The organism is Streptomyces sp. 12E (genome assembly GCF_055633275.1).
In genome coordinates this window covers 5,238,452-5,350,669 of the sequence record NZ_JBVNCJ010000001.1, presented here as the reverse complement: position 1 = coordinate 5,350,669, position 112,218 = coordinate 5,238,452, and the positions used below count along the sequence as shown (strand labels likewise).

103 protein-coding genes, 5 tRNA genes, 2 pseudogenes and 1 riboswitch (2 of these 111 only partly in view) are annotated in these 112,218 nt (G+C 71.6%); of the genes and pseudogenes, 38 read left to right on the top strand and 72 right to left on the bottom strand.

The features are described 5' to 3' along the window. Positions 1 to 1,406, bottom strand: the 5' portion of a protein-coding gene (locus ACZ8ZB_RS24790; protein ID WP_470739834.1) for an extracellular solute-binding protein. The gene continues 289 nt to the left of window position 1, outside the view; 1,406 of the gene's 1,695 nt are visible here — the first part of the coding sequence; it begins with the start codon at positions 1,404 to 1,406; the stop codon falls past the left edge of the window. Between the two features lie 358 nt (positions 1,407 to 1,764). Here ACZ8ZB_RS24790 and ACZ8ZB_RS24785 point away from each other — a divergent pair, with 358 nt between their 5' ends. Both ACZ8ZB_RS24785 and ACZ8ZB_RS24780 read left to right on the top strand, forming a co-directional pair. Next, the gene (locus tag ACZ8ZB_RS24785) at positions 1,765 to 4,605 is read left to right on the top strand and encodes a glycoside hydrolase family 3 C-terminal domain-containing protein (RefSeq protein ID WP_470739833.1); all 2,841 of its coding nucleotides are present in this window, start codon (positions 1,765 to 1,767) and stop codon (positions 4,603 to 4,605) included. A 199-nt stretch (positions 4,606 to 4,804) separates the two neighbouring features. After that, a complete protein-coding gene (locus tag ACZ8ZB_RS24780) occupies positions 4,805 to 5,257 on the top strand; it encodes a DUF4190 domain-containing protein (RefSeq protein WP_470739832.1) in 453 nt (150 codons plus the stop codon). A 64-nt stretch (positions 5,258 to 5,321) separates the two neighbouring features. Here ACZ8ZB_RS24780 and ACZ8ZB_RS24775 read toward each other — a convergent pair whose 3' ends face one another. Further along, on the bottom strand, positions 5,322 to 5,930 hold the full coding sequence (locus ACZ8ZB_RS24775) for an NADAR family protein (RefSeq protein ID WP_470739831.1): 609 nt from the start codon (positions 5,928 to 5,930) through the stop codon (positions 5,322 to 5,324). A 198-nt stretch (positions 5,931 to 6,128) separates the two neighbouring features. Between ACZ8ZB_RS24775 and ACZ8ZB_RS24770 the strand changes: the two genes are divergently transcribed. From ACZ8ZB_RS24770 to ACZ8ZB_RS24745, 6 genes and pseudogenes are all read left to right on the top strand, one after another. Then, positions 6,129 to 7,664 (top strand): gamma-aminobutyraldehyde dehydrogenase, encoded by a 1,536-nt coding sequence (locus ACZ8ZB_RS24770; RefSeq protein WP_470739830.1) that lies wholly within the window; start codon positions 6,129 to 6,131, stop codon positions 7,662 to 7,664. Between the two features lie 50 nt (positions 7,665 to 7,714). Then, positions 7,715 to 8,962, top strand: a complete 1,248-nt coding sequence (locus tag ACZ8ZB_RS24765) for a polyamine ABC transporter substrate-binding protein (protein WP_470739829.1) — start codon at positions 7,715 to 7,717, stop codon at positions 8,960 to 8,962. A 4-nt stretch (positions 8,963 to 8,966) separates the two neighbouring features. Further along, the gene (locus tag ACZ8ZB_RS24760) at positions 8,967 to 10,160 is read left to right on the top strand and encodes an ABC transporter ATP-binding protein (RefSeq protein WP_470739828.1); all 1,194 of its coding nucleotides are present in this window, start codon (positions 8,967 to 8,969) and stop codon (positions 10,158 to 10,160) included. After that, complete coding sequence (locus tag ACZ8ZB_RS24755) at positions 10,160 to 11,092, top strand: ABC transporter permease (protein ID WP_470739827.1); 933 nt, start codon at positions 10,160 to 10,162, stop codon at positions 11,090 to 11,092. The genes ACZ8ZB_RS24760 and ACZ8ZB_RS24755 overlap by 1 nt, the downstream gene beginning before the upstream one ends. Continuing rightward, the gene (locus ACZ8ZB_RS24750; protein WP_470739826.1) at positions 11,093 to 11,893 is read left to right on the top strand and encodes an ABC transporter permease; all 801 of its coding nucleotides are present in this window, start codon (positions 11,093 to 11,095) and stop codon (positions 11,891 to 11,893) included. It abuts the gene before it with no gap. Between the two features lie 177 nt (positions 11,894 to 12,070). Further along, positions 12,071 to 12,301, top strand: a pseudogene (locus ACZ8ZB_RS24745) (FAD-dependent oxidoreductase); the annotation flags it as partial. Between the two features lie 27 nt (positions 12,302 to 12,328). Here ACZ8ZB_RS24745 and ACZ8ZB_RS24740 read toward each other — a convergent pair. After that, on the bottom strand, positions 12,329 to 12,976 hold the full coding sequence (locus ACZ8ZB_RS24740; RefSeq protein ID WP_470739825.1) for a phosphatase PAP2 family protein: 648 nt from the start codon (positions 12,974 to 12,976) through the stop codon (positions 12,329 to 12,331). A 429-nt stretch (positions 12,977 to 13,405) separates the two neighbouring features. Beyond that, a complete protein-coding gene (gene gabT / locus ACZ8ZB_RS24735) occupies positions 13,406 to 14,740 on the bottom strand; it encodes a 4-aminobutyrate--2-oxoglutarate transaminase (protein ID WP_470739824.1) in 1,335 nt (444 codons plus the stop codon). Positions 14,741 to 15,092: 352 nt separating this feature from the next. Between gabT and ACZ8ZB_RS24730 the strand changes: the two genes are divergently transcribed. The 3 genes from ACZ8ZB_RS24730 to ACZ8ZB_RS24720 all read left to right on the top strand — a co-directional run bounded on the left by ACZ8ZB_RS24730 (position 15,093) and on the right by ACZ8ZB_RS24720 (position 20,881). After that, entirely contained in the window at positions 15,093 to 17,504 is a 2,412-nt protein-coding gene (locus ACZ8ZB_RS24730; RefSeq protein ID WP_470739823.1) for an ATP/GTP-binding protein, read from the top strand. Between the two features lie 122 nt (positions 17,505 to 17,626). After that, positions 17,627 to 19,180, top strand: coding sequence for a PucR family transcriptional regulator (locus tag ACZ8ZB_RS24725; RefSeq protein WP_470739822.1), 1,554 nt, complete (start codon positions 17,627 to 17,629; stop codon positions 19,178 to 19,180). Positions 19,181 to 19,429: 249 nt separating this feature from the next. Beyond that, complete coding sequence (locus ACZ8ZB_RS24720; RefSeq protein WP_470739821.1) at positions 19,430 to 20,881, top strand: aldehyde dehydrogenase family protein; 1,452 nt, start codon at positions 19,430 to 19,432, stop codon at positions 20,879 to 20,881. A gap of 94 nt (positions 20,882 to 20,975) precedes the next feature. Here ACZ8ZB_RS24720 and ACZ8ZB_RS24715 read toward each other — a convergent pair whose 3' ends face one another. Then, complete coding sequence (locus ACZ8ZB_RS24715; RefSeq protein ID WP_470739820.1) at positions 20,976 to 21,689, bottom strand: DUF4190 domain-containing protein; 714 nt, start codon at positions 21,687 to 21,689, stop codon at positions 20,976 to 20,978. Positions 21,690 to 21,859: 170 nt separating this feature from the next. Here ACZ8ZB_RS24715 and ACZ8ZB_RS24710 point away from each other — a divergent pair, with 170 nt between their 5' ends. From ACZ8ZB_RS24710 to ACZ8ZB_RS24700, 3 genes are all read left to right on the top strand, one after another. Then, on the top strand, positions 21,860 to 22,921 hold the full coding sequence (locus ACZ8ZB_RS24710) for an adenosine deaminase (RefSeq protein ID WP_470739819.1): 1,062 nt from the start codon (positions 21,860 to 21,862) through the stop codon (positions 22,919 to 22,921). 19 nt (positions 22,922 to 22,940) lie between these two features. Further along, complete coding sequence (locus ACZ8ZB_RS24705) at positions 22,941 to 23,651, top strand: glycerophosphodiester phosphodiesterase (RefSeq protein WP_470739818.1); 711 nt, start codon at positions 22,941 to 22,943, stop codon at positions 23,649 to 23,651. Positions 23,652 to 23,800: 149 nt separating this feature from the next. Further along, a complete protein-coding gene (locus tag ACZ8ZB_RS24700; protein ID WP_470739817.1) occupies positions 23,801 to 24,958 on the top strand; it encodes a serine hydrolase domain-containing protein in 1,158 nt (385 codons plus the stop codon). On the opposite strand, the gene ACZ8ZB_RS24695 is transcribed toward ACZ8ZB_RS24700, so the two are convergent. Then, positions 24,951 to 25,472 (bottom strand): hypothetical protein, encoded by a 522-nt coding sequence (locus ACZ8ZB_RS24695; RefSeq protein ID WP_470739816.1) that lies wholly within the window; start codon positions 25,470 to 25,472, stop codon positions 24,951 to 24,953. The genes ACZ8ZB_RS24700 and ACZ8ZB_RS24695 overlap by 8 nt on opposite strands. A 126-nt stretch (positions 25,473 to 25,598) precedes the next feature. Beyond that, positions 25,599 to 27,038, bottom strand: a complete 1,440-nt coding sequence (locus ACZ8ZB_RS24690) for a gamma-aminobutyraldehyde dehydrogenase (protein WP_470739815.1) — start codon at positions 27,036 to 27,038, stop codon at positions 25,599 to 25,601. A gap of 207 nt (positions 27,039 to 27,245) precedes the next feature. Here ACZ8ZB_RS24690 and ACZ8ZB_RS24685 point away from each other — a divergent pair, with 207 nt between their 5' ends. From ACZ8ZB_RS24685 to ACZ8ZB_RS24655, 7 genes are all read left to right on the top strand, one after another. Then, positions 27,246 to 27,764, top strand: coding sequence for an Lrp/AsnC family transcriptional regulator (locus ACZ8ZB_RS24685; RefSeq protein WP_381224826.1), 519 nt, complete (start codon positions 27,246 to 27,248; stop codon positions 27,762 to 27,764). Further along, complete coding sequence (locus tag ACZ8ZB_RS24680; protein WP_470739814.1) at positions 27,749 to 29,140, top strand: aspartate aminotransferase family protein; 1,392 nt, start codon at positions 27,749 to 27,751, stop codon at positions 29,138 to 29,140. The genes ACZ8ZB_RS24685 and ACZ8ZB_RS24680 overlap by 16 nt, the downstream gene beginning before the upstream one ends. Positions 29,141 to 29,357: 217 nt before the next feature. Further along, positions 29,358 to 30,107 (top strand): ABC transporter ATP-binding protein, encoded by a 750-nt coding sequence (locus ACZ8ZB_RS24675; RefSeq protein ID WP_470739813.1) that lies wholly within the window; start codon positions 29,358 to 29,360, stop codon positions 30,105 to 30,107. After that, complete coding sequence (locus ACZ8ZB_RS24670) at positions 30,089 to 31,432, top strand: hypothetical protein (protein ID WP_470739812.1); 1,344 nt, start codon at positions 30,089 to 30,091, stop codon at positions 31,430 to 31,432. Before ACZ8ZB_RS24675 ends, ACZ8ZB_RS24670 begins: the two co-directional genes overlap by 19 nt. A 109-nt stretch (positions 31,433 to 31,541) precedes the next feature. Next, the gene (locus tag ACZ8ZB_RS24665) at positions 31,542 to 31,949 is read left to right on the top strand and encodes a VOC family protein (protein WP_470739811.1); all 408 of its coding nucleotides are present in this window, start codon (positions 31,542 to 31,544) and stop codon (positions 31,947 to 31,949) included. Between the two features lie 26 nt (positions 31,950 to 31,975). Then, positions 31,976 to 33,097 (top strand): LOG family protein, encoded by a 1,122-nt coding sequence (locus ACZ8ZB_RS24660; RefSeq protein WP_470739810.1) that lies wholly within the window; start codon positions 31,976 to 31,978, stop codon positions 33,095 to 33,097. A 147-nt stretch (positions 33,098 to 33,244) separates the two neighbouring features. Continuing rightward, positions 33,245 to 33,937 carry an LAETG motif-containing sortase-dependent surface protein gene (locus ACZ8ZB_RS24655; protein WP_470739809.1) on the top strand — a complete coding sequence of 231 codons (693 nt, stop codon included), beginning with the start codon at positions 33,245 to 33,247 and terminating at the stop codon, positions 33,935 to 33,937. Between the two features lie 65 nt (positions 33,938 to 34,002). Here the strand turns inward: ACZ8ZB_RS24655 and ACZ8ZB_RS24650 are convergent, their stop codons facing one another. The 5 genes from ACZ8ZB_RS24650 to rlmN form a co-directional block, all read right to left on the bottom strand. Next, entirely contained in the window at positions 34,003 to 34,800 is a 798-nt protein-coding gene (locus tag ACZ8ZB_RS24650) for a maleylpyruvate isomerase family mycothiol-dependent enzyme (protein WP_470739808.1), read from the bottom strand. A gap of 24 nt (positions 34,801 to 34,824) precedes the next feature. Then, the gene (locus ACZ8ZB_RS24645; RefSeq protein ID WP_470739807.1) at positions 34,825 to 35,844 is read right to left on the bottom strand and encodes an ABC transporter ATP-binding protein; all 1,020 of its coding nucleotides are present in this window, start codon (positions 35,842 to 35,844) and stop codon (positions 34,825 to 34,827) included. Further along, entirely contained in the window at positions 35,845 to 37,446 is a 1,602-nt protein-coding gene (locus ACZ8ZB_RS24640) for an ABC transporter permease (protein WP_470741574.1), read from the bottom strand. A 47-nt stretch (positions 37,447 to 37,493) separates the two neighbouring features. Then, positions 37,494 to 38,579, bottom strand: coding sequence for a thiamine ABC transporter substrate-binding protein (locus ACZ8ZB_RS24635; protein ID WP_470739806.1), 1,086 nt, complete (start codon positions 38,577 to 38,579; stop codon positions 37,494 to 37,496). 80 nt (positions 38,580 to 38,659) lie between these two features. After that, positions 38,660 to 38,765, bottom strand: a riboswitch (TPP riboswitch). 24 nt (positions 38,766 to 38,789) lie between these two features. Beyond that, positions 38,790 to 39,896, bottom strand: a complete 1,107-nt coding sequence (gene rlmN / locus ACZ8ZB_RS24630; protein WP_030824858.1) for a dual-specificity RNA methyltransferase RlmN — start codon at positions 39,894 to 39,896, stop codon at positions 38,790 to 38,792. Positions 39,897 to 40,995: 1,099 nt separating this feature from the next. Between rlmN and ACZ8ZB_RS24625 the strand changes: the two genes are divergently transcribed. The 3 genes and pseudogenes from ACZ8ZB_RS24625 to ACZ8ZB_RS24615 all read left to right on the top strand — a co-directional run. Further along, complete coding sequence (locus tag ACZ8ZB_RS24625; RefSeq protein ID WP_470739805.1) at positions 40,996 to 41,472, top strand: hypothetical protein; 477 nt, start codon at positions 40,996 to 40,998, stop codon at positions 41,470 to 41,472. Continuing rightward, positions 41,459 to 42,175, top strand: a complete 717-nt coding sequence (locus tag ACZ8ZB_RS24620; RefSeq protein WP_470739804.1) for an HDIG domain-containing metalloprotein — start codon at positions 41,459 to 41,461, stop codon at positions 42,173 to 42,175. Before ACZ8ZB_RS24625 ends, ACZ8ZB_RS24620 begins: the two co-directional genes overlap by 14 nt. After that, positions 42,145 to 42,374: pseudogene (locus ACZ8ZB_RS24615) on the top strand (site-specific integrase); the annotation flags it as partial. The gene ACZ8ZB_RS24620 and the pseudogene ACZ8ZB_RS24615, both read left to right, overlap by 31 nt. A 336-nt stretch (positions 42,375 to 42,710) precedes the next feature. Here the strand turns inward: ACZ8ZB_RS24615 and ACZ8ZB_RS24610 are convergent. The 6 genes from ACZ8ZB_RS24610 to rpsB all read right to left on the bottom strand — a co-directional run bounded on the left by ACZ8ZB_RS24610 (position 42,711) and on the right by rpsB (position 47,600). Beyond that, the gene (locus tag ACZ8ZB_RS24610; protein ID WP_470739803.1) at positions 42,711 to 42,887 is read right to left on the bottom strand and encodes a hypothetical protein; all 177 of its coding nucleotides are present in this window, start codon (positions 42,885 to 42,887) and stop codon (positions 42,711 to 42,713) included. A gap of 80 nt (positions 42,888 to 42,967) precedes the next feature. After that, positions 42,968 to 44,092: a phosphatidate cytidylyltransferase gene (locus tag ACZ8ZB_RS24605; protein ID WP_470739802.1), complete on the bottom strand. Its 1,125-nt coding sequence runs from the start codon at positions 44,090 to 44,092 to the stop codon at positions 42,968 to 42,970. Beyond that, entirely contained in the window at positions 44,092 to 44,649 is a 558-nt protein-coding gene (gene frr / locus ACZ8ZB_RS24600; RefSeq protein WP_030824850.1) for a ribosome recycling factor, read from the bottom strand. Before frr ends, ACZ8ZB_RS24605 begins: the two co-directional genes overlap by 1 nt. 121 nt (positions 44,650 to 44,770) lie before the next feature. Continuing rightward, entirely contained in the window at positions 44,771 to 45,529 is a 759-nt protein-coding gene (gene pyrH, locus ACZ8ZB_RS24595; RefSeq protein ID WP_470739801.1) for a UMP kinase, read from the bottom strand. A gap of 191 nt (positions 45,530 to 45,720) precedes the next feature. Continuing rightward, positions 45,721 to 46,557 (bottom strand): translation elongation factor Ts, encoded by an 837-nt coding sequence (gene tsf, locus ACZ8ZB_RS24590; RefSeq protein ID WP_470739800.1) that lies wholly within the window; start codon positions 46,555 to 46,557, stop codon positions 45,721 to 45,723. A 158-nt stretch (positions 46,558 to 46,715) separates the two neighbouring features. Next, positions 46,716 to 47,600 carry a 30S ribosomal protein S2 gene (gene rpsB / locus ACZ8ZB_RS24585; protein WP_470739799.1) on the bottom strand — a complete coding sequence of 295 codons (885 nt, stop codon included), beginning with the start codon at positions 47,598 to 47,600 and terminating at the stop codon, positions 46,716 to 46,718. A 399-nt stretch (positions 47,601 to 47,999) separates the two neighbouring features. Here rpsB and ACZ8ZB_RS24580 point away from each other — a divergent pair, with 399 nt between their 5' ends. Continuing rightward, positions 48,000 to 48,488 carry a M23 family metallopeptidase gene (locus ACZ8ZB_RS24580; protein ID WP_470741573.1) on the top strand — a complete coding sequence of 163 codons (489 nt, stop codon included), beginning with the start codon at positions 48,000 to 48,002 and terminating at the stop codon, positions 48,486 to 48,488. Between the two features lie 25 nt (positions 48,489 to 48,513). Here the strand turns inward: ACZ8ZB_RS24580 and ACZ8ZB_RS24575 are convergent, their stop codons facing one another. From ACZ8ZB_RS24575 to ACZ8ZB_RS24495, 17 genes are all read right to left on the bottom strand, one after another. Further along, positions 48,514 to 49,071 carry a TetR/AcrR family transcriptional regulator gene (locus ACZ8ZB_RS24575; RefSeq protein ID WP_470741572.1) on the bottom strand — a complete coding sequence of 186 codons (558 nt, stop codon included), beginning with the start codon at positions 49,069 to 49,071 and terminating at the stop codon, positions 48,514 to 48,516. Positions 49,072 to 49,162: 91 nt separating this feature from the next. Beyond that, positions 49,163 to 50,005 carry an RNA polymerase sigma factor WhiG gene (whiG, locus tag ACZ8ZB_RS24570; RefSeq protein ID WP_470739798.1) on the bottom strand — a complete coding sequence of 281 codons (843 nt, stop codon included), beginning with the start codon at positions 50,003 to 50,005 and terminating at the stop codon, positions 49,163 to 49,165. A 293-nt stretch (positions 50,006 to 50,298) separates the two neighbouring features. Beyond that, the gene (dprA, locus tag ACZ8ZB_RS24565; RefSeq protein WP_470739797.1) at positions 50,299 to 51,459 is read right to left on the bottom strand and encodes a DNA-processing protein DprA; all 1,161 of its coding nucleotides are present in this window, start codon (positions 51,457 to 51,459) and stop codon (positions 50,299 to 50,301) included. Next, positions 51,456 to 53,081: a YifB family Mg chelatase-like AAA ATPase gene (locus ACZ8ZB_RS24560; RefSeq protein ID WP_470739796.1), complete on the bottom strand. Its 1,626-nt coding sequence runs from the start codon at positions 53,079 to 53,081 to the stop codon at positions 51,456 to 51,458. Before ACZ8ZB_RS24560 ends, dprA begins: the two co-directional genes overlap by 4 nt. Position 53,082: 1 nt before the next feature. Further along, positions 53,083 to 53,484 (bottom strand): YraN family protein, encoded by a 402-nt coding sequence (locus tag ACZ8ZB_RS24555; RefSeq protein WP_470739795.1) that lies wholly within the window; start codon positions 53,482 to 53,484, stop codon positions 53,083 to 53,085. Positions 53,485 to 53,563: 79 nt separating this feature from the next. Continuing rightward, positions 53,564 to 53,872 carry a DUF2469 domain-containing protein gene (locus ACZ8ZB_RS24550; protein WP_003965949.1) on the bottom strand — a complete coding sequence of 103 codons (309 nt, stop codon included), beginning with the start codon at positions 53,870 to 53,872 and terminating at the stop codon, positions 53,564 to 53,566. A 53-nt stretch (positions 53,873 to 53,925) separates the two neighbouring features. Continuing rightward, the gene (locus tag ACZ8ZB_RS24545) at positions 53,926 to 54,453 is read right to left on the bottom strand and encodes an NUDIX hydrolase (protein WP_470739794.1); all 528 of its coding nucleotides are present in this window, start codon (positions 54,451 to 54,453) and stop codon (positions 53,926 to 53,928) included. Further along, complete coding sequence (gene lepB / locus ACZ8ZB_RS24540; protein ID WP_470739793.1) at positions 54,443 to 55,219, bottom strand: signal peptidase I; 777 nt, start codon at positions 55,217 to 55,219, stop codon at positions 54,443 to 54,445. The genes ACZ8ZB_RS24545 and lepB (ACZ8ZB_RS24540) overlap by 11 nt, the downstream gene beginning before the upstream one ends. Before the next feature lie 33 nt (positions 55,220 to 55,252). Next, on the bottom strand, positions 55,253 to 56,242 hold the full coding sequence (gene lepB, locus ACZ8ZB_RS24535; protein WP_470739792.1) for a signal peptidase I: 990 nt from the start codon (positions 56,240 to 56,242) through the stop codon (positions 55,253 to 55,255). Beyond that, the gene (gene lepB / locus ACZ8ZB_RS24530) at positions 56,154 to 57,221 is read right to left on the bottom strand and encodes a signal peptidase I (protein ID WP_470739791.1); all 1,068 of its coding nucleotides are present in this window, start codon (positions 57,219 to 57,221) and stop codon (positions 56,154 to 56,156) included. The genes lepB (ACZ8ZB_RS24535) and lepB (ACZ8ZB_RS24530) overlap by 89 nt, the downstream gene beginning before the upstream one ends. Further along, on the bottom strand, positions 57,214 to 57,945 hold the full coding sequence (lepB, locus tag ACZ8ZB_RS24525) for a signal peptidase I (RefSeq protein ID WP_470739790.1): 732 nt from the start codon (positions 57,943 to 57,945) through the stop codon (positions 57,214 to 57,216). The genes lepB (ACZ8ZB_RS24530) and lepB (ACZ8ZB_RS24525) overlap by 8 nt, the downstream gene beginning before the upstream one ends. A gap of 45 nt (positions 57,946 to 57,990) precedes the next feature. Then, a complete protein-coding gene (gene rplS / locus ACZ8ZB_RS24520) occupies positions 57,991 to 58,341 on the bottom strand; it encodes a 50S ribosomal protein L19 (protein ID WP_190098062.1) in 351 nt (116 codons plus the stop codon). A 133-nt stretch (positions 58,342 to 58,474) separates the two neighbouring features. Continuing rightward, positions 58,475 to 59,308, bottom strand: coding sequence for a tRNA (guanosine(37)-N1)-methyltransferase TrmD (gene trmD, locus ACZ8ZB_RS24515; protein ID WP_470741571.1), 834 nt, complete (start codon positions 59,306 to 59,308; stop codon positions 58,475 to 58,477). Beyond that, entirely contained in the window at positions 59,308 to 59,862 is a 555-nt protein-coding gene (gene rimM / locus ACZ8ZB_RS24510) for a ribosome maturation factor RimM (RefSeq protein ID WP_470739789.1), read from the bottom strand. The genes trmD and rimM overlap by 1 nt, the downstream gene beginning before the upstream one ends. Positions 59,863 to 59,972: 110 nt before the next feature. Beyond that, positions 59,973 to 60,212, bottom strand: a complete 240-nt coding sequence (locus tag ACZ8ZB_RS24505) for an RNA-binding protein (protein WP_003973401.1) — start codon at positions 60,210 to 60,212, stop codon at positions 59,973 to 59,975. A gap of 2 nt (positions 60,213 to 60,214) precedes the next feature. After that, positions 60,215 to 60,634, bottom strand: a complete 420-nt coding sequence (gene rpsP, locus ACZ8ZB_RS24500; RefSeq protein ID WP_004924855.1) for a 30S ribosomal protein S16 — start codon at positions 60,632 to 60,634, stop codon at positions 60,215 to 60,217. Positions 60,635 to 60,973: 339 nt separating this feature from the next. Next, complete coding sequence (locus ACZ8ZB_RS24495) at positions 60,974 to 61,573, bottom strand: hypothetical protein (protein WP_030866134.1); 600 nt, start codon at positions 61,571 to 61,573, stop codon at positions 60,974 to 60,976. 585 nt (positions 61,574 to 62,158) lie between these two features. On the opposite strand from ACZ8ZB_RS24495, the gene ACZ8ZB_RS24490 reads away from it, so the two are divergent. Beyond that, positions 62,159 to 63,016, top strand: coding sequence for an SAM-dependent methyltransferase (locus tag ACZ8ZB_RS24490; protein WP_470739788.1), 858 nt, complete (start codon positions 62,159 to 62,161; stop codon positions 63,014 to 63,016). 77 nt (positions 63,017 to 63,093) lie between these two features. On the opposite strand, the gene ffh is transcribed toward ACZ8ZB_RS24490, so the two are convergent. The 5 genes from ffh to nsdA all read right to left on the bottom strand — a co-directional run bounded on the left by ffh (position 63,094) and on the right by nsdA (position 70,840). Continuing rightward, entirely contained in the window at positions 63,094 to 64,644 is a 1,551-nt protein-coding gene (gene ffh, locus ACZ8ZB_RS24485) for a signal recognition particle protein (protein WP_470739787.1), read from the bottom strand. Positions 64,645 to 64,803: 159 nt separating this feature from the next. After that, entirely contained in the window at positions 64,804 to 67,245 is a 2,442-nt protein-coding gene (locus tag ACZ8ZB_RS24480) for a [protein-PII] uridylyltransferase (protein ID WP_470739786.1), read from the bottom strand. Between the two features lie 23 nt (positions 67,246 to 67,268). Further along, positions 67,269 to 67,607: a P-II family nitrogen regulator gene (locus tag ACZ8ZB_RS24475; protein WP_030231663.1), complete on the bottom strand. Its 339-nt coding sequence runs from the start codon at positions 67,605 to 67,607 to the stop codon at positions 67,269 to 67,271. Beyond that, the gene (locus tag ACZ8ZB_RS24470; RefSeq protein WP_470739785.1) at positions 67,604 to 68,944 is read right to left on the bottom strand and encodes an ammonium transporter; all 1,341 of its coding nucleotides are present in this window, start codon (positions 68,942 to 68,944) and stop codon (positions 67,604 to 67,606) included. The genes ACZ8ZB_RS24475 and ACZ8ZB_RS24470 overlap by 4 nt, the downstream gene beginning before the upstream one ends. Before the next feature lie 399 nt (positions 68,945 to 69,343). Further along, complete coding sequence (nsdA, locus tag ACZ8ZB_RS24465) at positions 69,344 to 70,840, bottom strand: transcriptional repressor NsdA (protein WP_470739784.1); 1,497 nt, start codon at positions 70,838 to 70,840, stop codon at positions 69,344 to 69,346. 446 nt (positions 70,841 to 71,286) lie between these two features. Here nsdA and ACZ8ZB_RS24460 point away from each other — a divergent pair, with 446 nt between their 5' ends. Then, complete coding sequence (locus tag ACZ8ZB_RS24460) at positions 71,287 to 71,955, top strand: bifunctional DNA primase/polymerase (RefSeq protein WP_470739783.1); 669 nt, start codon at positions 71,287 to 71,289, stop codon at positions 71,953 to 71,955. Positions 71,956 to 72,048: 93 nt separating this feature from the next. On the opposite strand, the gene ftsY is transcribed toward ACZ8ZB_RS24460, so the two are convergent. The 5 genes from ftsY to ACZ8ZB_RS24435 form a co-directional block, all read right to left on the bottom strand. Then, entirely contained in the window at positions 72,049 to 73,251 is a 1,203-nt protein-coding gene (ftsY, locus tag ACZ8ZB_RS24455) for a signal recognition particle-docking protein FtsY (RefSeq protein WP_470739782.1), read from the bottom strand. A gap of 198 nt (positions 73,252 to 73,449) precedes the next feature. Continuing rightward, a complete protein-coding gene (locus ACZ8ZB_RS24450; RefSeq protein WP_470739781.1) occupies positions 73,450 to 74,868 on the bottom strand; it encodes a sugar porter family MFS transporter in 1,419 nt (472 codons plus the stop codon). Positions 74,869 to 75,063: 195 nt separating this feature from the next. Then, complete coding sequence (gene smc, locus ACZ8ZB_RS24445; protein ID WP_470739780.1) at positions 75,064 to 78,633, bottom strand: chromosome segregation protein SMC; 3,570 nt, start codon at positions 78,631 to 78,633, stop codon at positions 75,064 to 75,066. A gap of 265 nt (positions 78,634 to 78,898) precedes the next feature. Continuing rightward, complete coding sequence (locus tag ACZ8ZB_RS24440) at positions 78,899 to 79,102, bottom strand: hypothetical protein (protein ID WP_468794819.1); 204 nt, start codon at positions 79,100 to 79,102, stop codon at positions 78,899 to 78,901. Between the two features lie 377 nt (positions 79,103 to 79,479). Then, a complete protein-coding gene (locus tag ACZ8ZB_RS24435; protein ID WP_470739779.1) occupies positions 79,480 to 79,761 on the bottom strand; it encodes an acylphosphatase in 282 nt (93 codons plus the stop codon). 175 nt (positions 79,762 to 79,936) lie between these two features. On the opposite strand from ACZ8ZB_RS24435, the gene ACZ8ZB_RS24430 reads away from it, so the two are divergent. Both ACZ8ZB_RS24430 and ACZ8ZB_RS24425 read left to right on the top strand, forming a co-directional pair. Next, complete coding sequence (locus tag ACZ8ZB_RS24430) at positions 79,937 to 81,124, top strand: CAP domain-containing protein (RefSeq protein ID WP_470739778.1); 1,188 nt, start codon at positions 79,937 to 79,939, stop codon at positions 81,122 to 81,124. 54 nt (positions 81,125 to 81,178) lie between these two features. Continuing rightward, the gene (locus ACZ8ZB_RS24425; RefSeq protein WP_470739777.1) at positions 81,179 to 81,577 is read left to right on the top strand and encodes a winged helix-turn-helix transcriptional regulator; all 399 of its coding nucleotides are present in this window, start codon (positions 81,179 to 81,181) and stop codon (positions 81,575 to 81,577) included. On the opposite strand, the gene mutM is transcribed toward ACZ8ZB_RS24425, so the two are convergent. The 9 genes from mutM to ACZ8ZB_RS24380 form a co-directional block, all read right to left on the bottom strand. Then, positions 81,550 to 82,410 (bottom strand): bifunctional DNA-formamidopyrimidine glycosylase/DNA-(apurinic or apyrimidinic site) lyase, encoded by an 861-nt coding sequence (gene mutM, locus ACZ8ZB_RS24420; RefSeq protein WP_470739776.1) that lies wholly within the window; start codon positions 82,408 to 82,410, stop codon positions 81,550 to 81,552. The two genes, ACZ8ZB_RS24425 and mutM, sit on opposite strands and share 28 nt — an antisense overlap. Positions 82,411 to 82,488: 78 nt before the next feature. Beyond that, positions 82,489 to 83,307: a ribonuclease III gene (gene rnc, locus ACZ8ZB_RS24415; protein WP_470741570.1), complete on the bottom strand. Its 819-nt coding sequence runs from the start codon at positions 83,305 to 83,307 to the stop codon at positions 82,489 to 82,491. A 19-nt stretch (positions 83,308 to 83,326) separates the two neighbouring features. After that, positions 83,327 to 83,500: a 50S ribosomal protein L32 gene (gene rpmF, locus ACZ8ZB_RS24410; protein ID WP_003951102.1), complete on the bottom strand. Its 174-nt coding sequence runs from the start codon at positions 83,498 to 83,500 to the stop codon at positions 83,327 to 83,329. Between the two features lie 2 nt (positions 83,501 to 83,502). Further along, positions 83,503 to 84,147: a YceD family protein gene (locus ACZ8ZB_RS24405; RefSeq protein WP_470739775.1), complete on the bottom strand. Its 645-nt coding sequence runs from the start codon at positions 84,145 to 84,147 to the stop codon at positions 83,503 to 83,505. 132 nt (positions 84,148 to 84,279) lie between these two features. Beyond that, entirely contained in the window at positions 84,280 to 85,374 is a 1,095-nt protein-coding gene (locus ACZ8ZB_RS24400) for an ATP synthase F0 subunit B (RefSeq protein WP_470739774.1), read from the bottom strand. A gap of 97 nt (positions 85,375 to 85,471) precedes the next feature. Further along, positions 85,472 to 85,951, bottom strand: coding sequence for a pantetheine-phosphate adenylyltransferase (gene coaD / locus ACZ8ZB_RS24395; protein ID WP_037804001.1), 480 nt, complete (start codon positions 85,949 to 85,951; stop codon positions 85,472 to 85,474). A gap of 26 nt (positions 85,952 to 85,977) precedes the next feature. Next, the gene (gene rsmD / locus ACZ8ZB_RS24390) at positions 85,978 to 86,565 is read right to left on the bottom strand and encodes a 16S rRNA (guanine(966)-N(2))-methyltransferase RsmD (protein ID WP_470739773.1); all 588 of its coding nucleotides are present in this window, start codon (positions 86,563 to 86,565) and stop codon (positions 85,978 to 85,980) included. Positions 86,566 to 86,614: 49 nt separating this feature from the next. Next, positions 86,615 to 88,822: an ATP-dependent DNA helicase RecG gene (gene recG / locus ACZ8ZB_RS24385; RefSeq protein ID WP_470739772.1), complete on the bottom strand. Its 2,208-nt coding sequence runs from the start codon at positions 88,820 to 88,822 to the stop codon at positions 86,615 to 86,617. 66 nt (positions 88,823 to 88,888) lie between these two features. Beyond that, the gene (locus ACZ8ZB_RS24380) at positions 88,889 to 90,613 is read right to left on the bottom strand and encodes a DAK2 domain-containing protein (RefSeq protein WP_470739771.1); all 1,725 of its coding nucleotides are present in this window, start codon (positions 90,611 to 90,613) and stop codon (positions 88,889 to 88,891) included. 267 nt (positions 90,614 to 90,880) lie between these two features. On the opposite strand from ACZ8ZB_RS24380, the gene rpmB reads away from it, so the two are divergent. Continuing rightward, on the top strand, positions 90,881 to 91,066 hold the full coding sequence (rpmB, locus tag ACZ8ZB_RS24375) for a 50S ribosomal protein L28 (protein ID WP_004924906.1): 186 nt from the start codon (positions 90,881 to 90,883) through the stop codon (positions 91,064 to 91,066). A 283-nt stretch (positions 91,067 to 91,349) separates the two neighbouring features. Here rpmB and thiD read toward each other — a convergent pair whose 3' ends face one another. Both thiD and ACZ8ZB_RS24365 read right to left on the bottom strand, forming a co-directional pair. After that, on the bottom strand, positions 91,350 to 92,147 hold the full coding sequence (thiD, locus tag ACZ8ZB_RS24370; protein ID WP_470739770.1) for a bifunctional hydroxymethylpyrimidine kinase/phosphomethylpyrimidine kinase: 798 nt from the start codon (positions 92,145 to 92,147) through the stop codon (positions 91,350 to 91,352). Further along, positions 92,144 to 93,109, bottom strand: coding sequence for a thiamine-phosphate kinase (locus tag ACZ8ZB_RS24365; RefSeq protein WP_470739769.1), 966 nt, complete (start codon positions 93,107 to 93,109; stop codon positions 92,144 to 92,146). The genes thiD and ACZ8ZB_RS24365 overlap by 4 nt, the downstream gene beginning before the upstream one ends. A 206-nt stretch (positions 93,110 to 93,315) precedes the next feature. Here ACZ8ZB_RS24365 and ACZ8ZB_RS24360 point away from each other — a divergent pair, with 206 nt between their 5' ends. Both ACZ8ZB_RS24360 and ACZ8ZB_RS24355 read left to right on the top strand, forming a co-directional pair. Further along, positions 93,316 to 93,549: an Lrp/AsnC family transcriptional regulator gene (locus ACZ8ZB_RS24360; RefSeq protein WP_470739768.1), complete on the top strand. Its 234-nt coding sequence runs from the start codon at positions 93,316 to 93,318 to the stop codon at positions 93,547 to 93,549. Positions 93,550 to 93,569: 20 nt separating this feature from the next. After that, positions 93,570 to 94,067, top strand: a complete 498-nt coding sequence (locus tag ACZ8ZB_RS24355; protein WP_470739767.1) for a DUF3515 domain-containing protein — start codon at positions 93,570 to 93,572, stop codon at positions 94,065 to 94,067. Between the two features lie 16 nt (positions 94,068 to 94,083). Here the strand turns inward: ACZ8ZB_RS24355 and ACZ8ZB_RS24350 are convergent, their stop codons facing one another. From ACZ8ZB_RS24350 to ACZ8ZB_RS24340, 3 genes are all read right to left on the bottom strand, one after another. Beyond that, the gene (locus tag ACZ8ZB_RS24350) at positions 94,084 to 95,241 is read right to left on the bottom strand and encodes a D-alanine--D-alanine ligase family protein (protein ID WP_470739766.1); all 1,158 of its coding nucleotides are present in this window, start codon (positions 95,239 to 95,241) and stop codon (positions 94,084 to 94,086) included. 82 nt (positions 95,242 to 95,323) lie between these two features. After that, positions 95,324 to 96,334 carry an NAD(P)H-dependent glycerol-3-phosphate dehydrogenase gene (locus ACZ8ZB_RS24345; RefSeq protein ID WP_470739765.1) on the bottom strand — a complete coding sequence of 337 codons (1,011 nt, stop codon included), beginning with the start codon at positions 96,332 to 96,334 and terminating at the stop codon, positions 95,324 to 95,326. Further along, the gene (locus ACZ8ZB_RS24340; protein WP_470739764.1) at positions 96,331 to 97,140 is read right to left on the bottom strand and encodes a lysophospholipid acyltransferase family protein; all 810 of its coding nucleotides are present in this window, start codon (positions 97,138 to 97,140) and stop codon (positions 96,331 to 96,333) included. The genes ACZ8ZB_RS24345 and ACZ8ZB_RS24340 overlap by 4 nt, the downstream gene beginning before the upstream one ends. A 173-nt stretch (positions 97,141 to 97,313) precedes the next feature. On the opposite strand from ACZ8ZB_RS24340, the gene cofC reads away from it, so the two are divergent. Next, on the top strand, positions 97,314 to 97,952 hold the full coding sequence (gene cofC / locus ACZ8ZB_RS24335) for a 2-phospho-L-lactate guanylyltransferase (RefSeq protein WP_470739763.1): 639 nt from the start codon (positions 97,314 to 97,316) through the stop codon (positions 97,950 to 97,952). Positions 97,953 to 97,961: 9 nt separating this feature from the next. Continuing rightward, positions 97,962 to 98,165: a hypothetical protein gene (locus tag ACZ8ZB_RS24330; protein WP_470739762.1), complete on the top strand. Its 204-nt coding sequence runs from the start codon at positions 97,962 to 97,964 to the stop codon at positions 98,163 to 98,165. 108 nt (positions 98,166 to 98,273) lie between these two features. On the opposite strand, the gene ACZ8ZB_RS24325 is transcribed toward ACZ8ZB_RS24330, so the two are convergent. The 4 genes from ACZ8ZB_RS24325 to leuC all read right to left on the bottom strand — a co-directional run bounded on the left by ACZ8ZB_RS24325 (position 98,274) and on the right by leuC (position 101,586). Further along, positions 98,274 to 98,912, bottom strand: a complete 639-nt coding sequence (locus ACZ8ZB_RS24325; RefSeq protein WP_470739761.1) for an HU family DNA-binding protein — start codon at positions 98,910 to 98,912, stop codon at positions 98,274 to 98,276. 136 nt (positions 98,913 to 99,048) lie between these two features. After that, positions 99,049 to 99,279, bottom strand: coding sequence for an SCO5555 family protein (locus ACZ8ZB_RS24320; protein ID WP_085573006.1), 231 nt, complete (start codon positions 99,277 to 99,279; stop codon positions 99,049 to 99,051). Positions 99,280 to 99,555: 276 nt separating this feature from the next. Next, complete coding sequence (gene leuD / locus ACZ8ZB_RS24315; RefSeq protein ID WP_470739760.1) at positions 99,556 to 100,149, bottom strand: 3-isopropylmalate dehydratase small subunit; 594 nt, start codon at positions 100,147 to 100,149, stop codon at positions 99,556 to 99,558. A 6-nt stretch (positions 100,150 to 100,155) separates the two neighbouring features. Further along, entirely contained in the window at positions 100,156 to 101,586 is a 1,431-nt protein-coding gene (leuC, locus tag ACZ8ZB_RS24310; protein WP_470739759.1) for a 3-isopropylmalate dehydratase large subunit, read from the bottom strand. Between the two features lie 195 nt (positions 101,587 to 101,781). On the opposite strand from leuC, the gene ndgR reads away from it, so the two are divergent. Further along, positions 101,782 to 102,495 carry an IclR family transcriptional regulator NdgR gene (gene ndgR, locus ACZ8ZB_RS24305; protein ID WP_470739758.1) on the top strand — a complete coding sequence of 238 codons (714 nt, stop codon included), beginning with the start codon at positions 101,782 to 101,784 and terminating at the stop codon, positions 102,493 to 102,495. A 125-nt stretch (positions 102,496 to 102,620) separates the two neighbouring features. Here the strand turns inward: ndgR and ACZ8ZB_RS24300 are convergent. From ACZ8ZB_RS24300 to ACZ8ZB_RS24260, 9 genes are all read right to left on the bottom strand, one after another. Next, a tRNA-Glu gene (locus ACZ8ZB_RS24300) sits at positions 102,621 to 102,693 on the bottom strand. 27 nt (positions 102,694 to 102,720) lie between these two features. Beyond that, positions 102,721 to 102,792, bottom strand: a tRNA-Gln gene (locus ACZ8ZB_RS24295). A 21-nt stretch (positions 102,793 to 102,813) separates the two neighbouring features. Continuing rightward, positions 102,814 to 102,886, bottom strand: a tRNA-Glu gene (locus ACZ8ZB_RS24290). 29 nt (positions 102,887 to 102,915) lie between these two features. Continuing rightward, positions 102,916 to 102,988, bottom strand: a tRNA-Glu gene (locus ACZ8ZB_RS24285). Between the two features lie 40 nt (positions 102,989 to 103,028). Further along, positions 103,029 to 103,100, bottom strand: a tRNA-Gln gene (locus ACZ8ZB_RS24280). 90 nt (positions 103,101 to 103,190) lie between these two features. Further along, positions 103,191 to 103,925 (bottom strand): HAD family hydrolase, encoded by a 735-nt coding sequence (locus tag ACZ8ZB_RS24275; protein ID WP_470739757.1) that lies wholly within the window; start codon positions 103,923 to 103,925, stop codon positions 103,191 to 103,193. A gap of 361 nt (positions 103,926 to 104,286) precedes the next feature. Then, a complete protein-coding gene (gene gltX / locus ACZ8ZB_RS24270) occupies positions 104,287 to 105,801 on the bottom strand; it encodes a glutamate--tRNA ligase (RefSeq protein WP_470739756.1) in 1,515 nt (504 codons plus the stop codon). Beyond that, positions 105,794 to 106,579, bottom strand: a complete 786-nt coding sequence (locus tag ACZ8ZB_RS24265) for a fumarylacetoacetate hydrolase family protein (RefSeq protein ID WP_470739755.1) — start codon at positions 106,577 to 106,579, stop codon at positions 105,794 to 105,796. Before ACZ8ZB_RS24265 ends, gltX begins: the two co-directional genes overlap by 8 nt. A gap of 163 nt (positions 106,580 to 106,742) precedes the next feature. After that, positions 106,743 to 106,958: a hypothetical protein gene (locus tag ACZ8ZB_RS24260; RefSeq protein ID WP_470741664.1), complete on the bottom strand. Its 216-nt coding sequence runs from the start codon at positions 106,956 to 106,958 to the stop codon at positions 106,743 to 106,745. A gap of 581 nt (positions 106,959 to 107,539) precedes the next feature. Between ACZ8ZB_RS24260 and ACZ8ZB_RS24255 the strand changes: the two genes are divergently transcribed. From ACZ8ZB_RS24255 to ACZ8ZB_RS24245, 3 genes are all read left to right on the top strand, one after another. Beyond that, entirely contained in the window at positions 107,540 to 111,406 is a 3,867-nt protein-coding gene (locus tag ACZ8ZB_RS24255; protein WP_470739754.1) for a sensor histidine kinase, read from the top strand. A 9-nt stretch (positions 111,407 to 111,415) separates the two neighbouring features. Then, positions 111,416 to 111,829 carry a roadblock/LC7 domain-containing protein gene (locus tag ACZ8ZB_RS24250; protein WP_003973453.1) on the top strand — a complete coding sequence of 138 codons (414 nt, stop codon included), beginning with the start codon at positions 111,416 to 111,418 and terminating at the stop codon, positions 111,827 to 111,829. Positions 111,830 to 111,940: 111 nt separating this feature from the next. After that, positions 111,941 to 112,218: the 5' portion of a DUF742 domain-containing protein gene (locus tag ACZ8ZB_RS24245; RefSeq protein WP_004924977.1), read on the top strand. The gene runs 118 nt beyond the window's last position; the window shows 278 of its 396 coding nt (coding positions 1-278); it begins with the start codon at positions 111,941 to 111,943; its stop codon lies off the right edge, out of view.

Here is a 112,218-nt window from a genome sequence, read left to right as displayed (position 1 = left end):
GTGGCGGCGGGGCTCGCGACCATCACGTAGGCGTTCATCACGTCGATGTTGCCCTGGTCGGTCTTGGTGGGCACGCCGTCCTTGACGGTGTAGTGGGTGCCCTCCACGCCGTAGTTGGTGGCCATGTACTCCTTGGTGCCGTACGGCGCGGCGGTGACGTTGGCGACGGCCAGCACGTCGCGGATCACGGCCTCGGAGGCCTTCTTGTTGACGAAGGCGAAGATGCTCGCCGGGTTCTGCGCCCACAGCGTGGGGTCGCCGCCGTCGTGGCCGAAGAAGTCCATGCCCCAGATCTTGAACTCGGGGTTCTGGGTGGCCTGCTCGGCGGTGCGGCTCCACCACTGCGACATGTCCTGGTTGTAGATCAGGAACTCGCCGGCGGCGAACTTGGGGCCGGGGTCGGTGGCGTTGCTCTTGCCCAGCTCGGCGTCCGGGTGCACGACGCCGGCGGCGAACAGCTTGCGCGTCCACTCCAGGGCCTCGAGGTACTCCTCGGTCTCGATGCGGTAGACCAGCTTGCCGTCGACCAGGTTCCAGCCCAGCGACTTCTCGTTGCCGGAGAGCACCCCGAAGGCGTTGAAGGCGGTCCACTTCATGTCCAGGCAGGCCCAGCGCTTGGCCTTGGCGTTGGTGGCGTCCTTGGCCAGCTCCATGAACTCGTCGCACGAGCGGGGGACCTCGTAGCCCTCCTTCTCGAAGATGTCCTGACGGTAGAGCGGGACGATGCCGGTGACGTACGAGGACGGCATGGGCAGGCCGCGCAGCTTGCCGCCGAAGATGGACCGCTGCCAGGCGTCGGTGGGGATCGCCGCGAGGTTCGGGTAGTCCTTGACGGCGTCGCCGGACAGGTACGGGCCGAGGTCGGCGAACTTGCTGATGATGGCGCTGGGGATCTTGCCCGTCATGTTCCAGCCGGGCACGACCACCACGTCGGGCACCTCGCTGGAGGCGAGGACGGCGCCGAGCTTCTGGTCGTAGGTGTTGCCGTCCTGGTTCTGCCAGACCACGTCGACGCCGATGAGGTCGTTCATCGACGTGTAGTAGGCGTTGTCGTCCTTGGGCGGGGAGCCCCAGAACGGCGACATGACGGTGACCTTGCCGCCCTTGCCTAGCTTCTTCGGCACCGACGTCTTCAGGCCCGCCAGGTCGAGCTTGCTGGTGAAGCCGACCGCGGAACCGTTCTTGCTGGGGATGTCGGGGGTGACCACGTGGCTCGCCACGTACGCCGGGAGGATCTTCTTGGCGTCCTTGCCCGACGTGGTGCCGTCCCGCGAACCTCCGTCGGACCCGCCGCACGCGGCGAGCAGCGGCACTCCTCCGGCCACCGCTGCGGTGGCGACCGCCGTGGAGGCGAGGAAGCTTCTCCGGCTCGGTCCGGAGGAGGTGGGGGCGGCGTTCGGCGTCATTGCGTCAACCCTTCATGGCGCACCAGGACACCCGGCAGGTGGCTGTCGGCTGTGGTGTCTTCGGTGGAACTGGCTGAGCCGAAGCGGTGGTTCGGCGGAAGGTGCGCCGGAAAGGCGGGCCTCTCAGTCGAAGCGCTTCGATGTTGCTGCGAGGTTAAGTGAACACCCAGGGGCACACAAGGGTCACATCCAAGATTCCTCGGATGTATGCACGATCGCGATGCAGCCATCATGTCCATGGGTCACCCACGAGGCGATCGATCCGGTGTCCTGGATCCCTTGACACCCACCCCTGCCCCGAATGAGCATCGAAGCGCTTCGAAAGCGCCTCGTCGCTCCATCCCGAGGGGAACTCCACGTGACCGCACAAATGCCGCCTACGCCGCCTTTCCGCGATACGACCCTGTCGTTCGCGAAGCGCATCGACGACCTCCTGTCGCGGCTCACCCTCGACGAGAAGATCGGATTTCTGCACCAGTTCGCGCCGGCCGTCGAGCGTCTGGACGTCGCCGCCTTCCGCACCGGGCAGGAGGCCCTGCACGGCGTCGCCTGGATGGGCCCGGCGACGGTGTTCCCGCAGGCCGTCGGCCTGGGCGCCACCTGGAACCAGGAACTGGTGCGCCGGGTCGGCGAGGCGGTGTCCCGCGAGGTCCGCGCGATGCGCGCCCGCGACGAGCGCGTCGGCCTCAACGTCTGGGCGCCGACCGTCAACCTGCTGCGCCACCCCCTGTGGGGCCGCAACGAGGAGGGCTACTCGGAGGACCCGAAGCTCACCTCGGCGATCGCCACCGCCTACACCCAGGGCCTGCGCGGCGACCATCCGGTGTACTGGCGCACCGCCCCCGTCCTCAAGCACTGGCTGGCGCACAACAACGAGACGGAGCGCGACACCACCTCCAGCTCCGTCCGCCCGCGCGTGCTCCACGAGTACGACCTGCGCGCCTTCCGCGAGGCCGTCGAGGCGGGCGGGGTGGCCGGCGTGATGCCGGCGTACAACCTGGTCAACGGCCGCCCGAACCACGTGTCGCCGTATCTGCGCGAGCAGCTGCGCACCTGGACCGAGGAGGACCTGCTGGTCTGCTCGGACGCCGGAGCCCCGTCCAACCTGGTCGACTCCGAGCACTACTTCGACACCCACGAGGAGGCCACCGCGGCGGCCCTGCGGGCCGGGGTGGACAGCTTCACCGACCACGGCACCGACGGCTCGACGATCATCGGACGTATCAAGGGCGCGCTGGAGCGGGGTCTGCTGACGGAGGCCGACGTCGACGCGGCCGTACGCCGTCAGCTCTCGGTGCGGTTCCGGCTCGGCGAGTTCGACCCGGGCGCGGACCCGTACGCCGGGGAGCAGCCCTTCGACACCCCGGAGCACCGGGCGCTCGCCCAGGAGGCCGCCGAGCAGGCGATCGTCCTGCTGAAGAACGACGGCGCGCTGCCGCTCACCGCGGACGCCCGGGTCGCGGTCGTCGGACTGCTCGCCGACGAGTGCAAGCTCGACTGGTACAGCGGCAGCCTCATCCACCGCGTCACCCCGCTGGAGGGCCTCCGCGAGCGCTTCGGCGCCGAGCGCGTGGAGTTCGCCGAAGGCGTGGACCGGGTACTGCTGAAGACCTCCGCCGGTACGTTCCTGCACGTCCCGCCGGCCCCCGAGGCCCCCGGGGCGGCACGTGGCGCCGAGGGCGCGCTCGACCCGGCACTGCTCGCCGGCCGCACCGACCTGCCGCCGCTCACCGCCGGGGCGGACGGCACCGAGCTCGCCCTGGCCGACTGGGGCGAGGGCGTGCTCACCCTGCGGGCGCCCGACGGCCGCTACCTCTCCGTCGCCGAGGACGGGTACCTGCGCGCCTCCGCCGACCAGCCGGGCGGCTGGGTCGTGCAGGAGACGTTCCGGCTGGAACCGCACGGGGACGGTCACCTCCTCAGGCATGTGGGGACAGGACGCCACGTGCAGGTCGCCGCCGACGGCGTGAAGGTTGCCGAGGAGGATCCCGAGGTCTTCGACCTGGTCGTCGTCGAGCGCGGGCAGGACGCGGTCACGCGCGCCGCGGCCGACGCCGACGTGGTCGTGGTGGTCGCCGGCAACGATCCGCACATCAACGGGCGCGAGACCGAGGACCGGACGACGCTGCGGCTGCCCGCCCAGCAGGAGCGGCTGCTGCGCGCGGCCCGCGCCGCCAACCCGAACACGGTGCTGGTGCTGACCTCCGCCTACCCGTACGCGGTGGACGCGGCGGACCTCCCGGCGCTGCTGTGGACCGCGCACGGCGGGCAGGCCGCGGGCACCGCGCTGGCCCGCGTGCTCGCCGGCGACGTCTCCCCCGCCGGCCGGCTGCCGCAGACCTGGTACGCCGACGACGCCGACCTGCCGGACCTCCTCGACTACGACGTGATCGGCGGCCGGCAGACCTACCTGTACTTCGAGGGCACGCCGCTGTTCCCCTTCGGGCACGGCCTGTCGTACGCGGACTTCTCCTACGGGGAGCTGACGGCGGACGTCGTCGGGTCGGCGGTGCACGTCTCCTTCGCCGTCACCAACACCGGTGACGTCACCGCCGACGAGGTGCCCCAGCTCTACGCCCGGGCCGTGCACCCCTCGGTCCCGCGTCCGCGCCGCGAGCTGCTGGCGCACCGGAGGGTGACGCTGGCGCCCGGGGAGTCGGCCCGGCTGTCCTTCGTGCTGCCGCTGTCCGCCTTCGCGTTCTGGGACGTGGCGGCGGGCCGGTGGCGGGTGGAGCCGGGGGCGTACGAGCTGCTGGCCGGGGCCTCCAGCGAGGACGTGCGCGCACGGGCCACCGTGACGCTGGAGGGCGAGCCGGCGGCTCCGCGCACCGTGCTCGCACACGGTCTGGACGGCGCCGACTTCGACGAGCAGAGCGGCATCGAGATCGTCGACCGGACGAAGACGGTGGGCGACTCGGTCACCGCCGCGGCCGGCAAGGAAGGCGAACTGCTCTTCCGGGGCTGCGACTTCGGTGGCGGGGCGACGGAGGTGACCGTCGAGGTCTCCGGCGGGGGAACGGTCGAACTGTCCCTCGACGGCGGACCGGTGCTCGCCGAGCTGTCCCCGGAGGCGCCCACGTCGGGGCCGTACGACTACACCACGCTCCGCGCGTCCCTCGCCGTCGTCGACGGTGTGCACGACGTGCGCCTGCGACTGCGCGGCCCGCTGCGGCTCGCGCACGTCGGCTTCTCCGGTTGAGGGTCCGGACGCGGCCGGCGCGATGATGGGGCCCGGCACCGGTGGGAACCGGTGCCGGGCCCCTTCCCGTCGGGCGCGGGCTTCCCGGAGCGGCGCCCTTCCGGAGGCGGTCCGGGCCCTGGGACCCGACCCGTCCCTCGGGAAGCCGCGCAGTCCCTATGATGCCGAGGTCAGTTTTAACGGAGGGGAGAGCGTCTTCATGTCCGGCACCAATCCCGCACCCGGTGGGTTCGGGCCGCCGTCCCAGCCCCCGCAGCAGCCGGGTCCGGGGTACGGCCATCCGCAGTCCGGCCCTTCCTACGGTTACCCGGCGGGCCCCGCCCCGCAGGGCATGCCCCCCGCGCCCTACCCGCAGACGCCCGGCTACGGCATGCCCCTGCAGCCGAGCAACGGCATGGGGACCACCGGACTGGTGCTGGGCATCATCGGCCTGGTCTGCAGCCTCACCTTCTTCCTGTGGTTCTTCGGCGTGATCCTGGGCATCCTGGCGATCGTCTTCGGCGCCGTCGGCCGGGGGAAGGCGAGCCGCGGCGAGGCCACCAACAAGGGCGCGGCGACCGCCGGGCTCGTCTGCGGCATCGTGGCCACGGTGATCCTGCCGCTGCTCGGCATCCTGCTGTTCGCCAGTGTCATGGGAGGCGCCGCGTCCTGACCGCCCGTCCCCCGGAGGGCCGGTCCGCGCGGACCGGCCCTCCGTCGTGTGCGGAGGCGTCCGTTCAGCCGGTGCGCAGTCGTCTGCGGGCCTCCATCAGCGCGAACCCCAGCAGGTTCGGGCCCCGCCAGCGCTCCGGATCACACGCCCGCTCGTCGTCGGCCGCGAGGCCGATGCCCCACACCCGGTCCACCGGGCTCGCCTCGACCAGGACCCTCCCCCAGCCTCCGGCCGGGGGGACCCCCGTCTCGCTTCGCTCGCCCGTGCCCAGCAGAAAGGCCCGCAGGCCGTCGTGGGCCGCGAACTTGTGCACGCTGCCCTCGACGACGATCCCGAACCGCTCCCGGCGCCATGTCTCCTCGTCGAAGCCCCGCACCAGCCGTCCGGCCTTCTTCGCCTGCGAGGGGTGCCCCGCGGCCAGCACCCGCCGCTCCCCCTCCCGGTCCCCGAACAGCCGGGCCTTGGCCGCCATCATCCAGTGCTCGGCGGTCGCGTACTCCACGCCGTCCACCGTGAACGGCGACGGCCACCACTGGCTCAGACAGCTCGCCCCGATCCGGCCGTCGGGCAGGGGCCGGTGCCCCCAGAAGTGCAGATACCTGATCCGCGCCCCGGCACGGACCGCCTCGATCAGCGTCTCCCGCGAGTACGTCGTCCCCGTGATCCTCTCCATGTACGCGAGTCTGGCAGCAACCACTGACACTCCGTCCTGCCTTTTCCGTGGCAACTCGACACCTGGTCGACAGATTCCGTCGCGTAACCAAAAGGAAACAACGGAATCACTTGTTGGAGTTCTATCACTCTGTCAGGATCGGCACTCAAATCGAGCTGGAGTCACGCCGCCCCCCTCGGGGACACGGAGGAGAGCGACATGCACGACCCGGGCAGCACCACCCCGGAGCGGTTTCCCGCCCGGGACCGGTTCGCGGACGGCGCGCAGTTCGTCGCGGGCCGCCTGGCGAAGGGCACCTCGGGCCGCACCCACGCGGTCGTCGACCCGGCCACCGGTGCCGAGGCGTACACGTACGAACTCGCCGGCCCCGACGACGTCGACGCGGCCGTCGCCGCCGCGCGCGAGGCGTTCGCCGGGTGGGCCGGCGCCACACCCGGTGAACGCTCCGACGCCCTGCACCGGTTCGCCGCCGTCGTCGCCGAGCGCGCGGAGGACTTCGCCCGCGCGGAGTCGCTGCAGTGCGGCAAACCCCTGAAGCTGAGCCGCGAGTTCGACGTGCCGGGCACGATCGACGACATCGCCTTCTTCGCCGGGGCCGCCCGCCACCTCACGGGCCGGTCGGCGGGCGAGTACTCCGGCGACCACACCTCCTACGTCCGCCGTGAGCCCATCGGCGTCGTGGGCTCCGTGGCGCCCTGGAACTATCCGCTCCAGATGGCCGCCTGGAAGATCCTCCCGGCGATCGCCGCGGGCAACACCGTCGTCCTCAAGCCGGCCGAGCTCACCCCGCTGACCTCGCTCCTCCTCGCCCAGGCCGCCACCGACGCGGGCCTCCCGGACGGTGTGGTCAACATCGTCACCGGGACCGGCGAGGAGGCGGGCGAACACCTGGTCGGCCACCCCGACGTGGCCATGACCTCCTTCACCGGCTCCACCGCCGTCGGCAAGCGGGTGGCCGAGATCGCCACCGCCACCGTCAAGCGCCTCCACCTGGAGCTCGGCGGCAAGGCCCCCTTCGTCGTCTTCGACGACGCGGACCTCGACGCCGCCGTCAACGGCGCGGTCGCGGGCGCACTGATCAACACCGGCCAGGACTGCACGGCCGCCACCCGCGCGTACGTGCAGCGCCCGCTGTACGAGGCGTTCGTCGAGCGCACCGCCGCCCTGATGGAGACCGTCCGGCTCGGCGACCCCTTCGCCCCCGGCACCGACCTGGGCCCGGTGGTCTCGCACGCCCAGCGCGACCGGGTGGCCGGCTTCGTCGACCGGGCGCGCGCCTACGCGCGCGTGGTGACCGGCGGCGAAGCACCCCTGGGCGAGCTGGCGGACGGCGCGTACTATCGCCCCACGCTCATCACCGGAGCGCCGCAGGACAGCGAGGTCGTGCAGTCCGAGATCTTCGGGCCGGTGCTGGTCGTCCTGCCCTTCGACACCGACGACGAGGGCATCGCACTGGCCAACGACACCCCCTACGGGCTCGCCGCCTCCGCCTGGAGCCGGGACGTGTACCGCACGGGCCGCGCCACCCGCGAGATCAGGGCGGGATGCGTGTGGATCAACGACCACATCCCGATCATCAGCGAGATGCCGCACGGCGGCTACAAGGCGTCCGGCTTCGGCAAGGACATGTCCGCCTACTCGTTCGAGGAGTACACGCAGGTCAAGCACGTCATGTTCGACAACACCGCGGTGGTCCGCAAGGACTGGCACCGCACCGTCTTCGGGGACCGATAGCAGCCAGGCCGCCCGACCCGCGGCCATCCTCCCGAAAGGGCACCACGCGCATGGAGCAGTACGAGCCCGACCGCCTCTCCCCGGCCCGGGCGGCCGCCGTGCGGCGCAGCCTCCGCGACGGCAGGGCGGCCCTGTCCCGCCGGTCCCTGCTGCGCGCCTCCGCGGGCGGCGCGCTCGCGGTCGGCGGACTCGGCGCGCTGAGCGGCTGCGGCATCCCCGCCGCCGGCGACACCCAGGGCGGTGTCCCGGCGGAGGACCACTCGGAGAAGGAGAAGTCGGTCAGCTTCTCCAACTGGACCGAGTACATGGACGTCGACGAGAGCGGGCGCCGTCACCCCACGCTGGAGGCGTTCACGAAACGCACCGGCATCGCGGTCGAGTACACCGAGGACATCAACGACAACAGCGAGTTCTTCGGCAAGGTCAAGCCGCAGCTCGCCGCGGGCCAGGACACCGGCCGCGACCTCGTCGTCCTCACCGACTGGCTGGCCGCCCGCCTGATCCGCCTCGGCTGGGTGCAGAAGCTCGACCCCGCCAACCTCCCGCACGCCTTCGCCAACCTCTCGCCCCAGTTCCGCAGCCCCGACTGGGACCCGGGCCGCGCCTACTCCTACCCCTGGCAGGGCATCGCGACCGTCATCGCCTACAACAAGAAGGCGCTCGACGGCGTCGAGGTGAAGACCTTCTCCGACCTGCTGGACAACCCGAAGCTCAAGGGCCGGGTCGGACTGCTCACCGAGATGCGCGACACCATGGGTCTGACCCTGCTCGACATGGGCAAGGAGCCGGAGAAGTTCACCGCCGACGACTACGACGCGGCGCTCGCCCGGCTCCAGAGGGCCGTCGACAAGGGCCAGATCCGCCGCTTCACCGGCAACGACTACACCGCGGACATCAGCAAGGGCGACTTCGCCGCCTGTGCGGCCTGGGCCGGGGACGTCGTCCAGCTGAAGGCGGACAACCCGGACATCGGCTTCCTGATCCCCGACAGCGGCTACATGATGTCCAGCGACAACCTGCTGGTCCCCAACAAGGCCCGCCACAAGACCAACGCCGAGCGGCTGATCGACTACTACTTCGAGCCGCGGGCCGCCGCGGAGCTCGCCGCCTACATCAACTTCGTCTGCCCGGTCGAGGGGGTCAAGGACGAGCTCGCGAAGATCGACGAGGACGCGGCGAACAATCCGCTGATCCTCCCCGACAAGGCCATGCAGGCCAAGTCCCGTGCCTTCCGCTCCCTGAGCGCCGAGGAAGAGACGGAATTCGAAGAGAAGTTCGCGAAGCTCACTGGGGCGTGACGAGATGAAGACCACCGAAGACACCACCACGGCCGGCCACGGCGGCGGGGACGTCCGCCTCACCGGGATCAGCAAGACGTACGGCTCCTTCACCGCCGTGCACCCCCTGGACCTGACCGTCCCGCAGGGCTCCTTCTTCGCCCTGCTCGGCGCGTCCGGCTGCGGGAAGACCACCACCCTGCGGATGATCGCCGGCCTGGAGGAGCCCACGAGCGGCACCGTCCACCTCGGCGACCAGGACGTCACCGCGCTGCCGCCGTACAAGCGGCCGGTGAACACGGTCTTCCAGTCCTACGCCCTCTTCCCGCACCTCGACATCTTCGAGAACGTCGCCTTCGGTCTGCGCCGGCGCGGCATCAGGAGCGTGAAGAAGCAGGTCGAGGAGATGCTGGAGCTGGTCCAGCTCGGTGAGCAGGCCCGCAAGAAGCCGCACCAGCTCTCCGGCGGCCAGCAGCAGCGGGTCGCGGTGGCCCGCGCCCTGATCAACCACCCCAGGGTGCTGCTGCTCGACGAGCCGCTCGGCGCCCTCGACCTGAAGCTGCGCCGCCGGATGCAGCTGGAGCTCAAGCGCATCCAGACCGAGGTCGGCATCACCTTCGTGCACGTCACGCACGACCAGGAGGAGGCCATGACCATGGCCGACACGGTCGCCGTGATGAACGCCGGCCGGGTGGAGCAGCTCGGCTCCCCCGCCGACCTGTACGAGAACCCGCGCACCGCCTTCGTCGCCGACTTCCTCGGCACCTCCAACTTCATCGAGGCCGAGGTGGACTCGGCGTCCGGCGGAGAGCTCGTGCTGAAGGCGGGCGGCGGCAGGCTCGTGCTGCCCGAGGCCCGCAACAGCGCGCCCACGACGGCCGGCGGCAAGGTGCTGGTCGGGGTGCGCCCGGAGAAGATCTCCCTCACCCACGCCGACGACGCCGGCGGGATACCCGAGGGCCGCAACCGGATCACCGGCCGGATCACCGGCGCCGGCTTCATCGGCGTCTCCACGCAGTTCGTCGTCGACAGCCCGGTCTGTACCGGCTTCGAGGTCTACGTCCAGAACATCGACCGCGACGCCCGGCTGGTACCGGGCGCCGAGGTCGTCCTGCACTGGAACCCGGCGCACACCTTCGGCCTGGACGCGGCGCAGTCCCTGCTTGCCGGGACGGTGGGCCCCGCGGGTGCGGAGAGCGTCGAGGAAGAGGCCGGCTGATGGCCACGCTCCCCCAGGCGTCCCCCGTGGCGCCCGTCCCGGAGACGGAACCACCGCGCAAGCCGCGCGGGCGGGGCCGCTGGACGCCGTACTGGCTGCTGCTGCCCGGCCTGCTCTGGCTGCTCGTGTTCTTCGCGCTGCCGGTGATCTACCAGGCCTCCACGTCCCTGCAGACGGGCTCCCTGGAGGAGGGCTACGAGGTCACCTGGCACTTCGCCACCTACTGGGACGCGCTGTCCGAGTACTGGCCGCAGTTCGTCCGCTCGGTGCTCTACGCGGCCTCCGCGACCGTGCTGTGCCTGCTGCTCGGCTACCCGCTGGCGTACCTGATCGCCTTCCGCGCGGGACGCTGGCGCAACCTGATCATGATCCTGGTGATCGCGCCGTTCTTCACCAGCTTCCTGATCCGCACCCTCGCCTGGAAGACGATCCTCGCCGACGGCGGCCCGGTGGTCGACGCCCTGAACACCCTGCACGTCCTGGACGTCACCGCCTGGCTCGGCTGGACCGCCGGCGACCGGGTGCTCGCCACTCCGCTCGCGGTGGTCTGCGGTCTGACGTACAACTTCCTGCCGTTCATGATCCTGCCGCTCTACACCTCGCTGGAGCGGATCGACCCCCGGCTGCACGAGGCGGCGAACGACCTCTACGCCACGCCGTCGACCACCTTCCGCCGGGTCACCTTCCCGCTGTCGATGCCGGGCGTGGTCTCCGGCACGCTGCTGACCTTCATCCCGGCGTCCGGCGACTACATCAACTCGGATCTGCTCGGTTCCACCGACACCCGCATGGCGGGCAACGTCATCCAGTCGCAGTTCCTGCGGATCCTCGACTATCCGACGGCCGCGGCGCTCTCGTTCCTCCTGATGGCCGCCGTTCTCGTCGTCGTCACGCTCTACATCCGCAAGTCCGGCACGGAGGATCTGGTTTAAATGGCCTTCGTCAACTGGCTCAAGCGCCGTCTCGTCGTCATCGCGGGGCTGCTGACCCTCGCGTACCTCCTCCTGCCGAACATCGTCGTCACCGTGTTCTCCTTCAACGATCCGAAGGGGCGCTTCAACTACACGTGGCAGGAATTCTCCACCGAGGCGTGGAAGGACCCCTGCGGCGTCTCCGGACTGTGCGCCTCGCTGTCGCTCAGCCTCCGGATCGCGCTGTGGGCGACGCTCGGCGCCACCCTCCTCGGCACGATGATCGCCTTCGCGCTGGTCCGCTACCGCTTCCGCGCCCGCTCCGCCGTGAACTCGCTGATCTTCCTGCCGATGGCGATGCCCGAGGTGGTCATGGCGGCCTCACTGCTCACCCTGTTCCTCAACATGGGCGCCCGGCTGGGCTTCTGGACGGTCCTGATCGCCCACATCGTGTTCTGCCTCAGCTTCGTCGTGGTCGCCGTGAAGGCGCGCGTGATGTCGATGGACCCCCGCCTCGAACAGGCCGCGCAGGACCTGTACGCCGGCCCGGTCCAGACGTTCCTGCGGGTCACGCTGCCGATCGCCGCCCCCGGCATCGCGGCCGGCGCGCTGCTCGCCTTCGCGCTCTCCTTCGACGATTTCATCATCACCAATTTCAACGCCGGCTCGACCGTCACCTTCCCGATGTTCGTCTGGGGCTCCGCGCAGCGCGGAACCCCCGTGCAGATCAACGTCATCGGCACGGCCATGTTCGTCATCGCCGTCCTCCTGGTGCTGGTCTCCATGGCCGTCGGCAACCGCCGCAACCGGCAGAAGGCATAGCGACACAGCCGCAGTCCCTGGGGGGAGTCGACATCATGGCCCCGAGCGCCATGAGCCGTTGGACGAGATCCCTTTCCGAGGCCCGGCCGGTCTCCTGCTGGCTGGACGACCCCGGCCGGCCCGCACCCGAGCCCGCCCTCACCGGCGCCGGGACCGGCGACCTGCTGGTCGTCGGCCGCCACCCGCTTCGGCGCCGAGGTGATGCTGGACCTGCTGGCGGAGGAACGGACCGAGCGCACGGAGCTGGAGGTGGTGCGCAGGAAGCCGCTGCCGTTCCCGCCGGAGCCGTTCGCCCGGACCGGCATCGCCCTCACCGAGTGGTCGCCGGCCAGGGCCGACGCGCAGGGCGGGCGGCGCGACCCGCGGCTGCGGACGATGGACCGGCTGGGCCTCGGCTTCGACAGCTGAGCCGGCGGGCCGGGGCCGCCGGACCGGTCAGCCGGTACTCCCGCCGGCACCGGTCCGGGGGACGTGGGCCCCGCCGGGCCCGCGGCGGCCCCGGCCGGCCAGCAGCCACAGGCCGATCAGCAGCACCGCGCCGAGACACCAGCCGGCCGCCACGTCCAGCGGCCAGTGGTAGCCCCGGCGCACCAGTCCGTACGAGGCCCCGGCGACCAGGACGGCGCAGGCCGCGACGAGCGCGCGACGCACCGCCGGCGAACGCAGCAGCGGGAGGAGGAGCAGCGTCGCCGCGCCGTACGCCACGACGGCGGTGGTCGTGTGCCCGGAGGGGTAGTAGCCGGCCGCCGGGGGCACGGCCGGGGTGCCGGGGCGGTCGGTCCACTCCTTCAGGGGCGCGACCAGCGCCGGCACCAGCACCATCGCCAGTGCCCCGGCGGCGGGCGGCAGCCACCAGCGGTCCCGGCCCGTGGCGCGCCCGTGGCGGGCGACGTACGCCAGCGCGACCACCAGGACCGGCACGGCGACCTGGACGTTGCCGAGGTCGGCGAGCAGTTCGGAGGCCCGGTCCGGACGGACCAGCGTCCGGCTCAGCCGCTCGTCGAGGCCGACCAGCGGACCGTCGGCGACGACCTGCCAGGTGATCAGCGCGAAGAGGAGGACGGGCGGTCCGAGCAGCAGCATGGTGCACAGCTTCGCAGGTCGGAGCCCGGCGCACGCCGAAGGGCCGGCGCGGGGGGAGTGCGTCGGCCCTTCGGGGAACGGCTTGCCGTACGAGATGCCCGGACGGCCGTCCGGACCGGAACGTCGCGCGCCCCGGGGGGTTTGGGGCGGGCGACCGTCCGATCGTGAGGAGACCCGGAGCCCTCGGGCCCCGGTTCGTGTGCGCGAGGCACGACCAGGTCGAAGCTGGGGAGGCCCCGGCCCGGCTCCGCCCGCAGTCCCCTGCGGGCGGGGTGTATCTCTCATCCGGGTAGAAACCTACGGCAGGGGGTGGCCCCGCGACAGGGCCGACGGGCTCCTGCCATCCACCCCGCACACCTTCTTCACACGCTCTGCCGCTCACCGGGCCCGGCAGCCGCTCCGGGGCGGCTCACCTGCCCCGATACCGGCTCAGATGCGCGCGAACGCCTGCTCGATGATGTCGAGGCCCTCGCCCAGCAGGTCCTCGCCGATGACCAGCGGGGGCAGGAAGCGCAGCACGTTGCCGTAGGTGCCACAGGTCAGGACCAGCAGGCCCTCCTGGTGGCAGGCCTTGGCCAGCGCGGCCGTCGCCTCGGGGTTCGGCTCCTTGGTGGCGCGGTCCTTGACCAGCTCGATGGCGATCATCGCGCCCCGGCCGCGGACGTCGCCGATGATGTCGAACTTCTCGGCCATGGCGGTGAGGCGGGCCTTCATGACGCCCTCGATCGCCTTCGCCCTGGCGTTGAGGTCCAGCTCCTTCATCGTCTCGATGGCGCCGAGCGCGCCCGCACAGGCGACCGGGTTGCCGCCGTAGGTGCCGCCCAGGCCGCCCGGGTGCGCGGCGTCCATGATCTCGGCGCGGCCGGTGACGGCGGCCAGCGGCAGACCGCCGGCGATGCCCTTGGCGGTGGTGATCAGGTCCGGGACGATGCCCTCGTCCTCGCAGGCGAACCACTGGCCGGTGCGGCAGAAACCGGACTGGATCTCGTCGGCGACGAAGACGATGCCGTTGTCCTCGGCGAACTTGCTGATCGCGGGCAGGAAGCCCTTGGCCGGCTCGATGAAGCCGCCCTCGCCGAGCACCGGCTCGATGATGATCGCGGCCACGTTCTCGGCGCCGACCTGCTTGGAGATCTGGTCGACGGCCTGCGCGGCGGCCTCCGGGCCCGCGTTCTCCGGACCGGTCGGCCAGCGGTAGCCGTAGGCGACCGGGACGCGGTACACCTCGGGCGCGAACGGTCCGAAGCCGTGCTTGTACGGCATGTTCTTCGCGGTCAGCGCCATGGTGAGGTTGGTGCGGCCGTGGTAGCCGTGGTCGAAGACGACGACCGCCTGCCGCCCGGTGTACGCACGCGCGATCTTCACGGCGTTCTCGACGGCCTCGGCGCCGCTGTTGAACAGCGCGGACTTCTTGGCGTGGTCGCCCGGGGTCAGCTCGGCGAGCGCCTCGGCCACGGCCACGTAGCCCTCGTACGGCGTGACCATGAAGCAGGTGTGGGTGAAGTCGGCGAGCTGGGCGGAGGCACGGCGGACGACGGCCTCGGCGGAGGCCCCGACGGAGGTCACGGCGATGCCGGAGCCGAAGTCGATCAGCCGGTTGCCGTCGACGTCCTCGATGATGCCGCCGCCCGCGCGAGCGGTGAACACGGGCAGCACGGAGCCCACGCCCTGCGCGACCGCGGCGGTGCGGCGGGCCTGCAGCTCCTGCGACTTCGGTCCGGGGATGGCGGTGACGACGCGGCGCTCCTGCGGAAGTGCGGTCATGCGGGGCTCCTGGGGGGTGTTTCGGACACGTGCGTTCTTTTCTCGCAGGCTAGGGCGGGGAGCGGGGGGCGGGCATGCTCCATGTGGGCGCTGTCCGGGGGGTGGGGTTGTCCGCGGTGGACATAGCGAGGGCGGGTTCACCCACCCGCGTTCGCGGGGCGCCTGCCCCATCCCCGGCTCCGCCCGGGCGGAGGAACCCCCATCGCCCCGGGGGCACCGCCCGGGCCCCTGAGGCGCCGAGGGAGGCACGACTTGCCCGCGGCCGGGATGTGTAAGCGGTGAACTCGTCCTGCCGGGGCGTTAGATTGACTCGCTGACGGCGAACGGAGCGGCAGCTCAGGGGGCAAGGGCGATGGACAGCGACGGTACCCAGGACGCACAGGGCACACACGCCCATCCCGTACCGCGCCCGGCGGGACCACCGGACGTGCCGGTGGTGCCACCACGGCCGAGCCTGGCGCCGGGGGCTCCCCCCGTGCCCCCGCGGCCCCCCGGCTCCCCGTCCGCCGTCGCCGCCTGGCTCGACGAGGCGAGGCCGTCCGCCCGGCCCGGGATCTGGCGGTACGGCCACCGCCCGAAGGAGCTCCCGGAGCGTCTTGCCCCGGTGACGGTCGTCGGCATGCTGCTCCCGCTCGTCCTGGCGCTCGGGGCGTGGTCCCTCTGGAGCAGCGGCTACTTCCCGTACAAGAGCACCCTCCTGCGGATGTTCACGCCGAACGACTGGTGGTACCAGCTCTCACTGACGCCTCAGCCGGTCGAGGGCTGGGAGGTGGGGTTCCCCGGGGTGCACGCCCTGCTGCTCTCCGACGGCGTCTTCTTCGCCGCGCTCCTCACCGCGGTCGGGGTGCTCGGCAGCTGGCGCGCCATCGTCCGGCACTACATGGACCGCTTGTCCCGGCCCGTCCAGGTCCTGGTCTCCGCCGGTCTCGCCCTCGTCGCCCTCGGTCTCGTCTTCCCCGACGCCTTCCCGGGCTTCGGATGGTCCACGGTGCCGGTCGTCGAACCGCTGCTCTCCCTGACCGTGCTCCTCACGGACAGCTACGATCCGATGGCCTCCCCCCTCTTCACCAACACGCTGTACACGGTCGTCACGCTGCTCGTGGTGTGGCCGTTCGCCCGCCTCGGGGCCTGGCTGCCGTACGCCAGGGAGCGGCTCGCCCCCCGCCCTGCGGACACCGCCCCCGGCGCCTCCGCGTCCGTCCGCCCCCGCTCCCAGTGGCCGGCCCTCCGCGACGCCGGCCAGCACGAGGCCGCCGAGCTGCTCACCGCCGAGGTCGCCGGCGGCCGTATGAACGACGTCGACTGCACCCGCGTCGAGCACGCCTTCGACGCCGCCCGGCGCACCGCCGCACTGGGCGCCTTCCGCGACACCGTCCTGCGCCAGGGCGGCGCGGCCTGGACGCACCCCTCCGGCGCCCGGGACCTGCCGCGCCGGACCGCCCGCCACGACCTGCTCGCCGGTCAGGTGCGCATCGGCCGCTGGGTGGCGGCCGAGCGCGCTCCCCAGCCGTACCACGACGCGGGTGCGGCCCTCGGTCCGGACGTGCTCGGGACCTCGCTGCTCGCCGTCGGCCCCTCCGGGTCCGGCAAGACCCGTACCCTCGTCGAGCCGGTGACCGAGGCGCTCGCGCTGCAGGCGCTCACCGGGCGCTGTGCCGTCGTCGCCGTCTCGGCCGCCGGGAGCCCGCTCGGCGCGGACGACTCCTTCGACGTGATCGTGCGGATCGGCGATCCGTCCTCGGTGCACGACCTCGACCCGTACGCCGAGTCCGACGACCCGGACGAGGCGGCCGCGATCCTCGCCGAGGCGCTGGTGGGCGACCTCGACGCGGCCGGCGCGCAGGGCGCCGCCACCGCGCTGGGGCAGCTGCTCGGCCCCTTCCGGGCGGTGCACGGGCGTTTCCCCGTCCTGCCGGAGCTGCGCGAGCTGCTGGAGGGAGAGGAGAGGGCGCTGGCCCCCTTGCGGGAGGCGCTCGCCGCGAGCGGGAACGACGTCATGCGCCGCGAGCTCGACGCGCGGATCCGGCAGGCCGGTACGCCGGGCGACGTGGGCCGGACCCTGGCCGACCGGCTGGCACTGCTGAACCGGCCGGTGTTCGCGGACTTCTTCGGGGGAGGCGGCCCGAACAGGCCGTTCTCCCTGCGCGCAGTCGCCCACCACCCCCTGCGGGTGCGGATCGACCTGCCCGAGCGCGGCCACGAGGAGGCCGGCCGGCTGATCACGCGGCTGGTCCTCGCCCAGTTCCACGCCGTCGTGCGGGAGGGCCGGCGCGCCCACTTCGCCTGCCTGGTCCTGGACGACGCCACGGGCACGGTCACCGCGGAGTCGGTGCGCCGCATCCAGCGGCTGCGGTCGCAGAACGCGGGCGTGCTGCTCGCCCTGCGCACCGTCGCCGACGTCCCCGAGGCGCTGCACGGCCCGCTCTACGGAGCCGTGGGCTGCCGCATGGCCTTCTGCGGCGTCACCACCTGGGACGGCAGCCGGTTCGCGCAGACCTGGGGCACCGAGTGGGTGGAGACCACGGAGGTCGCCAAGCACACGGTCTTCGCCGACCAGCCGATGACCCGGGTCATCCACGCACTGCGCAAGCGGCTCACCGGCAAGGCGGTGACCACGGACGCGGTCACCGTGCGGCAGGTCGAGCGGGAGCGGTGGTCGGCCTCGGAACTGGCGCACACGGTGCCGCCGGGACACGCGGTGCTGTCGCTGACGACCGTCGAGGGCGAGCACGCGCCCCCGCTCCTGGTGGACCTGCGGGGGTGAACCGTCCGGGCGGCCGGTGACCGTACAGTGAGGCAGAATCGACACGGGTCGTTCATACGCGGCGGCCAAAGGATCACCGAGTTCTCACCCACCCGACGCAGACCCGAAGGCTCAAGGCTCCCATGCCCCCGACGCTCGCCTCGCTCGTCCACCACTCCGCGCTCAAACTGACCGTGCGCGCGGGCGAGGACCGCCTCGACGTGCCGGTCCGCTGGGCGCACGCCAGTGAACTCGCCGACCCCGTGCCGTACATGGAGGGCGGGGAACTGCTGCTGATCACCGCGCTGAAACTCGACGCGGAGGACCGGGAGGCGATGCGCCGCTATGTGAAGCGACTGGTGGGGGCGGGGGTCGTCGGGCTCGGTTTCGCCGTCGGCGTCCACTACGACGACATCCCCGCCGCCCTCGTCGACGCCGCCCGGGAGGAGGGGCTGCCGCTGCTGGAGGTGCCGCGCCGCACTCCCTTCCTCGCGATCAGCAAGGCCGTGTCCGCCGCCATCGCCGCCGACCAGTACCGCGCGGTGACCGCGGGCTTCGCGGCCCAGCGGGAACTGACCAGGCAGGCCCTGGTGGAGGGCCCGGAGGGGCTGCTGGCCGCGCTCGCCGCCCAGGTCGACGGGTGGGCCGCGCTGTACGACGCCTCGGGCGCCGTCGTGGCCGCGGCGCCGGAGTGGGCGGGCCGGCGCGCCGCGCGGCTCACCACGGACGTGACCCGGCTGCGGGAACGGCCCGCGCCCGCCTCCTCGGTGGTGGCCGGCCCGGAGAACGAGGACCGGGTCGAACTGCACTCCCTCGGGACCGGCCGGCGCCCCCGCGCGGCGCTCGCCGTCGGCACGGCCGCCGCCCTCGGCACCGCCGGGCGGTACGCCGTCCACTCCGCGGTCGCCCTGCTCACCCTGATCACGGAACGCTCCCGCTCCCTGCACGCGGCCGAGCAGCGCATCGGCGCCGCCGTCCTGCGGATGCTGCTCGCCGGGGAGCCGGACCACGCCCGCGCGGTGGCCGGGGACCTGTACGGCGGTCTGCTCGACGCGCCCTTCCGGATCGTCGTGGCCGCCGGGGGCGAGGCGAACGGTGACGCCCTCGGAGCCCTCGCCGAGGTCGCGGAGTCCGCCGCCGCCCGCTCCGGGGAGGTGGTCCTGGTCGTGCCGGAGGGAAACCGGCTGGTCATACTGGCCTGCGACGGCGGCGCCGCCGTGGCGGCCTGCTGCGACCACGCCGCCGCACGGGAGGCGGCCCGCAAGTCCGACGACGAACTGGTCGTCGGACTGTCCGCACCGGCCGGACCGATAGCCGCGTCCGCCGCCTACAAGCAGGCCGAGCAGGCCCTTTCGGTGGCGCGGCGGCGGGGGAGGGTGCTGGTGGAGCACGAGCACATGGCCGCCGGTTCGGTGCTGCCGCTGCTCGCCGACGACGCGGTCAGGGCGTTCGCCGACGGACTGCTGCGGGCCCTGCGCGAACACGACGCGACGGGCCGCGGCGACCTCGTCGCCTCCCTCCGCGCCTGGCTCTCCCGCCACGGCCAGTGGGACGCGGCGGCAGCCGACCTGGGCGTCCACCGCCACACCCTCCGCTACCGCATGCGCCGGGTGGAGGAGATCCTCGGCCGCTCCCTCGACGACCCGGACACCCGCATGGAACTCTGGCTCGCCCTGAAGGCGACGACGTCGGACTAGCCTCCGCGCGGCCCGTCCGGCACTCCCGGCCCGCCCGGCGTTCGAGGACGAGGGGGTCCGGGGGCGCGGCCGCCCGGGGACGGGAAGGGTCGGGGGCGAGGAACCGGACCCTGCCCCACCCCGCCAAACCGTCGAACCACCGCCCCCTACCACTACGCCCCGGACAAACCCCCCGCGCCGACCCCGCCCCTACCGTGGACCCCACACCCCATGGATCGACCCCCAACGCGGAAGGGCCGGAACCCGCACATGACTTCCACGACCACCACCGCCTTCTGGCTCGCCGGCCGCCAGGCCACCGGCGAGACCACCTTCGACGTCACCTCCCCCTGGGACGGCCGCACCGTCGGCACGGTGAGCGTCCCCACCGACGTCCAGGTCGAGGACGCCGTCTCCGCCGCCCACGCCGTCCGCGAGGACTTCGCCGCCACCCCCGCCCACGTCCGTGCCGCCGCCCTCGACCACGTCAGCCGCCGTCTCGCCGAGCGCACCGAGGAGATCGCCCGCCTGATCTCCGCCGAGAACGGCAAGCCGGTCAAGTGGGCCCGCGGCGAAGTCGGCCGCGCGGTCTCCGTGTTCCGTTTCGCCGCCGAGGAGGCCCGCCGCTTCAACGGCGGCGAGGCCCAGCGCCTGGACACCGACGCCGGCGGCCAGGGCCGGCTCGCCTTCACCCGCCGCTTCCCCAAGGGCGTCGTCCTCGGCATCGCTCCGTTCAACTTCCCGCTGAACCTGTGCGCGCACAAGATCGCCCCCGCGGTCGCCGCGGGCGCGCCCATCATCCTCAAGCCGGCGCCCGCCACGCCCCTCTCCGGTCTGGTCCTCGGTGAGCTGCTCGCCGAGACCGAGTTGCCCGCCGGTTCCTGGAGCATCCTCCCGGTCCCCAACGACCGCATGCCCGCCCTGGTCCAGGACGAGCGGCTGCCGGTGATCTCCTTCACCGGCTCCGAGACGGTCGGTTACGCGATCATGGACTCGGTGCCGCGCAAGCACTGCACCCTGGAGCTGGGCGGCAACGGCGCGGCCGTCGTCCTCGCCGACTTCGGACGCGACGAGGACCTGGACCGGGCCGCGCAGCGCATCGCGACCTTCTCCAACTACCAGGGCGGCCAGTCCTGCATCTCCGTGCAGCGCGTGATCGCCGACGCCTCCGTGTACGACCGTCTGCTGCCGCGCATCGTCGCCGCCGTCGAGGCGCAGGTCACCGGTGACCCGAACGACGACGCCACCGACGTCGGCCCGCTGGTCAGCGAGGCCGCCGCGCAGCGCGTGGAGTCCTGGGTCGACGAGGCCGTCGCCGCGGGCGCCACCCTCCTCACCGGCGGCAAGCGCGACGGCGCCTCCTATGCGCCGACCGTGCTCACCGACGTGCCGGCCGAGGCGACGATCTCCTGCGAGGAGGTCTTCGGGCCGGTGCTGACCGTGCAGAAGGTGGACGGGGAGGCGGCGGCCTTCGCCGCCGTCAACGACTCCAAGTACGGCCTCCAGGCGGGCGTGTTCACGCACGACCTGCAGACCGCCTTCCGCGCCCACCGGGCCCTGGAGGTCGGCGGTGTGGTCATCGGCGACGTGCCCTCCTACCGCGCCGACCAGATGCCGTACGGCGGCGTCAAGCAGTCCGGTGTGGGCCGCGAGGGCGTGAGGTTCGCGATGGACGACTACACCTACGAGCGCGTGATGGTCCTGACGGGCCTCGCGCTCTGACCCGTCCCGGGGACGCCGACGGCCCGAGCCCGCTGTGCGGGGGCTCGGGCCGTCGGCGTCCCCGGTCCATGACGACCGGTGACGACCGTTTCGGTCAGCGGAAGGCGGGAGCGGTGACGGCCGGGCGGTGGGCGCCGTAGTAGTCCTCGTCCTCCCAGCTCTCCTCCTCGTTGATGGCGGCCGTGATGCCGACCGCTATCAGGACGATCACGGCGATGCCGAGGATGAGGCCGATGATGCCGGTGATCAGGCCTGCCTGGGCCTGCCCGTGGTTGTCGGCCAGGCCCTGCTCGGCCTTCCGGCGGCCCTTGACGCCGAAGACGATGGCGAGGATGCCGAGGACCACGGAGACCACGCCGTACAGGCAGAACAGGCAGCAGGACAGGATGCCGAGCACCATGGCGGCGATGCCCATGCCGTTCTGCCGCTGCATCGGCATGCCGGGCCAGCCGTAGCCCGGCGGGTAGCCGGGGTGTCCGTAGCCGCCGGGTGCGCCCGGGCCGGTGGGCGCGACGGGCGGCGGGGGCAGCGGGGAACCCTGGGTGTCGAACGGCGTGGTGCCGGCCGAAGGCGGGCCCCCGACGGGCGGGACGAAGCCGGCGCCCGGCATCCCGGCGACGGTGGGCTGGTCGTGCACGGACGGCGGCTGCGGCGCGGGCACTCCCCCGGCCACGGTCGGCGTGGCCGGTGACTGCGGCGGCCGGCCGGCGCCGGACCCGCGGTCCTTGTCCAGTGAGGTCCTCTCCTCCGGGGGTGCCCAAGGGTCACCGGCTCCCGTGTCCCCGTTCGGCTGCGTCGCGTCCGTCATCTGGAGTTACCCCCTGGCCCTCGATCGTCCGGCCATGCTACGGCTCCGCCGCTCCGTGCCGCCCCGCACCCCCCGTCTCCACCGCCTACGATGACCCCGAGTCACCGATCAGCCGATCATCCGCGCCCCGCCGCCCGTGCGGCCCGGGGGCGCCGTTCCGGGGAGGAACCTTGACCGACCGTCTCGTCGATCCGCGCGTCCCGCGCGATCTGCACGCCTTCATCGCCGGGCTGCCCAAGGCCGAACTGCACGTGCACCACGTCGGGTCCGCCTCCCCCCGCATCGTCTCGGAGCTGGCCGCCCGCCACCCCGACTCCAAGGTCCCCACCGACCCCGAGGCCCTGGCCGACTACTTCACCTTCACGGACTTCGCCCACTTCATCGAGGTGTACCTGTCCGTCGTCGACCTCATCCGCACCCCCGAGGACGTACGGCTGCTGACCTACGAGGTGGCGCGCGAACTGGCCCGGCAGCAGGTGCGGTACGCCGAGCTGACCATCACCCCCTTCTCCTCCACCCGGCGCGGCATCGACGAGCGTGCCTTCATGGACGCGATCGAGGACGCCCGCAAGGCGGCCGAGACCGAGTGGGGAACCGTGCTGCGCTGGTGCTTCGACATCCCCGGCGAGGCCGGTCTCGAGTCCGCCGAGGAGACCGTGCGGCTCGCCACCGACGACCGGCTGCGCCCGGAGGGCCTGGTCTCCTTCGGTCTCGGCGGGCCCGAGATCGGCGTACCCCGGCCGCAGTTCAAGCCGTACTTCGACCGCGCGATCGCCGCCGGACTGCACTCCGTGCCGCACGCCGGCGAGACCACCGGTCCGGAGACGGTGTGGGACGCGCTGAACGAACTGGGCGCCGAACGCATCGGACACGGCACCAGTTCCGCCCGCGACCCGAAACTGCTCCGGCACCTGGCCGAGCGGCGCATCCCGCTGGAGGTGTGCCCCACCTCCAACATCGCCACCCGCGCGGTGACCTCCCTCGACGAACACCCCATCAAGGAGTTCGCGCGGGCCGGCGTCATCGTCACCGTCAACTCCGACGACCCGCCGATGTTCGGCACCGACCTCAACAACGAGTACGCGGTCGCCGCGCGGCTGCTGGAACTCGACGAGCGGGGACTGGCCGACCTGGCGAAGAACGCGGTCGAGGCGTCGTTCATGGACCCGGCCGGCAAGACGCGGCTGGCCGCCGAGATCGACTCCTACCTCTCGTCCCGGCTCGCCTCCTGACCACCCGCGAAGGGCCGCCATGCAGAACGTGACCGCCGTGGCCCACCGCGGCGACCCCTACCGCGTCCGTGAGAACACCCTCGCCTCGCTGCGCTCCGCGCTCCACCGGGGCGCGGACGCCGTCGAGATCGACGTACGCCTCACCCGGGACGGCGTCCCGGTGCTGCTGCACGACGACACGCTGAAGCGGCTCTGGGGACACGACCGTCCGCTGCGATCGCTGTCGTGGGAGGAGGTGCGCGGGGTCACGGACGACGGGGTGCCCACGCTCTCCGACGCGCTGGCGGCGACGGACGGCGGCCGGGTGATGATCGACCTGCCCGGCGCGCCGGACGTCCGCGCGGTGCGCCGGGTCGTGGACGCCGTGCGCGAGCGGGGCGCCCAAGGCCGCGTCCTCTACTGCGCGGGCGCCCCCGCCATGCTCGCCGTACGGGCGGCGGACCCGTCCGCCGAGATCGCGCTCACGCGTACGACCCTGGCACCGGCCCGCGCCGGCCTGCTCGAGGCGATCCGTCCGCGCTGGCTGAACTACCGCTTCGGCCTGGTCGACCGCGCCCTCGCGGACCGTGTCCACCACGCCGGTTACCTGCTCTCCGTCTGGACCCCGGACACCCGCCGCTCCATGCGCCGCCTGCTGGCCCTGGGCGTCGACTCGATCACCACCAACCGCATCGACGTCCTGTGCGCGCTGCGTGACGCCGGGGGCCGGTCGGGGCGACGGGAACCCTAGGGGCGATCCCCGACCAACTCCCCTGCTCAGTAAGGGAGTTGGTCGGGGTGGCGTCAGGGCGGGCGCCCTCCCCGACGACGATCCGGAGGTGGCCCGCCCGGCCGGAGGATGATCGCGTCCTTCCGCCGGACTCCCCCGAGGAGCAACCGATGCACACCCGTCGTCGCACCACCCTGCTCGCCGCCTCCCTCGTCCTCGCCCTGGGCGCGGGCCCGCTCGCCGCGCCCGCCTTCGCCTCCTCCGCCCCATCGGCACCCGTGTGCAGCGCCGCCCCGTCGGACAAGGCGCTGTGCGAGGCGATCGGAGGGCTGCCCGACGAGAGCACCACGGCCGCGCTCGTCCGGCTGGGCGGCTCCGAGGGTTCCTGGCAGGGCAGTTCGGGGGTGCGGGACCTGGCGAGCGGCCGGGCGGCCGACCCGGACGCGCGGTTCAGGGCCGGTTCGACGACCAAGGTGGTGACGGCCGCCACCGTCCTCCGGCTGGCGTCCCAGGGCGAGGTCGATCTCGACGCGTCGGTCGAGCGCTACCTGCCCGGCCTGCTCGGCTCCGGTTTCAAGACGCCCGTCACCGTACGGAACCTGCTGAACCACACCAGCGGCATCAAGCCGGGCGTCAGTTGGGGGAACACCTTCGAGGAGCAGTACGCGCACCGCTACGACACGCTCACCCCGCGGCGGGTCGTGGAGTCGGCGGTCGCGCAGGGCCCGGCGTTCGAAGCCGGTGATCAGCAGCAGTACCTGAACATCAACTACACGATCCTCGGCATGCTGATCGAGAAGGTGACCAGGCAGTCGTACGCCTCCGCGGCCACCCGGCTCGTGCTGCGCCCCGCCGGGATGCGCCACACGTACTTCCCCGGCACCGACCCCCGCATCCGCGGACCGCACCACCGCGGCTACCAGGCGGTGCCCCGGCCGGACGGGACGACCCGGCTCGTGGACGTCACCGAGTGGAACGTGGCCGACCGCTGGGCGGCCGGGGACATGATCTCGACCACCGCCGACCTGGAGCGGCTCGTCACGGCCCTCTTCGGCGGACGGATCGTGCCCGAACCGCAGTTGCGGGAGATGTTCACGGTCCCGACGACCGTCAAGGGCGGCGCCGCCCACAGCGCGGGCCTGACCCGCCTGAAGCTCCAGGGCACGGTCTACTGGGGCAAGAGCGGCGCCCGCCCCGGCTACAGCACGATGATCGCCGCGACCGAGGACCTGGGCTTCACCCTCGTGTACTCGCTCACCGACACCGACGCGAAGGACACGACGTCGAACCCGGTCGCCGAGCGCATCAAGGCGGCCGCCCTCAGGTAGCGAGGGCCGGCGCCGCGTTCGGCGTGAGCGCCTCCAGCCGCTTGATCCTCTGCCGTACGACGTACAGCGGGATCACGCCGAACACGCCGAACGCCATGTCGATGACGCTCCACCAGAAGGGGATGCCGCGGACCGGGCCGCAGACCAGGGCGAGCGGGATGACGCCCGCGCAGGCGATCATGCCGAACTCGACGACCCAGATGTTGCGGACGGGGTCCCGGTAGGGGCCGTAGAAGGCGACCGCGATCACGAGGTGTGCGAAGGCGAGCCAGTCGGTGCCGTAGAGGAGGAACGGGTACTCGGCGTCGGCGGTGTCGAGCCCCTGACGCACGCGCTCGATCCACTCCATGAGGGCGGGAAGGTGCTCGGGGGCCGACAGGGAGCGGAGCAGGTCCTCGGTCCAGCGCAGTTCGTGCACCAGCGGGAAGGCCGTGGCGCCGCTGAGCACCAGGCAGACGACGAAGAAGGCCAGCCAGGCGCGGATGCCCTTGAGCAGGGCGGCTCTGTCGCTCATGGCAGCAGCGTACGCCCCGAGTTGAACATGTTCAAAAATGGGGTCGGTCCGGGAGACGCGTCGGCCCCGGACGGTGGACCACCCACCGTCCGGGGCCGGCGCTTCGGCGCTTCGGCGCTTCGGCGCTTACGCGTCCAGGGACGTCATCACGTGCTTGACCCGCGTGTAGTCGTCGAAGCCGTACGCCGAGAGGTCCTTGCCGTAGCCGGACTTCTTGAAGCCGCCGTGCGGCATCTCCGCGACCAGCGGGATGTGCGTGTTGATCCACACGCAGCCGAAGTCCAGCTTCCTGGACATCCGCATCGCGCGGGAGTGGTCCTTGGTCCACACCGAGGAGGCCAGCGCGTACTCGACGCCGTTGGCGTACGCGACGGCCTGGTCCTCGTCGGTGAAGGACTGGACGGTGATGACCGGACCGAAGACCTCCTTCTGGATGATCTCGTCGTCCTGGTCGAGGCCGGAGACGACGGTCGGGGCGTAGAAGTAGCCCTTGTCGCCGACGCGCTTGCCGCCCGCGACCACGCGCGCGTGCGCCGGCAGCCGCTCGATGAAGCCCTCGACCTGCTTGAGCTGGTTGGCGTTGTTGAGCGGACCGAAGAGCACGTCCTCGTCGTCCGGCATGCCGGTCTTCGTGTCGGCGGCGGCCTTGGCCAGCGCGGAGACGAACTCGTCGTGGATCGACTCGTGCACGAGGACGCGCGTGGCGGCCGTGCAGTCCTGGCCGGCGTTGAAGAAGCCCGCCTCCGAGATGCCCTCGACGGCCTTGGCGATGTCGGTGTCCTCGAAGACGACGACCGGGGCCTTGCCGCCCAGCTCCAGGTGGACCCGCTTGAGGTCCTTGGACGCGGACTCGGCGACCGACATGCCGGCGCGCACCGAACCGGTGATGGACGCCATCGCCGGGGTGGGGTGCTCGACCATCAGGCGGCCGGTGTCGCGGTCGCCGCAGATGACGTTGAAGACGCCCCTGGGCAGGATCGAGCCGAGGATCTCGGCGAGCAGGACCGTGGAGGCCGGGGTGGTGTCCGAGGGCTTCAGGACGACCGTGTTGCCCGCGGCGATCGCCGGGGCGAACTTCCACACGGCCATCATCATCGGGTAGTTCCAGGGCGCGACCTGCGCGCAGACGCCGACCGGCTCGCGGCGCACGAAGGAGGTCAGCCCCTCCATGTACTCACCGGCGCCCTTGCCCTCGAGCATCCGCGCCGCGCCCGCGAAGAAGCGGATCTGGTCCACCATCGGCGGGATCTCCTCGGTGCGGGTCAGCCCGACCGGCTTGCCCGTGTTCTCCACCTCGGCGGCGATGAGTTCCTCGGCGCGCTCCTCGACGGCGTCCGCGATCTTCAGCAGGGCCCTCTGGCGCTCGGCCGGGGTGGTGTCGCGCCAGCCGGGGAACGCCTCGGCGGCGGCCGCCATCGCGGCGTCCACATCCGCCTGCCCGGACAGCGGAGCGGTCGCGTACGCCTCGCCCGTCGCGGGGTTGACCACCTCGGTGGTCCGGCCGTCGGCGGCGTCCCGGAACTCACCGCCGATGTAGTTGCGCAGACGACGCAGCTCGGTGCTCACTGCAGGCCCTCCTGGTGTTCCTCGTGGGTGTCCGAGGTGTCTGGGGTGTCGAGAAATGTCGAGTGTCCAGCCTCTGAGACACCCACCCTAGACCGACGGCTGATGTTTTCAACACCCCCACCCACTCCACTCCTGCGAAATCCGCAAGCAGAGACGCCACAGACAACGAAATTCATCGATCAAGCCTTGCTGAACTGTCGATACGTCGTGCACAGTGGCACCGTGGCCAGTCGAAGCGCAGATCCGAAGGACTCCCGCGAGTCCAAGAACGGCGGCCGTCCCCCGCTGGACGCCGTCTCCCTCGCCATCATCGAGCAGCTCCAGGAGGACGGCCGCCGGCCGTACGCCGCCATCGGCAAGGCCGTGGGCCTGTCGGAGGCGGCCGTGCGCCAGCGCGTCCAGAAGCTCCTCGACCAGGGCGTGATGCAGATCGTCGCCGTCACGGACCCGCTCACCGTGGGCTTCCGCCGCCAGGCGATGGTCGGGATCAACGTCGAGGGCGACGTGGAGGCCGTGGCCGACGCGCTGACCGCCATGGACGAGTGCGAGTACGTGGTGATGACCGCGGGGTCCTTCGACCTCATGGTCGAGATCGTCTGCGAGGACGACGACCACCTCCTGGAGGTCATCAACGGACGCATCCGGGCCGTTCCAGGGGTGCGCTCCACCGAGAGCTTCGTCTACCTCAAGCTCAAGAAGCAGACCTACATGTGGGGAACCCGATAATCGTGAGCACCGGCAGCACCGAGGACCTCAGCAGGTCCGCCTACGACCACCTGTGGATGCACTTCACCCGCATGTCCTCGTACGAGAACTCCCCCGTCCCCACCATCGTCCGGGGCGAGGGCACCCACATCTACGACGACAGGGGCAAGCGCTACCTCGACGGCCTCGCGGGCCTGTTCGTGGTGCAGGCGGGCCACGGCCGTCAGGAGCTCGCGGAGACCGCCGCCAAGCAGGCCCGGGAGCTGGCCTTCTTCCCCGTGTGGTCCTACGCCCACCCCAAGGCCGTGGAGCTCGCGGAGCGGCTCGCGCACGAGGCCCCGGGCGACCTCGACAAGGTCTTCTTCACCACCGGCGGCGGCGAGGCGGTGGAGACCGCCTGGAAGCTCGCCAAGCAGTACTTCAAGCTGACCGGCAAGCCGACCAAGTACAAGGTCATATCCCGCGCGGTGGCCTACCACGGCACCCCGCAGGGCGCCCTGTCCATCACCGGACTGCCGGCCCTGAAGGCCCCGTTCGAGCCGCTGGTGCCGGGCGCGCACAAGGTGCCCAACACCAACATCTACCGGGCTCCGATCCACGGCGACGACCCCGAGGCGTTCGGCCGCTGGGCCGCCGACCAGATCGAGCAGCAGATCCTCTTCGAGGGCCCGGACACGGTCGCGGCCGTCTTCCTGGAGCCGGTGCAGAACGCCGGCGGCTGCTTCCCGCCCCCGCCCGGCTACTTCCAGCGGGTGCGCGAGATCTGCGACCGGTACGACGTGCTGCTCGTCTCCGACGAGGTCATCTGCGCCTTCGGCCGGCTCGGCACCACCTTCGCGTGCGACAAGTTCGGCTACGTGCCGGACATGATCACCTGCGCCAAGGGCATGACCTCGGGCTACTCCCCCATCGGCGCGTGCATCGTCTCCGACCGCCTGGCCGAGCCGTTCTACCGGGGCGACAACACCTTCCTGCACGGCTACACCTTCGGCGGCCACCCGGTCTCCGCCGCGGTCGGCATCGCCAACCTCGACCTCTTCGAGCGCGAGGGCCTCAACCAGCACGTGCTCGACAACGAGGGCGCCTTCCGCGCGACCCTGGAGAAGCTGCACGACCTGCCGATCGTCGGCGACGTCCGCGGCAACGGCTTCTTCTACGGCATCGAGCTGGTCAAGGACAAGAACACCAAGGAGTCCTTCGACGCCGACGAGACCGAGCGCGTCCTGTACGGCTTCCTGTCGAAGAAGCTCTTCGAGAACGGCCTCTACTGCCGTGCCGACGACCGCGGCGACCCGGTCGTCCAGCTCGCCCCGCCGCTGATCTCGAACCAGGAGACCTTCGACGAGATCGAGCAGATCCTGCGCGCGACCCTCTCGGAGGCCTGGACCAAGCTGTAGGCCATGGGAGGTACCGATCTTCCTTCTGAATGATCAACACCGGCCCCGGTGTCGTCCGTTCGAGTGAGAAACGGGCGTCCGGGGCCGTGTGCTGTCCAGCCTCCCGCCGCGTCCTGCCTAGCGTGCGTGTGACCGATCGGCCCTGCCTTCGTTCCCCCGGACGGGGGACTCACCCGAACCGCGCACGGCATTTCCGATCCGAACCGAGGTGTACGCCATGGTGGCCCCACCGGACAACGACGTGCTCTGGGCGCGAGCCCTGCACCACCGGTACGACGACGGCTCGCCCGGACTGAGCGGGGTCTCGCTCGGTGTCCGGGAGGGCGAGATCCTCGCCGTCGGCGGCCCGCGCGGCAGCGGCAAGACGACCCTGCTGCGCTGTCTGGCCGGCCTGCTGCCCGCACGCAGCGGCGAGGTCTGGTTCAACAGTGTGCCCGTACACACCATGAGCCCCGTCGTCCGCGAGCGGCTGCGCCGGGACCACTTCGGCTGGATCGACCCGGACCCGCTGCTGGTGCCCGAGCTGAACGTCTGGGAGAACGCCGCCCTGCCGCTGATGCTGCGCGGCACCGGCCGGCGCCGCGCCAGGACGGCGGCCCTGGAGTGGCTGGAGCGCCTCGACGTCGGCGACGCGGCCCGCAAGCATCCCGGGGAGCTGACGCAGGCCGAGCGGCAGCGGGTGTGCATCGCCCGCGCCCTCGCCCCGGCGCCCTCGGTGTTGTTCGCCGACGAGCCGACCGCCCCGCTGCACCGCGTCGACCGCACCCACGTGCTGCGCACGCTCACCACCGCGGCCCGCTCGCACGGCATCACGGTGGTCCTCGCGACCGACAACCCGCAGACCGCGGCCCTCGCCGACCGCACGGTGTCGCTGCTCGACGGGCGGCGCGTGCGCACCGTACACCTGCCGCCGGTCCCCGGGGCGGCCGAGTCGGAAGGCCGGGCGACGTGCTCGCTCTCCGTCTGACCCGAGGCGCCCGCCCCGCCGTCCGGCTGCGCCGTCTCCTGGTTGCGGCCGCGTCCGGGGGCACGGGCTTCCTGCTGCTCAGCGCCCTCGGTCACGCGCTGAACCACCCCGATCCGTCCGGCTCGGCGCTCCGGCTCGCCTGGTGCGCGGTCCCGCTGGCGGCCACCGTGCACTTCGCGGTCGCGGTCGCCCGCACCGATCCGGGCACCCGGCCCCGGCCCGGCCTGTCGGCGATCGGGCTCGGTCCCGCCCGGCTGATGGCGATCTCCGCGGCCACCACGGCGCTGTCCTGCGTGCTGGGCTCGGCGCTGGCCCTGCTGGTCTTCCTCCAGCTGCGCGGCGACCTCACCGGCACGCCCTTCGACGGCGCCGCGGCGGACTTCCTCGCCGCCGGACGGCCGCTTCCGCTGCCGGCCGCCCTGACCCTGCTGGCGCTGGTGCCGCTGAGCGCGTCGGCGGCCGTGGCGGTGGCGCTGCGGCCGCGTGAGCCGGCGGCGGACCCGGCCCGTGCGGGGCGGACGTACGGCCGGTTCGGCGCCTACCGGCGTACGCCGGTGCGCGAGTCGTTCGGGTCGTACGGCCGGTTCGGCAGGCAGCTGGGAGCGGCGGCACGCGGTCGGCGTACGGCCGGGACGGCGGCGGGGCGGGGCGGGGACGAGGACGGTCCGCGGGCCTCTCCCGAGGCCTCGGCGGAGACCTCCCCCGAGGCCTCCGCCGAGGTCCCGCCCGCCGTGCCGCTCGCGTCGCCGTCCGGGCTGCCGTGGGGCGTCGCGGTGCTGGCGGCCGGTCTGGCCGTGGAGGCCTTCGCGAGCCGCGCGGGCGGCGGGAGCACGCCGGGCGACCGGCCCTCCGCGCTGCTCGGTCTGGCCCTGGCCGCCGTCGGCCTCGCCCTGGCCGGTCCCGGCCTCACCCATCTGTGCGGCAGGCTGCTCCAGACGGCACGGCCCGGCGCGCCGCGCCTGCTGGCCGGGCGGGTCCTCATGGCCGAGGCCACGCGCCTCGGTCACCCGCTGGGCGTGGTCTGCGCGGTGATGTCGGCCGCGTACGCCCTGGCCTCGCTGCACGACCGCGAGGACGCCTCCTTCGGCCCGCTCGTCGTGCTCGGGGCGCTGCTGGTGGCCGGCTGCACGACGGCGACGCTGCTGACGGCCGCCGTCGAGGCCAAACAGGCCCGCGCCGACACCACCGCCGCGCTGCGCCGCCTCGGGGCGGCCACGGGGACGCTGCGCCGGGCCGCCGCGCTCCGCGCGGGCGCGCTGCTCGCCCTGTTCGGCCTGCTGACCCTGGTCGTGGCCCAGCTGTCGACGTGGCCGCTGGTCCGCTGAGGAGCCCTCGGGAACCGGTCCGAAAAAATCTCCGCGGGCCGATGAGTTCCGCGCGGACCCCCGGTCTACCCCCACGAACACCATGGAACCGAATGGGAGAGGCCACGCCATGTACCAGCAGATGATCTTCGTGAACCTGGCCGTCGACGACCTCGAGGCCTCGAAGAAGTTCTTCACGGAGCTCGGCTACTCGATCAACGCGCAGTTCAGCGACGAGACCGCCGCGTCGGTCGTGATCAGCGACACGATCGTCGCGATGCTGCTGACCAGGCAGAAGTACGCGCAGTTCACCAAGAAGGAGATCGTGGACGCCACGAAGAGCAGCGAGGTGCTGCTGGGGCTGAGCGCGGAGAGCCGCGAGAAGGTCGACGAGCTGGTGGAGAAGGCCGTCGCGGCGGGCGGCTCGGTCTCCGGCGAGACCCAGGACCACGGCTTCATGTACGGCCGCGCCTTCGACGACCTCGACGGCCACACCTGGGAGGTCATCTGGATGGACCCGGCCGCCGTGCAGGGCTGACCACCGAGCGGGCCTAGCATGGGCGGGTGCAGACGAGTCCCGCCCATGCCGTCCATCACGGGGACCGCGAGATAGAGACGCTCGAGGAGTTCGACGCGATCGTCTCGTCCCGCGGCACGCTCTCCGGATTCCGTGTCCAGTCCGTCGATCTGACGGACCGGACACGGGAGTTGCTCACCACCGACACCGCCGGGGCCGTCTTCCTCGGCTGCCGGATGCGCCCCGACGCGGCGGAGAAGACCCGCGCCGACGGCGCCCTGGTCCTCCCGCCCCTCCCGGGCCTGCCCTTCGACCCGTACCGGGGGCACCTCTACACGCCGGCCGACCTGTTCGCCTCGCTCGACAAGGGATACGAGGCGACCCCGGACGCGCTGGCCTACGCCTGGTTCCAGCGGACCAAGGCGGACGGCGACATCTTCGCCTCCATGCTGCGCGCGGTCCATGACGACTCCATGTCCGACGCCCTCGACGAACTCCTGCGCGGGGCAAGGGTCGTGGGCGTGATGGGCGGCCACGCGATGGCCCGCGGCACCGAGGAGTTCCGGGGCGCCGCCCGGCTCGGGCGGGCGCTGACCCACGCCGGTTTCACGGTGGCGACGGGGGGCGGCCCGGGCGCGATGGAGGCGGCGAACCTCGGCGCCTACGCGGCCCCGTACGACGACGCCGTACTGGACGAGGCCTGCGAACTCCTCTCGTCCGCGCCCTCGTTCACGCCGTCGGTCACCGACTGGGCGCGCGCCGCCTTCGAGGTGCGCACCCGCTGGCCGAAGGGCAACCACTCGATCGGCATCCCCACCTGGTTCTACGGCCACGAGCCGCCGAACGCCTTCGCCTCGCACATCGCGAAGTACTTCGCCAACGCCACCCGCGAGGACGGGCTGCTGGCCCGCTGCAACGCGGGCGTGGTCTTCCTGCCGGGCGCCGCCGGCACCGTGCAGGAGGTCTTCGACAACGCGACGCCGAACTACTACGAGTCGCGCGGTGAGCCCACGCCCATGGTGCTGGTGAACCGGGCGCACTGGACGGAGAGGCTGCCGGCCTGGCCGCTGCTGCGGTCGCTCGCCCGGGAGCGCTCGATGGAGGCCCGGATCGCCCTGGTCGACCGGATCGAAGAGGCTCCGGAGGCCTTGAAACGTCTGGGTGGTTAATAAGAAGGCAAAGCCCGGTGTCACTGTAGGCATATGCGTTGACACTACTTATGCGGCGCTTATAGACCTGGGAGCCGCATGGGGTGCTGATGTTGCGTCAGCGCCCCTTCAACCCCCCGCATTTGCACTCTTCCGTAAAGGACAAACGTGACAGTTCTGTCCGTATCACGCCGTACCGTCGCGCGCTCCGTGCGCGCCCTCGGTGTCGTCTCCGCGTCCGCCGCCCTCGCGATCGGCGTCGCCGGCAACGCGGCGGCCTGCGACATCACCGAGTTCTCGGCCGAGGCCAAGTGCGTCGGTGACAAGGGCGTCATCACCGTCACCGACAAGGACCCGGCCGGCGTCCCCGCCACCATCACCGTCTTCCTGCAGGACAAGCAGATCGGCGAGCAGGTGGTCAAGGGCACCGCTGAGGGCACCACCATCACCTTCGAGGAGGACTGGAAGCCGAACGCCGAGTACCGCATCCACGTCGACGCGAAGCCCTACGTCGACGCGGACATCAAGCCGAACCTGGTGACCCCGGCGACGGCCTGCACAACGCAGGAGGAGGAACCCCCGGCCGAGGAGGAGCCCGAGCCGACCCCGTCGGAGTCCTCCTCCACCCCGGCCGAGGAGGAGCCCGGCACGCCGACCCCGTCGGCGCCGGAGAGCGAGAGCACCGCTCCGGCGGACACCTCGAGCAACGCGCCGTCCCCGGCCGGTGAGTCGAACCTCGCCGAGACCGGCGCCAACTCCAACACCGGTCTGATCGCCGGTGTCGCGGCCGCCCTGGTCGCGATCGGCGGTGGCGCGGTCTTCTTCGGCATGCGCCGTCGCGGGGCGAACAGCCGGAGCTGACGCCGCACGGACACACGGGTGGCCCGTCCCCTCCCCGGGGGCGGGCCATCGCCGTCGCCGGCCGCTCAGCCGAACGTCGCCCGTTCCAGCCAGAACTCCAGCAGCTTCCGGTCGCCGAGCACGTCGAGCCCGGGGGCGTCCAGCGGCAGCCGGCGGTAGAAGGCGAGGAGCACGGAGGTGAGCGGGCCGCGCAGGGCGACCGTGGCCTTCTCGTGTCCATGGCGCCAGGAGACGCCCTCCTCGCCGAGCTCGATCACCCACTCCGTGCCGGCCCCCGCCCCTGCGTCGGTGGCGTGCAGATGGATGGTGCGCCGGGGCCCGCGCAGGTCGTGCACCGTGTCGTCCGGCAGCGTCCGCTGCGCCCACTCCACGATCTCCAGCCATTCGTCTACCGCGTCCGCGGCGACCTCGGGCGCGACCTCGTAGGGCAGTCCGGCGGCCAGGGTGGCGTCCGCGCGGTGGACGGTCACCTCGTGCGTCATGCGACGGGCCCAGAACCCGGCGTTGTGCGTCCCGGCCCAGCTCCACACCTTCGCGTCCGGACCGGCCTCGCGCAGCGCGCCGACGACCAGTTCGCCGGACTCCGCCAGCCAGGCGTCCAGCGCACCGGGATCGCCCCACGCCTCGGGCCCGCCGAATCCCGGCACCCGCTCCTCGGGGACCTCGTCCTCCGCCCCGGTGCGCACCATCAGCCCGGCCCAGCGCAGGGCCCCGCCGACATGCCGTACGAGCTGCTCCAGGGACCAGTCGGGCGTGGTGGGCACGGTGCCGGACAGGTCGGCGCCGGACGTGACGACGGTCCGCAACTGCCCTGTCTGACGGGCGATCTCTTGGCAGTAGTGGTCGTGCGCGAGTCGAGTCATGCCGCACACCCTAGGGAGCCGTGCTCATCCCAGCACCACGATTTCCGCCGCGTCGAACTCCACCCCGACCTCGTCCCCGACCTCCGGCGCGGCCCTGAGCGCGCAGGCCGCCTCCAGGCGGGGGGCGTCCTCGGGCTGGAGGCGGACGGCGACGTGCGTGCCGCGGAAGGTGCGCGCGGCCACCGTGCAGCGCAGGCCCTCGCCGGCCGGGACCAGCCGGACGCCGGCGGGCCGGACGAGGAGCGTGCGGGCGCCCTGGGGGGCGCCGTCCGGCACGGGCACCTTGCCCCAGGGGGTCACGGCGACGCCGTCCGCGACCGTCGCCCCGACGACGTTCTCGAAGCCGAGGAAGCGGGCCACGAAGGCGTCGGCCGGACGCTGCCACACCTCCAGCGGCGTCCCCGACTGGGCGATCCGTCCGTCCCGCATCACCACGACCCGGTCGGCCAGCGCGAACGCCTCGCCCTGGTCGTGGGTCACGGCGAGCACGGTGGTGCCCAACCGGCCGAACAACTCCCGCAGCTCGACGACCAGCCGTTCCCTCAGCGACCGGTCGAGCTGCCCGAGCGGCTCGTCGAGCATCAGCAGCCGGGGGCTCGGCGCGAGGGCGCGGGCCAGCGCGACACGCTGCTGTTCCCCGCCGGACAGCGCGGCGACGGCGCGTCCGCCCGCCCCCGGCAGACCCACGAGGTCCAGCAACTCCCGTACGCGGTCCGACTGCTCGGTGCGCGACGCGCCGTGCATCCGCAGTCCGAAGGCCACGTTGCCGCCCACGTCCCGCTGCGGGAAGAGCTGGTGGTCCTGGAACATCAGGCCGACCCCGCGCCTGTGCGCGGGCACCCCCGCCTGGTCGTGCCCGTCGAGCCGGATCCGTCCGGAGTCGAGGGGCTGCAGTCCGGCCACCGTCCGCAGCAGCGTCGACTTGCCGCTGCCGCTGGGGCCGAGCACACAGACGATCTCGTGCTCGGCGACCTCCAGGTCGACGGCGTCCAGCACCGCCCGCCCGCCGAAGCGGACGGTCACGCCCCGAAGGCTCAGCAGCATCTAGAACTCCCCGGTCCGGTCGGTCCGCAGCCGCTCCAGCACCAGCAGCGCCACCGCGCACACGATCATCAGAATTGTCGACAGGGCCATCGCCTGCCCGTAGTTGAGGTCCCCGGGCCGTCCCAGCAGCCGTGCCACGGCGACCGGCAGGGTGGGATTCTCGGGCCGCGCGATGAACACCGTCGCCCCGAACTCCCCGAGCGACACCGCGAAGGCGAACCCGGCCGCGATCAGCAGGGCCCGCCGCACCATCGGCAGGTCCACCTCCCGCCACGCCCGCCACGGCGACGCCCCGAGCACCGCCGCCGCCTCCCGCAGCCGTACGTCCACGGCCCGCAGCACCGGCAGCATGGTCCGTACGACGAAGGGGACGCCGACCAGCGCCTGGGCGAGCGGGACCAGGATCCAGGAGGCGCGCAGGTCCAGCGGCGGCTCGTCCAGGGCGATCAGGAAACCGAAGCCGACGGTCACCGCGGACACCCCGAGCGGCAGCATCAGCAGCGCGTCGAAGCCGCGCACCAGCCGTCCCGCGTCCCGTCGGGTCAGCGCGACGGCGGCGAGGGAGCCGACCAGCACGGCGATGGCGGTGGCGGCGACCGCGTACTGCAGCGAGTTGCCGACCGCCTCGATCGGAGCGGCCAGGAACACTCCCCCGTCGTCCTCGGTCAGCGCCCGGTAGTAGCCCAGGCCGGCGGCCCCGAAGGATCGCTGCACCAGGACCGCGAGGGGCAGCAGGATCAGTACGGCGACGGTGGCGACGACCGAGCCCAGCAGCGCCCACTGTCCGCCGCCGCGCGGCCGGCGTGCGGTCACCGAGGCGTCCACCAGCCGCAGCGCGGTCTCCCGGCGCCGTACGGTCCAGGCGTGCAGGGCGAGGATCGCGCCCACGGCGACGAACTGGATCATCGTCAGGACGGCGGCCGTGGACAGGTCGAAGATCTCGGAGGTCTGCCGGTAGATCTCCACTTCGAGGGTGGAGAAGGCCGGCCCGCCGAGGATCTGGACCACGCCGAAGGAGGTGAAGGTGAACAGGAAGACCATCAGCGCGGCGGCGGCCACGGCGGGCGCGAGCGCGGGCAGGGTGACGGTGCGCCAGGCCGCGAACCGCGAGGCGCCGAGCATCCGCGCGGCCTCCTCCTGCCGCGGGTCGAGCTGGGACCACAGTCCGCCCACGGTGCGCACGACGACGGCGTAGTTGAAGAAGACGTGCGCGAGCAGGATCGCCCACACCGTGGTGTCCAGCCGTGCGCCCCACAGTTCGTCGAGCAGCCCGCCGCGTCCGACGAGCGCCATGAACGCCGTGCCGACGACGACCGTCGGCAGTACGAACGGCACGGTGACCACGGCCCGCAGCACCTGTTTGCCGGGGAAGTCGAAGCGGGCGAAGACGTACGCGCCGGGCAGGGCGATCAGCAGGGTCAGGGCGGTGGAGACGAGGGCCTGCCAGGTGGTGAACCACAGGACCTGACGGACGTCGGACTGCGCCAGGACGTCCCCGATCCGCCCGAGCTGCCAGCTCCCGCCGGTCTTCAGCCCGCGCGCGACGATCGCGGTGACGGGGTAGGCGAAGAAGACGGCGAAGAACGCGACGGGCACGGCCATCAGACCGAGCCGCGCCGCGCTCCCGCGCCGCCTGGCCGCGGTGCGCCTCACTTCAGTACGAGCGAGGTCCACGTCTTGACCCACTGGTCACGGTTGGCGGCGATCTTCTCCGGGTCCATGGTCTGCGGGTCCTTCGCCTGCGGCCCGAACTTCACGAACTCCTGGGGCACCTGGGCGGCCTCCCGCACCGGGTAGACGAACATGTTGAGCGGCATGTCGTCCTGGAACGTCTTGCCGATCAGGAAGTCGAGCAGCGCCTTGCCGCCCTCGGGGTTCTTCGCGTTGCTCAGCAGCCCCGCGTACTCGACCTGGCGGAAGCAGGTGCCCTCCGCGACGCCGGTGGGGGCGGTGTCCGGCTTCGGGTCGGCGTAGACGACCTCGGCGGGCGGCGAGGAGGCGTACGACACCACCAGCGGCCGGTCGGCCTTGGCCTGCTTGCCGCCGGCCGAGCCGGAGAACTCCTCGTTGTAGGCCTGCTCCCAGCCGTCGACCACCTTCACGCCGTTGGCCTTGAGCTTCTTCCAGTACTCCGGCCAGCCCTCGTCCCCGTACTTCGCGGCGGTGCCGAGGAGGAAGCCGAGGCCGGGCGAGGAGGTGGAGGCGTTCTCGACGACGAGGAGGTCCTTGTACTCGGGCTCGATCAGGTCGTCGAAGGTCTTCGGCGGGGTCAGGTCGTGCTCGGCGAACCACGCCTTGTCGTAGTTGACGCAGACGTCGCCGGTGTCGACGGGGGTGACCCGGTGCTTGTCCTCGTCGACCCGGTACTCGGGCAGGACCAGGTCCGCGTCCTTCGCCTCGTACGGCTGGAACAGCCCGTTGTCGAGGGCGCGGGACAGCAGGGTGTTGTCGACGCCGAAGAAGACGTCGCCCTGGGGGTTGTCCTTGGTCAGGATGGCCTTGTTCACGGCCTGCCCGGCGTCGCCGTCCTCGAGGACCCTGAGCCTGTATCCGGACTGCTTCTCGAAGGCGGCGACCACGTCCTTCGACACGGCCCACGAGTTGTGGCTGACGAGGGTCACGGTCCCGGACCCGCCGCCGCTGCCGTCGGCGTCGTCGCCGGACGACCCGCACGCGGACAGCGTGACCAGCCCCAGCCCGACGGCCAGGACCGTGACCTTCTTGGTGATGCCCACTTGATTCCTCCTGGAGTGACCAGGAAGAGACGCGGCCCTGCCCGGGACCCCTCCGCGGGGTCCCGGGCAGGGCGCAACAGCTCGAGTGATGACCGATCTCCCTACCCAGAATGACCTGGGCCAGGTTCGGAGGGTCTGCGGCCGGTGCCGCACTCTCAGCGCTGTGGCGCTCCCCTGTCGGAATATGAAGATGTGCTTACGCGAGTCACATTACCGCTCGCTCGCGGCGAGCTGACCACACGCCCCGTCGATCTCCTGCCCACGGGTGTCCCGGATCGTCACCGGCACACCGTGCGCGGCGATCGCCTCCACGAACGCCTTCTCGTCCTCGGGACGGGAGGCGGTCCACTTGGAGCCGGGCGTGGGGTTGAGCGGGATGAGGTTGACGTGCACCGGCCGGCCCTTGAGCATCCGTCCGAGCCGGTCGCCCCGCCAGGCCTGGTCGTTGATGTCCCGGATCAGCGCGTACTCGATGGACAGCCGCCGCCCCGACCTGGCCGCGTACTCGAACCCGGCGTCCAGCACCTCGCGCACCTTCCACCGCGTGTTCACGGGGACGAGGGTGTCGCGCAGCTCGTCGTCGGGGGCGTGCAGCGAGATGGCGAGCCGACACTTGAAGCCCTCGTCGGAGAACCGGTGGATGGCCGGCACGAGACCGACGGTCGACACGGTGATCCCGCGCTGCGACAGCCCGAGCCCGTCCGGCTCGGGGTCGGTGAGGCGACGGATGGCTCCGACGACCCGGTTGTAGTTGGCGAGCGGCTCACCCATGCCCATGAACACGATGTTGCTCAGCCGCGCCGGGCCACCGGGCACCTCTCCGTCCCTCAGCGCCCGCATCCCGTCCACGATCTGGTGCACGATCTCGGCGGTGGACAGGTTCCGGTCGAGGCCGGCCTGCCCGGTCGCGCAGAACGGGCAGTTCATGCCGCAGCCCGCCTGGGAACTGATGCACATGGTCACCCGGTCCGGGTAGCGCATCAGCACGGACTCGACGAGCGTGCCGTCGAACAGCTTCCACAGCGTCTTGCGGGTGGTGCCCTGGTCGGTCGACAGGTGCCGTACGACCGTCATCAGCTCGGGAAGCAGCGCGTCCCGCAGTGCGGCACGGGAACCGGCGGGGATGTCGGTCCACTGCTCCGGTTCGTGCGCGTACCGCGCGAAGTAGTGCTGCGACAGCTGCTTGGCGCGGAACGGCTTCTCACCGACCGCGGCGACCGCCTCCTTGCGCTCGGCGGGCGTGAGATCGGCAAGGTGCCGCGGCGGCTTCTTGGCTCCGCGCGGCGCGACAAAGGTGAGTTCTCCGGGCTTAGGCATGGCAGTACCAGTGTCGCAGATCCAATCGGGTGACCTGCGGCTGTCGGCATCTGTACCTGTCGCCGACGGTCGTCATCTGTGGTCTCCGATCCCCTTCGGACGGCCCACAGACGGCCCGGCCATGGTGAGTGTGCGCTGAGACTCGGCCGACCGCGACTGTTCGCGCCTGTTGGTGTCCGCCCCTGGTGTGGGTCGCCACACGAGGGCTGACAAGGTACATCCCCATCGAGAAGGCTCGGCAGAGTGCTTCAGTGCGCTCAGGAGGCCCCTAGATCATCCCGTGCGGCTGCGAGGAAGTCGGCATAGCGTTCAGTGAAGGCTCCGTAAGCCCGGAGGGCGTGGTTCTGATCTGGTTCCCTGCCAGTGGCTAGCGCGGTTGCTGCGGCTCGGGTCGCTCGGTCTACTTCCCAGGATGCTGCCAGCAGGCTCACCGCTGCTTCATCAAGAGCTGTGGGCCCAACCAGGGTCAGGCTGCCGTGCATGTCAGCGAGCTGGCCGACTGCTTCGTAGACTTCGTCGGTCATTGCGTCATCGGGTGTGTCGAGACCGTCACGAGCCTTCGCTCCGACTGCTTGAGCTGCGGCGATGTACGCCGCGTAAGCCACCCTGCGCTGTTCTCGTAGCCAGTGCGCGTGTTCGGTCGCAGCCTGGTCCTGGACCTGCTGCCGCAGAGCGCGCACTGGTTTCCGCTCCGACTTTCGCTCCCCTCACAGCCGCCAGTCCGCCGGCCACTGCGCCGCCGAGTGCGCCAACCATGCCCGCCACGCCTGCAATGACCGCAGCGACACCCTGATCCATAACCGCTCATCCAACGTCCCCTTCAGGCTGATGCCAAGGTCGGCGGAGTCCTGACAGGGCCTTGAAAACCGTCGTGGCAGCGATGTCACCGTGGGTTCAAATCCCACCGCCTCCGCTGCCTCAACAGTGAGAGTGGCCTCTGACCTGGACGTTTGGTCAGGGGCCGTTCTGGTATCCGGCTACTGTGACTGCCCGGTGTTCCCCGTGGGTCCCCGCTCGATCGGGCACGGGAAGGGCACGCTTCTCACCACCCTGCCGGTAAGTCCTCGGCGTGGCTCAGCGGCAGCGGCAAGATGGCCGCGTGGTCGACGATGAGAACACGGGCTTCAGCCTGCTACGGGGTGCGACAGGCTTCTGTCAGCCGAAGGACGGTCCACTCCCCGAAACCGATATGCGGGCTTTCCGAAGCGGTCTGTACGCAGCCGCCCGCGCCGCCGGAGGCAGGGTCGGCAAGATCGAGCCGCAGGCGTACCCTCGCACGTTCCACACCGCGTCGGTCGTCGATGGCACGGGCGAGTGCGCCCTTCTCTGTCACGCGTATCACCCCTGGATCGCGTTCACTCAGGGACGCGGGGACTGGCTCAGCAACGACTTCGTCACACCGCCGCCCTGGGCCAGCACCTTCGCACACGCCGGATTCGTGGTGCTTGATCGTGAACAGCTCACCACACCTCTTTCCGACGTGGACACCGCGGGGCTTACACAGGGCGAATGGCGTGAAATTCACTATTACGGCATCACCACGTTGGGTGGGGTGATCTTCAATGCATGGGATTGATGAACTAGGTTCGCGGCCTGGTCGGTGGGGGCGTGCCTGCTCGCCAGCCCGCACCCTTGAACGGACCTCATCCCACACTCGCCCCAGCTCCCATCCCGTCTGCCGTCGACCCACACACCGTGGAGCGGGCGTGGTTCCTGGCGTCCAGGTGGAGCGCGCCGCTGTACGAACGACCTGGACGCCAGGGGCCGCGTCTGCTCGGCTCTGCCTGGGTCGGCGGTGGACGGGAGGAGCTCCCCGCGCACGCCCCACGGGTCCGCAGTCGGCGACGGTGCCCCCTCCGCTCGGGAACCGCTGGCTGCACACCCAGGCCGTGGCCGCTCGGGCTCGCGAGGCTTCCGCGGCTGTGTCCGAGGCAGACCAGGACCTCCTCATCGCTGCCGCATGGCTGCATGACATCGGCTACGCACCCGAACTGCGTGACACCGGATTCCACCCCCTCGACAGTGCCCGACACCTTGCATCACCGGGTGCGCCGGCGCGCCTGGTCCGGCTGATCGCCCATCACTCCGGAGCCGTGTACGAAGCGGAGCAGCGCGGACTCTCGGCAGAGCCGGCCGTCTGCGAGCGGGAAGAATCGCCGGTCCTGGACGCCCCTGATCTTCGCCGACATGACGACCGGCCCCTCCGGGCAGTCCTTCGACTTCGACACCCGGATCCACGGGATCCTGGTCCGTTCGTGAGCACGGCATGCACGCACTGAGGCACTTCTACGCCTCTACGCCTCCGTGCTCCTGGACGCCGGCGAGAGCACCAAGGCCGTCAGCCAGTACCTCGGGCACTCCGATCCAGGGCTGACGCTGCGGGTGTACGCCCACCTGATGCCGGGGAGCCAGGAGCGTACGCGGAAGGCTGTCGACCGCGTGTTCCTGCCCCTACAGCCGGGCACGCGCAAAGGATGACCTCTTACTACGCGGTATCAGTTCAACTGGCAGAACGCCCGGACGGCCCCCCGTGGTTCAAGTGGGCCTTCTTAGGTGTGTGGGCGCTCTGCGGAGTGTTCGTCCTCTACAAGCTGCGCCAGAACGGTTGGAAGTTCCCCCGACGGCGCTGAGGCCGGCCGACCGCGTAGAAGAGGTGCGACTGCGCGAGTCCGACGGCCCAGCGCCACGGAACAGGCCCCTACCTGCACTAAATGCGCAGGTAGGGGGCCTGTTCTCGTCTCTTGCCTGCCAGTTCTCCGGGCTTGGGCATGGCCCTGCCAGGGTCGCAGAACGACTTGGGTGGCCCGGTCGGGCTCAGAACAGACCGGCGATCGCCAGGAAGAGGTGGGAGACGTAGGTCTTCGTACGGTGCCACGGACCGCAGTAGAGACGCGGCCTGCGGCGCCCCTTCTGGTCGAGGAGCGCCTCGCACCATCGGCAGGGCAGGTCACCGTGGTACCTGCCGTCGTCCCCCCGCCTCGCCTGTGCCATGGAGCGACCTTAATACCCCGTACAGCGGCGGGCCCCCGTCCGGAGAGGACGGGGGCCCGATCCGGCCACGCGGGTACGGGTCACCCGGACCCGACGAAGAGCACCAGCAGCAGCCACACCACCGGCGCCGTCGGCAGCAGGGAGTCCAGGCGGTCCATGATGCCGCCGTGGCCGGGCAGCAGCGTGCCCATGTCCTTGATGCCCAGATCACGTTTGATCATGGACTCGCCGAGGTCGCCCAGCGTGGCGCTGGCCGCGACCGCGAGGCCCAGGAGCAGGCCCTGCCACCAGTTGCCGTCGTCGATCAGGAACTGCATGCACAGCGCGCCGACGGCCATCGCGAAGGTCACCGCGCCCAGCAGGCCCTCGCGGGTCTTGCCGGGGCTGATGCGCGGGGCGAGCTTGGTCCTGCCGAAGCGCCAGCCGACGGCGTACGCGCCGGTGTCGCTGACGACCGTCAGCAGCAGGAAGGTCAGGACACGCCACGGGCCGTCGTCGGCGGTGAGCATCATGGCCACGAAGGTCGCCAGGAACGGCACGTAGAACACCGCGAAGACACCCGCCGTGACGTCCTTGAGGTAGCCCTCGGGCGGTGCCGTCATACGCCAGACCAGCACCGCCAGCGCGGTGAGCGCCATGGCGACCCACGCGCCCTCGGTCCCCCGGGCGTACCCGGCGACGACCATGGCCGCACCGCCCAGCGCGAGCGGTGTCAGGGGCGCCTCGATGCCCTTGCGCTCCCGCAGCCGCGACGTCAGCTCCCACAGGCCCACCACCACGGCGACGGCGACCACGCCGACGAAGACCGCCTTGACGACGAACAACGATGCGACGATCACCACGCCGAGTCCGACGCCGACGCCTATCGCGGCCCCGAGATCCCGCCCCGCGCTCTTCTTCTGCGGTGCGGGTGCCGGCTGCGGGGCGTCGGACATGGGCTCCGGATTCTGCGGCACCTCCCCCGGAAGGGGTCGGACCCGCGTCGGCTCGTCTCGGAAAGGGGGACCGCTCAGCCGAGCGGTCCCCCTTTCCGCATCCTGGTCTCCGCCGTGTTCGGGTACGTCGGGCACGATGGGCATGGGACGCGTGTGCTGCGCGTTGTGCGCATCGTACGCGGGACTCGCCGGAGCGGCCCCCCAGCCCTGCCCGTGGTCGGACGGCCCCCAGTACCCGGTCTGCGGCGTCCCCCAGGAAGAGTCGTTCATCAGACCTCGAGCAGCTCCGCTTCCTTGTGCTTCAGGAGTTCGTCCACCTGGGCGACGTACTTCGCGGTGGTGTCGTCGAGCTCCTTCTCCGCACGGCGGCCCTCGTCCTCGCCGACCTCGCCATCCTTGATCATCTTGTCGATGGCGTCCTTGGCCTTGCGGCGCACGGAGCGGATGGAGACCTTGGCGTCCTCACCCTTGGTCTTGGCGACCTTGATGTAGTCACGGCGGCGCTCCTCGGTGAGCTCGGGGAACACCACGCGGATGATGTTGCCGTCGTTGCTCGGGTTGACGCCCAGGTCCGAGTCGCGGATCGCCTGTTCGATGTTGCGCAGCGCGCTCTTGTCGAACGGCGTCACCACGGCCATGCGCGGCTCGGGCACGGAGAACGAGGCCAGCTGGTTGATCGGCGTCAGCGCGCCGTAGTAGTCGGCCACGATCTTGTTGAACATCGCCGGGTGCGCACGGCCGGTGCGGATCGCGGCGAAGTCCTCCTTGGCGACCACGACGGCCTTCTCCATCTTCTCCTCGGCCTCGAGGAGGGTCTCTTCGATCACCACTTGCTCCTGCGTGTCTTGAGTAGGCCCGGCCGCCGTTCCTCGTCGGGGGCGGCGGCCGGCTGCGTCGCGTCTTCTTCCTGCACGGTTCCCGACCGGCAGGACATTGTCCATCCCCCGGTCAGTTGCGGCCGGCTTGGTCGTCCACCAGCGTGCCGATCTTCTCACCCTTGACGGCGCGGGCGATATTGCCCTCCTTCAGAAGCTCGAAGACGACGATCGGGAGGCTGTTGTCACGGCAGAGCGTGACGGCGGTGGCGTCGGCGACCTTCAGGTCCCGGGTGATGACCTCGCCGTAGCCGAGCGCGTCGAACTTCACGGCGTCCGGGTTGGTCTTCGGGTCGGAGTCGTAGACGCCGTCCACACCGTTCTTGCCCATGAGCAGCGCCTCGGCGTCGATCTCCAGGGCGCGCTGGGCGGCGGTGGTGTCGGTGGAGAAGTACGGCATGCCCATACCGGCGCCGAAGATGACCACACGGCCCTTCTCCAGGTGCCGCACGGCGCGCAGCGGGATGTAGGGCTCGGCGACCTGCCCCATGGTGATGGCGGTCTGCACGCGGCAGTCGACGCCCTCCTTCTCCAGGAAGTCCTGGAGGGCGAGGCAGTTCATCACGGTGCCGAGCATGCCCATGTAGTCGGAGCGGGCACGGTCCATGCCGCGCACCTGGAGCTCGGCGCCGCGGAAGAAGTTGCCGCCGCCGATGACGATCGCGATCTGCGCGCCGTCCCGAACGACGGCCGCGATCTCACGCGCGATGGCGTGCACCACGTCGGGGTCGACGCCCAGGCCCCCGCCACCGGAGAAGGCCTCTCCGGACAGCTTCAGCAGAAACCGGCCGCGTACTTTGCCGTCGTCGCTCTTCTCAGCCTTGGTGGTCATCGTCGGTTCCCGCCTCTTTCACGTGTTGCACATACGAAGAAGGCCATTGCCGGTGGGGCGTGGTTCGCATCCCATGCGGCAATGGCCTCCTCGTCAGATCTGCTGTCGTCCGGCACGCGCGCGTGCGTGGACGCGTGTCCGAACGACCGCTGTCGACCCTATCGGGGTCGCGCGTCCGTCGCGGTACGGACTCAGATGCCGACCTTGATGCGCGTGAAGCGCTTCAGGGTGACACCGGCCTCGTCCAGGACCTTCTGGACGGACTTCTTGTTGTCCAGCGCGTAGGGCTGGCCGAGCAGCGTGGCGTCCTTGAAGAAGCCGTTGAGGCGGCCCTCGACGATCTTCGGCAGGGCGGCCTCGGGCTTGCCCTCGGCGCGGGTGGTCTCCTCGGCGACGCGGCGCTCGGACTCGACGACCTCGGCCGGCACGTCGTCCTTGGAGAGGTACTTCGGCGCGAAGGCGGCGATGTGCTGGGCGACGCCCTTGGCGACCTCGGCGTTCGGCTTGTCCAGCTCGACGAGGACACCGATCTGCGGCGGCAGGTCGGGCATCGTGCGGTGCATGTACGCCGTCACGTAGCCGTCGGCGAACTGGGCGAAGCGGTCCAGGACGATCTTCTCGCCCAGGGTGGCGTTGGCCTCGTCCACGAACGCCTGGACGGTCTTGCCGGCCTCGATCTCGGAGGCGAGCAGGGCCTCGAGGTCGGCCGGGGAGGTCTTGACGACGTGCTCGGCGATGGTGGTGGCCACGGCCTGGAACTTGTCGCCCTTGGCGACGAAGTCCGTCTCGCACTTCAGCTCGACGAGGACGCCGGAGGAGTTGTCGTCGGCGATGATCGAGACCACGGCGCCGTTCTCGGCGGAGCGGCCCTCGCGCTTGGCGACGCCCTTCTGGCCCTTGATGCGGAGCGCCTCGACGGCCTTCTCGACGTTGCCCTCGGCCTCGTCCAGCGCCTTCTTGCAGTCCATCATGCCGGCGCCGGTGAGCTCCCGGAGCTTCTTGACGTCGGCGGCGGTGTAGTTCGCCATGAGTCTGTGAATCTTTCTCGAAGTCTGGAGGTTCGGAGATCTGCGAGGTCAGGGGGCCTGCTCGACGGCAGGGGTCCGACACGCCGCCGACCTACGGGTGAACGGCGGGAGCGGAGGTGATGTCACCGCTCCCGCCGTCATCGGCTCTGACGGGGCGGTCAGGCCTGCTCGGCCTCGGCGGCCGGGGCGGCCTCGGCAGCGGGGGCCTCAGCCGGCTGCTCGGCCTCGGCGGCCGGGGCGGCCTCCTCGGCCTTGTTCTCGTCGGCCTTGTTCTCGCCCGCGAGCAGGTCGCGCTCCCACTCGGCCAGCGGCTCGCCGGCGGCCTTCTCGCCCTTGCCGGCCTCGGCGACACCGGAGCGGGCCATCAGGCCCTCGGCGACGGCGTCGGCGATCACGCGGGTGAGCAGGGTGACGGAGCGGATCGCGTCGTCGTTGCCCGGGATCTTGTAGTCGACCTCGTCGGGGTCGCAGTTGGTGTCGAGGATGGCGACGACCGGGATGTTGAGCTTCCGGGCCTCGCCGACCGCGATGTGCTCCTTCTTGGTGTCCACGATCCAGACGGCGCTGGGCACCTTCTGCATCTCGCGGATACCGCCGAGGGTCTTCTCCAGCTTGGCCTTCTCGCGGGAGAGGACCAGCAGCTCCTTCTTGGTGAGGCCGGAGGCGGCCACGTCCTCGAAGTCGATCTGCTCGAGCTCCTTGAGGCGCTGCAGACGCTTGTAGACGGTCGAGAAGTTGGTGAGCATGCCGCCCAGCCAGCGCTGGTTGACGTAGGGCATGCCGACGCGGGACGCCTGCTCGGCGATGGCCTCCTGCGCCTGCTTCTTCGTGCCGACGAACATGACCGTGCCGCCGTGGGCGACGGTCTCCTTGACGAACTCGTAGGCGCGGTCGATGTACGACAGCGACTGGAGCAGGTCGATGATGTAGATGCCGTTGCGCTCCGTGAAGATGAAGCGCTTCATCTTCGGGTTCCAACGACGGGTCTGGTGACCGAAGTGGACGCCGCTCTCCAGCAGCTCCCGCATCGTGACGACGGCCATGGCCGTATCTCCTTGGATTTCTCGGTTGTGCCGCGGATGCCGGACGGCTCCCGCGCCTGACGCCCGCGACGCGCCGTTGCCACGAAGGACCGAGGGGCGCTGACACCAGGACTGCGGCCGTGGCCGGTCCTGATGTCGGGGCGTGCGAAGTCGACCCGGTGGCCCGGGTCGCCACCAGAAGTGTACGGGACCCGCGAGGCGCCGGGTGACGCCGTTGTCCACAAACGGCCGGTGGTCCACAGGTCCGGGCGGAGATCACGGAGGTCCGGAAGGGTCGACGGCATGCGAAAGAGTGCATTCACGAGGGCGTGTACGCGGTTGGTCCTTCTGGTGGGCCTGACCTCGACGGCGCTGGCGGCTCCGCCTCCGCCGGGCCTGTCGGCGGCGGGGACGGAGGCGATGACGTCGGCGGACGAGGAGGCCGGGACGCCGGCCGTCGGACGGGCGTGGCCGGTGGGGGTACGGCCGCGGGTGCTGCGCGGCTGGGAGCCGCCGGCGACGGTGTACGGGCGCGGGCACCGGGGCGTGGACCTGGCGGCTCCGCCGGGGACGCCGGTGCGGGCGGTGGCGGCGGGCCGGGTCTCCTTCGCGGGCCGGGTGGCCGGGAAGGGCGTCGTCTCGGTGGAGCTCACCGGCACGGGCGACCCTCCGTTGCGCACCACCTACGAACCGGTTCGCGCGTCGGTGACCGAGGACGACGAGGTGACGGCGGGCGAGGTGGTCGGCACGGTGGCCCCCACGGGCTCCCACTGCACGGCCCCGTGCGTCCACTGGGGCCTGCTGAGGGGCGACGCCTACCTGGATCCGCTCACCCTGCTGCCCCCGTGGCTCCTGCACAGGGGGCCGCCGAGACTGCTGCCGGTCCTGGGAGTGCCGGTGCCGGAGTGAGGGCCCGGGCCCGGGGACGCGTCCGTCAGCCCCGTACGCCGCGGAGGGCCATCGCGACCGCCGCTTCCGTGATCGCGTCCGGGTGTTCCGCCGCGCCCAGCTCGATGCGGCGTACGGCCGCGTCGACCACGCCCTGGAGGAGCATCGCCGCGAGGCGGGGCTCGGCGTGGCCCAGACCGGCCAGGGCCTCGACGACCATCGCGACGAGTCCGCCGTGGGCCGCGCGGATCTTCTCCCGGGCGCCGGCGTCGAGCTCGCTCGCGGAGATCGCGACCACGGCGCGGTGCCGCCGGTCCCCGACCAGTTCCAGCTGCTTGCGGACGTACGCCTCGATCTTGGCATCGGCGCCGTCGGCGACCGCCATCGCCGCCTCGACCTCCGCCGCCCAGACCGGGAAGTCGACCTCGCACAGCTCCTCGACCACGGCGGCCCGCGAGCGGAAGTACTCGTACACGGACGAACGCGCGAGGCCGGTGCGCTCGGCGAGGGCCGGGAAGGTCAGCGCCTCCGTACCGCCCTCGGACAGCAGGGAGCGTGCCGCGTCCAGCAGGGCGGCTCGCTGCATCGACCGGTGCTCGGCCACGGAGGCCGCTCGAATCCTTGGCACGTCATCCACTTTACGGACGCCCCGCCCGCGGCGGCCAGGGGATCGGCCGGCTCTCCACCGGGAGGGTTCAGCGGCCGAAACCCGCCAGCTTCGCGCGCAGCTGGAGCACGGACTTGGTGTGGATCTGGCTGACCCGGCTCTCGGTCACGCCCAGCACGTTGCCGATCTCGGCGAGGGTGAGCCCTTCGTAGTAGTACAGGGTGACCACCGTCTTCTCCCGCTCCGGCAGTGTGTTGATGGCCCGTGCCAGGAACCTCCGCAGCTCCCGGTCCTCGGCCACCTCCACCGGGTTGTCGGCGGCGGTGTCCTCCAGGGTGTCCATCAGACTCAGCCGGTCGCCGCCCTCTCCCCCGACGTGCAGCAGCTCCTCCAGGGCGACGACGTTCGCGAGCGACAACTGGCTGAAAACCGCGTGCAGCTCGTCCACGGCGATGCCCATCTCATCGGCGACCTCGCTCTCGGAGGGGGTGCGCCGCAGCCGTGCCTCCAGCGTGGCGTAGGCGCGCTCCACGTTGCGCGCCTTCTGCCGCACCGAGCGCGGGATCCAGTCCAGCGCCCGCAACTCGTCGATCATCGCGCCCCGGATGCGGGTGATCGCGTAGGTCTCGAACTTGATCTCGCGGTCGACGTCGAACTTCTCGATCGCGTCGATCAGCCCGAAGACCCCGGAGGAGACGAAGTCCGCCTGGTCGACGTTGGGCGGCAGCCCCACGCTGACCCGGCCGGCCACGTACTTCACCAGCGGCGAGTAGTGCAGGATCAGCTGCTCCCGCAGCCGTTCGTCCCCCGTCGCCTTGTACGACCGCCACAGCTCGTCGAGTGTCGAGGGAGCGGGCGGCCGCACGCTGCCACCGTCGCGGGCGGCTGGGGGGATCGCCGCCCGGTCGGACCCGGAGGTGTGCTGGGGCATTCGTCGCCTTGTGCCGTTCTGCCGTGGACTGGTGCTGCCTGGGTGCGCTGTCCGTCCGATGTCTGGGTGCCTGTCCTCGCCCGTCCTTGCCTGTCCGCGTCGGGGCCCTCGTGAGCGTAGCGTGACTGTGGCGTCGCGGTGCGCGAAGAAGCGAGGTGGAGCTGTGCGCAGATTCGTTCCGGATGCCGTCCCGCCGGGGCATGTCCGTCGCTCTGAGTGATCGACGGGGTAGTCCAACTGGCCTAGTTTCCAAGGGATGTCAGGGGTTCCCCTGGGCGGTCGAACACACTCCGTCAGCGGAACTCGGGACCGTCCCGGACCGGGATCATCGCCTGGCGCGTCAACTTCCAGCTGTCGCCGTGTCGTTCGACGTAACCAAGTGCTCGTAATTCGTACAGTCTTGCGATCGCGTCGTCCGGGGTGGTCTGCGCGGCGCGTGCGATCTCCTCCGACCGGGCCGTTCCGCGCCCCGGCAGCGCGGCGAGGACCTGTTGTCCGGCCGGGTCGAGCAGATCCCGGGGCAGCACCGGCCCCCGGCGTTCCGGCGCGAGTTCGCCCATGTCGCCGACGAGTTCGACGACCTCGTCGGCGTCGGTGACCAGCACCGCGTCCTGCCGCAGCAGTTCGTGCACCCCGGCGGAGAGCCCGCTGGTGGCCGGCCCCGGCACTCCCATCGTGTGGCGTCCCAGCCGCCGGGCCGCCCGGACGGTCACCAGGGAGCCGCTGCGGTGGGCGGCCTCGACGACGACGGTGCCCCGGGTGAGCGCGGCGATCACCCTGTTGCGGAGGATGAACCTGCTCGGTGTCGGATGCTCGCCGGGCGGCAACTCGCCGACGACGAGTCCCTGCTCCGCGATCCTGCCGATCAGTCCGGTGTGGCCGCGCGGGTAGGGCCGGTCGACTCCGCAGGCGAGTACGGCGATGGTGGCGCCGCCCGCGCCGAGGGCGCCGCGGTGGGCTGCTCCGTCGACCCCGTAGGCGCCGCCGGAGACCACGATCCAGCCGCGCTCGGCAAGGCCCGCGGAGAGGGTGGCGGCCATGTGCGCGCCGTACTCGGTGCAGGCGCGGGCGCCGACGACGGCGACCGAGCGCAGCGCCCACATCCGCAGGTCCGCTCCTCCGCGCACCCACAGCCCGAGCGGCCGGGCGTCGCCCAGGTCGTCGAGCTGCCCGGGCCATTGCGGGGTTCCGGGGCCCACGAAGCGCACCCCGGCGGCCCGCGCGGCGGCGAGGTCGCTGCGCGGTTCGGCCCGCTCCGCCCGGGCCAGCAGCCCGGCCCACCGCTTGCCGCTCGCTCCCGGCAGCGGATCCCCCCGTTCCCGCAGCCGTCGCACCACGGCGTCCACACCGAGTTCCCGCACCCAGCGCCCGCCGGTCTCGTCACCGGGTTCGATGACCCGGGTGAGGAAGACCCGGCCGAGCAGTTCGCCGCCGGGGCCGTCCACGGCGCTCACGCCCCCGCCCCGATGGCCATGGGCACGCCGCGCGGGACGCCGGTGCGCAGTTGCAGGGCGAGGGCGACGTCCGCGGCGTCGGGCCGGTCGTGGCCGGCCAGGTCGGCGACGGTCCAGGCGACCCGCAGGACCCGGTCGAGCCCCCGGGCGGTGAGCACGCCCCGTTCCAGGCTCCGCTCGGCGTCGTCCATGGCGCCGGGGGCGGCGTGCCAGCGGCTGCGCAGCTCCCGTCCGGGAACCTCGCTGTTGGCGCGCCACGGGGTGCCTGCGAGCCGCGCCGCGGCACGGTCCCGGGCCCCGCGCACCCGGTCGGCGACCGTGGCGGTGCTCTCGCCACGGGCGCCGCGCGCCGTCAGTTCGGCACGGGTGACGCGGTCGACCTCGACCCGCAGGTCGACCCGGTCGAGCAGCGGGCCGGACAGCCGGGCCTGGTAGCGGCGGATCGCCGAGGGCGGGCACTCGCACTGGTCGTTCGTCCGCGAGAACCGCCCGCAGGGGCACGGGTTGGCGGCGAGCACCATCAGGAAGCGGGCGGGGAAGCGCACGACACCCGCGCTGCGCGCGATGACCACGTGCCCGGACTCCAGCGGCTGCCGCAGGGCGTCCAGGGCCCGGCTGCTGAACTCCGGGGTCTCGTCCAGGAAGAGCACGCCACGATGGGAGAGGGACACCGCTCCCGGCCGGGCCGTGCCGGGGCCGCCGCCGACGAGTGCCTGCATGGTGGCCGAGTGGTGCGGGGCGCAGTAGGGGGCCGTGTCGATCAGGGGCCTGTCCGGGGGCAGGAGTCCCGCCACCGAGTGCACGGCCGTCACCTCGAGCGAGGCCTGCCGGTCCAGCGACGGCAGGATCGACGGCAACCGCTCCGCCAGCATGGTCTTGCCGGCACCCGGCGGTCCTTCCAGGAAGAGGTGGTGTCCGCCCGCCGCGGCCACCTCCACGGCCGTCCGCGCCGAGAGCTGGCCCACGACGTCCGCGAGGTCATGGCCCCGATCGTGCGATGCCGCGCCGACGCCGTGCATCCCGGTGTCCGCTCCGGTGCCCGGGGCGCGCAGCCCCGCCAGCAGCGGGTCGGGCCGCGGCTGTTCCTCGGCGCCCTCCTCCGGTACGGGCTCGTCGGTGAGCACCGCGATCAGCTGGCGCAGGCTGCGGATGCCCAGGACGGACACGCCCGGCACCAGCGAGGCCTCGGCGGCGGCGCACTCGGGCACCACCACCTGTTCGTATCCCGCGTCGGCCGCGGCCAGGACGGCCGGCAGGATGCCGCGCACCGGCCGCACCCGGCCGTCCAGTCCCAGTTCGCCGATCATGACGATGTCGCCGAGCACCCGCGGATCGATCCGCTCGGCGGCGCCGAGCACCGCGCAGGCGACCGCCAGGTCGAACCCGCTGCCGGCCTTCGGGACGGAGGCCGGGCTGAGTCCCACGGTGAGTTTCTTCTGCGGCCACTCGCCGCCGGAATTGACCACGGCCGCCCTGACCCGGTCCCTGCTCTCCGTCAGGCTCTTGTCGGGCAGCCCCACCAGGGTGAAGGCCGCGACCCCGGGCTCCAGGTCGGCCTGGACCTCCACGACCACGCCCTCGACGCCCACCAGCGTCACCGAGCACGTACGCGCGAACCCCATGTCAGGCCACCCCCCGGACGTGCTCGACCACGGGTGCGCCGCGGGCCGGCAGCAGCACGCCGACCAGGTCGATGCGCACCCCGCCGGGCGGCGCTCCCCCGTGCTCCTGGAGCCAGCGTTCGGCGAGGTCCCGCAGGCGGTCCGCCTTGGCGGGCGTGACCGCCTCCATGGGGTGCTGGAAGGGTCCTGCCCTGCGGGTCTTCACCTCGCAGACGACCAGGGCGTCCCCGTCCCGGGCCACGATGTCGATCTCGCCGGTCCTGCCGCAGCGCCAGTTGCGCTGCAGGACCGTCATCCCGGTCTGGGTCAGCCGCCGTGCGGCCAGTGTCTCGCCGTACCTGCCGAGCGCGCCGCGTGCGCGATGTGCGTTCATGTCGGCACCACCTCCGGCGCCAACGGTCACGCATTCCGCCCGATGGAGTGGATCTTGGTGCAGAACTCGGCGGCTGTGGACAATTCCGTCACCCGCACGAGTGAGCCGATCATCCGCCCGGCAGCTCCAGATCGCTCTTGTTGAGCTCCTCGATGTTCACGTCCTTGAACGTCAGCACGCGTACCTGCTTCACGAACCGGGCCGGCCGATACATGTCCCAGACCCAGGCGTCCGCCATCGACACCTCGAAGAACACCTCGCCCTGGACCGAGTGCACCTGCATCTCGTAGTCGTTGGTGAGATAGAAACGCCGCTCGGTCTCGATCACGTATTTGAACAGACCGACGACATCGCGGTACTCCCGGTAGAGCTTCAGCTCCATCTCGGTCTCGTACTTCTCGAGGTCCTCGGCGCTCATGGCATGTTCCCCTTCAGCCGTGCGATCCCACCATTGTGCGCCAGTCCCGGGAGTCACCGGACGATTTCGGTGTCCAGGGTCACGGGCCCGGCCGGGGGACCTTCGTCGAGCAGTGTGCGCAGCAGCTCGGCGAGTCTGGTCGGATACACCGTCTCATGTGCCCGAGCGAGTTCCGGGTACGTCCACCAGCGTGCTCCGGCGACACTGCGCCGCTCCAGCTCGGTCAGCGCCGTGGCCGCGGTCGCGGTCTGGGCGGTGCGGGCGAGGTAGTACCACTCGTCCTGGTCCCAGCGGCGGCCGGCGAACGGGAAGGAGCACCTCCGCCGCCACAGCACGGGGCCGAGCTCGACCTCGGTGATGCCGGTCTCCTCGACGAGTTCCCGCAGGGCGGCCTGTTCACGGGTCTCGTCGCCCTCCACGCCGCCGCCCGGCGTGAACCACCAGTCGTCGGTCGGGTCGTCCGGTTCATGGCCGTGCAGCAGCAGGATGCGGTCCCGCGGATCGAGCAGGACCACCCGCGCGACTCTGCGCGGTCCGCCCGTAGCGGATTCCCCGACCGGCAAGACGGGCTCAGCGGGCATCGGCGGTCCCCGCGCCGGCCCGGCCCCGGGACGCGCCCACCCGCTTGGCGAAGGGCCCGTACGCGGCTCCGCCGAGGATGAGCACGGCGCCGGCGATCACCAGCGCGACGACGGTCCTGAGCGGGCCCGGCGAGGAGAGCGCACCGAGCTGTTCGAAGCCGGTGGGCGTCTCGAGCATGCCGTTCACCGGCCAGACCACGGCGTCGACCCTGGCCTGGACCGCGCCACGGGAGACGGTGCCGCCGGCGGCGTCGGTCAGATGGGCCGTGGAGTCCAGCGACCCGGAACGCTCGTCACCGAGCAGGAACAGGCGCCCCTTCGGCACGGTCACCTCGGGGATGGCGCCGGACTCGGCCGCCGTGCCCTCGGCGAGATACGGTTCGTCGATCTCCTCGCCGTTGACCTTCAGCTTGCCGTCCTGGCAGCAGGAGACCGTGTCACCGCCGACGGCGACCACCCGCTTCACCATGGGGAGGTCCGACCATGTCGTGTCCGTGAAGACCACCACGTCACCACGGCGGACGTCGCTCCCGTCGATGCGCTCGGCCAGCACCCGGTCGCCGGCGCCGATCGCCGGCTCCATCGAGGGGGTGGGCACGGTGTACGGCCGGTACAGCACCGCTCCCCAGACGAATCCGCCGAGGAACAGCACCGTACCCAGAGCCACGGCCAGCCCGGACAGCCGCTGCCCGGTCCGGCCACCCGCCCGGGCGGCGCCCGAGCCGCCGCTGCCGGGGGCCGTACGCGTCGTGCTCTGACCACTCATGGGCGGCACCCTACCCGGCGGTACCGGGCCGGGTCAGCCCTGCCTGCGGCCCTCTCCGACGCCGTACCGCCCGCGCCGCCAGAGCACCAGCGGCACCGCGCCCGCGAGCGCGAGTCCCTGGGGCGCGGCCGCCAGGACCGCGGCGGACGACGATCCGGCGGCCAGGCCGGGCTGGTCGAAGGTGTCCGGGACGGGCAGGTTGTTCCAGCGGTTGATCGGCCAGGCGATGACGACGGCGCGGCCGACGACCTTGTCCACGGGGACGAACCCGTCGTTCTTGTCGGCCTGGTTGTACCGCGAGTCCCGGGAGTTCTGGCGGTGGTCGCCCATGACCCAGATGTGGCCCTCGGGGACCTTCACCTTGAACTGGCCGCCCTGGTCGTCCTGGCTGCACGGGGTGTTGCCGGGATACACGTACGACTCGTTCAACGCCATGCCGTTGACCTTCAGCGGACCGGTGCCCTTGCACTCGATCGTGTCACCGCCGACCCCGACGACCCGCTTGATCAGGTCCTTCTCCTCCGCGGACGGCATCAGGCCGATCCAGCTGAGGACCTTCTGCAGGGGATTCGGTTCGGGGGTCGGCTCGCCCGCCAGCCAGTTGTCGGGGTCGTGGAAGACGACGACCTCACCGCGCTCGGGTTCGGAGCCGAACCAGGGGGTGAGCTTGTCGACGAGCACCCGGTCGCCCTGCTGGAGGGTGTTCTGCATCGAGTCGGAGGGGATGGAGAACGCCTGCACCAGGAACGTCTTGATCAACAGCGCCAGCACCAGCGCGATGCCGATCAGGATCGGCAGCTCCTTCCAGAAGGAGCGGGGCTGCTTCGCCTGGGGGGTCCCGTCGCCCGAACCGCCCTGCGTCGTGGGGGGCTGCTCGTCCCCGGGTCCGTCGCCGCCACCCGCCGGGGAGCCGTTCCCGGAGCTCACGAAGTCGTCAGCCGCCGGACCGGCCGCTTCCACGGGACGCCCGCGGTGCTCCTCGCCCCCGCGCCCGGACCGTGCGCCAACCGCCGCATCCCCCACGCCATCTCCTCACTCTCTGCCGCCGCCCGCGCCATGCCCGGCGCAGGCCCACCACTCCCATAACGAGCGGGAGTTCCGCAGGGCTCGGGAGCTGGACCATTCCATCGGGATCGTCCGGGGCAACCCTATGCGACAGCGGGGCGGCAGCGGTCGATCCGGACGCCGAGTCCGACACGGAGGCGTAGGTCGTCGGCTCCTCCAGCATGCTCCAGCGGCCGAGCGGCCAGGCGATGACCATGGCCCGGCCCACCACCTCGTCCTCGGAGACGGTACCGCCGTAGTCGGTGTCCTGGTGGGAACGGGAGTCGGCGGAGTTGGCCCGGTGGTCACCCATCACCCACAGCCGCCCCTCGGGGACGGTGATGTCGAACGGCGTCGTGGACGGGGCGTTGCCGGGATACAGGTAGTCCTCGTTCAGGGGAACGCCGTTGACGGTGACCCGGCCCTGCTCGTCACAGCACTGGACGCGGTCGCCGCCGACGCCGACGACCCGCTTGATGAGGTCCTTCTCGTTCTCGGACGGCAGCAGTCCGATGAAGGTGAGCCCTTCCTTGATCTGCTTGATCCCGACGGGGTCGTCCTTCTTCGGCGTGGTCCGCTCGTCCTGGAGCCAGCCGCCGGGATCCTTGAACACGACGACGTCCCCGCGCTGCGGCCTGGAACCGAACCACGGGGTGAGCTTGTCGACCAGCACCCGGTCACCGATCTGGATCGTCTGCTCCATGGAGCCGGACGGGATGACGAAGGCCTGGACGAGGAACGTCTTCAGCACCAGCGCGATCACGACGGCGACTCCCACCAGCAGGGGGATCTCCTTGATGGCGCTGCGCCTGCGGCGCCGCTTGACCTTGCGCTGGAGCTTGCGCCGCTCCGCCCGGCTGCGTCCGGGGGCCGGGCCGGCCGCACGGCGGGAGCCGGTGGGCAGCGGGTTCTCCACGGCGCTGTCCGGGACTCCGCGCGGTTTGCCGCGGTTACCCATGGGCGTCCTCCGCCGCGTCCGTCGCCGGGGCGGGCACGCGCGCGTAGGCGTCGGGCCGGTGCAGCCGGGTGGCGTGGCCGAAGGGCCAGACGATCCCGTCGGCACGGCCGATCACGCTGTCGACCGGAACCATGCCGCCGCCGGGCGAGCCGAGGTGGTCCCGGGAGTCGCTGGAGCGGCTGCGGTGGTCCCCGAGGACGAACAGGCGCCCGTCGGGCACGACGACGTCGAAGGCCACCGTGGAGGGGCTGTCGCCGGGGTACAGGAAGCCCGACTCGTCGACCGACCGGCCGTTCACCCGGATCCTCCCCTCCCCGTCGCAGCAGACCACGTGGTCCCCGCCCACCCCGACGACCCGTTTGACGTAGTCGGCCGCACCGAAGTACCCGGTGCCGTCGAACACCACCACGTCACCGCGGAGCGGGCCGGCGCCGAAGCGGTACGCCAACTTGTTCACGAGCACACGGTCCCCGACCCTCAATCCCTGTTCCATCGATCCGCTGGGGATCTGGAACGGCCGCGCCACGAACGTGTTCACCGCCAGCAGGAACACCAGGCAGAGCAGCAGGGTCAGGGTAATCCGTCCGCCGGGCAGCCAGTGCGCGGAACGCGGCACCAACGCGGAGCGCGACCGCCCCTCCGGCCCCGCCGTCCCCGAGGTGTCCTCGGGTCCGGCCGGGGGGAGGGAGCGGTCGCGCTCCGTCGGCTGTGCTTCGGTGTCCATCGGGGCCAGATGCTATCCGGCCGCGATATGACGCCGGTAAAGCGCTCAGTTCTCGCGCTTCTCCTTGATCTTCGCCGCCTTGCCGCGCAGCTCGCGCAGGTAGTACAGCTTGGCGCGGCGGACGTCGCCCTTGGTGACGAGCTCGATCTTCTCCACGATCGGGGTGTGCACCGGGAAGGTGCGCTCGACGCCGACGGAGAAGGAGACCTTGCGGACCGTGAAGGTCTCGCGCACGCCGGCGCCCTGGCGGCGGATGACCACGCCCTTGAACTGCTGCACACGGGAGCGGTTGCCCTCGATGACGCGCACGTGGACGTTCACGGTGTCGCCGGGACGGAAGGCGGGGACGTCGCTGCGCAGCGACGCGGAGTCGACGGAGTCGAGCAGGTGAGACATTTCGTCTGCTTTCTTCGCTGATGCCGCAGGTCATCAACGGCAACTAGAGGCTGGGATCGATGCCGTGCGGTTCGGGGCGGGCGTCGTGTCCCCCTGCGGCAGGGGCGCGCGCCGGACCACGCACAACAGCGGCCTATTCTTCCACGCCGCCGGTCCTGCGCCAAAATCGGCCGTACGGCTCTCCGGCGGGGTCCGGTTCCCAGCCCAGGATGGACAGCATCTCGCGGTCCTTCTTGTCGAAGGCCGCGGGGTCGCAGCGCTCGATGAGGTCCGGCCGGTTGGCGGTGGTCCGGCGCAGCGCCTCGTCGCGCCGCCAACGGGCGATCTTCCCGTGGTGGCCGCTGAGCAGCACGTCCGGTATGCCGCGCCCGCGCCACCGCGGCGGCTTGGTGTGGACGGGGCCCTCCAGGAGGTTCGCCATGGCCCCGGGCGCGAAGGAGTCGTCGCGGTGCGACTCGGCGTTGCCGAGGACGCCGGGGAGCAGCCGTGCGACGGCCTCCGTGACGACGAGGACCGCCGCCTCGCCGCCGGCCAGGACGTAGTCGCCGATGGACACCTCGTACACGGGCATCCGGGTGGCGTACTCGTCGACGACACGGCGGTCGATGCCCTCGTAGCGGGCCGGGGTGAAGATCAGCCAGGGGCGCTCGGAGAGCCGGACGGCAAGCTCCTGGGTGAAGGGCCGGCCACTGGGGGTGGGGACGATCAGGGCCGGCTCGCGGGAGCCGGTCTCGTAGCCGTCCGCCAGGACCGAGTCGAGCGCGTCCCCCCACGGCTCGGTCTTCATGACCATGCCGGGACCGCCGCCGTACGGGGTGTCGTCCACGGTGTTGTGCCGGTCGTACGTCCAGTCGCGCAGATCGTGTACGTGCACGTTCAGCCGACCGCGCGCGCGTGCCTTGCCGACGAGGGAGACGTTCAGCGGTTCCAGGTACTCGGGGAAGATCGTGACGACGTCGAGCCGCATCACGCCTCTTCCCCTGCGGCGTCCCGCGCGGAGGCGATCTCGGCGCGGTCGTCGATCAGGCCGGGCGGCGGGTCGATGACCGCGCGCTGTTCCTCCAGGTCGATCTCGGTGACGATCTCCTCGACGAACGGCACGTACACCTCGCTGCCGTCGGGACGCTCGACCACGAAGAGGTCCTGGGTGGGCAGGTGCGAGATCTCGGTGATCCGGCCGACCTGCTCGCCGTCCTCCGTGACGACGTCCAGGTCGATCAGCTGGTGGTCGTAGTACTCGTCCTCGTCCTCGGGGCGCTCGTCCGGGTCGACGTCGGCGATGAGGAGGGTGTTGCGCAGGGCCTCGGCGCCGTTGCGGTCGCGGACGCCCTCGAAGCGCAACAGGAGGCGGCCGCTGTGGACGCGGCCGGTCTCGATGGTGAGCGGCCCGACGGAGGCGGGGTCGGTGGTCAGGACGGCACCGGGCCCGAGCCTCAGCTCCGGTTCGTCGGTGCGGACCTCTACGGTGACCTCGCCCTTGATGCCGTGGGCACGACCGATGCGAGCGACTACCAGCTGCACTGTGCTTGATCTCCTGTCGGACTGCGACGAGCCCACTCACTGCTCATACGACTGCGGGCCGGGGACGGCCCAGTGGCCTTCCCCGGCCCGAGCCGGTGCTGCGTTCGGCGTCAGCGGACGTGGTCCACGTCGACGAGGTCGACGCGGACACCGCGGCCGCCGATGGCGCCCACGACGGTGCGCAGGGCGCGCGCGGTGCGGCCGTTGCGGCCGATCACCTTGCCGAGGTCGTCCGGGTGGACCCGGACCTCGAGCACACGCCCGCGGCGCAGGTTGCGCGAGGCGACCTGCACATCGTCAGGGTTGTCGACGATGCCCTTCACGAGGTGCTCGAGAGCCTCCTCGAGCATGCTCAGGCCTCGGTCGACGCGGACTCGGCGGCGGCCTCGTCCTTCTTCTCAGCCTTCTTCTTCTGGGTGATCGCCTCACCCTTGCCCTCGTCGTCGCCACCGAGCGCCTCGAAGGACGGGCGGGCCGACTTCTCGGCGGGCTGGAGCAGCGGAGCCGGGGCGGGCTCGCCCTTGAACTTCTGCCAGTCGCCGGTCTTCTTCAGGATGGCGAGCACGGGCTCGGTCGGCTGGGCGCCGACACCGAGCCAGTACGCCACGCGCTCGGCGTCGACCTCCATCACCGACGGGTTGTACGTCGGGTGGTACTTGCCGATCTCCTCGATGGCCCGGCCGTCACGGCGGGTACGGGAGTCGGCGACGACGATGCGGTAGTGAGGCGAACGGATCTTGCCCAGACGCTTCAGCTTGATCTTGACTGCCACGGGAGTGGGTTCTCCTGAAATTGACGTGGTTGGGCACGGCGAGATGTGCCGCGTGGGGTTGCGGTACCCGAGTGCCCGATGGACGCGTCAGCCGGAGGAGAGAGGGGTCCTGTGCGACTGTCGAGTACAGCTAGCCATTGTGCCACACCCTGCGGGGCGCGCTTCACCGAGGGGGTACGGGAAAGTGGGCACGCTGGGGAGGTACCCGGCGTCTCGGTGACCGCGCGGCGGGTGCGCCGACGGGGTGCCGCGTCCGTCCGCGCCGACGGGGCGGCGCGGACGGACGCGGTGACGGCGGGGCGGCGGGGTGGTTCCGGCATCCACGAGATGCCGGGGCCGTCAGCTCGCGGCCGCCACCACTTCCGGGATCCGGAAGGGCTTGCCGCAGCCTCCGCAGACGATGGGGGCCTGGGCGAGGACCGAGGGGACGACGCGGACGTTGCGTCCGCAGTCGCAGACCGCCTTGACACGGACACCACCCCCGGAGGAGCCGTGCCGTGCGGCCGGGCCGCGGAAGCTGCGGGCGGTGTCGCCCGCGGTCGCCGCGGAGTGCGCCTTCAGGGCGCGCTGGAGGCGCTCCGTCGTCGGGCGGTAGCGGCGCTTCGCCTCGGGGGTGAGTGTGACCAGGGAGAAGCCACTGCTGGGATGCGGTTCCTCGGGGTGGTCCAGGCCCAACTCCTCGGCGATCGCGAGGAATCTGCGGTTGTGGTAGCGGCCGGCGCGGGATGTGTCGCGTACGCCGCGCGCGGCGGCGACGCCGTGGACTGCCTCGTGCAGCAGTCGTTCGAAGGAGAGTTCGTGACCGCACGCGGACGACGACTCCCCGATCAGGGACTCGGGCGCGGCAAGATCGGGCAGCTCGGGGTGGTACCGCTGAATGTCGGCCCACGCCTGCGCCAGCTCTGCGGCGAGAACAGGTGGTGTCTGTGTCGTGCTCACGTAATGACAACGAGCCTGGGTACCTCCGTGTTCCGATTCCGGGGCATCCCAAATAATTTGCACGTACCCGTCAGTTGCCACTGATGTGTCCTGACGAGTACGGGTGCGCTGATCTGCGGAGAAGCCTCGCAGCTCGCCTCAAGGTGGTGCGTAGGCTGACGTACGCCCCGCGCGCAAGCGGTCTCCGCGCGCCGGTGCGCGTGAGGCTCGCGGATGCGCAAGAGGTGTTTCGGCCGCTCTCGCGGAGACACGGCGTCCGGCTCGGCGGGCACGCCACGGGCGCGACGTTACCGGGTCCGCCCCCGCAGCCGCACACCGCCCCGCCGCAAACCGCTCCCGGCTCCGTCGGCCTCGGCCGGAACCGGCGCACGGGCACCTCCGCCATGACGGACGGGGCGGGCCGGCATGACCGGAATGTGAATTCTTGCCACTGGCACAGGCGAGTACCAAGCCGCCGCCGCATTCCACTGGACGACACGACCGGGGCGGAGTTTCCTGGCATACGGGGGGGTGTGCGGGGCGCACTGCACGGGGGCCAGGGAATCGGGCACTGCGGCAACTCTCGGCTGATTGGGGCGCTTATCTATGACACCTACGCTCGTGCGGCAGCACCTGCCTCGCACGGGGGCCGTCCCCCGTGCGGACCTGCGTGCACGCGCGCGTGACTGGTCCGAGATCCAGGAGCGGATGCTCGTACCGCTCTACGAGGCCGTCTACGAGCGACTGGACGTGGGTCCCACGACACGACTGCTCGGTCTCGGCTGCGGCTCGGGACTGGCCCTGCTGATGGCGGCCTCGCGCGGTGCCGCGGTCGCCGGCGTCGACACCTGTGCCGACCGTCTGGCCCTCGCCCGGGAACGATTACTGCCCGACGAGCGGGACGCACGCGTGCGTGACGACACCCGGATCGTGCGGGGCTCGCCCGGGGAGGCCGCCCGCGCGGACACGCCCGCGTACACCGTGGTGACCGCCTTCGAGCCGATCGGCTGCCTCGCGGGGGACGCGGAACGGCTGGGCGAGCTGCTCGCCGAGGCGGTGCCGCTCGCCGGGCGCGGAGCGGCCGTGGTGCTGGCCGGCTGGGGTCCGCCGGAGCGGTGCGCCACGGCGTCCGTGATCCGGGTGGCCACCGGGCCGGCGGAACCGCTGGGCGGCGGCACGGGCGCCTGGCGCCCCGCGGACCGCGACGACCTGGAACGGGTCGCCGCGCGGGCGGGGCTGCGGCCGGACGGCTCCGGACGGGTGGCCTGCCCGTTCGGCTACGCCGACGCGGACAGCGCGGTACGGGGCCTGAAGTCGACCGGGCTGTTCGACTCGGCGGTCACGGCCACGGATCAGGCGCAGGTCGACAAGGAACTGGCGGAAGCCCTGCATCCGTACCGGCGGCCGGACGGGACCGTGTGGATGCCGAACGTGTTCCGGTACCTCGTCGCCCGCGTTCCCTGAGACAGGGAGCACAGCGGACACGGCACCGGGGCGCCCCCTCTCGACGAGGGGGCGCCCCGGTGCCGTGCGACGGGTTCTCAGCCCATGAACTTCTTGAACTCGTCGGGCAGCTCGAAGTCCTTGCCGCCCTGCTGCGGCAGCCCGAAGGCGTTGCCGCCCTCCGCCGCCGCGGCGCGGCGCGCGGCCTCCTCCTGCTCCTGCTGCTTGCGCTTCATCGGGTTGCCGGAGCGCTGCTTGCCCTTGGCCTGCTTCTGCTTCTTCTTCTGCCGGCCCGGACCGCCGCCCATGCCCGGCATCCCGGGCATCCCCGGCATGCCGCCGCCCTGAGCCATCCGGGACATCATCTTGCGGGCCTCGAAGAACCGCTCGACCAGGCCCTTCACCGCGCTGACCTCGACACCGGAACCCTTGGCGATACGGGCACGGCGCGAGCCGTTGATGATCGTCGGATCCTGGCGTTCGCCCGGGGTCATCGACTTGATGATCGCGGCGGTGCGGTCGACGTCCCGCTCGTCGAGGTTGTTGATCTGGTCCTTGATCTGGCCCATGCCGGGAAGCATGCCGAGCAGCTTGGAGATGCTGCCCATCTTCCGGACCTGCTCCATCTGGGCCAGGAAGTCGTCCAGGGTGAAGTCCTGGCCCTTCTTCGACGCCAGTTTGGAGGCCATCTTCTCGGCCTCTTCCTGACTGAACGTCTTCTCCGCCTGCTCGATCAGGGTGAGCAGGTCACCCATGTCGAGGATGCGGGAGGCCATCCGGTCCGGGTGGAAGGCATCGAAGTCGTCGAGCTTCTCACCGTTGGACGCGAACATGATCGGCTTGCCGGTGATCTGCCGGATCGACAGGGCCGCGCCACCGCGGGCGTCGCCGTCGAGCTTGGAGAGCACCACGCCGTCGAAGCCGACGCCGTCGCGGAACGCCTCGGCGGTGTTGACGGCGTCCTGACCGATCATGGCGTCGACGACGAACAGGATCTCGTCCGGGGAGACGGCGTCGCGGATGTCCGCGGCCTGCTGCATCATCTCCTGGTCGATGCCCAGGCGGCCGGCGGTGTCCACGATCACGATGTCGTGGACCTTGGTCTTCGCGAACTCGATGGAGTCCCTGGCGACCTTCACCGGGTCGCCCACGCCGTTGCCCGGCTCGGGCGCGTAGACGGCGACGCCCGCGCGCTCGGCGACGACGCTCAGCTGGTTGACGGCGTTGGGGCGCTGGAGGTCGGCGGCGACCAGCACCGGCGAGTGGCCCTGCTCCTTCAGCCAGCGGCCGAGCTTGCCCGCGAGGGTGGTCTTACCGGCACCCTGCAGACCGGCCAGCATGATCACGGTGGGGGGCTGCTTGGCGAAGCGCAGCCGGCGGGTCTCGCCGCCCAGGATCGTGACGAGCTCGTCGTTGACGATCTTGAGGACTTGCTGGGCGGGGTTCAGCGCCTTGGAGACCTCGGCGCCGAGCGCGCGCTCCTTGACGTTCTTGATGAACGCGCGGACGACCGGCAGGGCCACGTCCGCTTCCAGCAGGGCGATGCGGATCTCACGCGCCGTGGCGTCGATGTCCGCTTCGCTCAGCCGGCCTTTTCCGCGGAGGTTTTTGAAGGTCGCGCTGAGGCGGTCGGAGAGAGTATCGAACACGGCGGCGTCGGTCCTCGGGGTCGGGAGCGGTTCTGGGCTGCCCTCCAGGGTATCCGGCCCGGCGAGCAAATCGCCCCCGCCCGCCGCAGTCGGTGGACGGGGGCGGATCCCCGTGTGGGCGGGGAGCGCGCCCGACCGGCGCACGGAACGGCCACGAGGTCACACCCGCAGCGTCTCCTCCAGCTTCCGGGCCATGGACACCGCCTCCTCGCCGGGAAGGGGCGAGCCGTCCGGCGAGGTCACGTAGAAGGCGTCGACCGCGTTCGCGCCCAGCGTGCTCGCGTGCGCGCTGCGCACCCGCACGGCCGCGTCCTCCAGCGCCCGCCCGATGCGGAACAGCAGCCCGGGGGCGTCCTGGGCCCGGACCTCGATCACCGTGGCGTGCCGGGAGGCGGCCGGGGCGACCGTCACGCGCGGCGGGGGCGCCACCACGCCCCGGCAGCGTGGGTAGGCGGCGTCCCGTTCGGCGAGCCGGCCGGCGATGTCCAGAGTGCCGTCGAGGGCGCGGACGAGATCCGCGCGGAGCCGGGCGGCCTGGGGCAGGGAGCCGTACTCGGCGGCGACCCGCCAGTCCAGCAGCAGTACGGAGCCGTCCACGCCGTCCGGGAGGTCCAGGGCCCGCAGCTCGGCCGTGCGCACGGTCAGCCGGTGCATGGCGAGCACCCCTGCCACGGCGGGCAGGACGCCCGCCTGGTCGGGTACGGCGATGCGCAGTTCCACGCCCAGCGGCTCGGGGTCGCCGGAGGGCTCGGTGGGCGGCTCGGCCCGGGTCCGCAGGGACAGCACAGGCGCGCCCGTGACGACGGCCTCGATCGCCAGGCGCTCCTGTTCCGCGGTGGGCACGGCTTCCTCGGGCCCGTCCGGGACGTCTCCTGACAGCACGGCACGGGCCCGTTCGACCAGGTCCGCGACGAGCGAGGCGCGCCAGGACGACCATGCGGCCGGGCCGGTGGCGAGGGCGTCCGCCTCGGTGAGGGCGTGCAGCAGTTCGAGGGTGCCCTGGGCTCCGACGGCGTCGGCGACCGCGCGTACGGTGGCGGGGTCCTCCAGGTCACGCCGGGTGGCGGTCTCGACGAGCAGCAGGTGGTGGCGCACGAGGGTGGCGATCACCGTGACGTCGTGCCGGTCGAAGCCGATGCGGGCGGCGACGTCCCTGGCGATGACCTCGCCGGACACCGAGTGGTCGCCGGGCCAGCCCTTGCCGATGTCGTGCAGCAGCGCGGCGACCAGCAGCAGGTCGGGGCGGCTGACCCGGCGGGTGAGCGCGGAGGCGCGCACGGCGGTCTCGATGAGGTGCCGGTCGACGGTCCACAGGTGCACGGCGTTGCGCTGCGGGCGGCAGCGCACCCGGTCCCAGTCCGGCAGCAGCAGGCTGACCAGGCCCTCCGCCTCCAGCGCCTCCCAGACCTCGACGGTGGGACGCCCCGAGCCCAGCAGGGTGACGAGCTGTTCGCGGGCCTCGGCGGGCCAGGGCACGGGCAGCGGGCGGGCGCCGGCCGCCATGCGCCGTACGGCGTGCGGGGAGAGCGGGAGTCCGGCCTGGGCGGCGGCTGCCGCGGCACGCAGGGGAAGCACGGGGTCGCGGTCGGGGCGCGCGGCGCGGGCGAGCACCACCTCGCCGTCCTGTTCCACGACCCCTTCGGCCAGCGGGGAGCGCTCGGGCGCCGGTTTCCCGCCGCCGAGGACGGCGCGCAGCCGGGGCCGCACCGCGCGGGAGCGCAGGACGCGTCCCACTTCGCGCCAGGTGACGTCACCGGCGTAGGCGATGACCCGCGCGGCCTCGTAGACCTGCCGCAGCAGCGCGTCCGCGTCGAGCACGCCCAGTTCGGCCGCGACCTGGTCCTGTTCCTGGAGCGCGAGCCGGTCGGTGGCGCGCCCGGTCGTCAGGTGCAGGGCGTCCCGTACGTCGAGGAGCCGGCGGCGGGCGTCGGCGAGGCCCTCGCGCGGGGCGTCGGCCAGCCAGGAGGCGGCGACGGCGCGCAGGGCGGTGGCGTCGCGCAGTCCGCCGCGGGCCTCCTTGAGGTCGGGTTCCAGGAGGTACTGCAGTTCGCCCTGGCGTCCGGCGCGCTCCTCGCACAGCTCCCGCAGGGCGGGAAGACGTTTCGGCGCCTGGTTGCGCCAGTCGGCGAGCACCGTCGTGCGCAGGGACGTGGTGAGGCCGAGGTCGCCGGCGATGTGCCGGGCGTCCAGCAGGCCGAGCTGCGCCTTGAGGTCCTCGCCCGCGGTCCTGCGGGCCTCGGCGGCGGTGCGGACGGAGTGGTCGAGGTCGAGTCCCAGGTCCCAGACGGGGTACCAGAGGCGGTCCGCCAGGGCGGCGACCGCCTCGGGGTCGCCGCCGTCGTGCAGCAGGAGGAGGTCGAGGTCGCTGCGCGGGGACAGCTCCGCACGCCCGTAGCCGCCCACGGCGACCAGGGACACCCCGCGCGCCCCCCGCGCGCCCCCCGCGAACAACCCGCCGAGCCAGTCGTCGGTGAGGTCCGCCAGGGCGGTACGGCGCGGCGGCCCGGACCGCGTCCCCTCGGTGAGGAGGCGCAGCCGGGCCGCCGCGTAGCCGCCGGGTCCCGGGTCCTCTGCTTCTTTCGTCACGTCCGTACGCGTCACCCGGCCACTCCCGTTCTCGTGTCTCAGAGCGCGTCCGGGCCGCGCTCGCCGGTCCGTACCCGTACGGCCGTCTCGACCGGGATCGACCAGACCTTGCCGTCACCGATCTTGCCGGTGCGGGCCGCCTTGACCACGACGTCGATCAGCTGCTCGGCGTCGTCGTCCTCGACCAGCACCTCGATGCGGATCTTGGGCACCAGGTCGACGGTGTACTCGGCGCCGCGGTAGACCTCGGTGTGGCCGCGCTGGCGGCCGTAGCCGCTGGCCTCGGTGACGGTCAGGCCGTGCACTCCGAAGGCCTGCAGGGCCTCCTTGATCTCGTCGAGCCGGTGCGGCTTGACGACGGCGGTGATGAGCTTCATGCGTCCACCTTCTTGTTCTCGGCCGGGGCGACGGGGGCGGTGACCGCGGTGCGGGCCGCGCCGCCGCCGGCGCCGCTGAAGTCGTATGCGGTCTCGGCGTGCTCGGCCTGGTCGATGCCGGCCACCTCGTCGTCCTCGGAGACTCGCATGCCGATCGTCCTGTCGAGGAGGAAGGCGAGGACCGCGGAGACGACCAGGGAGTAGGCGAGGACGCCGAAGACACCGGCGCACTGCTTCCAGAACTGGTCCAGGCCGCCGCCGTAGAAGAGGCCCGCGACATCGGACTGGCCCTTGCCGGTGGCGAAGAAGCCGACGAGGAGCGAGCCGAGGATGCCGCCGACGAGGTGGACGCCGACGACGTCGAGGGAGTCGTCGTAGCCGAGCCTGTACTTCAGGCCGACGGCCATGGCGCACAGCACACCTGCGATGACGCCGACGGCGATCGCGCCGAGCGGGGAGACCGCGCCGCCGGCCGGGGTGATGGCGACCAGACCGGAGACCGCGCCGGAGGCGGCGCCCAGCGTGGTGAACGCGCCGTGGCGGATCTTCTCGTAGGCGAGCCAGCCGAGGACGGCGGCGCCGGTGGCGACCTGGGTGTTGACGAACATCAGCGCGCCGACGCCGTCGTCGTTGCCGAGCCAGGAGCCGGCGTTGAAGCCGAACCAGCCGAACCACAGCAGAGCGGCGCCGAGCATGACCAGCGGGAGGCTGTGCGGGCGCATCGGGTCCTTCTTGAAGCCGATCCGCTTGCCGATCACCAGGATCACACCGAGCGCGGCGGCACCGGCGTTGATGTGGACCGCCGTACCGCCGGCGAAGTCGATGACGCCCAGTTCGAAGGCCCAGCCGCCGGCGCCCCAGACCCAGTGCGCGACGGGGAAGTAGACGACGGTGGCCCACAGGGCGACGAACAGCGCCCACGCGGTGAACTTCACCCGGTCCGCGAGCGCTCCGCTGATCAGCGCGGGCGTGAGGACGGCGAACATCAGCTGGAACACCAGGAAGACGAAGACCGGGATGGTGTAGCCGTCCCAGAGTTCGGTCAGGCCGATGTCACTCAGGCCGACCCAGTCGGAGTTCCAGCCGATGAGGCTGCCGGAGTCGGTGCCGAACGCCATGGAGAAGCCGTACAGCACCCACAGGACGGTGACGATCCCCAGGCTGATGAAGCTCATCATCAGCATGTTCAGCGTGCTCTTGACGCGGACCATGCCTCCGTAGAAGAAGGCGAGACCCGGGGTCATGAGCATCACCAGGGCGGAACAGATGAGCATGAACCCTGTGTTGGCGGCGGACAGCGTGGGCGCGTCTGCGGCCAGGGTGATGGCTGGTGCCATCGGCGTCTCCTCGTCGTTGGTACGGCCCCGTGCGGGCGAAGCCTTGGGCGGATTGAGGGGTGGGCCGGTTATGCGCCATGAGATTCGCGCAGCGCCGTTTCGGTGGAAGCCCCTCGTTGTTTCGCCGCCGTGACGAAGGCACCCGGCGTGTTACGGGTCGGTGAACCGCCGGATTCGGACAGCACTGGTCGTTGCGTGGCACAACCTTCACCGCAGGACACGGCAACCACCCGTTGAGGAACCACGACGGCGGGCAACCACATCCGCGAGAGCGGAGCCGGTCCAGGCGCGAAAAGGTGCCGGCCGCGGCCGGCCTCCGAATGACCTGGCATGGGGGAGCCGAGTCGGGCGGTTCGGGAGGGCCGGCCGCGGCCGGGGCCTAGCGGTACCTCGGGGGTGTCAGACCGCGTCCGCGGTCTCGGGCAGCTCGATCGCGAGCCGCTCGCTGAGTTCGACGACTTCGGCGAGGTCCCCGAAGTCGCGTACGGCGGTGTCGACCGTCTTTCGGATACGAGTGTTGACGCGCTCGGAACGGACCTTTTTGGCCGCCTTGATGGCATCGGTGGCGAGGGCCGCGCTCTGCTCGGGCTCGTTCTGCAGCAGGTGGACGGTGGCCATGCCGATCAGGTTGAGGGCATAGGAACGCTGGTGCTCGCCGCTCTCCCGGCCGAACAGCTCCACGGCCCGCCGCATCAGCGGCTCGGCGAGCGAGGCGTAGGTGGGGCTGCGGCCGGCGACGTAGGCCAGGTCGCGGTAGGAGTGGGAGTTCTCCGCGTACAGCTCGGCCTCGGAGAAGAAGCCGATCCAGTCGGGGTCGGGCTCGTCCCACTCGTCGGCCTCGGCGAAGGTGTCCTCGGCCATCCGCACCGCCCGCTTGCACCGGCCGGGCTGGCCCATGTTGGCGTAGGCGCGGGCCTCCATCGCATACAGCATGGACTGGGTGCGCGGACCCGCGCAGTCCCGGCTGCCGTACTGCGCGAGGTGGATCAGCTCCAGGGCGTCCTCGGGCCGGCCGAGGTGGATCATCTGCCGGCTCATGCTGGACAGCACGTACGAGCCGAGCGGCCGGTCGCCGGCCTCCTTGGCCGCGTGCAGGGCGAGCACGAAGTACTTCTGCGCGGTGGGCTGGAGCCCGACGTCGTACGACATCCAGCCGGCCAGTTCGGCGAGTTCGGCGGCGACCTTGAACAGGCGCCGGGTGGTGGCCTCGGGCTGGGGTTCCTGGAGCAGGTCGGTCACCTCGTGCAGCTGTCCGACGACCGCCTTGCGGCGCAGGCCGCCGCCGCACTGGGCGTCCCACTGCCGGAACATCACGGTGGTGGTCTCCAGCAGGTCCAGTTCCGGCCTGGAGAGCCGGCCGCGGGCGCGGGCGGAGGAGGAGACCGGTTCGGCCTCGGGCGGGGCCAGCGGGGCGGACGGGGAGGGGACGAGCCAGCGCTGCATGGGCTCGATGAGGGACGGGCCCGCGGAGAGGGCCAGCGAGCTCCCGAGGAAGCCGCGCCGCGCCAGCATCAGGTCGCTGCGCGAGAACTCGCTGAGCAGGGCCACGGTCTGCGGGCCCGTCCAGGGCAGGTCGACGCCGGTCGCGGAGGGCGCCGGACGGGTGGTGCGCAGGCCCAGGTCCTCGACGGAGACGACGACGCCGAAGCGTTCGGAGAACAGCTCGGACAGGATTCTGGGGATCGGCTCGCGCGGGTTCTCGCCGTCCAGCCAGCGGCGCACGCGCGAAGTGTCGGTGGAGATGTGGTTGGCACCCAGCTGGCGTGCTCGGCGGTTGACCTGGCGGGCGAGTTCGCCCTTGGACCAGCCGCTGCGGACGAACCACGACGCGAGCAGCTCGTTCGGACGTTTCTCCGCACTCGCAGCGTTCGTCCCGCCACCGCCGTTGCCGCTCACTGGAACGCCCCCATCCCTGAAGACCACTTGTCGCCGAGTGCGCCAAGCCCTATCAGAATGCCGGTCGCCGGGGCGGCTCGTCCGACGGTTGTCACCCTTCGAACGGAAAGCCGAGTTGCCTCCGGCATACCCACGAGTGCATGTGCCCCAAGAAGCCGTGCACACACAGTAACCCTACGATCACCCGTCCCACCATGACGGAACCGCAATCGCCACCATTCGCCACCCCTTCGAATGAACTCGCCGTCGCCGCCCCACGATTCACTTGACACGAGACAGTCAAAAGTGGATGCAGCGGTGCACCGAAAGGCGCACTCGGCCGAGCACGCCACCTCGGACGCTTCGAAGCGCCGGTTGAGGGATGCGGCACCGGGAAGTCGGAAACAGAGAGTCACTTTGCCCGTTCGCTAAGTAACCGCTGCTGCGTCGGACCCGTTGGAGGGGGCATGGGCTTCACGATCGGCATCAGCCGGGGCATCCGCGACATCCGGTCCGGCTCGCGTCGCCGGAGCCGCTCCTCGGACGGCACCGTCGCGGCGGAGTACACCGGGCTGTGGGGCTGGGACGTGGTGCCGGGCGTCCGGGCCGCCGCGGGCGTCTGCTCCTGCGGGAGCGCCGACTGCCGGGCGCCGGGCGCGCATCCGCTGGGCCACGCGCCGGTGATCCGCGCCGGGACCCCGCTGGACGAGGTGACCACGGTGTGGTCGGAGTTCCCGGGAGCCTCGCTGATGCTGCCGGTCGGACGGGCGTTCGACGTGATCGAGGTCGCGGAGGCCGCCGGGCGCCACGCCCTGGCCCGGCTGGAGCGCATGGGTCTGCCGGTCGGCCCGGTCGCCGCCACCCCGGACGGCCGCGCCCACTTCTTCGTCGCCCCCGGCGCCGCCGCCGCACTGCCCGAGCTGCTCTACCGCATGGGCTGGGACGACCCGGCCGCCCTGGACCTGCGCGGCCTCGGACCGGGTACGCACATCACGGCGCCGCCGTCCGACCGGGGCGACCTGGGCCCGGTGCGCTGGCTCCGCTCCCCCGCCCTGGACTCGGCGGCGCCCCGCCCACCGGAGGCTCGCCTGCTGCTGGGCACGCTGGCGTACGTGGCACACCGGTCGGGTGTGTAGCCCTCCCTTCCCGGCACGGCGAAGCGCCCGCCCCCCGACCGGTGCGGGGGCGGGCGCTTCTCGCGTCTGCCGGGCTCTCCTCGGGCGCCGGGGTCACTCCCCGATGAGGGCGTCCACGAACGCGTCCGGCTCGAACGGCGCCAGGTCGTCCGCGCCCTCGCCGAGTCCGATCAGCTTGACCGGCACGCCCAGCTCGCGCTGCACGGCGATCACGATGCCGCCCTTGGCCGTGCCGTCCAGCTTGGTGAGCACGATGCCGGTGATGTCGACGACCTCGGCGAAGACCCGGGCCTGGACCAGACCGTTCTGACCGGTGGTGGCGTCGAGCACGAGCAGCACCTCGTCCAGCGGGGCCTGCTTCTCCACGACCCGCTTGACCTTGCCGAGCTCGTCCATGAGGCCGGTCTTGGTGTGCAGCCGGCCCGCGGTGTCGATGAGCACGGCGCCGGCGGCCATCTCCTTGCCCTCCTTGACCGCGTCGAAGGCGACGGAGGCCGGGTCACCACCCTCCGGGCCGCGCACGGTGTGGGCGCCGACCCGCTCGCCCCAGGTCTGCAGCTGGTCGGCGGCGGCGGCGCGGAAGGTGTCGGCGGCGCCGAGCACGACGGTGTTGCCGTCGGCGACCAGGACGCGGGCGAGCTTGCCGGTGGTGGTGGTCTTGCCGGTGCCGTTGACGCCGACGACCATCACGACGCCGGGGCCGCCGGCCGGGTTCTCGGTGTGCACGGTGCGGTCCATCTCGGGGCCGACCAGTGTGATCAGCTCCTCGCGGAGCAGTCCGCGCAGCTCCTCGGGGGTGCGGGTGCCGAGCACCTTCACGCGCTCGCGCAGCCGCTCGACCAGCTCCTGGGTGGGCTGCACACCGACGTCGGCGGTGAGCAGGGTGTCCTCGATCTCCTCCCAGGTGTCCTCGTCGAGGTGCTCGCGGGACAGCAGGGTGAGCAGGCCCTTGCCCAGGGCGTTCTGTGAGCGGGAGAGACGGGCGCGCAGCCGGACCAGACGGCCGGCGGTGGGCTCCGGGATCTCGATCTCGGGAGCCTCGGCGGCGGGCGGTTCCTCGATGACGACGGGACCGGCGCCCGCCGGAAGATCAACCTCCTCGATGGTGCGCCGCGGTCCCTCCCGCGGCGTCTCGGCCTCTTCGCCGACGTGCGGCTCGGCCGGAGGGGCGGTGATGTCGGGCGCGGCGGGCGGCGGCGGGGGCAGCGGCTTCCTGCGCCGGCTGCCGACGATGAGCCCGCCGAGCGCGCCGAGCACGACCACGGCGATGACTACAGCAAGGATGACGATGTCCATAACAGCCCCAGTATGGCGCGACCTCTCACGAGGCCGTTCGTTGTACGCGCGGGGCCCGCGAAGGCCCGCGCCCGATGACCGGGGGCCCCGGGGAGAACGCACCGCCGCCCTCGCCCGAGTGACCCGGACGAGGGCGGCGAGGGTGCGAGGAGAGGGCGGCGGGGACCTGAGCCCTCCTCCTCGGACCAGGAGGGCTGCTCAGCCCATCTCCTCCAACGTCTTGCCCTTCGTCTCCTTCACGAACTTCAGGACGAACGGGATGGAGAGCGCGGCGAAGACCGTGTAGATCACGTAGGTGACCGACAGGTTCCAGTCGGCCAGCGAGGGGAAGCTCGCGGTGATGGCCCAGTTGGCGACCCACTGCGCGGCGGCGGCGACGCCGAGGGCGGCGGCGCGGAGCCGGTTGGGGAACATCTCGCCGAGCATGACCCAGACGACCACGCCCCACGACAGGGCGAAGAAGAGGACGAAGACGTGCGCGGCGATCAGGGCGACCCAGCCCTGGGTGGCCGGCAGCGCTCCGTCGACGAGGTCGGCTGAGAAGGCCCAGGCCTCGAGGGCGAGACCGATCACCATGCCGACGGAGCCGATGATCGCGAGCGGCTTGCGGCCGATGCGGTCGACGAAGATCATCGCGATGACGGTGCCGACGATGTTGATGATCGACGTGGTGAACGAGTAGAAGAACGAGTCCGTCGGGTCGACTCCGACCGACTGCCACAGCGTCGAGGAGTAGTAGAACGCGACGTTGATGCCGACGAACTGCTGGAACACCGACAGGCCGATGCCGATCCAGACGATCGGCTTGAAGAAGAAGCTGCCGCCGAGCAGGTCCTTGAAGCTGGACTTCTCCTCGCGGTGCATCGCCGACTCGATCTCGGTGACGCGGGCGGTCAGGTCGATGTCCTTGCCCTCGACCTCCTCGAGGATCTGCCGGGCGCGCTCGTGCTTGCCGACGGAGATCAGGTAGCGCGGGGACTCGGGGATGGCGAAGGAGAGCAGGCCGTAGAGGACCGCCGGGATCACCATGACGCCGAGCATGACCTGCCAGGCCTCCAGGCCCATCAGCTCACCGCGCTGGTCGCCGTCGGCGGCGTTGAGGATGCCCCAGTTGACCAGCTGGGACACGGCGATGCCGACGACGATCGCGGCCTGCTGGAAGGAGCCGAGCCGGCCGCGGTAGGCGGGCGGGGCGACCTCGGCGATGTAGGCCGGGCCGATGACGGAGGCCATGCCGATGGCGAAGCCGCCGACGACGCGCCAGAAGGCGAGGTCCCACAGCGCGAAGGGCAGCGCGGAGCCGACGGCGCTGACGGTGAACAGGACCGCGGCGATCTGCATGCACCGGATGCGGCCGATGCGGTCGGCTATGCGGCCGGCGGTCGCGGCGCCGACGGCACAGCCGATCAGGGCGATGGCGATGACTTGCGCGAGCGCGGCGGAGCCGATGTCGTAGCGGCCGCGGATGGCCTCGACGGCACCGTTGATCACGGAGCTGTCGTAGCCGAAGAGGAAACCGCCCATGGCGGCCGCAGCCGCGATGAAGATGACGTGCCCGAGATGTTCGGGGTGAGCCGCCTTGGCTCCTGACTGCTGTGCCTGCGGTGTGCTGGTCACGTTGTACTCCTCGGGCCACCGGCAACATCGCCGGATGGGGGGTCAGCCCTTCGAGGTCCAACTGAAGGTACCTGAAGGTAAAAGCAACATTGCAGAGACTATGTCTTCAACTTTTGAAGTCAATAGGCCGTGTGCTGTGACTTTAGAGACGCGTTGGAGTAAAGACCGTTCAGATCTTGAAGATTATGTGCCGGTCTAGCGCAGGCGCTGACTGATGACCTTGGACACGCCGTCGCCCTGCATGGAGACGCCGTAGAGCGCGTCGGCGACCTCCATGGTGCGCTTCTGGTGCGTGATCACGATCAGCTGCGAGGCCTCCTGCAGCTCCTGCATGATCCGGATCAGCCGCTGGAGGTTGGTGTCGTCGAGGGCGGCCTCGACCTCGTCCATGACGTAGAACGGACTGGGCCGCGCCTTGAAGATCGACACGAGCATCGCCACCGCGGTCAGCGACCGCTCGCCTCCCGAGAGCAGGGAGAGCCGCTTGACCTTCTTGCCCGGCGGCCGCGCCTCGACGTCCACACCCGTGGTGAGCATGTTGTCGGGGTCGGTCAGCACCAGACGGCCCTCACCGCCCGGGAACAGCCGGGAGAAGACGCCCTCGAACTCGCGCGCGGTGTCCCGGTAGGCCTCGGTGAAGACCTGCTCGACGCGTTCGTCGACCTCCTTGACGACCTGGAGCAGGTCCGCGCGGGTCTTCCTCAGGTCCGCCAGCTGCTCGCTGAGGAACTGGTGGCGTTCCTCGAGCGCCGCGAACTCCTCCAGGGCGAGCGGGTTCACCTTGCCGAGCTGCTGGTAGGCGCGCTCGGCGGCCTTCAGGCGTTTCTCCTGCTCGGCCCGGACGAAGGGGCGGGGCCGGTTGCGCGGGTGCTCCGGGTCCTCCGGCAGCTGCTCGCCCTCGGCGGGGGGCGAGGGCGGCACCGGCTGGTGCGGGCCGTACTCCGACACCAGCCCTGCCGGTTCCACACCCAGTTCCTCCAGCGCCCTGGTCTCCAGCTGCTCCATCCGCAGCCGCTTCTCCGCTCCCAGTACCTCGCCGCGGTGAACTGAATCCGTCAACTTGTCGAGTTCCGCCTTGAGATCGCGTCCCTCGGTGCGGGCGCGGGCGAGTTCCTGCTCGCGGCGGGCCTTGACGGCCTCGGCGGCGGCGCGCTCCCGGTCGGCGCGGGCCAGGGAGACCTCGACGTGCGCGAGGAGCTGCCGGGCGCCGGAGGCGACGGCCCCGGCGACGGCGGCCTCGTGGCGCAGCCGGGCCCGGCGCTGTTCGGCTCGCGCGCGTGCCTCGCGTTCCGCGCGGGCGGCGCGGTCCAGTGAGTCGGCCCGTCCGGCGAGCCCCTTCACCCGCTCCTCGTGCGTACGGACCTGGAGACGGGCCTCCATCTCGGTCTGGCGGGCATTGGCCCCGTCGGCGGCGAGCCGGTCGCGTACGGCGGTGTCGGGCTCCTCCTCGAACGGCGTCTCCTCGGCGACGGCGAGCCGCTCGGCGAGTTCCTCGACGTCGATGAGCGCCTTGTCGAGAGCTTCCTGGGCCCGGGCCGCGGCGGCTCCGGCCCGCTCGGCCTCCCCGGCGGCACCGCGCGCCTGTCCCGCGAGCCGGCCGAGCTGCTGGGCGACGGAGGACTTCTCCCGGTCCGCGGCCCGGCGCCGCTCCCCGAGCTCCTCGACGAGGCCCGCGCACTCCCGGCGCCGGCCGGCCGCCGCCTCCTGCTCCTCGGCCAGCTCCGCGCACCGCACGGCCAGCTCCTCCAGCTCCGCGGCGGCCTCGTCCACGGACGCCTGTACTTCCAGCAGGCTGGGGGCGCCCGCCGAACCACCCTGCGCGAAGTGGACGCCGAGCAGATCGCCTTCGGCGGTGACGGCGGTGAGACGGGGGTGGGCGGAGACGAGCTCCTCGGCGTCCTCCAGGGTGCCGACGACGACGATGTGGCGCAGGAGCCGTCGTACGGCCGGCATGAGCTCGGGAGGTCCGCCGACCAGACGCTCGGCGGGGAGGCCGGGGCCGTCGTGGCCGGTCGCGCCGTCCTCCGTGTCCCCCCGGAGGTCCGGTGTCGCGGTCAGGAGCAGGGCCGCCCGGCCCGCGTCCTGTGTGCGGAGCAGGCGGATCGCGTCGGCCGCGGCGGACGGTGATGTCGCCGCCAGGGCGTCCGCCGCCGTGCCGAACGCGGCCGCGAGCGGTACCTCGTAGCCGGCCGTCACCGTCAGCAGCTCCGCGGCCGGACCCAGCAGCCCCGTGAGGCGGTCCTTCGCGCCCAGCAGGGCGCCGGTGCCGTCCTTGCGGCGCAGGCCGAGCGCCAGTGCCTCGTGGCGGGCCTGGGTCGCGGCGTGCTTCCGTTCCACGGTGGTGACCGCCTCACGGGCGGCGGTGAGGGCGGTCTCGGCCTCCGCGAGCCGCCGCTTGGCGTCCTCGTGCCGCTCGGCGAGTTCGGTGTCGCCCGCGTCGAGGCCGTCGACCTCGGCCCGGAGCGCCTCGTACTCCTCCTGCGCGGCGACGGCCCGCTCCTGGGCCTCGTCACGCGCGGCGGCCAGCCGCTCGATCTCGGCCTGGGCCGCGGCGGCACGCGAACGGGCCGCGCCCACCTGCCCCTTGAGCCGGGCGAGCCCTTCGCGCCGGTCGGCGATGGCCCGCGCGACGTCCTTCAGGCGCCGTTCCTCCTGGGCGAGTTCGCGTTCCAGTTCCGCGCGGTGGGAGACCGTGTCCTCCAGGGCGCGTTCGGCCGCCTCCAGGGCGGCCTCCAGTTCGGCCTCCTGCTCGCGGATGCGGGCGGCCTCGCGCTCCATGTCCTCGGGGTCCCGTCCGCGCCGCTCCTCGACGGACGCGGACGTCGCGCTCTTCACGCGCGCGTCGGCCAGCGAGATCGTGCCGCGCACCCGCTCGGCGAGCTGGGAGAGCTCGTACCAGGTCTGCTGGGCGCTGTGCAGGCGCGGGCTGAGCCGGCGCACCTCGTCCTCCAGGTGGGCCTCGCGCTGGAGCGCCTTCCCCAGCTCGGCCTCGGCCGCCTCCTTGCGCTCCTTGAGGGCGGTCTCGTCGGCGATCTCGGCCCGCAGCGCCTCGCGCAGCCGTACGAGGTCGTCGGCGAGCAGCCGCAGCCGGGCGTCGCGCAGGTCGGCCTGGATGACGGCGGCCCGCCGCGCGACGGCGGCCTGACGGCCCAGCGGCTTGAGCTGGCGCCGCAGCTCTTCGGTGAGGTCCTGCACGCGGGCGAGGTTGGCCTGCATCGCGTCCAGCTTCCGCAGCGCCTTCTCCTTGCGCTTGCGGTGCTTGAGGACGCCGGCGGCCTCCTCGATGAAGGCGCGGCGGCCCGCGGGGTCGGCGTGCAGGACGGAGTCGAGCCGGCCCTGGCCGACGATGACGTGCATCTCACGGCCGATGCCGGAGTCCGACAGCAGTTCCTGGATGTCGAGGAGCCGGCAGGTGTCGCCGTTGATCTGGTACTCGCTGCCGCCGTTGCGGAACATGATCCGCGTGATGGTGACCTCGGAGTACTCGATGGGGAGGGCACCGTCGGAGTTGTCGATGGTCAGGGACACCTCGGCGCGGCCCAGCGGGGGGCGGCCGGTGGTGCCGGCGAAGATGACGTCCTCCATCTTGCCGCCGCGCAGCGACTTGGCGCCCTGCTCGCCCATGACCCAGCTGAGCGCGTCCACGACATTGGACTTGCCCGAGCCGTTCGGACCCACGACGCAGGTGATCCCCGGCTCGAAGCGGAGCGTGGTCGCGGAGGCGAACGACTTGAAGCCGCGGAGGGTCAGAGCCTTGAGGTGCACGCCGCCGGACTCTACCCGCCGGGCCGATCCCACTCCATGAACGCCCGGTTTCGCGGGTGAACGCGAAGGGCACACCAGACGTTGAAGACGGTGAAAGGATGCGCGGGACAGCGAGTGCTGAGCGCGGGGCGCAAGTGCCGGGGTGAGGTCGCGGAGGCGGGAAAGAAAGAAGGGACGCCGGGGCGTCCCTTGCAATTCTGACTGCTCGGCGGTGGTGACGGGCGGGCCCGACCACTGCTGTGCTGTTCGTACAGCGGTGAGGTGATCAGGTGAGCGCAGGCTCCGCCTGGTGTGCGTCAACGCTCTCCGTGATCCTGTCGTGAGAAGCGGCAGCCGCCAGCGCGTCCTTCTCCGCCTGAATCCGTACGAGCTCGGATTCCAGGTCCTGGACACGCTGCTGGAGCCGTCGCATCTCGGCGAGGAGTCGCGGGTCGGAGCCGCCGACGTAACCGAGAAGCGCCTTTGCCATGATGGATGGTCCTCCACAATGAGTGACCGACCGATGCGGTGTGGGTCGTGAGGGATTCGCACCCGCGGTGCTTGGCAGGCCTGGAGTTGTGCTGCCGTTCAGCCATGCCAAACAGCTAAGGTGCGCGGGGCTTTCAGCGTCTCACCAAAAAGTTTGAGGGTCAACACGATCACGCCCCGTATTGGCGGACAACCGGGCGCGCACGGCCGACGGAGGGCGGCGGCGCGAGTCTCACGGGTCCTCGGGACGTGGCGATCATCTTGGCCGCCGACGCCGCCCACGGCAAGCCCTTCTCGGCAATCACCAGGAGTTTTCCTCCGGGAAGGCCGCGCCACGCGGACCGTCCGGGGCGTTCGGGGCCGCCGGAGCGGGCGGGATCAGCGGATGGCGAAGCCCTCATAGCCACCGCGCGGTGTGTCCCAGATCTCGGTGACTCCGTCCACGTCCCCGGGCGTGTCGCCGGCCTGGAGCCAGTCGAGCAGCCCTTCGCAGCGTTCACGGGCGCCCTCGGCGACCACTTGGACCCTGCCGTCGCCCAGATTGAGAGCAAAACCACTCAGGCCGCCGATCTCCAGCGCCTTGGCGCGCGTGAACCAGCGGAAACCCACACCTTGGACACGCCCTCGCACCCAGGCGACCAGTCGCACATCCTCGCTCATGGCTGCAACCTAACCGGACAAAGTCACTAGGGGCACACCGTGCCCTTGCGCCATGCGGTAGCGTCCCCACCCATAAATCTCATATGAAACTCATTCGTTCGTGTGAGTTTCGTGATCGTCGCGTTTGGGTTGGTCGCCAGCACGAGTCGACCGCAAGGACGAGGAAGGCCAGGACATGGGACGCCACCGACGCTCCGCCGCCGGCCGCGCCACCGGGGTCACCCATGCCGACCCCTGCGACGGCGGCCCGCTTCCGAGGGACGACCGGGGGGACGGCCCGCCCACGATGGGCACCGCGCCGTATCTGAACCCGCAGGCGTACGCCGAGACGTACGCGCGGAGCGAGGCCTACCTCTACGCGACGGACGGCGTCGGAACCCCCGCCGGGGGCGGGGACTTCGCCCGCGGCGGCTTCCCGGGCGCCGACTTCTCGACGGGTCCGGACCGGATCGGCCACGCCTTCGCCGGTGACGGCTTCGTCCCCGGCGACGACGCTCCCCGCTCCGGCGGACACCGGCGCCGGAAGAAGAAGACCGCGGCCCCGGTCCGTACCGGTCTGCTCGGCGTCTCCGCCGCGGTGGCCCTCGGCACGGTGGCGGTGGCCACGGGCGCGGTGCCCGGTCTGGAGAACTACCGGCTCGGCGGCGACAGCGCCTCCGGTGACAGCGTGCAGGCCGGAGGAGCGCCGACCAACTCGCCCAGCGGGCAGGGCGGCACGTCCGGCAGCCTGGAGAACCCGAGCCGCGACGCCGGCACCCCGGCGAGCCGCGACACCGAGCGCTCCGCCTCGTCCGGTCCGTCCGCACCGGCCTCCGCGTCGGCGTCGGCCGCGCCGACGAAGACCCCGGAGGAGAAGACTCCGGAGGAGAAGGAGACCGCGGCGGCCCCGGAGAAGACCGCGCGGGAGACGCCGTCCCGCGAGGCGACGCCGGAGCCGGAACCGGAACCGGAGAAGAAGACGAGCGGTCCGGTGACCGGATCGGCGGAGGCCGTCGCGGGGGCCGAGGTGCTCCGGCTGGTCAACGTGGAGCGGGCCAAGGTGGGTTGCAGCCCGGTCGTCGCGAGCAGCTCGCTGACCGATCTGGCCACGGCGTTCAGCGTCGACATGGCCGACCGGGGCTTCTTCGACCACACCGACCCCGACGGCGACACCCCGTGGGACAGGGCCAAGACGGCCGGCATAGGCAACCTGGGCGGCGAGAACATCGCCCGGGGCCAGGCCGACGCCGCGGCCGTGATGCAGGCCTGGATGGACAGCCCCGGCCACAAGGCGAACATACTGAACTGCGACTTCAAGACGCTGGGCGTGGGCGTCCACATGGGGCCGGGCGGTCCGTGGTGGACCCAGAACTTCGGCTACTGACCCACGGTCAGCGCGATCCGACGGTCAGTGCTGCCCTGACGTAGGCTTGCGCGTATGACGACGGCGCGGCGCCCGGAGGAGCAGGAGCTCCCCTTCAACGTGTTCGCCAAGGCGTGCCCGTCCCGCGGCACGCTGGAGCATGTGACCGGGCGCTGGGGCGCGCTGACCCTCGGCGCGCTCCACGAGGGCCCGCTCCGGTTCAACGAGCTGCGCCGCCGGGTCGACGGGGTGAGCGAGAAGATGCTCTCCCAAACGCTGCACGCGCTGGAGCGCGACGGGCTGGTGCACCGCGAGGCCCGGTCCACCAACCCGCCCCACGTGGACTACGAGCTGACGCCGCTGGGCCACGAGGTCGCCCGGCGTCTGCTGTCCCTCATCCAGTGCGTCGAGGGCAGCATGGACGCCGTGCTGCGGGCCCGTGAGCGCTACGACGAGACGCGCGGCGCCCGCTGACACCTCGGGCAGAAGTAGCTGGAGCGGTTCATCCATGCCCGTCGGCGCACCGGCGTACCGCAGCGGCGGCAGGGCAGGCCCTCACGCCCGTACGCGTCCAGGGACCGGTCGAAGTAGCCGGACTCCCCGTTGACGTTGACGTAGAGGCTGTCGAAGCTGGTGCCGCCCACGGCGAGGGCCGCGTTCATGACGTCCCGGACGTGGCCCAGCAGGAGCAGGGTGCGCGGGCGGGTGAAGCCGGCCGTCGGGCGTTCGTAGTGGATGCGGGCCCGCCACAGCGCCTCGTCGGCGTAGATGTTGCCGACGCCGCTGATCAGTGACTGGTCGAGCAGCGCCCGCTTGATGGTGGTCCGCCTGCGGCGCAGCGCCTGGTGGAACGCCTCCTCGTCGAAGAGCGGGTCCAGGGGGTCCCGGGCGATGTGCGCGATGACGTCGGGCAGCCCGTCGGGGGTGTTGTCGTGCAGGGACAGGCCACCGAAGGTGCGCTGGTCCACGAAGCGGAGCTCGGTGTCCAGGGTGTCGGTGAAGCGGACGCGGACGCGCAGGTGCTTCTCGTCCGGCGCCGTGTGCGGCTGCACCAGCAGCTGGCCGCTCATGCCGAGGTGGGCCAGGACCGACTGGCCGGTGTCCTCCAGGGGCAGCCACAGGTACTTGCCGCGGCGGCCGGGGACGCCGACGCGGTGTCCCTTGAGCCGGTGCGCGAAGTCGTCGGCGCCGGAGAGGTGACGGCGTACCGCGCGCGGGTGCAGCACCTCGGCGTCGGCGACGGTCCGGTGGGCGACCCACCGCTCGAGTCCGCGCCGTACGACCTCGACCTCGGGCAGCTCGGGCATGGTGTCCCCTCCCAGGACCGGTGGACGAGACCGAGCGCCCGCCCCGGTGCGGGGCGGGCGCTCGGGTCGCGTGGTTCGTCAGGCGGAGGCCGATGGGGCGTCGGCGCTCTTCCCGGAGGCATCGGCTTCGGCGACCCGGACGGTCTCCTCCGCCTCCGCCGCCGCCTTGGCGCGCTCGTCCGCGGCGGCCCGGATGGACCGCCAGGCGGACTCGGCGGCCTGCTGCTCCGCCTCCTTCTTGCTGCGGCCGGTGCCGGTGCCGTACGAGACGCCTCCGACGCGGGCGGCAGCAGTGAAGGTCTTCTCGTGATCGGGGCCGGTCTCCGTGACCAGGTACTCGGGCACGCCGAGTCCTTCGGTCGCGGTGAGCTCCTGGAGGCTGGTCTTCCAGTCCAGGCCGGCACCGAGGTTCGAGGACTTCTCGATCAGGGGGTCGAACAGGCGGTGCACCAGCTCCGCCGCCGAGTCCAGGCCCTGGTCGAGATAGACGGCGCCGATCACCGCTTCCAGGGTGTCGGCGAGGATGGACGCCTTGTCCCGCCCGCCCGTTCCCTCTTCACCACGGCCGAGCCGGATGAAGGAGCCCAGGTCGAGCCCGCGGCCCACCTCCGCCAGCGCACGCGAGTTGACCACCGCGGCCCGCAGCTTGGCCAGCTGGCCTTCGGGCAGGTCGGGGTGGGTGCGGTACAGCGTGTCCGTGACGACGAGGCCGAGCACGGAGTCCCCGAGGAACTCCAGCCGCTCGTTCGTCGGCAGGCCGCCGTTCTCGTACGCGTAGGAACGGTGGGTCAGCGCACGCACCAGAAGGGCGGACTCGAGCCGGTAGCCGAGCCGCCCTTCCAGAAGCGTGTGGGACGAGGCCTGGTTGTCCGCTGAGTTCTTCTTCGGCGTCGACACAGTGCCTCTCACCAGCCGCTCAGACCTCGAGGACCTGGCGCTTGTTGTAAGTGCCGCAAGACGGGCACGCGATGTGCTGCTGCTTGGGCTCGTGGCAGCGCTCGCACGCAACCAGGGTGGGGACCGCAGCCTTCCACTGCGACCGGCGGTGGCGCGTGTTGCTGCGCGACATCTTCCGCTTCGGAACAGCCACGGCTACTTCTCCTGCTTCTCGTCGACGCCCGGTTCGGCGCCGCTCATCTCGTCCTTCTCGCCGTCCTTCATGGTGCCGGCGAGTCCCTGCAAAGCCGCCCAACGGATGTCGACGGCGTCGTGGTGGTGGTCCGGGTCGTCCGCGAGTCGTGCTCCGCACTCGGCGCACAGACCCGGGCAGTCTTCCCGGCACACCGGCTGCATCGGCAGTGCGAGCACCACCGCGTCCCGCAGCACGGGCTCGAGGTCGAACAGGCCGTCCTCGAGGAAGAGCCTGTCCTCGTCGTCCTCGGCGTCGTCGCCCGGTTCCGCGATCACACGGCCCCGGTCGTCGGCGTCAGGGTACGAGAACAGCTCCTGGAAGTCCGCTTCGAGCTCCTGCTCCAGCGGCTCCAGACACCTTACGCACTCCCCCTCGGCCTTCGCACGGGCGGTGCCTGTGACGAGCACACCTTCCATGACCGACTCGAGTCGGAGTTCCAGCTCCACCGGGGCGCCTTCCGGCACTCCGATGACCCCCTTGATACCGAGATCCCCGGGAGCGTCGACCGTGCGGTTCAGGCGCTGCAGCGCACCAGGACGCCGCCCCAGTTCGTGCGTGTCGAACACGAGGGGGTTGCGGTGGTCGAGGCGGGCGTTCAGGGCCATTCCTGCTTTCGGTCTTCGATCTCAGAGGTACCACTGCCCCGCGATGTTCCCGGGCAGCGTGGATCGCGGACGTAAGCGCGACCGAAGAGCCAGGATACTGGACCTTTCGCTCTCGTCCCAATCCGCCCCTGCCTACAGACCCCGCTCGCGCTCGTAGGCCCGCAGCTGTTCGGGCGTGATCATGCTGGTGTCGAAGAGGCTGGTCTCGTCCAGCGCGTAGCCCTGCTGGGCCTGCTGGCCGTGCCCGGCCCGCTGCCCCTGGTCCGGGTCGTACGCCTGCTCCTGCGCGTCGTAGCCCTGGTACGCGGCGTACGGGTCGGCCTGCTGGGCGGGGACGCCCGCCGCCGGAGCGTAGCCGGGGACGGAGGGGTAGGCGCCCTGCTGTCCGCCGTACTGCTGGGGATAGTCGGCGTACGGGTCCGGCTGCTGCTGATAGCCGTAGGCGGGCTCCGACCGGGCGTAGCCCTGCTGCTGCGGCTCGGGCCGCCCGGCCGGGGCGGCGTCCCGCTCGGCGAGGGACGCGAGGTCGGCCAGGTAGTCGGCGTCGCTGGAGTGCTGGACGGTCGTCGGGTCGTCGGCGAGGGCGCCGAGGTCGTCGGTGGCGATCCGGCCGTGCAGCTTCTGCCGACCCCGCCCCACCGCCTCCAGGGTCTTGGCGAGGACCGCCTCGAAGGCGCCGAGCTTGACGTCGACGTACTCGTCGGCGCTGCGGCGCAGGGTCTCCGGGTCGTGGCTGCGCTCGGGGGCGTCCTCGTCCTCGTAGCCCTGCTCGTCCAGGCCGGGGCCGGTGCCGAGCAGCTTCTCGCGGCCGCGGCCGACGGAGCCGAGCGTCTTGGTGAGGACGACCTCGAAGTTGGCCAGCTTGGAGTCGACGTAGTCGTCGGCCTCCGCGCGGATCTCCTCGGCCTCCTTGCGGGCCTCGCCGAGGATCCGGTCGGCCTCGGCCTGGGAGCGGCGGGCGATCTCGGTGTCGGAGATCAGGGAGCCGCGCTGGGCGTGCGCGCCCTCGATGATCCGCTCGGCCTCCTGGCGGGCCTGCTCGACCATCTGCTCCCGGCCGCCGATCAGTTCCTCGGCCTGGGCGAGGGAGTCGGGCAGCGCCGCACGCACCTCTTCGAGCATCGAGAGCAGCTCGGCGCGGTTGACCACGCACGAGGCCGACATGGGCATCGACCGGGCACTGGAGACCGCGGCGACGATCTCATCGAGCTTCTTCTGCACGTCCACCGTGTGCTCGCCACTCTCTACAGCTGTGTTGGAGACGGACGGGACGACTGTACGGCCACGGGGCGTCCGGTGGACACCGGGCGGCCGGTACGTGCGGTCAGTCCCGACGCAGGCGTTCGGTGAGGGCCGTCAGGACCTCCGGCGGCACCAGGTGGGCGACGTCGCCGCCCCAGGCCGCGACCTCCTTGACGAGCGAGGAGGACAGGAAGCTGTAGGTGGGGTTGGTGGGGACGAAGAGGGTCTCCACGCCCGAGAGACCGTTGTTCATCTGGGCCATCTGCAGTTCGTAGTCGAAGTCGCTGACCGCGCGCAGGCCCTTGACGATGGCGGGGATGTCGCGCTGCTTGCAGAAGTCGACGAGCAGGCCGTGGAAGGCCTCGACGCGGACGTTGCCGTACTCGGCGGTGACCCGGCGGATCAGGTCGATCCGCTCCTCGATCTCGAACAGGCCCTTCTTGGACTGGTTGATCATCACCGCGACGTAGACCTCGTCGTACAGCCGGGAGGCCCGGGCGATGATGTCGAGGTGTCCGTTGGTGATCGGGTCGAACGACCCGGGGCATACGGCGCGGCGCACTTGTGATCCCTCGCTCTCCGGTCCGGTCATCGTGCGTCTTCGCACGTAGAGGCGGCGCGACCGTACCAAAACGTTCCCTCGCCGTAGCGGCGGGCCCGGATCGCCTCGAAGCCGGGCGGCCAGGCGAATTCCCCGCCTCGGGTGCTGCGCTCCACGGTGACGAGGGCTTCTTCGGCGAGCCAGTCCTGCGAACGGAGTGTGAGCAGGATCTCCCGGAGATCGTCGTCCGAGACGGCGTAGGGCGGGTCGAGGAAGACGATGTCGTACGGCTCCGGCGGGGGCGCGGCACGGACGATCTGTTCCGCCTTCCCGTATCCGACCTCGGCGCCGGGGAGTCCGAGCGACTTCACGTTCTCCCGGACCGTGCGGACGGCACGGGCGTCGGCCTCGACGAGCAGGACGTGCCCGGCGCCGCGGGACAGGGCCTCCAGGCCGACGGCGCCGGAACCGGCGTACAGGTCGAGGACGCGTTCGCCGTCCAGCGGGCCGCCGAGCAGGGACTGCCAGGTGGAGAAGAGGCCCTCGCGCGCGCGGTCGGAGGTCGGGCGGGTCCCCTGTCCCGGCGGAACGGCCAGGCGGCGTCCGCCGGCCGCGCCGGCGATCACGCGAGTCATGTCCTCGGTCCTTGTCGGTGTGTGCTGGTCGGTGGCTGTCCCCAGTCTGTCAGCCCTTCTCCAGGTACTGCTCCCGTTCCTCGTCCAGCAGGGCGTCCAGCGCCGTGCGCAGGGCGGGCAGGTTCGTCAGGTCCGGGTCGGCGGCCACCACCGCCGCCGCCTCCTGCCTCGCCTCGGCGATGATCTCCTCGTCCTCGATGACGGCGAGCATGCGCAGGCTGGAGCGGGTGCCGGACTGTGCCTGGCCCAGCACATCGCCCTCGCGACGCTGCTCCAGGTCGATGCGGGAGAGCTCGAAGCCGTCGAGGGTGGAGGCGACGGCGTTCAGCCGCTGCCGGGCCGCGCTCGCCTCGGGCATCTCGGTGACCAGCAGGCACAGGCCCGGGGCCGAGCCGCGGCCGACCCGGCCGCGCAGCTGGTGGAGCTGGGAGACGCCGAAGCGGTCGGCGTCCATGATCACCATCGCGGTGGCGTTGGGGACGTTGACCCCGACCTCGATGACGGTCGTGGCGACCAGGACGTCGGCCTCGCCGGCCGCGAAGCGGCGCATGACCGCGTCCTTGTCGTCGGGTTGCATGCGCCCGTGCAGGACCTCGACCCGGAGTCCCCGCAGCGGCCCTTTCGCGAGCTGCTCCGCGATGTCCAGGACGGCGAGCGGGGGCCGCTTCTCGGCCTCGTCCTCGGCGGACTTCTTCCGGCCGGCCTTCTTCGGGTCGTCCTCCTCGTCGCCGATGCGCGGGCAGACCACGTACGCCTGGTGTCCGTTCGCGACCTCCTCGCGGACCCGCTCCCAGGCGCGGGCGAGGAAATGCGGCTTGTCCGCGGCCGGGACGACATGGCTGGCGATGGGCGAGCGGCCGGCCGGGAGCTGGTCGAGGACGGAGGTCTCCAGGTCGCCGAAGACCGTCATCGCGACCGTGCGCGGGATGGGGGTGGCGGTCATGACGAGCAGGTGCGGGGGCTGCTTGCCCTTGCCGCGCAGGGCGTCGCGCTGCTCCACGCCGAAGCGGTGCTGTTCGTCGACCACGACCAGGCCCAGGTCGTGGAACTGCACCTTGTCCTCGATCAGCGCGTGCGTGCCGATGACGACGCCGGCCTCGCCGGTGGCCAGGTCGAGCAGCGCGTGGCGCCGCGCCGCCGCCCCCATGGACCCGGTGAGCAGCACCACCTTGGTGGCGTCGTCCGCTCCTCCGAGCATCCCTCCCTCGGCCAGCTCCCCCATCATCTCGGTGACCGACCGGTGGTGCTGCTGGGCGAGCACCTCGGTGGGCGCGAGCATCGCCGCCTGTCCGCCCGCGTCGACGACGGCGAGCATGGCGCGCAGGGCGACCAGCGTCTTGCCGGAGCCCACCTCGCCCTGAAGCAGGCGGTGCATGGGGTGTTCGGTGGCGAGGTCGGCGAAGATCTCGGCGGAGACCTTCCGCTGGCCCTCGGTGAGGGTGAAGGGGAGGCGGTCGTCGAAGGCGGCGAGGAGGCCGTCGGGCTTCGGGCGGCGGGCCACCGCGGGGAGTTGCGCGTCGGCGTGGCGGCGGCGGGCGAGGGCGACCTGGAGGACGAAGGCCTCGTCCCACTTCAGGCGGGCGCGGGCGTCCTCGATGTCCGCCTTGGTGTGCGGGCGGTGGATCTTGAGGAGTGCCTCGGGGAGGGTGACCAGTCCGCGGCCCGCGCGGAGGGAGTCCGGGAGGGGGTCGAGGGCCTCCTGGGCGCTGGGCAGCACCGTCTGGAGCGCCTTGCCGATCTTCCAGGACTCCAGCTTGGCGGTGGCGGGGTAGATCGGGATGAGGGCGCCGGCCCAGGTCTCGACCGTCTCCTCGGTGTCCCCGCGCAGCAACTCGTATGCCGGGTGGGCGAGTTGGAGGCGACGGTTGAAGACGGAGACCTTGCCGGCGAACAGCGCACGGGTGCCCGGCAGGAGTTCCTTGTGCGGTTTGTGGACACCGGCGCCGAAGAAGACCAGTTGCAGCCGGCCGCTGCCGTCCGTGATCGTCACCTCGAGGCGCTGGCCCTTGCCGCGCGGGGCCTTCGCGGAGGCGAAGGTGTGCAGACGGGCGTCGGCGACCTGGGCGACCACCGTGACGTGCTCGTCCATGGGGAGGTCGGCGAGGTGGGTGAGCTGACCGCGCTCCTCGTATCTGCGCGGGTAGTGGTGCAGGAGGTCGCCGACGGTGTGCAGGCCGAGATGCTCGGCCATCACCTTCGCGGTGGCGGGGCCGAGCACCTTCTTCAGTGGTTCGTCGAGTGCGGGCACGGGGTCCATTGCACACCACGCCACTGACAACACGCGGACGCCGGGGCCCGGCTCCGCGCGGAAGTCCCGCCCGGGTCACTCCACCCCGATGAGCAGCAGGGCGCCCTGTCTGCCGCCGTGGTACACCACCGTGTCGACGGCGAGGTAGCCCTCGCGGACGCGGGTCTCCAGACGGGCGGCGACGGACTCGGGGGCGTCGTCGCCGAGGACCAGGGTGACCAGTTCGCCTCCGGCCGCGAGCATGCGGTCGAGGACGGCCTCGGCGGTGGCCGTGAGGTCCTGCCCGATCACGGCCACGTCCCCGTCGACCAGGCCGAGGACGTCCCCGGCCTGGCAGATGCCCGCCATGGTCCAGGACCGGTGCTCGGCGACGGTGACCTCGGCGTAGCGGGTCGCGCCCGCCGCCGACGTCATCGACACCACGTCCTCGTCGAAACGGCGCTCCGGCTCGTGCACCGCGAGCGCCGCGATGCCCTGGACCGCGGAGCGGGTCGGGATGAGCGCCACCCGGACACCCTCCGCCCGGACCTGCTCGGCCGCCGCGGCGGCGGTGTGGCGCAGCTCGGCGTCGTTGGGCAGCAGCACCACCTCCCGCGCGTGCGCGCGCCGTACCGCCTGGACGAGTTCACCGCTCGCGGGCGGCTCACCGGGACGGGCGAGCACGGTGGTCGCGCCCGCCTCCGCGTACAGACCCGCCAGGCCCTCGCCGGGCACCACGGCCACGACGGCCCGCTGGGCGCGCTCCCCGGACGCCGCCGGTCCGGTCCCGGCGGTGCGGACGTCCCCCGCGCCGAAGTGGGTGATCCGGATCCGGTACGGCCGTCCGGCCTCGATCCCGGCCTCCACGGCGGCGCCCGCGTCGTCCACGTGCACATGGACGTTCCACAGCCCGTCCCCGCCGACCACCACGAGCGAGTCGCCCAGCGCGTCGAGCCGGTCGCGCAGCCGCGTGACGGCCGCGTCGCCGGCCTCCAGCAGATAGATCACCTCGAAGGCGGGTCCCCCGGGCCCCGGCCCCGGCGCGGCACCGCCGTCCGCGCACGCGCCGGGGCCGTCGGTCTCCTCCGCGCACGCGTGCGGCACGGGACCGGCGACGCGTACGGAACCGCTCCACGGGCCGCCCGGCGCCGGCATGCCCCGCGGCGCCTCCCCCGTGCACGTCTCCACCAGTGCCGCGAGCACCGCCACCAGCCCCCTGCCGCCCGCGTCGACCACCCCGGCGCGCCGGAGGACGGCCAGCCGGGCCGGGGTCTCGGCGAGTGCCGCGCGGGCTCCCTCGTAGGCCGCCCGCGCCACCGTCCCGCAGTCGCCGTCCGCCCGGCCGGCGGCTTCGGCGGCGGCAGCGGCGACGGTGAGGACCGTGCCCTCGACGGGATGCGCGACCGCCCGGCGCGCGGAGTCGGCCGCGTGCCGCAGGGCGGTGCGCAGCCCCTCCCCGTCGGCGTGGGCCGGGGCCTTGTCCGCGGCCAGCACCTGGGCCATGCCACGCAGCAGCTGCGCCAGGATCGTCCCGGAGTTGCCGCGGGCGCCGATCAGCGCCCCGTGCGCCATCGCCCGTACCGCGTCGGCCAGCGTCGGCCGCCGGTCCCCGTCGGCCTCGTGTCCCGCGAACACCGCCTCCACCGCCGCGGTCGCCGACTCGACGGTCAGATAGAGATTCGTCCCGGTGTCCCCGTCCGCCACCGGGTAGACGTTGATCGCGTCGATCTCCTCACGGGCCCGCCCCAGCGCCTCGAGCGCGAGACCGCACCAGGAACGCACCGCGAGAGCATCGAAGAATGTCTGCGGCACCTGCGCCACCTGCGCCTCCCTGAGCTGCCGGCCGTGGCAGGCAGCGTAGACCGTGGGACGCCGCCCGCCGGAAGAGGGCCGCAGGCGGGCCCCTGAGCTGCCGTGGTAGTTTCGTTCTACGGATGCAGCCGTTGTATGCTGCTCCGGTTGCCCGATCCGATCGGGCCTCTCACCCGGTAACGCCACTCAGATTCCACAGGGCTCCTGGAGCCCGGAATTTCGATCCCGGCCTGCCGGGATCAACCGTAAGTGCATCTGAAGTCTTTGGAGTGACCCGTGGCTGCCAACTGCGACGTCTGCGGCAAGGGCCCGGGCTTCGGCAACAACATCTCGCACTCGCACCGCCGTACGCCCCGTCGCTGGAACCCCAACATCCAGCGTGTGCGTACTGTGGTCGGCGGGACGCCGAAGCGCGTGAACGCCTGCACCTCGTGCATCAAGGCCGGCAAGGTCTCGCGCTGACGCTTTCGCTGAGCGCGCGGCCACTGCCGGTTTCGCCGCACTTAGCCGGTCCACCTCGGGTGGGCCGGCTTTTTGCTGTGGTCCGGCACGCTCACGAGGTGCCCCGCGTGGGTGCGGGCCGGAGGTGTTCGCGCGGCCCGGCGCTCGCGGGACACCTTCCCCGGAGGGGGTGCCCCCGGCGCCCACCCGCGCCGCCCTGGGGGCGCCTCCCAGGCCTCCCAGGCCTTCGAGGCACTCTGGGGGCACAGGTGGGCGCGGGAACGACGGGAGCGGTCGTCCGCGGTCAGCGCGGCGGGTTCAGGTTCCAGGCGTGGTCCACCGGTCCGATTCCCCCGCCCAACGCGAAGCCGGACGCTATGGCTCCGGTGACGTAGGCCTTGGCCGTCGTCACCGCCTCCGGCACGGACCGGCCCTTCGCCAGTTCCGACGCGATCGCCGACGCCAGTGTGCAGCCCGTGCCGTGGGTGTGGCGGTTGTCGTGCCTGGGGGCGCGCAGCCAGTGCTCCTCGGATCCGTCGGTGAGCAGGTCCACGGCTTCACCGGGCAGGTGACCGCCCTTGATCACCACCCAGCGCGGCCCGAACGCCAGCACCGCCCGGGCCGCCCGGCGCATGTCGGGTTCCGACCCGACCCGTACGTCCGCGAGTTGTGCCACCTCGTCCAGGTTCGGCGTGGCCACGGTCGCCACCGGCAGCAGCCTGGTCCGTACGGAGTCCAGCGCGGAGGCCGCGAGCAGCGGGTCCCCGTGCTTGGAGACCCCCACCGGGTCGACGACCGCCGGCGCGTCCGTGCCGGCGATCAAGTCGGCCACCGCCTCGACGAGTTCGGCGGAGGAGAGCATGCCGGTCTTGACCGCCTGCACCCCGATGTCGTCGACGACGCTGCGGTACTGGGCCCGCACCGCCTCCACGGGCAGCTCCCAGGCGCCCTGCACGCCCAGGGAGTTCTGCGCGGTCACCGCGGTGAGCACGCTCATGCCGTGCACGCCGAGCGCCAGCATCGTCTTCAGGTCGGCCTGGATCCCCGCGCCGCCGCCGGAGTCGGAGCCGGCCACGGTGAGCACCTTGGGCGGAGCGCTCATGACTCGATGTCCCCGAAGTGGTCCCAGCCGCCCTGGGTCGTCCAGGGCGCCCCGTCCACCGTCACCTGGGGCAGCGCCGACGGGTTGAGCACCTCGCCGATCACCTTCCAGCGGGCGGGCAGCTTCACGTCCGGCGGGAAGGTCGCCACGATCGCGTGGTCCTCCCCCCCGGTCAGCACCCACTGCATGGGGTCGACGCCGACGGCCTGGCCGATGTCGTTCATCTGCGAGGGGATGTCGATCGCGCCGGAGCGGATGTCGATGCGGACCTTGCTGGCCTCGGCGATGTGCCCGAGGTCGGCGATCAGCCCGTCGCTCACGTCGCACATCGCGGTGGCGCCGAGCCCGGCGGCCGCGGGCCCCGCGTGGTACGGCGGTTCGGGACGCCGGTGCGCCTCGACGAAGGCGCGCGGCGAGCGGAAACCGCGGGAGAGCACCGCGTGCCCGGCCGCGGACCAGCCCAGCCAGCCGGTCACCGCGACGAGGTCGCCGGGCTGCGCGCCGCCCCGGGTCACGGGCTCCTGGTTGCGCAGATCGCCGAGCGCGGTGATCGACACCATGATCGCGTCGCCGCGCACGACATCGCCGCCGACGACCGCGGCGCCGGCCACCTGGCACTCGTCGCGCAGGCCGTCCATCAGCTCGCTGGGCCAGGTCACCGGCAGTTCCGCCGGGACGACGAGGCCGAGCAGCAGCGCGGTCGGCACGGCGCCCATGGCGGCGATGTCGGCGAGGTTCTGTGCGGCGGCCTTGCGGCCGACGTCGTAGGCCGTGGACCAGTCGCGCCGGAAGTGCCGGCCCTCCACCAGGATGTCGGTGCTGGCCACGACCCTGCGGTCGGGCGCGGAGACCACCGCGGCGTCGTCGCCGGGACCGACCCGGACCGCCGGGGTGGTGGTGAGACGGGAGGTGAGCTCCCTGATGAGCCCGAACTCCCCGAGCTCACCAACAGTGCCCTTCATTTCCCTTTCGACCCTTCTATCCCTGTCCGTGCCCGGTCGCGAGTCCTTCGAGTCCTCGCTACGGTCGAAGTGACCGCCAACTTCCCTCGTGCCTGTACCCCGGCGCGCAAGGCCCGGTTCCCGCAGGTCTCCCCGCGAGGAGCGGCGACGCGATACCGTGGCGTTCCTTTTCCCCACATGATCCTCGTGGCCGCCCTGGAGGTTCCGTGGTACAGGCGTACATCCTGATCCAGACGGAGGTCGGCAAGGCCTCGACCGTCGCCGAGCTGATCGGCAAGATCCCTGGAGTCGTCCAGGCCGAGGACGTGACCGGACCGTACGACGTGATCGTGCGCGCCCAGGCCGACACCGTCGACGAACTGGGTCGCATGGTGGTCGCCAAAATCCAGCAAGTGGACGGCATCACCCGAACCCTGACCTGCCCGGTCGTCCATCTGTAGCCCCCGTCTACCCTGTGCCGGTGAACTCTTCCCGTCACCGGCACGCCCTGTCCGCGCTCGCGGTACTGATCACCGTCGCGGGCTGCTCCTCGGCAGACGACGGCGCGTCCGCGGCGGTTCCCCGCCCGGACGCGAAGGTCACCGAACTGTGTCAGAACCTGGACGAGGCCCTGCCGGCGAAGGTGGACGGTGAGAGTCGCGACGATCCCGAACCCGCGTCCGAACTGACCGCGGGCTGGGGCGGCGTGGCGATCATACTGCGGTGCGGTGTCGAACGACCGCCGAAGATGACCGACCCGAAGGTGGCCAACGGCAACGACGCCGACGCGGTGCCGGGCGGAGTGAACGGCGTCGACTGGCTCATGGAGACGCCGGGCGACGACGTGCAGCGCTTCACCACCGCCAACCGCGAGGCGTACGTCGAGGTCGAGGTGGTCGACGGGCGGGACAGCACGGGCGTGCTGATCGACCTCGCCCCGGCACTCAAGAAGACGATCCCCGAGGGGATCGCCCCCTGACGCGTGCGTACGCGGCTCAGCGCAGTCCGGTCGGCCGGCGCAGTGCCGCCCGCACCAGCAGGTCGACCAGCTCCGGGTAGCTCACCCCGGTGGCCTGCCACATCTGCGGGTACATCGAGATGGGCGTGAAGCCGGGCATGGTGTTGATCTCGTTGATCACGAACTCGCCGTCCTCGGTGAGGAAGAAGTCCGCACGGACCAGCCCTTCGCAGGAGGCCGCGTCGAACGCCTCCACCGCGAGCCGCCGCACCTCGGCCGTCTCCTCGTCGGTCAGCGGCGCGGGCACGATGCCGGGCGTGGAGTCGATGTACTTGGCCTCGAAGTCGTAGTACGCGTGCGCGTCGGGCGGCGGGATCTCGGCCGGCAGCGAAGCGCGCGGGCCGTCCTCGAACTCCAGCACACCGCACTCGATCTCCCGGCCGCGCAGCGCCGCCTCGACGAGGATCTTCGGGTCGTGACGCCGGGCCTCGGCGATCGCCTCGTCCAGACCGGACAGGTCGTCGACCTTGGTGATGCCGATCGACGAGCCGGCGCGCGCGGGCTTCACGAACAGCGGCCAGCCGTGCTCACCGGCGAAGTCGACGATCTTCCCGCGGGCGGCGGACTCGTCCCGCTCCCACTCGCGCGGCCGGATCACCACGTACGGGCCGACCTTCAGCCCGAAGGAGGTGAACACCCGCTTCATGTACTCCTTGTCCTGGCCGACGGCCGAGGCGAGCACGCCCGAGCCGACGTAAGGGACGCCGGAGAGCTCCAGGAGCCCCTGGAGGGTGCCGTCCTCACCGTAGGGGCCGTGCAGCACCGGGAAGACCACGTCGACCTCGCCCAGCGCCTTGGGCACCGAGCCCGGCTCGCTGTAGACGACTTCGCGGTTGGCGGGGTCGACGGGGAGCACCACACCGCCCTCCGCCGACTCGGCGAGCTGGTCGACGCTGGGCGTACGGCGGTCGCTGATCGCCATGCGTTCCGGCTCGTCGGCGGTGAGCGCCCAGCGGCCGTCCTGGGTGATGCCGATCGGCAGGACGTCGTACGCGGTCCGGTCGATGGCCTTGAGGACGGCTCCTGCGGTGACCACGGAGATCCCGTGTTCGGAGCTGCGCCCGCCGAACACGACGGCCACACGCGGCTTGCGGGACGGCTGCTCGGGGCTCTGGGGGAGGTTCTCGGTGCTCATATCGCGATGAGAGTACCTGCCCGCGGTGCCGGGACACAGCGCCCGCAACGCCGTGCGTGAGCCGAACGGAGGGGGCCGTCGCTCAGCGTCGTTCGGGCTTCGCGCTGCGCGACATCAGTTCCTCGACGGCGACCACCGGGGGCTTGCCCTCGTGCACGATGGAGACGACCGTTTCGGTGAGCGGCATGTCGACGCCGTGCCGGCGGGCCAGGTCCAGCACCGACTCACAGGACTTGACTCCCTCGGCTGTCTGCTTGGTGACCGCGATGGTCTCCGCGAGGGTCAGGCCCTTGCCGAGGTTGGTGCCGAAGGTGTGGTTGCGCGACAACGGCGAGGAGCAGGTGGCCACCAGGTCGCCCAGGCCCGCGAGTCCGGAGAAGGTCAGCGGGTCGGCGCCGAGCGCGACTCCGAGCCGGGTGGTCTCGGCGAGGCCGCGGGTGATGAGCGAGCCCTTGGCGTTGTCGCCGAGCCCCATGCCGTCCGCGATGCCGACGGCCAGCCCGATCACGTTCTTCACGGCGCCGCCCAGTTCGCAGCCGATGACGTCGGTGTTGGTGTACGGCCGGAAGTACGACGTGTGGCAGGCGGTCTGGAGGCGGCGGGCGACGGCTTCGTCGGTGCAGGCCACCACGGCGGCGGCCGGCATCCGGGCGGCGATCTCCCGGGCCAGGTTGGGGCCGGTGACCACGGCGATGCGTTCGGCGCCGACCTTGGCGACGTCGGCGATGACCTCGCTCATCCGCATCGCGGAGCCGAGTTCGACGCCCTTCATCAGCGACACCAGGACCGTGCGGGGCGCGAGCAGCGGCGCCCAGTCGGCGAGGTTGCCGCGCAGCGTCTGCGAGGGGACCGCGAGGACGGTGAAGTCCGCGCCGCGCGCGGCCTCGGCGGCGTCCGCGGTGGCCCGCAGGTTCTCCGGGAGTTCGATCCCCGGCAGGTAGTCGGGGTTGGTGCGGGTGGAATTGACCGCCTCGGCGAGTTCGGGGCGCCGCCCCCACAGCACGACGTCGCAGCCCGCGTCGGCGAGGACCATGCCGAAGGCCGTGCCCCACGATCCGGTGCCGAAGACGGCCGCCTTGACCGGCTCGCTCACGTGCCCAGCCCTTCTTCCCGCGCGGCTGGCCTGCCGCTCCGCGTCCGCTCCTGCGTTCGCTCGTCCCGCCGCTGCGCATACGTCCTGCGGCGCTGCTCGACCCGCTCACGGCGCGGGTCGTACGGCGTCTCGGGGGCCTTCTCGCCGCGGATCTGCTCCAGCTGGCGCGTGACGGCCGCCATGATGACCTCCGTCGCCTCCTTGAGCAGTTCCGGGGTCATCTCCCGCTCGTAGAAGCGGTCGAGATCCACCGGCGGCCCGGCCAGCACGCGGTGGGTCTTGCGCGGCAGCAGGCTGGGCTTCTTGGCGTACGGCGGCAGCAGTTCGTTGGCGCCCCACTGGGCGACCGGGATCACGGGGCACTTGGTCTGCAGGGCGACGCGCGCGGCACCGGTCTTGCCGGTCATGGGCCAGCCGTCCGGGTCGCGGGTGAGGGTGCCCTCGGGGTAGAAGGCGACGCACTCGCCGCGCTCCACGGCGTCGATCGCGGCCCGGAAGGCGCTGAGCGCGTCGGTGCTCTCGCGGTAGACGGGGATCTGCCCGGTGCCGCGCATCGCGGCACCGATGAATCCCTTGTTGAAAAGCCCGCTCTTCGCCAGGAATCGCGGAACACGTCCGGTGTTGTACTGAAAGTGCGCGTAGGCGAAGGGATCGATGTGCGAATTGTGGTTCACCGCGGTGATAAATCCACCCTCGGCCGGAATGTTCTCCATTCCGCGCCAGTCCCGCTTGAGCAGAACCACCAGCGGCGGTTTGCAGAGAACCGCGGCGAAGCGGTACCAGAAGCCGATTCTGCGGCGCGGCACAAGTACACCTTCCTCTTCCGAATGACAGGCCCAGGGCCCGGACCCGGAGGCCCGACGGGCCGCACAAGTGTCGCCCCGAGCCGCCGGTCTGTCGAGAACACCGTACGCCCGACCCCCTCGCCGCCCCGTGCACCGGGTGACAATGGCCGCGACAAGAGAGGGACGTAACACTCGTGCAGTGGACCTTGGTGGTACCCCTGAAGCCGCTGGACCGGGCCAAGAGCAGGCTCTCGGACACCGCGGACGACGGCCTGCGTCCGGGCCTCGCGCTCGCCTTCGCCCAGGACACTGTGGCGGCCGCACTGTCCTGCCCGGCGGTACGGGATGTGGTGGTCGTCACGGACGACGCCCTCGCCTCCCGGGAGCTGGCCGCGCTGGGGGCCGCGGTCGTCCCGGACGAGCCGCGCGACGGCCTCAACGCGGCTCTCGCCCACGGCGCGACGGTGGCGGGCACCGCACGCCGCGCGGCTTGCGTCGCGGCCCTCAACGCCGACCTCCCGGCGCTCCGCCCGCCGGAACTGGCCCGTGTCCTCGATGCAGCCGCCGCGTTCCCGCGCGCGTTCCTCGCCGACGCCGCCGGTCTCGGCACGACGCTGCTGGCAGCGAGCCGGGGCCGGGAACTGCGTCCGTCCTTCGGCCCCGGTTCCCGGGTCCGGCACCGGGACTCCGGAGCCGTGGAGCTGGGCCTCGACGGGGTGGACTCGGTGCGGCAGGACGTGGACACCGGCGCCGACCTGCGGGCGGCGCTGGCGCTGGGCGTCGGCCCCCACACGGCCGCGGTCGCCGCGCGGTCGCTCGTCACGGAGCAGTAGGCTGCCGGCATGCAGGCCACCGCGTACACCTACGACCCCGACAGCCGCAGCGGTCAGGTGCTCCTGGACGACGGCACACCGGTGCCCTTCGACGCCCCGGCGTTCGAGGCGGGGGGTCTGCTGCTGCTGCGTCCCGGGCAGCGGGTGCGCATCGAGACCGAGGACGAGGGCGGGGCCCGGCGGATCACACTGGTGACGCTCCAGACGTTCTGACCGCCCGAGGCCCTGGTCAGGGTCCGGAACACACCGCGGGCCGGGCTCCCGAGGGAGCCCGGCCCGGCGCGTGAGTGCCGCTTGTCCGAAGGGACGGACCAGGGCCCGCTACTTCTTGCGGGTGGTGGTCTTCTTGGCGGTGGTCTTGCGCGCGGTCGACTTCTTGGCGGGCGCCTTCGTGGCCGTCGCCTTCTTCGCCGGGGCCTTCTTGGCGGTCGTCTTCTTCGCGGCGGTGGTCTTCGCCGGGGCCGCGGTCTTGGCGGGCGCCTTCGTGGCCGTGGTCTTCTTGGCCGCCGCCGTCTTGGTGGCGGCCTTCTTCGCGGTGGCGGTCTTCTTGGCCGCCGCCTTGGTGGCGGCCTTCTTCGCCGTCGTCTTCTTGGCGGCGGCCTTCTTGACCGTGGCCGAAGCGCCGCCGCTCAGGCTGCCCTTGGGCGCCTTCTTGACCGAGACCTCACCACCGCGCGGCAGCTTCTTCGAGCCGCTCACCAGGTCCTTGAAGCCCTGGCCTGCGCGGAAGCGCGGAACGGAGGTCTTCTTGACCCGAACCCGCTCGCCCGTCTGGGGGTTACGGGCGTAGCGGGCCGGGCGGTCGACCTTCTCGAACGAACCGAAGCCGGTGACCGAGACCCGCTCCCCCGCGACGACCGCGCGGACGATGGCGTCCAGTACGTGGTCGACGGCGTCGGCGGCCTGCTGGCGGCCGCCCACCTTGTCGGCAATCGCTTCTACGAGCTGCGCCTTGTTCACGTCTTCCCCTTCGGAGACATCGCCAGAACGAAAGTGTTCAAGCTTTTTCGCACGTTAGGCAGATATATACCGCAAATCAAACACGAAACGGGCTAATCACCCTTGTGCCGCAACGGACTCGGTTGTCCCGGCTGGTTCAGCGTTCCTCTTCGGGGAATCGGCCCTCGTCGAGGTCCTCGGTGAACCGCTCCAGACGCCTTGCCGCACCGGCGAGATCATGTTTGGCCGCGGCCGTAATGACCAGCAGCTTCCGGGTCAGCGCCATCCGTACGCCCTCCGGGACTTGCAGTGCGCGCACCTTCGCGTGCGCTTCCTTGAGCCGGACCGCGACCGCCGCATAGAGCTGGAGTTGGCCGTCGTGTTCCATGCACAGATTGTGCCATCTGGGGCGAGTTGTCGCCTGCGCAGGGGGCAACTACCGCCTCGGACGGCCGTCCGGACACACGCGTGGATCACGGGCACGTGACACGTGTACCCCAACAACCACCTTCTTAACGTGGCAAGTTGGAGATCCTCGAGGAAGCAGGCGGGGCCGAACGGGTGCAGACGTGCCCGTACCCCCGATCGGGGCGATCGGGGGTACGGGAGGGTGCTCCGGTGGCCGAAAGACGACCTCTGGTGAGGACTTCGGCCGCGGTGCGGGTCAGGCCGTGAGCGTCCTCGGCTTGAACGACGGGCGCTTCGCCTCGTACGCGGCGATGTCCGGCTCGTTCTGCAGCGTGATGGAGATGTCGTCGAGCCCGTTCAGCAGTCGCCAGCGGGAGTTCTCGTCGAGCTCGAAGGGGGCGGTGATGCCCTCGGCGCGCACCTCGCGGGCCTGGAGGTCGACGGTGATCTCCGCCGTGGGGTCGGCTTCGGTGAGCCCCCACAGCGCGTCCACGATCTTCTGGTCGAGGACCACCGTCAGCAGGCCGTTCTTCAGCGAGTTGCCGCGGAAGATGTCGGCGAAGCGGGAGGAGATCACGGTCTTGAAGCCGTAGTTCTGCAGCGCCCAGACGGCGTGCTCACGGGAGGAGCCGGTGCCGAAGTCGGGGCCCGCGACCAGCACGGTCGCGCCCGCGCGCTCGGGCTGGTTGAGGATGAAGGACGCGTCCTTGCGCCAGGCCTCGAACAGCCCGTCCTCGAACCCGTCCCGGGTCACCTTCTTGAGCCAGTGGGCGGGGATGATCTGGTCGGTGTCGACGTTGCTGCGGCGCAGCGGGACGGCCCGGCCGGTGTGGGTGGTGAATGCTTCCATGACTGATCAGACTCCAGCGGGCGTACGGGCGTCGGCGTCGGCGAGGTCGGCCGGGGAGGCCAGGTGACCGAGGACCGCGGTGGCGGCGGCGACCTGCGGGGACACCAGGTGGGTGCGGCCGCCCTTGCCCTGCCGGCCCTCGAAGTTGCGGTTGGAGGTGGAGGCGGAGCGCTCACCGGGGGCGAGCTGGTCGGGGTTCATGCCCAGGCACATCGAGCAGCCCGCGTGCCGCCACTCGGCGCCGGCCTCCTTGAAGACCACGTCCAGGCCCTCGGAGACGGCCTGCAGACCCACCCGCGCGGAGCCCGGGACGACCAGCATCCGCACGCCGTCGGCGACCTTGCGGCCCTTGATGACGTCCGCGGCGGCGCGCAGGTCCTCGATGCGGCCGTTGGTGCAGGAACCTACGAAGACGGTGTCCACGTTGATGGTGCGCAGCTCCTGGCCGGCCTCCAACGCCATGTACTCCAGGGCCTTTTCGGCGGCGAGCCGCTCCGAGGCGTCCTCGTACGAAGCCGGGTCGGGGACGGACGCCGAAAGCGGAGCGCCCTGGCCCGGGTTGGTGCCCCAGGTGACGAACGGCGACAGCTCGGCGGCCTCGATGACCACCTCGGCGTCGAACTCGGCGTCCTCGTCGGACCTCAGCGTCTTCCAGTACGCGACGGCCGCGTCCCAGTCCTCGCCCTTCGGGGCGTGCGGACGGCCCTCGAGGTAGGCGAACGTCGTCTCGTCGGGGGCGATCATGCCCGCGCGGGCGCCGGCCTCGATCGACATGTTGCAGATGGTCATCCGGGCCTCCATCGAGAGCTTCTCGATGGCCTCGCCCCGGTACTCCAGAACGTAGCCCTGGCCGCCGCCGGTGCCGATCCTCGCGATGATCGCCAGGATCAGGTCCTTGGCCGTGACCCCCTCGGGCAGTTCGCCGTTGACCGTGATCGCCATGGTCTTCGGGCGGGCCATCGGCAGCGTCTGGGTGGCCAGGACGTGCTCGACCTGGGAGGTGCCGATGCCGAACGCGAGACCGCCGAAGGCGCCGTGCGTGGAGGTGTGCGAGTCACCGCAGACGACGGTCATGCCGGGCTGGGTCAGACCCAGCTGCGGGCCGACGACGTGCACGACGCCCTGCTCGACGTCGCCCAGCGGGTGCAGCCGGACGCCGAACTCGGCGCAGTTCTTGCGCAGCGTCTCCAGCTGGACCCGGGAGACCGGGTCGGCGATCGGCTTGTCGATGTCGAGGGTGGGGGTGTTGTGGTCCTCGGTGGCGATGGTGAGGTCGAGACGGCGCACCTGGCGGCCGTTCTTGCGCAGGCCGTCGAAGGCCTGCGGGCTGGTCACCTCGTGCAGCAGGTGCAGATCGATGAAGAGGAGGTCGGGCTCGCCCTCGGCGCGCCGGACGACGTGGTCGTCCCAGACCTTCTCCGCGAGTGTCCTACCCATCGCTGTCCCTCCGGCCGGCGGGTGGTGCGCCGGCCCAACTAGATCTGTGGGGAGACGGCGCCCGCACCCCTGCTTCCGGGCGTCCGCCGCCAGGCCCGGTGGTCCACGGGCCGCGTTGCTTCCGTGCATCCAGAGTGGCGGGTTCCACGGAAAATTGAACTTGCGTTTCACAGAGTGAGACGCAAGTATCGTTGCATGGACAACAGTAGCGGCGTCGGCGTTCTGGACAAGGCAGCCCTCGTCCTGAGCGCTCTGGAGTCCGGTCCGGCCACCCTCGCGGGCTTGGTCGCGGCGACCGGACTGGCACGACCCACGGCCCACCGCCTGGCCGTGGCGCTGGAACACCACCGCCTGGTGGCGCGCGACATGCAGGGCCGTTTCATTCTCGGCCCGCGCCTGGCCGAACTGGCCGCGGCGGCGGGCGAGGACCGCCTGCTCGCCACGGCGGGCCCGGTGCTCACCCACCTCCGCGACGTGACCGGCGAGAGCGCCCAGCTCTACCGCCGCCAGGGCGACATGCGCATCTGCGTCGCCGCGGCGGAGCGCCTCTCGGGCCTGCGGGACACGGTGCCGGTGGGCTCCACGCTGACGATGAAGGCCGGCTCCTCGGCGCAGATCCTGATGGCCTGGGAGGAGCCGGAGCGGCTGCACCGGGGTCTGCAGGGCGCCCGGTTCACGGCGACGGCCCTCTCGGGCGTACGACGCCGGGGCTGGGCCCAGTCGATCGGTGAGCGCGAGCCGGGCGTGGCATCCGTCTCCGCACCCGTGCGCGGGCCGTCGAACCGCGTGGTGGCCGCCGTCTCGGTCTCCGGCCCCATCGAGCGCCTGTCCCGCCACCCCGGCCGGATGCACGCCCAAGCCGTCATCGACGCCGCCGGCCGCCTGTCCGAGGCCCTGCGCCGCTCCTGAACCCCCGCCCTTGCCGTCCCGCGGGAACGGGTCCGCCTCAACGCCGCGGCGGGCCCTTCCCCGGTCCCGGGTGCGCGTCCCGGAACGCCGAAAGCCCTCCACCGAGGTGGAGGGCTTTCACCGTGTACCCCCGACCGGATTCGAACCGGCGCTACCGCCTTGAGAGGGCGGCGTGCTAGGCCGCTACACAACGGGGGCGTGGATCACGCGTTGCCGCGGATCCTGCTGGTCTACCTGGACTCGAACCAAGACTAACTGAACCAGAATCAGTCGTGCTGCCAATTACACCATAGACCAATGATGGTTTAGACCAGTCAGTACCCCCGACCGGATTCGAACCGGCGCTACCGCCTTGAGAGGGCGGCGTGCTAGGCCGCTACACAACGGGGGCCCTAGCGGTCCCGAGATGATCGGAACCAGTACCCCCGACCGGATTCGAACCGGCGCTACTGCCTTGAGAGGGCAGCGTGCTAGGCCGCTACACAACGGGGGCTTTGCGGATCAGATCCGCGGGTGCAGATGAGCTCTGCGAGCTGGCCTACCTGGACTCGAACCAAGACTAACTGAACCAGAATCAGTCGTGCTGCCAATTACACCATAGGCCACTGGAACGCAAGCCCCTGAGGGGTTCTTGTTCTAGTTCTACGCTCGGGGCTCCGGCCTTCCGGCCTGCTCCCCTCGGCGCAGGAAGAACATTACCCGAAGGTGGACGGGGCTCCAAAACGAGTATCGGCGGCGAGTACCGCGGGAAGTTCGGAGAGGGAGGCGATACGACGTGGCCCCACGGGCGGCTCGACGGCCACCCACGCCTTCCCGCGGTCGATCCACACCGACAGCATTCCCGCCTCCGCGGCGCCCCGGCCGTCGATCTCCGGGTGGTCACCGACGTACGCCACCTGGTCCGGGGGCAGCCCCAGCGCGTCGCAGGCGGCGAGGAACGCGCCGACCTCGGGCTTGGAGACGCCCAGCTCCGCGGCGCACAGGATGGCCTCGAAGCGGTCGTGGACGCCGAGGACGCGCAGCTTGCGGTCCTGGACGTGGAGGCTGGAGTTGGAGAGCACGGCGTGGCGGTGGCTGGCGGCGAGGGCGTCGAGGACGGGCAGCACGTCCGGGAAGAGGCTCCAGGCGGACTCGTAGTGCGTGACGTACCGCCGGAACCAGTCGTCGGCCTCGGTGTCCGTCAGCTCCGGCCGGCCCAGGAAGACCCGGGTGCGGTCACGCCGCTGCGTCTCGAAGTCCACCTCCCGCGCGGCGAACCGCGCCCACTGCTGCTCGGTCACCTCCCGCCACCGCTCCAGCGCCTCCTCCGCGGAGGCGTACCCGTCCATCAGCCCTTCGGCCAGCAGATGCGCCCGCATGCCCTCGCGGTCGGCGGTTGTGTAGTCGAAAAGCGTGTCGTCGACGTCCCAGACAACTGCTCGGATCACCATGGGACCGACGGTACAGCCGGACCGGCTGGGGGCCCGGGGGTCATCCCCCGGAAAACACAGTGTCGACGTCCCGGACAACCGCTCGGATCACCATGGGACCGACGGTACAGCCGGACCGGCTGGGGGCCCGGGGGTCATCCCCCGGAAAACACAGTGTCGACGTCCCGGACAACCGCTCGGATCACCATGGGACCGACGGTACAGCCGGACCGGCTGGGGGCCCGGGGGTCATCCCCCGGAAAACACAGTGTCGACGTCCCGGACAACCGCTCGGATCACCATGGGACCGACGGCACCCGGGAACATGAAGGGGCGGCGCCCGGAACCGTCCGGACGCCGCCCCTTCACGGCCTGTTGTGGGTTACGCGGTGAGCCTGGCCAGCGCCGCGTCGATCCTGGCCAGCGTCTTCTCCTTGCCCAGGACCTCCAGGGACTCGAAGAGCGGCAGGCCGACCGTGCGGCCGGTGACGGCGACGCGGACCGGGGCCTGGGCCTTGCCGAGCTTGAGGCCGTGGGCCTCGCCGGCGGCCAGGACGGCCTCCTTGAGGGACTCGGGGGACGTCCAGTCCGCCGTGTCCAGCTTCTCGCGGGCCGTGCGGAGCAGCGCGTCGCTGCCCTCCTTCATGGCCTTGTTCCAGGACGCCTCGTCGAAGACCGGCTCCGGCAGGAACAGGAAGTCGACGTTGTCCGTGATCTCGGAGAGAACCTTGAGGCGGGTCTGCGCGTGCGGGGCGATGGCCTGCCACTTGGCCTCGTCGAAGGCCTCCGGCGCCCAGGGCGCGAAGGGGGCCCTGAGCCAGGGCGAGCAGCGCTCGGTGAAGTCCTTCACGTCGAGCATGCGGATGTGGTCGCCGTTGATCGCCTCGCACTTCTTCAGGTCGAAGCGGGCCGGGTTCGGCTGCACGTCGGCGACGTCGAAGGCCGCGATCATCTCGTCGACGGAGAAGACGTCCTGGTCGGCGGAGAGCGACCAGCCGAGCAGGGAGAGGTAGTTGAGCAGACCCTCGGGGAGGAAGCCGCGCTCGCGGTAGAGGTTGAGGGACGACTGCGGGTCGCGCTTGGAGAGCTTCTTGTTGCCCTCGCCCATCACGTACGGCAGATGACCGAAGGCGGGCGTCCGCTTGGCGATGCCCAGCTCGGTCAGCGCCTTGTAGAGGGCGATCTGGCGCGGGGTGGAGGAGAGCAGGTCCTCGCCGCGCAGGACGTGGGTGATCTCCATCAGGGCGTCGTCGACCGGGTTGACCAGCGTGTACAGCGGGGCGCCGTTGGCGCGGACGATGCCGTAGTCCGGGACGTTCTCCGGGGTGAAGGTCAGCTCACCGCGGACCAGGTCGGTGAAGGTGATCGTCTCGTCGGGCATCCGGAAGCGGACGATCGGCTCGCGGCCCTGGGCCTTGTAGTCCTCGACCTGGGCATCGGTCAGCTCGCGGCAGTGGCCGTCGTAGCCGGAGGGCCTGCCGGCGGCGCGGGCGGCCTCGCGGCGGCTGTCCAGCTCCTCCTGGGAGCAGTAGCAGTGGTAGGCGTGGCCGGCGTCGAGCAGCTTCCTCGCGACGTCCTTGTAGATGTCCATGCGCTGCGACTGGCGGTACGGCGCGTGCGGGCCGCCGACCTCGGGCCCCTCGTCCCAGTCGAAGCCCAGCCAGCGCATGGAGTCGAGCAGCTGGTTGTACGACTCCTCGGAGTCGCGGGCCGCGTCGGTGTCCTCGATGCGGAAGACCAGGGTGCCGCCGTGGTGCTTGGCGAACGCCCAGTTGAACAGGGCGGTGCGGACCAGGCCCACATGGGGGTTACCGGTGGGCGACGGGCAGAAACGTACGCGTGGGGGTACCCCCTGCGCGAGCGGAGTCGAGGGCTTGGGAGAGGGTGCGCTAGCCACGCTTGACAACCTTGTTGGTGAGAGTGCCGATGCCTTCGATGGTGACGGCGACCTCGTCGCCGACGTTGAGGGGGCCGACCCCGGCCGGGGTGCCCGTGAGGATGACGTCGCCCGGGAGCAGGGTCATGGCCTCGGAGATGTTGACGATCAGGTCCTCGATGGAGTGGATCATCTCGCTGGTGCGGCCGAGCTGGCGCTGGGCGCCGTTGACCGTGAGCTGGATGGTCAGGTCGCCCGCGGCGGCGAGGTCGATGTCCGTCTCCACCCAGGGGCCGAGCGGGCAGGAGGTGTCGAAGCCCTTGGCCCGCGCCCACTGCTTCTCGCGCTTCTGGACGTCGCGCGCGGTGATGTCGTTGGCGCAGGTGTAGCCGAAAATCACGTCCTTGACGCGCTCACGCGGGACCTCGCGGCACATCCGGCCGATCACCACGGCCAGCTCGGCCTCGTGGTGCACCTCCTGGGAGAAGGAGGGGTACCGGATCTCGTCGCCGGGGCCGATCACCGAGGTGGAGGGCTTGAAGAAGGCGAAGGGGGCGTCGGGTACCTCGTTGCCCATTTCCTTCGCGTGGTCGGCGTAGTTGCGGCCGAAGGCGACGACCTTGTTGGGGAGCACCGGGGGCAGCAGCCTGACCTTGCTCAGCGGGACCTTGGTGCCGGAGAGCTCGAAGTCCGTGAACGGGATGCCCTTGATGATGTCCAGGACGAGTTCGTCCTGCCGGTCGCCCTCGACCGCGCCGAAGGCGACGTTCCCGTCGATGGAGAATCTGGCGATGCGCACGGGATGCTTGTCCCCTTGACCGATCGGCTGAAGTCTGACGCTCCAGGCTAACGCGCAGGGGTCCTCGCCCCGCGCAACAACGAGGGGCGCCCCCGTCGTCGTGGGGGCGCCCCTCGTTCGGCGGCGTTGAGCGTTTCGCGGCCGGCGTCCGTACGGACCGGTGTCACTGCGCGGCGTCGGCCGCGACCGGGATCTCCATGAGGACGGTGCGCTTGGGGTTGGCAGTCTGGGCCGGGAGGTCGACGGTGTGCTCCTGCTGGACCGGCGTCTGCAGTCCGTCTGCGCCGTCCAGGTGGGCCAGCGTGGTGCGCCGCGGGTTGGCGATCTTGTGGAACATCATCGTCGTCTTCACTGTTTGCTCGACCCTGTCCTGTTTCACGGGCGCCCGGAGGGGGGTAGGGAACCCCGGTGAGGGCGCGGGTTGTCGGTTCTGCCGTCCCTGTAAAGCGTCAGGCTAAACACCCGATTCCCCGCCGACTGCGGCCGGAGGCCTTGATCAGGGTGTGAGTTTGCTCACGAACTACCGGACAAACCGGCCATTTCGACCCGACCCCCGATGAGACGGAATCGGACATTCGCCACCTGAAGCCATTATTCCGCTCCTGATCATGGCGACTGGGACACCCGGCCCGCCCTGCCGACTCGCGGACATACGCCCCTTATGCGGGAGTCCCCCTTCTACCCGCGGTGACCCATCACTCACGTGGTGTCACGTATCCCACCCGTAAGGCGATGGGCCTTGTTGGAGATCCTGCACTGTGCTGGAATTCCACGGAACCGCCGCAGGATCGAGCCGGCGCACAGGGGGCGCACAGACGCGCCGAGCGGCGGGCGAGAAGGGGGAACCAGCGCCGGTCACTCACGACCACCACGGGGGCGTATTCAGGGCGCCCCTATGACGCCGACACCGTGCCTCGCCGTTCACGCGGAGGGGTGCCTGGTTCAGAGGTTGCGACGCTAGTGCAGGGACGTTTCAAGAGGGATGGCAGCGCTTCGGCGGAGCCGGAGCCGCACGGCGGGACTGGCCCCAAGGCCGTCAGCTCCTCGCCCCAGCACGCCCAGAACCAAGGCCCGGCCGCGCCCGGGAACGGCGGCGAAGGCTCCGCCGCGCCGACCGGAGCACCGGGTCCGGCGTCGGCCGCGCCGAAGGATCCGACCGGTCCGGGGCCACGAATAGCCCTGCGCAACTGGCGGATCTCGACCCGTCTGGTGTCGCTGCTCGCCCTCCCGGTGGTCGCGGCCACCTCGCTGGGCGCGCTGCGCATCAACCAGTCGATGGACGACATCCAGCAGCTCGACAACATGAAGCTGCTGACGGACATGACCAAGCAGGCCACCGAACTGGCCCACGCGCTCCAGGAGGAGCGCGACCAGTCGGCCGGCCCGCTGGCGCACGGCGGCAAGGCCACCGACTTCTCGGTCAAGGGCTACCGCGAGAAGACCGACCGGGCCCGCGACGTCTTCATCGACAGCTCCGAGGAGATCGACGACGCCAGCAAGGACGGCGACCTCAAGGGCGTCCGCGACAACCTGGTGCAGCTCGCCGGTGAGCTGGGCGAGCTCGAGAAGATCCGCAACTCGGCGTTCCAGTCGAAGGACAACTCCACGCAGACCGTCGAGGGGTACCACCGCCTGATCGAGAAGCTGGTCGAGCTCTCGCAGGACATGGCGGAGGCGACCAGCAACCCCGAGATGATCCAGCGCACCCGCGCCCTGGCCTCCTTCTCCTCCGCCAAGGAGTACGCGTCGATCCAGCGCGCGGTCCTCGCCGCGGCGCTGCCCACCAGCAACACCACCAAGGGCGAGCTCTCCGACAACGACCGGCTCTACGCCGAGTCGGCGCTGGCGAGCCAGAAGTCCGAGATCCGCAGCTTCAAGAGCATCTACGGCGACGTCGCCGCCACCGAGCTGCTGCTGCCGATCGAGGAGGGCAACAGCACGATCAGGGCCACCGACGAGTACGCCGGTCGTGCCCTGGCCTCGGAGTTCGGCCTCACGTCGGTCGGCAAGCGGTCCTACCGCGACTGGCTGGACGACAGCTCCACCAAGATCCAGCAGATGAAGAACATCGAGCTCACGCTGCTCGAGGACATGGAACAGCAGGCCCGTGAGCTGCGCAGCGCCACCGAGCGCGACGCGATCGTCTCCGGTGTGCTGATCCTGCTCGTGCTCGGTGTGTCGCTGGTCGGCGCCTTCGTCGTGGCCCGCTCCATGATCCGCTCGCTGCGCCGGCTGGAGGACACCGCCACCAAGGTCGCCCAGGAACGCCTGCCCGAGCTGGTCAAGCAGCTCTCCGAGTCCGACCCGCAGGACGTCGACACGTCCGTGGAGTCGGTCGGTGTGCACTCCCGGGACGAGATCGGCAAGGTGGCCGCGGCCTTCGACGACGTGCACCGCGAGGCGGTCCGCCTCGCCGCCGAGCAGGCCCTGCTGCGGGGCAACGTCAACGCGATGTTCACCAACCTCTCGCGCCGCTCCCAGGGTCTGATCCAGCGCCAGCTGTCGCTGATCTCCGAGCTGGAGTCCCGCGAGGCCGACCCGGACCAGCTGTCCTCGCTGTTCAAGCTGGACCACCTCGCCACGCGTATGCGCCGTAACGGTGAGAACCTGCTGGTCCTCGCGGGTGAGGAGCCCGGCCGCCGGTGGACCCGCCCGGTCCCGCTGGTCGACGTGCTCCGTGCCGCCGCCTCCGAGGTGGAGCAGTACGAGCGCATCGAGCTGACCTCCGTGCCGAGCACCGAAGTGGCCGGCCGCGTGGTCAACGACCTCGTGCACCTGCTCGCCGAGCTGCTGGAGAACGCCACCTCCTTCTCCTCACCGCAGACCAAGGTCAAGGTCACCGGTCACGCGCTGCCCGACGGCCGGGTGCTGATCGAGATCCACGACACCGGTATCGGTCTGTCGCCGGAGGACCTGGCGGCGATCAACGAGCGGCTCGCCGCGCCGCCCACCGTGGACGTCTCCGTCTCCCGCCGCATGGGTCTGTTCGTGGTCGGCCGTCTGTCGCAGCGCCACGGCATCCGCATCCAGCTGCGTCCGTCCGACTCCGGTGGTACGACCGCGCTGGTCATGCTGCCCGTCGACGTCGCCCAGGGCGGCAAGAAGCCGCAGGGCAAGCCGGGTCAGCCGGGCGCCGGCGGCGGTGGCCCCGCCGCCGCGCAGGCGGCCGCGGGCGCCGCGGCCGCACGGCGTGCCGCCGGCGCCGGTCAGTCCGTCGGCGGTGCTCTCGGCGCCGGCGCGTCCGGCGGTGGCCGGCTCGGCGCCGGTCAGGGTCCGCGGGCCGCGCTGCCCGGGCGGGACGGCACGGGCCGGCCCGACGGAGCGCGGGGGCCGCAGGGCCAGCCGGGCAACTCCACGCCGTCGCTGTTCGACCGGGGCGCTCCCGGTGCGGCTCCGCAGGGCCGTCCGGCTCCGGCCGGCTTCGGCGGCCAGGTGCCCGGCGCCCCGCAGGGCATGCAGGCCACGGGTCCGGGCGGACAGCAGGAGCAGGACGCCTTCGGTGGCGGTCGCGGCCAGGTGCCGCCGCAGCGCGGTGGCGGAAAGTCCGAGCGCGGCCGTCGTCCGCAGCTGCCGCCGCGCGGTGGCGCGCGCCCGGAGCTGCCCGGCGGTGACCAGCAGCAGCCGCGCGTACCCAGCTGGAGCGACGAGAACGCCCAGCCGCCGGCGCCGCGCGCCTCGCTGGACGCCCCGCGCGGTCACGAGGAGCCGGACGCCGCCCGTACCTCGGCCATGCCCCGGTTCGACGACCGGCAGGGCCCCGGCGCGACGGCGGAGATCCCCCGGTTCGACGAGCGTCAGAACCCCGGCGCGCCCGCCTACGGCGCCCCCGGCGCCGACGCCCCGCAGAACACCGGCCAGTACGCCCAGCCCGGTGCCAACGACGTCCAGAACACCGGCCAGTACGCCCAGCCCGGTGCCAACGACGTCCAGAACACCGGCCAGTACGCCCAGCCCGGTGCGGACGGCGCCCAGCACACGGGCCAGTTCGTCCGCGGTGACCTCTTCGGCGCCTCACAGGGCGGTCCGGGTGGGCAGAATCCGGCCGCGACGGGCCAGTTCCCCGTCCCGCAGGGTTACGACAACGGCTCCACCGGCCAGTTCCAGACCCCGGACCGGGACAACGGCGCCATGGGCCGTCACTCCCTCCCGGAGCGCCCGAACGCCGCGGACCCGGCCGTCACCGGTCAGTTCGAGCGTCCGCAGCCGAACGGCGCGTACGGAGCCGGCCCGGTCGCCCCGCGTCCGCCGGCCCTGCAGCAGCGGCCCGTCCACCCGGAGCAGCAGGGCGACGGCGGGGCCGCGCGGCGGCCCGACGAGCGCGCGGTGTCCGACGCGTGGGCGCTGCCGCCCGCGTCCGGCCCGGGCGACGGCCGTACGCCGCTGTACGACACACTGGAGACCAACTGGTTCCACGGCGGCGAACAGGAGCAGGGCAACGGCTCGGCTCCGGCACCCCAGCAGCCGCAACAGCACCAGCAGCCCCAGCAACAGCAGCAGCCGCAGGGCCCCACCGGCCCGCAGCGGTCCGCTTCCACCGCTTGGCGCAGCTCGCCCAACGACGAGCTGGTCCGACAGGCCGAACGCGTCCGACAGCCGGCCGCGGGCGGCGTCACCACCTCCGGCCTGCCGCGCCGGGTGCCCAAGGCGAACCTCGTCCCGGGCACGGCTCAGCAGCAACAGCACCAGAGCGGTCCTCAGGTCTCGCGCGCCCCCGATGACGTGCGCGGCCGGCTGACCAATCTCCGTCGGGGTATCGCACAGGGTCGTCAGGCCGGTACCACCCAGACCGGCACCTTCCCGAACCCCACTCACCAGCAGGAGCGTTAGTTGAGCCCGATGAGCCAGGCGGCACAGAACCTCAACTGGTTGATCACCAACTTCGTGGACAACACCCCCGGGGTGTCCCACACCGTCGTCGTGTCCGCCGACGGTCTCCTGCTGGCCATGTCCGAGGGGTTCCCGCGCGACCGCGCGGACCAGCTCGCGGCCGTCGCTTCGGGACTGACCTCCCTGACGGCCGGCGCCTCCCGGATCTTCGAAGGCGGCAACGTGGCCCAGACGGTCGTCGAGATGGAGCGGGGATTCCTCTTCCTCATGTCCGTCTCGGACGGCTCGTCCCTGGCCGTTCTCGCGCACCCCGAGTGCGACATCGGCCTCGTCGGCTACGAGATGGCGCTCCTGGTCGACCGCGCGGGGGCGGTCCTCACCCCGGACCTGCGCGCCGAGCTCCAGGGAAGTCTGCTCCACTGATCGGCCCCGGCACCACCCGTCTCACCAAATCACCGTCCGGCCGCCACATTCCCCCCACCGGCCCCGTCAGACGGCTTGACTGACCGACTTGCTGTCCCGCCCGGAGGACCCATGACCCCGCCCACCGCCTCTCATGATCCGTACGCGGAGCCGTACGAGGACGAGGGCGACCAGCCACTGGTGCGTCCCTATGCGATGACCGGTGGCCGGACCAGGCCCCGTTATCAGCTGGCCATCGAGGCACTGATCAGTACGACGGCCGATCCGGCAGCGCTCATGGGGCTCCTTCCGGAGCACCAGCGCATCTGCCATCTGTGCCGTGAGGTGAAGTCGGTCGCCGAGGTCTCGGCGCTGCTCAACATGCCGCTGGGTGTTGCCCGGATCCTGGT

Excerpts from the sequence above, each read along its gene's own strand:
- ACZ8ZB_RS24780 (WP_470739832.1), top strand. The coding sequence starts at position 4,805 with ATGTCCGGCACCAATCCCGCACCCGGTGGGTTCGGGCCGCCGTCCCAG.
- ACZ8ZB_RS24775 (WP_470739831.1), bottom strand. The coding sequence starts at position 5,930 with ATGGAGAGGATCACGGGGACGACGTACTCGCGGGAGACGCTGATCGAG.
- ACZ8ZB_RS24770 (WP_470739830.1), top strand. The coding sequence starts at position 6,129 with ATGCACGACCCGGGCAGCACCACCCCGGAGCGGTTTCCCGCCCGGGAC.
- ACZ8ZB_RS24765 (WP_470739829.1), top strand. The coding sequence starts at position 7,715 with ATGGAGCAGTACGAGCCCGACCGCCTCTCCCCGGCCCGGGCGGCCGCC.
- ACZ8ZB_RS24760 (WP_470739828.1), top strand. The coding sequence starts at position 8,967 with ATGAAGACCACCGAAGACACCACCACGGCCGGCCACGGCGGCGGGGAC.
- ACZ8ZB_RS24755 (WP_470739827.1), top strand. The coding sequence starts at position 10,160 with ATGGCCACGCTCCCCCAGGCGTCCCCCGTGGCGCCCGTCCCGGAGACG.
- ACZ8ZB_RS24750 (WP_470739826.1), top strand. The coding sequence starts at position 11,093 with ATGGCCTTCGTCAACTGGCTCAAGCGCCGTCTCGTCGTCATCGCGGGG.
- ACZ8ZB_RS24740 (WP_470739825.1), bottom strand. The coding sequence starts at position 12,976 with ATGCTGCTGCTCGGACCGCCCGTCCTCCTCTTCGCGCTGATCACCTGG.
- gabT (WP_470739824.1), bottom strand. The coding sequence starts at position 14,740 with ATGACCGCACTTCCGCAGGAGCGCCGCGTCGTCACCGCCATCCCCGGA.
- ACZ8ZB_RS24730 (WP_470739823.1), top strand. The coding sequence starts at position 15,093 with ATGGACAGCGACGGTACCCAGGACGCACAGGGCACACACGCCCATCCC.
- ACZ8ZB_RS24725 (WP_470739822.1), top strand. The coding sequence starts at position 17,627 with ATGCCCCCGACGCTCGCCTCGCTCGTCCACCACTCCGCGCTCAAACTG.
- ACZ8ZB_RS24720 (WP_470739821.1), top strand. The coding sequence starts at position 19,430 with ATGACTTCCACGACCACCACCGCCTTCTGGCTCGCCGGCCGCCAGGCC.
- ACZ8ZB_RS24715 (WP_470739820.1), bottom strand. The coding sequence starts at position 21,689 with ATGACGGACGCGACGCAGCCGAACGGGGACACGGGAGCCGGTGACCCT.
- ACZ8ZB_RS24705 (WP_470739818.1), top strand. The coding sequence starts at position 22,941 with ATGCAGAACGTGACCGCCGTGGCCCACCGCGGCGACCCCTACCGCGTC.
- ACZ8ZB_RS24700 (WP_470739817.1), top strand. The coding sequence starts at position 23,801 with ATGCACACCCGTCGTCGCACCACCCTGCTCGCCGCCTCCCTCGTCCTC.
- ACZ8ZB_RS24695 (WP_470739816.1), bottom strand. The coding sequence starts at position 25,472 with ATGAGCGACAGAGCCGCCCTGCTCAAGGGCATCCGCGCCTGGCTGGCC.
- ACZ8ZB_RS24675 (WP_470739813.1), top strand. The coding sequence starts at position 29,358 with ATGGTGGCCCCACCGGACAACGACGTGCTCTGGGCGCGAGCCCTGCAC.
- ACZ8ZB_RS24665 (WP_470739811.1), top strand. The coding sequence starts at position 31,542 with ATGTACCAGCAGATGATCTTCGTGAACCTGGCCGTCGACGACCTCGAG.
- ACZ8ZB_RS24650 (WP_470739808.1), bottom strand. The coding sequence starts at position 34,800 with ATGACTCGACTCGCGCACGACCACTACTGCCAAGAGATCGCCCGTCAG.
- ACZ8ZB_RS24645 (WP_470739807.1), bottom strand. The coding sequence starts at position 35,844 with ATGCTGCTGAGCCTTCGGGGCGTGACCGTCCGCTTCGGCGGGCGGGCG.
- ACZ8ZB_RS24640 (WP_470741574.1), bottom strand. The coding sequence starts at position 37,446 with ATGGCCGTGCCCGTCGCGTTCTTCGCCGTCTTCTTCGCCTACCCCGTC.
- rlmN (WP_030824858.1), bottom strand. The coding sequence starts at position 39,896 with ATGCCTAAGCCCGGAGAACTCACCTTTGTCGCGCCGCGCGGAGCCAAG.
- ACZ8ZB_RS24620 (WP_470739804.1), top strand. The coding sequence starts at position 41,459 with ATGCATGGGATTGATGAACTAGGTTCGCGGCCTGGTCGGTGGGGGCGT.
- ACZ8ZB_RS24610 (WP_470739803.1), bottom strand. The coding sequence starts at position 42,887 with ATGGCACAGGCGAGGCGGGGGGACGACGGCAGGTACCACGGTGACCTG.
- ACZ8ZB_RS24605 (WP_470739802.1), bottom strand. The coding sequence starts at position 44,092 with ATGAACGACTCTTCCTGGGGGACGCCGCAGACCGGGTACTGGGGGCCG.
- pyrH (WP_470739801.1), bottom strand. The coding sequence starts at position 45,529 with ATGACCACCAAGGCTGAGAAGAGCGACGACGGCAAAGTACGCGGCCGG.
- tsf (WP_470739800.1), bottom strand. The coding sequence starts at position 46,557 with ATGGCGAACTACACCGCCGCCGACGTCAAGAAGCTCCGGGAGCTCACC.
- rpsB (WP_470739799.1), bottom strand. The coding sequence starts at position 47,600 with ATGGCCGTCGTCACGATGCGGGAGCTGCTGGAGAGCGGCGTCCACTTC.
- ACZ8ZB_RS24580 (WP_470741573.1), top strand. The coding sequence starts at position 48,000 with ATGACGTCGGCGGACGAGGAGGCCGGGACGCCGGCCGTCGGACGGGCG.
- whiG (WP_470739798.1), bottom strand. The coding sequence starts at position 50,005 with ATGCCCCAGCACACCTCCGGGTCCGACCGGGCGGCGATCCCCCCAGCC.
- ACZ8ZB_RS24560 (WP_470739796.1), bottom strand. The coding sequence starts at position 53,081 with ATGGGGTTCGCGCGTACGTGCTCGGTGACGCTGGTGGGCGTCGAGGGC.
- ACZ8ZB_RS24550 (WP_003965949.1), bottom strand. The coding sequence starts at position 53,872 with ATGAGCGCCGAGGACCTCGAGAAGTACGAGACCGAGATGGAGCTGAAG.
- ACZ8ZB_RS24545 (WP_470739794.1), bottom strand. The coding sequence starts at position 54,453 with ATGCCCGCTGAGCCCGTCTTGCCGGTCGGGGAATCCGCTACGGGCGGA.
- lepB (WP_470739793.1), bottom strand. The coding sequence starts at position 55,219 with ATGAGTGGTCAGAGCACGACGCGTACGGCCCCCGGCAGCGGCGGCTCG.
- lepB (WP_470739791.1), bottom strand. The coding sequence starts at position 57,221 with ATGGGTAACCGCGGCAAACCGCGCGGAGTCCCGGACAGCGCCGTGGAG.
- lepB (WP_470739790.1), bottom strand. The coding sequence starts at position 57,945 with ATGGACACCGAAGCACAGCCGACGGAGCGCGACCGCTCCCTCCCCCCG.
- rplS (WP_190098062.1), bottom strand. The coding sequence starts at position 58,341 with ATGTCTCACCTGCTCGACTCCGTCGACTCCGCGTCGCTGCGCAGCGAC.
- trmD (WP_470741571.1), bottom strand. The coding sequence starts at position 59,308 with ATGCGGCTCGACGTCGTCACGATCTTCCCCGAGTACCTGGAACCGCTG.
- ACZ8ZB_RS24505 (WP_003973401.1), bottom strand. The coding sequence starts at position 60,212 with ATGCTCGAGGAGGCTCTCGAGCACCTCGTGAAGGGCATCGTCGACAAC.
- ACZ8ZB_RS24490 (WP_470739788.1), top strand. The coding sequence starts at position 62,159 with ATGACACCTACGCTCGTGCGGCAGCACCTGCCTCGCACGGGGGCCGTC.
- ACZ8ZB_RS24475 (WP_030231663.1), bottom strand. The coding sequence starts at position 67,607 with ATGAAGCTCATCACCGCCGTCGTCAAGCCGCACCGGCTCGACGAGATC.
- ACZ8ZB_RS24470 (WP_470739785.1), bottom strand. The coding sequence starts at position 68,944 with ATGGCACCAGCCATCACCCTGGCCGCAGACGCGCCCACGCTGTCCGCC.
- ACZ8ZB_RS24460 (WP_470739783.1), top strand. The coding sequence starts at position 71,287 with ATGGGCTTCACGATCGGCATCAGCCGGGGCATCCGCGACATCCGGTCC.
- ftsY (WP_470739782.1), bottom strand. The coding sequence starts at position 73,251 with ATGGACATCGTCATCCTTGCTGTAGTCATCGCCGTGGTCGTGCTCGGC.
- ACZ8ZB_RS24440 (WP_468794819.1), bottom strand. The coding sequence starts at position 79,102 with ATGGCAAAGGCGCTTCTCGGTTACGTCGGCGGCTCCGACCCGCGACTC.
- ACZ8ZB_RS24435 (WP_470739779.1), bottom strand. The coding sequence starts at position 79,761 with ATGAGCGAGGATGTGCGACTGGTCGCCTGGGTGCGAGGGCGTGTCCAA.
- ACZ8ZB_RS24430 (WP_470739778.1), top strand. The coding sequence starts at position 79,937 with ATGGGACGCCACCGACGCTCCGCCGCCGGCCGCGCCACCGGGGTCACC.
- ACZ8ZB_RS24425 (WP_470739777.1), top strand. The coding sequence starts at position 81,179 with ATGACGACGGCGCGGCGCCCGGAGGAGCAGGAGCTCCCCTTCAACGTG.
- mutM (WP_470739776.1), bottom strand. The coding sequence starts at position 82,410 with ATGCCCGAGCTGCCCGAGGTCGAGGTCGTACGGCGCGGACTCGAGCGG.
- ACZ8ZB_RS24405 (WP_470739775.1), bottom strand. The coding sequence starts at position 84,147 with ATGGCCCTGAACGCCCGCCTCGACCACCGCAACCCCCTCGTGTTCGAC.
- rsmD (WP_470739773.1), bottom strand. The coding sequence starts at position 86,565 with ATGACTCGCGTGATCGCCGGCGCGGCCGGCGGACGCCGCCTGGCCGTT.
- recG (WP_470739772.1), bottom strand. The coding sequence starts at position 88,822 with ATGGACCCCGTGCCCGCACTCGACGAACCACTGAAGAAGGTGCTCGGC.
- thiD (WP_470739770.1), bottom strand. The coding sequence starts at position 92,147 with ATGAGCGCTCCGCCCAAGGTGCTCACCGTGGCCGGCTCCGACTCCGGC.
- ACZ8ZB_RS24365 (WP_470739769.1), bottom strand. The coding sequence starts at position 93,109 with ATGAAGGGCACTGTTGGTGAGCTCGGGGAGTTCGGGCTCATCAGGGAG.
- ACZ8ZB_RS24350 (WP_470739766.1), bottom strand. The coding sequence starts at position 95,241 with ATGAGCACCGAGAACCTCCCCCAGAGCCCCGAGCAGCCGTCCCGCAAG.
- ACZ8ZB_RS24330 (WP_470739762.1), top strand. The coding sequence starts at position 97,962 with ATGCAGGCCACCGCGTACACCTACGACCCCGACAGCCGCAGCGGTCAG.
- ACZ8ZB_RS24320 (WP_085573006.1), bottom strand. The coding sequence starts at position 99,279 with ATGGAACACGACGGCCAACTCCAGCTCTATGCGGCGGTCGCGGTCCGG.
- leuD (WP_470739760.1), bottom strand. The coding sequence starts at position 100,149 with ATGGAAGCATTCACCACCCACACCGGCCGGGCCGTCCCGCTGCGCCGC.
- leuC (WP_470739759.1), bottom strand. The coding sequence starts at position 101,586 with ATGGGTAGGACACTCGCGGAGAAGGTCTGGGACGACCACGTCGTCCGG.
- ndgR (WP_470739758.1), top strand. The coding sequence starts at position 101,782 with ATGGACAACAGTAGCGGCGTCGGCGTTCTGGACAAGGCAGCCCTCGTC.
- ACZ8ZB_RS24275 (WP_470739757.1), bottom strand. The coding sequence starts at position 103,925 with ATGGTGATCCGAGCAGTTGTCTGGGACGTCGACGACACGCTTTTCGAC.
- ACZ8ZB_RS24250 (WP_003973453.1), top strand. The coding sequence starts at position 111,416 with ATGAGCCAGGCGGCACAGAACCTCAACTGGTTGATCACCAACTTCGTG.